Source organism: Alteromonas sp. 76-1 (assembly GCF_900654235.1).
In the GTDB taxonomy this organism is placed as follows: Bacteria; Pseudomonadota; Gammaproteobacteria; order Enterobacterales; family Alteromonadaceae; genus Alteromonas; species Alteromonas naphthalenivorans.
Window position 1 is genome coordinate 1,614,802 of record NZ_LR136958.1, and the last position, 115,343, is coordinate 1,730,144.

The 115,343-nt window shown below is 43.6% G+C and carries 97 protein-coding genes and 6 tRNA genes (2 of these 103 only partly in view); 48 read left to right on the forward strand and 55 right to left on the reverse strand.

Annotated elements, in window-relative coordinates; all coding sequences use genetic code 11:
• From nadK to ALT761_RS06860, 5 genes are all read right to left on the reverse strand, one after another.
• Positions 1-511 carry the 5' portion of an NAD(+) kinase gene (nadK, locus tag ALT761_RS06840; protein ID WP_013784764.1) on the reverse strand. It extends 365 nt beyond the left edge of the window, so the window shows 511 of its 876 coding nt (coding positions 1-511); it begins with the start codon at positions 509-511; the stop codon falls past the left edge of the window.
• Positions 512-590: 79 nt separating this feature from the next.
• The gene (locus ALT761_RS06845; RefSeq protein ID WP_129737528.1) at positions 591-1,358 is read right to left on the reverse strand and encodes a 3-hydroxybutyrate dehydrogenase; all 768 of its coding nucleotides are present in this window, start codon (positions 1,356-1,358) and stop codon (positions 591-593) included.
• Positions 1,351-2,409: an extracellular catalytic domain type 2 short-chain-length polyhydroxyalkanoate depolymerase gene (locus ALT761_RS06850; RefSeq protein WP_129737530.1), complete on the reverse strand. Its 1,059-nt coding sequence runs from the start codon at positions 2,407-2,409 to the stop codon at positions 1,351-1,353. Before ALT761_RS06850 ends, ALT761_RS06845 begins: the two co-directional genes overlap by 8 nt.
• A gap of 72 nt (positions 2,410-2,481) precedes the next feature.
• Entirely contained in the window at positions 2,482-3,780 is a 1,299-nt protein-coding gene (locus tag ALT761_RS06855) for an E22 family MetX-like putative esterase (RefSeq protein WP_129737532.1), read from the reverse strand.
• Between the two features lie 12 nt (positions 3,781-3,792).
• A complete protein-coding gene (locus ALT761_RS06860; RefSeq protein ID WP_129740580.1) occupies positions 3,793-5,088 on the reverse strand; it encodes a GntP family permease in 1,296 nt (431 codons plus the stop codon).
• A gap of 273 nt (positions 5,089-5,361) precedes the next feature.
• On the opposite strand from ALT761_RS06860, the gene ALT761_RS06865 reads away from it, so the two are divergent.
• Positions 5,362-7,656 carry a TonB-dependent receptor gene (locus ALT761_RS06865; RefSeq protein ID WP_129737534.1) on the forward strand — a complete coding sequence of 765 codons (2,295 nt, stop codon included), beginning with the start codon at positions 5,362-5,364 and terminating at the stop codon, positions 7,654-7,656.
• A gap of 245 nt (positions 7,657-7,901) precedes the next feature.
• Entirely contained in the window at positions 7,902-8,552 is a 651-nt protein-coding gene (locus ALT761_RS06870; RefSeq protein WP_129737536.1) for a response regulator, read from the forward strand.
• Between the two features lie 150 nt (positions 8,553-8,702).
• On the opposite strand, the gene ALT761_RS06875 is transcribed toward ALT761_RS06870, so the two are convergent.
• Entirely contained in the window at positions 8,703-12,191 is a 3,489-nt protein-coding gene (locus tag ALT761_RS06875; protein WP_129737538.1) for a hybrid sensor histidine kinase/response regulator, read from the reverse strand.
• 239 nt (positions 12,192-12,430) lie between these two features.
• On the opposite strand from ALT761_RS06875, the gene grpE reads away from it, so the two are divergent.
• From grpE to ALT761_RS06905, 6 genes are all read left to right on the forward strand, one after another.
• Complete coding sequence (grpE, locus tag ALT761_RS06880; RefSeq protein ID WP_061997514.1) at positions 12,431-13,051, forward strand: nucleotide exchange factor GrpE; 621 nt, start codon at positions 12,431-12,433, stop codon at positions 13,049-13,051.
• A 117-nt stretch (positions 13,052-13,168) separates the two neighbouring features.
• Positions 13,169-15,103, forward strand: a complete 1,935-nt coding sequence (gene dnaK / locus ALT761_RS06885) for a molecular chaperone DnaK (protein WP_013784755.1) — start codon at positions 13,169-13,171, stop codon at positions 15,101-15,103.
• A 177-nt stretch (positions 15,104-15,280) separates the two neighbouring features.
• On the forward strand, positions 15,281-16,417 hold the full coding sequence (dnaJ, locus tag ALT761_RS06890; protein WP_013784754.1) for a molecular chaperone DnaJ: 1,137 nt from the start codon (positions 15,281-15,283) through the stop codon (positions 16,415-16,417).
• A 154-nt stretch (positions 16,418-16,571) separates the two neighbouring features.
• Positions 16,572-17,072: a c-type cytochrome gene (locus tag ALT761_RS06895; protein WP_232043552.1), complete on the forward strand. Its 501-nt coding sequence runs from the start codon at positions 16,572-16,574 to the stop codon at positions 17,070-17,072.
• Positions 17,073-17,363: 291 nt separating this feature from the next.
• Positions 17,364-19,934, forward strand: coding sequence for a sensor domain-containing protein (locus ALT761_RS06900; RefSeq protein WP_172602859.1), 2,571 nt, complete (start codon positions 17,364-17,366; stop codon positions 19,932-19,934).
• Between the two features lie 183 nt (positions 19,935-20,117).
• A complete protein-coding gene (locus ALT761_RS06905) occupies positions 20,118-22,010 on the forward strand; it encodes a propionyl-CoA synthetase (protein WP_129737542.1) in 1,893 nt (630 codons plus the stop codon).
• Positions 22,011-22,037: 27 nt separating this feature from the next.
• Here the strand turns inward: ALT761_RS06905 and ALT761_RS06910 are convergent, their stop codons facing one another.
• Positions 22,038-22,718 (reverse strand): cytochrome b/b6 domain-containing protein, encoded by a 681-nt coding sequence (locus ALT761_RS06910; RefSeq protein ID WP_129737544.1) that lies wholly within the window; start codon positions 22,716-22,718, stop codon positions 22,038-22,040.
• Positions 22,719-22,961: 243 nt separating this feature from the next.
• Here ALT761_RS06910 and dapB point away from each other — a divergent pair, with 243 nt between their 5' ends.
• From dapB to ALT761_RS06950, 8 genes are all read left to right on the forward strand, one after another.
• Positions 22,962-23,762, forward strand: coding sequence for a 4-hydroxy-tetrahydrodipicolinate reductase (gene dapB / locus ALT761_RS06915; RefSeq protein WP_126873914.1), 801 nt, complete (start codon positions 22,962-22,964; stop codon positions 23,760-23,762).
• Between the two features lie 342 nt (positions 23,763-24,104).
• The gene (carA, locus tag ALT761_RS06920) at positions 24,105-25,235 is read left to right on the forward strand and encodes a glutamine-hydrolyzing carbamoyl-phosphate synthase small subunit (RefSeq protein WP_129737546.1); all 1,131 of its coding nucleotides are present in this window, start codon (positions 24,105-24,107) and stop codon (positions 25,233-25,235) included.
• A 13-nt stretch (positions 25,236-25,248) separates the two neighbouring features.
• Positions 25,249-28,464, forward strand: a complete 3,216-nt coding sequence (carB, locus tag ALT761_RS06925; protein ID WP_013784746.1) for a carbamoyl-phosphate synthase large subunit — start codon at positions 25,249-25,251, stop codon at positions 28,462-28,464.
• A gap of 126 nt (positions 28,465-28,590) precedes the next feature.
• Positions 28,591-29,067 carry a transcription elongation factor GreA gene (greA, locus tag ALT761_RS06930; protein ID WP_013784745.1) on the forward strand — a complete coding sequence of 159 codons (477 nt, stop codon included), beginning with the start codon at positions 28,591-28,593 and terminating at the stop codon, positions 29,065-29,067.
• Positions 29,068-29,367: 300 nt separating this feature from the next.
• A complete protein-coding gene (locus ALT761_RS06935; protein ID WP_129737548.1) occupies positions 29,368-31,356 on the forward strand; it encodes a methyl-accepting chemotaxis protein in 1,989 nt (662 codons plus the stop codon).
• Between the two features lie 248 nt (positions 31,357-31,604).
• Positions 31,605-33,470, forward strand: a complete 1,866-nt coding sequence (locus ALT761_RS06940) for a hypothetical protein (protein WP_129737550.1) — start codon at positions 31,605-31,607, stop codon at positions 33,468-33,470.
• Positions 33,471-33,856: 386 nt separating this feature from the next.
• A complete protein-coding gene (locus ALT761_RS06945) occupies positions 33,857-34,402 on the forward strand; it encodes an NUDIX domain-containing protein (RefSeq protein ID WP_013784741.1) in 546 nt (181 codons plus the stop codon).
• A 103-nt stretch (positions 34,403-34,505) separates the two neighbouring features.
• On the forward strand, positions 34,506-34,895 hold the full coding sequence (locus ALT761_RS06950) for a DUF3224 domain-containing protein (RefSeq protein WP_129737552.1): 390 nt from the start codon (positions 34,506-34,508) through the stop codon (positions 34,893-34,895).
• Positions 34,896-34,994: 99 nt separating this feature from the next.
• On the opposite strand, the gene ALT761_RS06955 is transcribed toward ALT761_RS06950, so the two are convergent.
• The gene (locus ALT761_RS06955) at positions 34,995-35,438 is read right to left on the reverse strand and encodes an Hsp20 family protein (protein WP_013784739.1); all 444 of its coding nucleotides are present in this window, start codon (positions 35,436-35,438) and stop codon (positions 34,995-34,997) included.
• Positions 35,439-35,958: 520 nt separating this feature from the next.
• On the opposite strand from ALT761_RS06955, the gene ALT761_RS06960 reads away from it, so the two are divergent.
• Positions 35,959-37,140, forward strand: coding sequence for an acetate kinase (locus tag ALT761_RS06960; protein WP_129737554.1), 1,182 nt, complete (start codon positions 35,959-35,961; stop codon positions 37,138-37,140).
• A 64-nt stretch (positions 37,141-37,204) separates the two neighbouring features.
• Complete coding sequence (gene pta, locus ALT761_RS06965) at positions 37,205-39,340, forward strand: phosphate acetyltransferase (RefSeq protein ID WP_129737556.1); 2,136 nt, start codon at positions 37,205-37,207, stop codon at positions 39,338-39,340.
• A 231-nt stretch (positions 39,341-39,571) separates the two neighbouring features.
• Here the strand turns inward: pta and lnt are convergent, their stop codons facing one another.
• From lnt to miaB, 5 genes are all read right to left on the reverse strand, one after another.
• Positions 39,572-41,080 carry an apolipoprotein N-acyltransferase gene (lnt, locus tag ALT761_RS06970; protein ID WP_232043553.1) on the reverse strand — a complete coding sequence of 503 codons (1,509 nt, stop codon included), beginning with the start codon at positions 41,078-41,080 and terminating at the stop codon, positions 39,572-39,574.
• A 5-nt stretch (positions 41,081-41,085) separates the two neighbouring features.
• Entirely contained in the window at positions 41,086-41,943 is an 858-nt protein-coding gene (locus ALT761_RS06975; RefSeq protein WP_013784735.1) for an HlyC/CorC family transporter, read from the reverse strand.
• Between the two features lie 127 nt (positions 41,944-42,070).
• Complete coding sequence (gene ybeY / locus ALT761_RS06980) at positions 42,071-42,538, reverse strand: rRNA maturation RNase YbeY (protein WP_129737558.1); 468 nt, start codon at positions 42,536-42,538, stop codon at positions 42,071-42,073.
• Complete coding sequence (locus tag ALT761_RS06985) at positions 42,535-43,647, reverse strand: PhoH family protein (protein ID WP_129737560.1); 1,113 nt, start codon at positions 43,645-43,647, stop codon at positions 42,535-42,537. Before ALT761_RS06985 ends, ybeY begins: the two co-directional genes overlap by 4 nt.
• 26 nt (positions 43,648-43,673) lie before the next feature.
• A complete protein-coding gene (gene miaB / locus ALT761_RS06990) occupies positions 43,674-45,107 on the reverse strand; it encodes a tRNA (N6-isopentenyl adenosine(37)-C2)-methylthiotransferase MiaB (protein ID WP_129740583.1) in 1,434 nt (477 codons plus the stop codon).
• 352 nt (positions 45,108-45,459) lie between these two features.
• Between miaB and ALT761_RS06995 the strand changes: the two genes are divergently transcribed.
• Positions 45,460-46,704, forward strand: coding sequence for an FAD-dependent monooxygenase (locus tag ALT761_RS06995; RefSeq protein ID WP_129737562.1), 1,245 nt, complete (start codon positions 45,460-45,462; stop codon positions 46,702-46,704).
• Positions 46,692-46,868, forward strand: coding sequence for a hypothetical protein (locus ALT761_RS20590; RefSeq protein ID WP_013784730.1), 177 nt, complete (start codon positions 46,692-46,694; stop codon positions 46,866-46,868). Before ALT761_RS06995 ends, ALT761_RS20590 begins: the two co-directional genes overlap by 13 nt.
• On the opposite strand, the gene ALT761_RS07000 is transcribed toward ALT761_RS20590, so the two are convergent.
• The gene (locus tag ALT761_RS07000) at positions 46,861-47,058 is read right to left on the reverse strand and encodes a hypothetical protein (RefSeq protein ID WP_013784729.1); all 198 of its coding nucleotides are present in this window, start codon (positions 47,056-47,058) and stop codon (positions 46,861-46,863) included. The two genes, ALT761_RS20590 and ALT761_RS07000, sit on opposite strands and share 8 nt — an antisense overlap.
• 159 nt (positions 47,059-47,217) lie before the next feature.
• Complete coding sequence (locus tag ALT761_RS07005; protein WP_129737564.1) at positions 47,218-47,799, reverse strand: TetR/AcrR family transcriptional regulator; 582 nt, start codon at positions 47,797-47,799, stop codon at positions 47,218-47,220.
• A 155-nt stretch (positions 47,800-47,954) separates the two neighbouring features.
• On the opposite strand from ALT761_RS07005, the gene ALT761_RS07010 reads away from it, so the two are divergent.
• The 3 genes from ALT761_RS07010 to ALT761_RS07015 all read left to right on the forward strand — a co-directional run bounded on the left by ALT761_RS07010 (position 47,955) and on the right by ALT761_RS07015 (position 50,085).
• Entirely contained in the window at positions 47,955-48,506 is a 552-nt protein-coding gene (locus ALT761_RS07010; protein ID WP_129737566.1) for a carboxymuconolactone decarboxylase family protein, read from the forward strand.
• A gap of 354 nt (positions 48,507-48,860) precedes the next feature.
• On the forward strand, positions 48,861-49,031 hold the full coding sequence (locus tag ALT761_RS20595) for a hypothetical protein (protein WP_013784701.1): 171 nt from the start codon (positions 48,861-48,863) through the stop codon (positions 49,029-49,031).
• A gap of 436 nt (positions 49,032-49,467) precedes the next feature.
• On the forward strand, positions 49,468-50,085 hold the full coding sequence (locus ALT761_RS07015) for a flavin reductase family protein (protein ID WP_129737568.1): 618 nt from the start codon (positions 49,468-49,470) through the stop codon (positions 50,083-50,085).
• Between the two features lie 93 nt (positions 50,086-50,178).
• Here ALT761_RS07015 and ALT761_RS07020 read toward each other — a convergent pair whose 3' ends face one another.
• The 16 genes from ALT761_RS07020 to lolB all read right to left on the reverse strand — a co-directional run bounded on the left by ALT761_RS07020 (position 50,179) and on the right by lolB (position 63,112).
• A complete protein-coding gene (locus tag ALT761_RS07020) occupies positions 50,179-51,582 on the reverse strand; it encodes an alanine/glycine:cation symporter family protein (protein WP_129737570.1) in 1,404 nt (467 codons plus the stop codon).
• 261 nt (positions 51,583-51,843) lie between these two features.
• Positions 51,844-51,919, reverse strand: a tRNA-Gln gene (locus ALT761_RS07025).
• 41 nt (positions 51,920-51,960) lie between these two features.
• Positions 51,961-52,036 (reverse strand) — tRNA-Gln (locus ALT761_RS07030).
• A gap of 4 nt (positions 52,037-52,040) precedes the next feature.
• Positions 52,041-52,125, reverse strand: a tRNA-Leu gene (locus ALT761_RS07035).
• Positions 52,126-52,165: 40 nt separating this feature from the next.
• A tRNA-Met gene (locus ALT761_RS07040) sits at positions 52,166-52,242 on the reverse strand.
• Positions 52,243-52,414: 172 nt separating this feature from the next.
• Complete coding sequence (locus tag ALT761_RS07045) at positions 52,415-53,413, reverse strand: peptidylprolyl isomerase (RefSeq protein ID WP_232043554.1); 999 nt, start codon at positions 53,411-53,413, stop codon at positions 52,415-52,417.
• A 182-nt stretch (positions 53,414-53,595) separates the two neighbouring features.
• On the reverse strand, positions 53,596-54,687 hold the full coding sequence (ychF, locus tag ALT761_RS07050) for a redox-regulated ATPase YchF (RefSeq protein WP_013784696.1): 1,092 nt from the start codon (positions 54,685-54,687) through the stop codon (positions 53,596-53,598).
• Between the two features lie 38 nt (positions 54,688-54,725).
• The gene (gene pth, locus ALT761_RS07055) at positions 54,726-55,307 is read right to left on the reverse strand and encodes an aminoacyl-tRNA hydrolase (protein ID WP_013784695.1); all 582 of its coding nucleotides are present in this window, start codon (positions 55,305-55,307) and stop codon (positions 54,726-54,728) included.
• Positions 55,308-55,312: 5 nt separating this feature from the next.
• The gene (locus ALT761_RS07060; RefSeq protein WP_013784694.1) at positions 55,313-55,945 is read right to left on the reverse strand and encodes a 50S ribosomal protein L25/general stress protein Ctc; all 633 of its coding nucleotides are present in this window, start codon (positions 55,943-55,945) and stop codon (positions 55,313-55,315) included.
• A 221-nt stretch (positions 55,946-56,166) separates the two neighbouring features.
• Entirely contained in the window at positions 56,167-57,168 is a 1,002-nt protein-coding gene (ahr, locus tag ALT761_RS07065) for an NADPH-dependent aldehyde reductase Ahr (RefSeq protein WP_129737572.1), read from the reverse strand.
• A 102-nt stretch (positions 57,169-57,270) separates the two neighbouring features.
• Positions 57,271-57,726, reverse strand: coding sequence for a ribose-phosphate pyrophosphokinase (locus ALT761_RS07070; protein ID WP_129737574.1), 456 nt, complete (start codon positions 57,724-57,726; stop codon positions 57,271-57,273).
• 89 nt (positions 57,727-57,815) lie between these two features.
• Complete coding sequence (locus ALT761_RS07075; RefSeq protein WP_129737576.1) at positions 57,816-60,215, reverse strand: putative bifunctional diguanylate cyclase/phosphodiesterase; 2,400 nt, start codon at positions 60,213-60,215, stop codon at positions 57,816-57,818.
• Positions 60,216-60,523: 308 nt separating this feature from the next.
• Positions 60,524-61,462, reverse strand: a complete 939-nt coding sequence (locus ALT761_RS07080; protein ID WP_208806010.1) for a ribose-phosphate pyrophosphokinase — start codon at positions 61,460-61,462, stop codon at positions 60,524-60,526.
• Between the two features lie 43 nt (positions 61,463-61,505).
• A tRNA-Gln gene (locus ALT761_RS07085) sits at positions 61,506-61,581 on the reverse strand.
• A gap of 5 nt (positions 61,582-61,586) precedes the next feature.
• Positions 61,587-62,492 (reverse strand): 4-(cytidine 5'-diphospho)-2-C-methyl-D-erythritol kinase, encoded by a 906-nt coding sequence (gene ispE / locus ALT761_RS07090; RefSeq protein WP_232043555.1) that lies wholly within the window; start codon positions 62,490-62,492, stop codon positions 61,587-61,589.
• Positions 62,492-63,112, reverse strand: a complete 621-nt coding sequence (gene lolB, locus ALT761_RS07095; RefSeq protein ID WP_129737580.1) for a lipoprotein insertase outer membrane protein LolB — start codon at positions 63,110-63,112, stop codon at positions 62,492-62,494. Before lolB ends, ispE begins: the two co-directional genes overlap by 1 nt.
• A gap of 114 nt (positions 63,113-63,226) precedes the next feature.
• On the opposite strand from lolB, the gene hemA reads away from it, so the two are divergent.
• The 6 genes from hemA (at position 63,227) to kdsA (ending at position 69,476) form a co-directional block, all read left to right on the forward strand.
• Positions 63,227-64,501: a glutamyl-tRNA reductase gene (hemA, locus tag ALT761_RS07100; RefSeq protein WP_129737582.1), complete on the forward strand. Its 1,275-nt coding sequence runs from the start codon at positions 63,227-63,229 to the stop codon at positions 64,499-64,501.
• Positions 64,502-64,516: 15 nt separating this feature from the next.
• Positions 64,517-65,602, forward strand: a complete 1,086-nt coding sequence (prfA, locus tag ALT761_RS07105) for a peptide chain release factor 1 (RefSeq protein ID WP_013784686.1) — start codon at positions 64,517-64,519, stop codon at positions 65,600-65,602.
• A gap of 4 nt (positions 65,603-65,606) precedes the next feature.
• On the forward strand, positions 65,607-66,473 hold the full coding sequence (gene prmC / locus ALT761_RS07110; protein ID WP_129737584.1) for a peptide chain release factor N(5)-glutamine methyltransferase: 867 nt from the start codon (positions 65,607-65,609) through the stop codon (positions 66,471-66,473).
• Between the two features lie 99 nt (positions 66,474-66,572).
• Complete coding sequence (locus ALT761_RS07115) at positions 66,573-68,147, forward strand: DUF3369 domain-containing protein (RefSeq protein WP_129737586.1); 1,575 nt, start codon at positions 66,573-66,575, stop codon at positions 68,145-68,147.
• 78 nt (positions 68,148-68,225) lie between these two features.
• A complete protein-coding gene (locus ALT761_RS07120; RefSeq protein ID WP_129737588.1) occupies positions 68,226-68,597 on the forward strand; it encodes a SirB2 family protein in 372 nt (123 codons plus the stop codon).
• Positions 68,598-68,621: 24 nt separating this feature from the next.
• Entirely contained in the window at positions 68,622-69,476 is an 855-nt protein-coding gene (gene kdsA, locus ALT761_RS07125) for a 3-deoxy-8-phosphooctulonate synthase (protein ID WP_013784682.1), read from the forward strand.
• A 61-nt stretch (positions 69,477-69,537) separates the two neighbouring features.
• On the opposite strand, the gene ALT761_RS07130 is transcribed toward kdsA, so the two are convergent.
• Positions 69,538-69,825 carry a hypothetical protein gene (locus tag ALT761_RS07130; RefSeq protein ID WP_013784681.1) on the reverse strand — a complete coding sequence of 96 codons (288 nt, stop codon included), beginning with the start codon at positions 69,823-69,825 and terminating at the stop codon, positions 69,538-69,540.
• Between the two features lie 228 nt (positions 69,826-70,053).
• Between ALT761_RS07130 and ALT761_RS07135 the strand changes: the two genes are divergently transcribed.
• From ALT761_RS07135 to fusA, 5 genes are all read left to right on the forward strand, one after another.
• Positions 70,054-70,947 (forward strand): transcriptional regulator GcvA, encoded by an 894-nt coding sequence (locus tag ALT761_RS07135; protein WP_013784680.1) that lies wholly within the window; start codon positions 70,054-70,056, stop codon positions 70,945-70,947.
• Between the two features lie 42 nt (positions 70,948-70,989).
• On the forward strand, positions 70,990-71,646 hold the full coding sequence (locus ALT761_RS07140; protein ID WP_129737590.1) for an alpha/beta family hydrolase: 657 nt from the start codon (positions 70,990-70,992) through the stop codon (positions 71,644-71,646).
• 166 nt (positions 71,647-71,812) lie between these two features.
• Positions 71,813-72,142 carry a DUF423 domain-containing protein gene (locus tag ALT761_RS07145; protein WP_232043584.1) on the forward strand — a complete coding sequence of 110 codons (330 nt, stop codon included), beginning with the start codon at positions 71,813-71,815 and terminating at the stop codon, positions 72,140-72,142.
• Entirely contained in the window at positions 72,135-73,229 is a 1,095-nt protein-coding gene (gene rlmM, locus ALT761_RS07150; RefSeq protein ID WP_129737594.1) for a 23S rRNA (cytidine(2498)-2'-O)-methyltransferase RlmM, read from the forward strand. Before ALT761_RS07145 ends, rlmM begins: the two co-directional genes overlap by 8 nt.
• A 194-nt stretch (positions 73,230-73,423) precedes the next feature.
• The gene (gene fusA, locus ALT761_RS07155) at positions 73,424-75,508 is read left to right on the forward strand and encodes an elongation factor G (RefSeq protein WP_013784676.1); all 2,085 of its coding nucleotides are present in this window, start codon (positions 73,424-73,426) and stop codon (positions 75,506-75,508) included.
• A 99-nt stretch (positions 75,509-75,607) separates the two neighbouring features.
• Here the strand turns inward: fusA and cynS are convergent, their stop codons facing one another.
• The 6 genes from cynS to ALT761_RS07185 all read right to left on the reverse strand — a co-directional run bounded on the left by cynS (position 75,608) and on the right by ALT761_RS07185 (position 83,249).
• A complete protein-coding gene (cynS, locus tag ALT761_RS07160; RefSeq protein ID WP_013784675.1) occupies positions 75,608-76,057 on the reverse strand; it encodes a cyanase in 450 nt (149 codons plus the stop codon).
• Between the two features lie 40 nt (positions 76,058-76,097).
• Positions 76,098-77,921, reverse strand: a complete 1,824-nt coding sequence (locus tag ALT761_RS07165; RefSeq protein ID WP_129737596.1) for a protein kinase domain-containing protein — start codon at positions 77,919-77,921, stop codon at positions 76,098-76,100.
• A gap of 44 nt (positions 77,922-77,965) precedes the next feature.
• The gene (locus tag ALT761_RS07170) at positions 77,966-78,814 is read right to left on the reverse strand and encodes a formate/nitrite transporter family protein (protein WP_013784673.1); all 849 of its coding nucleotides are present in this window, start codon (positions 78,812-78,814) and stop codon (positions 77,966-77,968) included.
• A 389-nt stretch (positions 78,815-79,203) separates the two neighbouring features.
• Positions 79,204-81,231, reverse strand: coding sequence for a transglutaminase family protein (locus ALT761_RS07175; RefSeq protein ID WP_129737598.1), 2,028 nt, complete (start codon positions 81,229-81,231; stop codon positions 79,204-79,206).
• The gene (locus ALT761_RS07180; protein WP_129737600.1) at positions 81,228-82,340 is read right to left on the reverse strand and encodes a DUF58 domain-containing protein; all 1,113 of its coding nucleotides are present in this window, start codon (positions 82,338-82,340) and stop codon (positions 81,228-81,230) included. The genes ALT761_RS07175 and ALT761_RS07180 overlap by 4 nt, the downstream gene beginning before the upstream one ends.
• 3 nt (positions 82,341-82,343) lie before the next feature.
• Positions 82,344-83,249, reverse strand: a complete 906-nt coding sequence (locus ALT761_RS07185) for an AAA family ATPase (protein WP_129737602.1) — start codon at positions 83,247-83,249, stop codon at positions 82,344-82,346.
• 218 nt (positions 83,250-83,467) lie between these two features.
• Here ALT761_RS07185 and seqA point away from each other — a divergent pair, with 218 nt between their 5' ends.
• From seqA to ALT761_RS07220, 7 genes are all read left to right on the forward strand, one after another.
• Positions 83,468-84,205 (forward strand): replication initiation negative regulator SeqA, encoded by a 738-nt coding sequence (gene seqA, locus ALT761_RS07190; RefSeq protein ID WP_129737604.1) that lies wholly within the window; start codon positions 83,468-83,470, stop codon positions 84,203-84,205.
• A 27-nt stretch (positions 84,206-84,232) separates the two neighbouring features.
• Positions 84,233-85,885 (forward strand): phosphoglucomutase (alpha-D-glucose-1,6-bisphosphate-dependent), encoded by a 1,653-nt coding sequence (gene pgm / locus ALT761_RS07195; protein WP_129737606.1) that lies wholly within the window; start codon positions 84,233-84,235, stop codon positions 85,883-85,885.
• A gap of 217 nt (positions 85,886-86,102) precedes the next feature.
• A complete protein-coding gene (locus tag ALT761_RS07200) occupies positions 86,103-88,580 on the forward strand; it encodes a glycogen/starch/alpha-glucan phosphorylase (protein WP_129737608.1) in 2,478 nt (825 codons plus the stop codon).
• A gap of 251 nt (positions 88,581-88,831) precedes the next feature.
• Positions 88,832-90,133, forward strand: coding sequence for a putative bifunctional diguanylate cyclase/phosphodiesterase (locus tag ALT761_RS07205; protein ID WP_129737610.1), 1,302 nt, complete (start codon positions 88,832-88,834; stop codon positions 90,131-90,133).
• Positions 90,134-90,223: 90 nt separating this feature from the next.
• The gene (gene astE, locus ALT761_RS07210) at positions 90,224-91,261 is read left to right on the forward strand and encodes a succinylglutamate desuccinylase (protein ID WP_129737612.1); all 1,038 of its coding nucleotides are present in this window, start codon (positions 90,224-90,226) and stop codon (positions 91,259-91,261) included.
• Positions 91,254-91,655, forward strand: a complete 402-nt coding sequence (locus tag ALT761_RS07215; protein WP_126873876.1) for an HIT domain-containing protein — start codon at positions 91,254-91,256, stop codon at positions 91,653-91,655. Before astE ends, ALT761_RS07215 begins: the two co-directional genes overlap by 8 nt.
• A 112-nt stretch (positions 91,656-91,767) precedes the next feature.
• Positions 91,768-92,094 carry a heavy metal-binding domain-containing protein gene (locus ALT761_RS07220; protein ID WP_013784663.1) on the forward strand — a complete coding sequence of 109 codons (327 nt, stop codon included), beginning with the start codon at positions 91,768-91,770 and terminating at the stop codon, positions 92,092-92,094.
• A 135-nt stretch (positions 92,095-92,229) separates the two neighbouring features.
• On the opposite strand, the gene ALT761_RS07225 is transcribed toward ALT761_RS07220, so the two are convergent.
• The 6 genes from ALT761_RS07225 to ALT761_RS07250 form a co-directional block, all read right to left on the reverse strand.
• Positions 92,230-92,397: a DUF2897 family protein gene (locus ALT761_RS07225; RefSeq protein ID WP_013784662.1), complete on the reverse strand. Its 168-nt coding sequence runs from the start codon at positions 92,395-92,397 to the stop codon at positions 92,230-92,232.
• A 35-nt stretch (positions 92,398-92,432) separates the two neighbouring features.
• Positions 92,433-93,131 carry a M15 family metallopeptidase gene (locus tag ALT761_RS07230; protein ID WP_129737614.1) on the reverse strand — a complete coding sequence of 233 codons (699 nt, stop codon included), beginning with the start codon at positions 93,129-93,131 and terminating at the stop codon, positions 92,433-92,435.
• Positions 93,128-94,261 (reverse strand): succinyl-diaminopimelate desuccinylase, encoded by a 1,134-nt coding sequence (dapE, locus tag ALT761_RS07235; protein WP_126873874.1) that lies wholly within the window; start codon positions 94,259-94,261, stop codon positions 93,128-93,130. Before dapE ends, ALT761_RS07230 begins: the two co-directional genes overlap by 4 nt.
• Positions 94,255-94,590 (reverse strand): ArsC family reductase, encoded by a 336-nt coding sequence (locus ALT761_RS07240; protein ID WP_013784659.1) that lies wholly within the window; start codon positions 94,588-94,590, stop codon positions 94,255-94,257. The genes dapE and ALT761_RS07240 overlap by 7 nt, the downstream gene beginning before the upstream one ends.
• 96 nt (positions 94,591-94,686) lie before the next feature.
• Positions 94,687-95,190, reverse strand: coding sequence for a PTS sugar transporter subunit IIA (locus tag ALT761_RS07245; protein ID WP_129737616.1), 504 nt, complete (start codon positions 95,188-95,190; stop codon positions 94,687-94,689).
• Complete coding sequence (locus tag ALT761_RS07250; protein WP_129737618.1) at positions 95,190-95,579, reverse strand: ACT domain-containing protein; 390 nt, start codon at positions 95,577-95,579, stop codon at positions 95,190-95,192. The genes ALT761_RS07245 and ALT761_RS07250 overlap by 1 nt, the downstream gene beginning before the upstream one ends.
• 416 nt (positions 95,580-95,995) lie before the next feature.
• Here ALT761_RS07250 and ALT761_RS07255 point away from each other — a divergent pair, with 416 nt between their 5' ends.
• On the forward strand, positions 95,996-96,361 hold the full coding sequence (locus tag ALT761_RS07255) for a VOC family protein (RefSeq protein ID WP_129737620.1): 366 nt from the start codon (positions 95,996-95,998) through the stop codon (positions 96,359-96,361).
• A gap of 181 nt (positions 96,362-96,542) precedes the next feature.
• On the opposite strand, the gene hppD is transcribed toward ALT761_RS07255, so the two are convergent.
• Both hppD and hmgA read right to left on the reverse strand, forming a co-directional pair.
• Positions 96,543-97,616, reverse strand: coding sequence for a 4-hydroxyphenylpyruvate dioxygenase (gene hppD / locus ALT761_RS07260; RefSeq protein ID WP_129737622.1), 1,074 nt, complete (start codon positions 97,614-97,616; stop codon positions 96,543-96,545).
• Positions 97,617-97,958: 342 nt separating this feature from the next.
• Complete coding sequence (gene hmgA, locus ALT761_RS07265) at positions 97,959-99,260, reverse strand: homogentisate 1,2-dioxygenase (protein ID WP_129737624.1); 1,302 nt, start codon at positions 99,258-99,260, stop codon at positions 97,959-97,961.
• Positions 99,261-99,518: 258 nt separating this feature from the next.
• Between hmgA and ALT761_RS07270 the strand changes: the two genes are divergently transcribed.
• Both ALT761_RS07270 and ALT761_RS07275 read left to right on the forward strand, forming a co-directional pair.
• A complete protein-coding gene (locus tag ALT761_RS07270) occupies positions 99,519-100,601 on the forward strand; it encodes a patatin-like phospholipase family protein (RefSeq protein WP_129737626.1) in 1,083 nt (360 codons plus the stop codon).
• 143 nt (positions 100,602-100,744) lie between these two features.
• Positions 100,745-100,821: transfer RNA gene (locus tag ALT761_RS07275), tRNA-Val, on the forward strand.
• A 10-nt stretch (positions 100,822-100,831) separates the two neighbouring features.
• On the opposite strand, the gene ALT761_RS07280 is transcribed toward ALT761_RS07275, so the two are convergent.
• On the reverse strand, positions 100,832-102,718 hold the full coding sequence (locus tag ALT761_RS07280) for a GGDEF domain-containing protein (RefSeq protein ID WP_129737628.1): 1,887 nt from the start codon (positions 102,716-102,718) through the stop codon (positions 100,832-100,834).
• A gap of 543 nt (positions 102,719-103,261) precedes the next feature.
• On the opposite strand from ALT761_RS07280, the gene ALT761_RS07285 reads away from it, so the two are divergent.
• Positions 103,262-104,617, forward strand: a complete 1,356-nt coding sequence (locus tag ALT761_RS07285; RefSeq protein WP_232043557.1) for a diguanylate cyclase — start codon at positions 103,262-103,264, stop codon at positions 104,615-104,617.
• 118 nt (positions 104,618-104,735) lie between these two features.
• Here ALT761_RS07285 and ALT761_RS07290 read toward each other — a convergent pair whose 3' ends face one another.
• The 7 genes from ALT761_RS07290 to xdhA are packed head-to-tail and all read right to left on the reverse strand — an operon-like array spanning position 104,736 to position 112,782.
• Positions 104,736-105,953 (reverse strand): urate hydroxylase PuuD, encoded by a 1,218-nt coding sequence (locus ALT761_RS07290; protein ID WP_129737632.1) that lies wholly within the window; start codon positions 105,951-105,953, stop codon positions 104,736-104,738.
• Positions 105,940-107,256 (reverse strand): guanine deaminase, encoded by a 1,317-nt coding sequence (gene guaD / locus ALT761_RS07295; protein WP_129737634.1) that lies wholly within the window; start codon positions 107,254-107,256, stop codon positions 105,940-105,942. Before guaD ends, ALT761_RS07290 begins: the two co-directional genes overlap by 14 nt.
• A gap of 5 nt (positions 107,257-107,261) precedes the next feature.
• Entirely contained in the window at positions 107,262-107,582 is a 321-nt protein-coding gene (gene uraH, locus ALT761_RS07300) for a hydroxyisourate hydrolase (protein WP_126873641.1), read from the reverse strand.
• Positions 107,582-108,100 carry a 2-oxo-4-hydroxy-4-carboxy-5-ureidoimidazoline decarboxylase gene (uraD, locus tag ALT761_RS07305; RefSeq protein ID WP_129737636.1) on the reverse strand — a complete coding sequence of 173 codons (519 nt, stop codon included), beginning with the start codon at positions 108,098-108,100 and terminating at the stop codon, positions 107,582-107,584. The genes uraH and uraD overlap by 1 nt, the downstream gene beginning before the upstream one ends.
• Positions 108,097-108,981, reverse strand: a complete 885-nt coding sequence (gene xdhC / locus ALT761_RS07310; protein WP_129737638.1) for a xanthine dehydrogenase accessory protein XdhC — start codon at positions 108,979-108,981, stop codon at positions 108,097-108,099. The genes uraD and xdhC overlap by 4 nt, the downstream gene beginning before the upstream one ends.
• Entirely contained in the window at positions 108,978-111,314 is a 2,337-nt protein-coding gene (xdhB, locus tag ALT761_RS07315) for a xanthine dehydrogenase molybdopterin binding subunit (protein WP_129737640.1), read from the reverse strand. Before xdhB ends, xdhC begins: the two co-directional genes overlap by 4 nt.
• The gene (gene xdhA / locus ALT761_RS07320; RefSeq protein ID WP_129737642.1) at positions 111,307-112,782 is read right to left on the reverse strand and encodes a xanthine dehydrogenase small subunit; all 1,476 of its coding nucleotides are present in this window, start codon (positions 112,780-112,782) and stop codon (positions 111,307-111,309) included. The genes xdhB and xdhA overlap by 8 nt, the downstream gene beginning before the upstream one ends.
• 309 nt (positions 112,783-113,091) lie before the next feature.
• Between xdhA and ALT761_RS07325 the strand changes: the two genes are divergently transcribed.
• The 3 genes from ALT761_RS07325 to ALT761_RS07335 are packed head-to-tail and all read left to right on the forward strand — an operon-like array spanning position 113,092 to position 114,985.
• Positions 113,092-113,760 (forward strand): TetR family transcriptional regulator C-terminal domain-containing protein, encoded by a 669-nt coding sequence (locus tag ALT761_RS07325; RefSeq protein ID WP_129737644.1) that lies wholly within the window; start codon positions 113,092-113,094, stop codon positions 113,758-113,760.
• A complete protein-coding gene (puuE, locus tag ALT761_RS07330) occupies positions 113,750-114,676 on the forward strand; it encodes an allantoinase PuuE (protein ID WP_129737646.1) in 927 nt (308 codons plus the stop codon). The genes ALT761_RS07325 and puuE overlap by 11 nt, the downstream gene beginning before the upstream one ends.
• 51 nt (positions 114,677-114,727) lie before the next feature.
• Complete coding sequence (locus ALT761_RS07335) at positions 114,728-114,985, forward strand: hypothetical protein (RefSeq protein WP_013784618.1); 258 nt, start codon at positions 114,728-114,730, stop codon at positions 114,983-114,985.
• A gap of 123 nt (positions 114,986-115,108) precedes the next feature.
• Here the strand turns inward: ALT761_RS07335 and ALT761_RS07340 are convergent, their stop codons facing one another.
• Positions 115,109-115,343, reverse strand: partial view of an NCS2 family permease gene (locus ALT761_RS07340; RefSeq protein WP_013784617.1) — the final stretch only. It continues 1,097 nt past the right edge of the window; only the last 235 of its 1,332 coding nucleotides appear in the window; the start codon falls outside the window, past its right edge — the gene reads right to left on this strand; it ends in the stop codon at positions 115,109-115,111.

The following is a 115,343-nucleotide window of genomic DNA, read 5'->3' on the forward strand; positions in this document are numbered from 1 at the left end:
TGAACACAAATTGGTCATCTATATAAATTTCAAATTCCATCATGTGCGCCACTTTTCCGTGGTGAAGCACCACTTCGTTCACTGCGGAATTGCTACTTTTTAGTTTCTCATGACGATACACACCCACATCTAATAAAAAACGTTTTTCAACTACGCATTCACCTTCAAAAATAAGATCAAGTTGCTGAACAATTTCATCAGGGTGGATATCGGTTAAAAAACCCAAGTTGCCTCGGTTTACGCCTACTACATGGATATCAAAGCGTGCCAATACCCTTGCTGCACCTAGCATACTGCCATCACCGCCTACTACTACGGCAAGGTCGGCTTCTTTACCAATAGTCACTAAGTTGCATGCGCGATGGTTATCACTTTCTAATTCTTTTGAAATACTCTCTTCAACCAATAATTCACAGCCTTTTGCGGTGAGGTATTGAGCCAATAGATTTAAGCTGTCGTGCGTAGCAGCGTGTTGAGGTTTACCAATTAAAGCAACGGTTTGATAGGGCATGTGGTGCTAATGTGTTTTCCTTACTGATGTCAGGACATTAGCACAGATATTTTACGAATGGAAAGGCTTAGCGTAACGTTTATCGGGCTGTCCAGCCGCCATCCAGTACCATGGTTTGGCCGGTAATATTGCGTGCACTATCCGACATTAAAAATGCCGCTGTGTCGGACAACTCATCTACGCTAATAAATTGCTTTTTAGGCATGGGCTCAAGCATTATTTTGTTGATCACTTCTTCTTCTGTAAGGTTGTTTTCTTTAGCCTGAGAGGCAATCTGCTTTTCGACCAACGGTGTTTTTACATAAGCAGGGCATAGAGTGTTGATGGTGACATCACAGTCGCCGGTTTCAAGAGCGATAGTTTTAGCAAACCCCAGCAGGCCATGTTTCGCTGCCACATAAGCTGATTTATAAGGGGATGCCACCAGTGAGTGAATTGAACCGACGTTGATAATTCGCCCAAAGTTTTGCTCGCGCATGTTAGGTAAAAACGCTTGGGTTAAAAGCGCGGGTCCAACCAGCATTATATTAATTAGTTGCTGCCATTTTTCAGGCGGGAAGTCTTCAATGCGCGAGACGTGCTGAATACCGGCATTGTTAATTAACACATCTACTTTTTGCCCTTTGAGCAAGTCAGGTAAAGCGGCTACTTGCTGTGCATTGCAAACATCAACTTCAATAGCGCTGGCACTGCCACCTTCTTTTAGAATATCGCTCGCAGCACGCTGTGCCGCTTGTTCGTTAATATCGGCAATAATCACATGATGTCCCGCTTTCGACATTGCTTGTCCTATACCAAAGCCAATACCGCTTGCGCCACCAGTTATAAATACGGTTCGCTTAGTCATTATTTACAGCTCCTGTATTGGTCGTTGTTTTATTGATAGTGCCTGTGTTAATGCCTTTAATCATATTGGCCACAGCAGAAATTTGCGCACCTTTTCGATTTGCATAATCATCTGAAGTGTATCCCCACCAATCCCAGCAACCTTGGGGGTTTAATGGCATAAATAACGATTTTTTAGTTTGCGGGTACAACACAACGATATTGTTATCATCGGCCCATCGGTTGATACCTGTTTTGGTTACATAGCTATTGCCAACTACTTCGGCATATTGATTACAGCCATGAAAACTAATATGTAAGCTGCACGATTCACCTGATGCACAGTTTTCGGGTACAAAAACAAACCCTTTTTCCGCCAAGGTTTCGCCATCGCTGCCCGCAAGTTTTTGCTGAGAAATAGTGTAAACCTTGCCTGAAACCGAATCATCGGGCGTGGTTAAGTTGGGCAACAGGTGGTTCAACATATTACCCGCAGCATCGTAATTACAGTTACCAATAAAAGGGCTTTCTGAAACGCCGCAATTACTGCCTTTATTCAAGGTAGGGAAGTGGTGTGCTGCAGGTTGATCATTCACGTATACAATATTTTGAGTGTCTGTCCAACTTTGGTATTGGCGGTACAGTAAATCGCTGGCTTGTGACGTTACACGCACGTCGTTTGTGCCATGAAATAACCATACTTTGGCATCTTTGAGGCCCGTTAAAGGCGCAATGCTGTCTTCGCTTGCATAGTCTACAGCAACGCTTGAAAGTGCCTCTAAATTGATTGGCGTATCTACCTTATTCACGCACTGGTTTAATGCAGTGGTGATGTCATTTTGCGCACAATAATACGGCCCGGCAGCAATGATGCCTGCACCCTTTACCCAATCACTGTGTGCAATATGAAATTGCGTCGCCATGTATCCGCCAGCGGAAAGGCCAGATACCGTAACTTTCTCTACATCAAGACTTAGCGGTGGTAGACCATCGTCTGCATTAGCTGCGTTGGATAACGCTACGCCGCTGTATAGCGCACAAACGCTGGCCAGTATTTTATAAGTTGTTTTCATAACAGATTCCTACAGTTAAATGCTTAGTCTGCTGCTAAGCATTGCACTTATTTAAACGGTTCTTTTTAGTATCTATAAAGCGCTGGCAAGAAACGCGGCAATACGCTCGCCTTCGGCTTTTACATTCACAATGCCTTCAAGGTGTCCGAAGGGGCCATTTAGTGTTTCCAGTTCACTTTTTTTCCCCAACTGCTTGAGTTGATTGTGCGTTGATTCTGCTAAATAGGGCATAAGCAACAAATCAGTGGATGCCGGTAAGAACAAGGTTTTAGCTTGAATTTGCTTAAGTCCTGCTTCCAGGTTATTACCATGGCCTGCTAAAAATAATTGGCAGGCGCGAACTAAATAAAGAAGATGATTAGCATCCATTTTTTCAGCGCGCTGACGAGCACGGCTTTCTAACCATTTCACAATAGAGTGCTGAGCATTAATATTCTCTAATGGCGCTTGCTCCACCGCTTGATAGCCTAGCGTTTTACCTTGCTGGTTAAAGTACGTAGGGTACAAGGCATCTTGGGTGATCAACATCAAAGAAGCCACTAACCCTTCAGTGGGTTGGTTATGTCGAGCGTAACTACCTTGTTTCCAGTTAGCATCTAATCGAATAGGCGTTGCCCAGTGCGAAAGGGCAGCGGTTGTCCACGCATCGCTTTCACCCGTGCCAATAACCGATATCATTCTTGGCACCCAGTCGGGGTAAGCACTAGCCCAGTCGATAGCCTGCATCGACCCCATAGAAGGGCCAACCACAGCATGCAGTCTCTGTATGCCTAAGCTTTCAAGTAACGCCTTTTGCACATTCACGAAGTCACGGATTGTCACCACGGGGAAATCTAGCCCCCACGGTTTATCGGTTTCTGGGTTGATAGTAGCAGGGCCGGTAGTAATAACGTGCTCATCGTAGGCGTTTAAATTCACTAAACTGTCTACACTTATAACATAATAGATATCGGTATCGATGGCTTTGCCAGGGCCAATTAACGCATCCCAGTAGCCTATATTAGGGCTTGCATTACCCTGAGAGCTTTCATATACACCAGCGGCATGCGATGTGCCCGAAAAGTGGTGGGTAACAAGAATAACGTTGCTTTTGTCTGCATTTAATTGCCCGTAGGCTTCCCAACCCACTCTCACGTTATTAATGGTTTTGCCACCAAATGTGGTGAAGCTTTCTATTGAGAACATTTCTTTCTTCGTAATAAGCGTTGGCTTATTGTTTTCTGGAGCATTTGCATCAGCAGTATTGGCGGTGTTGACAGACTTCGCGGTGAGATCTGAAGCTGAATTGGCCACATTAGCACTGCACGCTGTTGTAGTAACTAATGAAAAAGCCAGCAAAGCACAATATAAAAAAGCTATTTTTAGTTTCATGGAAATCCTTGTCTAAAACACGCTGAATAGGCCAATGGCAAGGGCGAGCCCTATAACCGGTACTACTACCGTCAATGCTGCAACGGCACCATAGGCTGCCTTATGGGTTTCATGACATATGGCGCGAATTGTGGTGACAACATACCCGTTATGAGGCAGTGAATCTAGCGCACCTGAAGAGATAGAAACAATACGATGTAATTGTTCTGGCTGTACGCCTTGGTCAAGATAATGCGGTGCAAGTAGTGGCAGTGCGATAGCTTGGCCTCCTGAAGCCGAGCCGGTTAAGCCTGCTATTACGCTAATCGCTATAGCAGCGCCAATTAACTCGTTACCAGGGATTTGCGTCATTAAAGCTACCGTTTGCTGAAATGCCTCGGTGTTTTTAGCTATAGCGCCAAACCCTACGACTGCCGCGGTATTGCCAATTGCGACCAGTGCCCCCGTGGTGCCGGTGTTTATCGCCGCTTGTAAATTGTGAAAGTGGGCGCGGTTTATAATAAGCAAAGTAAGTACGCCTCCCCCTAAGGCTACAATAAGCGCAAGTTGCGCTAGAGCTTCATGTAAAAAGAGGGAAATACACAGCACCACAAGCAATGGAATAATGCCTGTGAGCGGGTGAGGGTAGTCTCGTTCGCGTATTTCAGGATCGGTAATACGCGCTTCAAACTCCTCGCCATTAGCTATCGCTTTGCGGATCATTTTCGCTAGCCACCAGTAGCCAAGCACTGCCATGAAAATAGCAACCACTAAGCTTACTTCCCATGCAGCAAAAGGTGAGGTGCCCAAATACTTAATAGGGATCCAGTTTTGGATTTCTGGTGAGCCGGCAGAGGTCATCGTAAAGGTGACTGAACCAAAGGCCATGGCTGCGGGAATAAAACGGCGCGGCAAGTTTGCGTCTTTAAATAAGCTTACTGCCATAGGGTAAACCGAGAAGGCGACAACAAAAACGCTCACGCCCCCGTAAGTTAAAATAGCGCAAGCCAGCACCACTGCCAACACGGCCTGTTTGTAACCAATACGTTGTATTATCCAACGAGAGACCGAATCGGCAGCGCCACTGTCTTCCATGAATTTGCCAAATAAAGCACCAAGCAAAAACATAAAAAACCATGCGGCGATAAAACCTGAAAACCCACTCATGTAGGTTTCCACAAAGTTTATATCACCAATAAAAACAGACATACCGTTGGTTAACGCCACCACCAGTGCACACAAGGGGGCTGCAATGAAAAGGTTCATTCCCCGAATGGTTAACACAATTAATAACACTAGTCCGCCTACCAGACCCATCATACTTAACATCATTGTTTTTCCTTAAAAATCTGTGACCGCAGATTCTCCAGAACAGTTAAGTTTATGTTTATATTGTGTTTATATGGATTTTAGTCATGGCTTTTCACATCAATAAATAATTGGTGAAGTCATGTCCTAGGGCTAAAGTGTGGCGGTAGTGGCGCTAAATTCCCATAGTACGATGGTACTACATACGACGAGGGTAAAATTACCTAGAGTAAAGTTCGACCGCAGGCATTACATCCGACAGTAACGATAATTTAGAACTAAAAAGGACACATTATGTCACTCACTTCACACATGCAGCGTTACCCTCGCTCTATCTGTGCAGCTGCTGTTGCGAGCGCACTGTTAGTTTCACCCACTACGTTCGCTCAAGATGCAGATGCTGACGATAAAGGTAAACTAGAACGTATTGAAGTTACCGCACGAAAAACCGTTGAGTCATTGCAGGAAACCCCTGTGGCCATCACATCAATTGGTGCGGTTGAATTAGCCGAAAAGGGCATTAGCGTACTTACCGAAGTACAGCAGTTCTCTCCAAATACTACGTTGCAAACCAGCCGTGGCACGAATTCTACCTTAACCGCTTTTATTCGTGGTTTAGGTCAACAAGACCCGCTTTGGGGATATGAGCCTGGCGTAGGTATTTACGTTGATGATGTGTACATTGCTCGCCCACAAGGTGCGGTACTCGATTTGTTAGATGTACAGCGCATTGAAGTACTACGTGGGCCGCAGGGTACGCTTTATGGTAAGAACACTATTGGTGGGGCTGTTAAATATGTCACCAAAGAAATGTCAGGGGAAACCCAGTTAAATGTGCAAGCTACCCTTGGTAGTTACAGCCAGCGGGATCTTAAGGTCACAGGGCAAATCCCATTAATAGAAGATACGGTGTATTTGGGTGTAGGTTACGCTAATTTAAACCGCGACGGCTTTGGCGAATACTTAGTCAGCGCATTAGACGGCCAAGATAAAGAAAACTATAACAAAGATTTATGGGCTGCCCGTCTTACCTTAGAAGTACACGCTAGTGATGATTTGTTTTTCCGCTTCGGCTGGGATAAAACCGAAGATACCTCAAACGCAAAAGGTGGCTATCGTCTTATCCCCAGTATTCTAACCGACGCGCCAGTGCCTGATTCAAAGTTCGATTCGTACACCAGTCTACCTACTTGGAATAAAGTAGAGCTTGAAGGGTATAACTGGCTAGCCCGATACAATGTAAGCGATAATTTAGAACTTAAATATATAGGCTCTCATCGTGAAAGCTACTCGACTACGAATATTGATTTTGATAATACGGCATTACCTATCTTTGATGTACCGGCCGAATATGATGACAGCAATGACACCCATGAATTGCAGCTAAATTATACGGGAAATAGCTACTCGCTCGTTTCTGGCTTATATCTTTATGATGGTGAGTCATGCGGAAACTTCGATGCAGTATTAGGTGTATTAGGTGTGGCGCTAGGCGCACCGGGTTTAACACGTGAAGTGAGCGGCTGTAACAACTCGGAAAGCTGGGCTGCTTATGCGCAATTTAATTACGACATCAACGACAAACTTTCTCTCTCACTCGGAGCCCGCTTCACTGACGAAGAAAAATCGGCAACGGTAAATAACGGCTTAACCTTCGCCAATGTATACCCTTCTACCGATTGGATTGATGGCTATGTTCGCCCTGATGGTGACTTAGTGCCTCAAGTGCTCGGCACAGACAGCGACGGTGATGGTGTTTTTGAAGGACCTGCGGTAGAAAGCTGGTCACGCTTTACGCCACGAGTTGGCGTGGAATACCAAATGAACCGCGATACCCTGTTTTTTGCGAGTTATTCGCAAGGCTTTAAATCGGGCACCTTTAATCCACGCGCTACGGTAAACGAGCCAGGAGTTGAACCCGAAGTAGTTGATAGTTACGAAGTGGGCATGAAAAGCGATTTGAATGATGCATTGCGATTGAATGTGACGTTATTCTCGTACGACCATTCAGATCGACAATATATTGGTATTGAAGGTGATTTAAGCGACCCAACTGCACTTGATCAAAGGTTACGCAACGCGGCAGAAACCGCTGCAAAAGGTGCAGAAGTAGAAATGACATGGGTAGCCTCTGATAACTTACAATTTGATGTGGCTTACGGGTTTATCGATTTTGAAATTAAGAAAAATAATGCAGTCCCCCCCCTTATTGGTTTGGCTAGCACACCTGAAAATACACTGAACATTGGTGCTAATTATCTTCTAGAAACTGGTTTTGGTGATATTTCATTTAATGCTAACTATTACTACCGTGGTGACTATTTATTATTTGAAACTAGCGATCTAATTGAGCAAGACGCCTATGGCATGGTGAATTTAAGCGCGCGTTGGGAAAGTGTAGAAGGCGATTGGTATGCAGGCCTTCATGTGAAAAACCTAACCGACGAAGAGTACTTGGTGGGTGGATATGACTTTGTTACTCGAGACGAAGACGGCAACTTTGGACCGGGCTTAGGCGGTGACACCACACTGATTGGATATTATGGAGACCCACGTACAGTTCACGTTACGCTAGGTTATCGTTTTTAGTCGCGGTAAGCCGTAATAAATAGCGTATGTATTAGCGCAATATCGCACTAGTTAGATGTACAAATAATATAAAATAGCGATAAAAAGAAGGCCGGAATGAGAGTTCCGGCTTTCTTGTTTGTTTTTAACTTCACCCCGCTTCTGCATTTACCCACATCAAGGGCGGCTATTAATGCTGGGCATTTGTAACTATCATGTTATTATGTTTTTAACATTTTCATTACAACATTGCGGTAGATAATAAAATGAAAATACGCGTACTTATTGCAGATGATCACCCCTTGTTTCGAGCGGCAATGTGCCAAGCCCTTGGCGACATTGTAGGGCCTCTTATATTGCAAGCATCTACGCTGAATGAAACCCTTAGTCAGCTTGAAGCTAACCCAGATATCGATTTGGTATTTTTGGATGTGAAAATGCCAGGTAATGATGGCTTGATAGGGTTATCTGAAGTGCGGGCACGATTTCCTGACGTATTGGTGGTAATGGTGACGGCCATTGAAGATACAAACCTTATTCGTAAGGCGCTTGCTTTAGGTGCGTGCGGTTTTATCCCTAAATCGGCATCTATAGAATGTATAGCCGAGGCGGTTGAACGTGTGATAGATGGCGAGCAGTGGCTCCCTGAATCGGTAGCGAATCTTAATGATGATGCGACCGAGACAGAGACTAAAACTGATGATTTTAGCGTTAAGCTAGCCATGCTCACGCCTCACCAATTGAAAGTACTTCGGATGGTGGCAGACGGGCTGTTAAATAAGCAAATCGCCTACGAACTGGATATCTCTGAGTCTACTGTGAAACAGCACGTTTCAGCGGTATTAAGAAAATTGAATGTTATTAATCGAACAAAAGCAGGTATTGCCTTTAAACATGCTATGGCTGTGCATGAATAGGCCTAAGCGATTATCTAAACAAGCCGATTTTAACTAACGCATTAATCAAAATAACCTATCGCCTAAATTGACGCGTTAATAAGCTATCCCTGTTAACGACATATAACCACTCATATTGTTCATCTACCAATCACTAATTTGAACAATAAGCTAGATATCAAGTTTCAATTCATTTTTAAGCAGGCGCTTTAGGGCTAAAGGTTTAACAGGCTTGGGTAAATAATAAAGCCCTAAATCGCTAGCAGCCTCTCTAATGCCTTCTGTTCGGTTTGCCGTAATTAGCACCCCGGGTACCTTGCGTCCCCACTTTTCCTGTAATTGAGACACCGCTTGCGTTCCTGTTTCACTGGCATCTAAGTGGTAATCAACAAGAAGCAAATCTGGAGGGGCAGGGCACGCTTGCATCGATTCAGCAATATTTGTGGCAACTAGCACTACCGCGCCCCAATCTGAGAGCAATACTTCCATGGCTTGGGCTATTTGTGCATCATTTTCTATCAGTAGTATTCGCTTGCCAGATAAAAACGGTTTATTTGGCATTGAACGTGGTGTCTGTGCACTAGGCTCTATTTTGTTACGGGTTGTTTTTGTTTTAGTTTCGGCGGTTTGGGTATGTGCAACGTCCGCGCTTTTTACTTGTAAGTTCCCGTTATCAGCGGATACGCCAACACAAGGCACAGACACACTAAACTTGCTGCCCTTGTTTACTGTGGATACCAGCGAAATAGGGTGGTGTAGTAACCGGCCCATACGCTCTACAATGGTTAACCCTAACCCCAAACCTTGGGCGTTTTGTTTTTCATCTAATTGGTGAAATTCGTTAAAGATTTCACTTTGTTGGTGGTTGGGAATACCAGCCCCTGTATCGTACACACAAATATCAATTAGCGGTGTGGTTGATTTTAATGGGCGCTGGTGGCCTGATTTTGAGTACTTGCGCCTTATACCAACCAGTACCTTGCCTTCTGTGGTGTAGCGTATCGCATTCGATAATAAGTTTTGCACGATACGGCGCAACAAATTTTTATCGGAATGAATAACAAGTTGGGTGGGGACATAACGCAAGGTTAAGCCTTTAGATGCTGCTATAACAGTAAACTCTTGCACTAGGGGCGCTAACATATCATCTAATGCAAAATTGCTTGTTTGAGGAGTAAGCTTGCCCGACTCCAACTTGGTCATATCTAGTAGCATGGTTAGCAGGCTTTCTGCACTATTAAGTGAGCTAACCACCCCTTCTGAAAGCGTGGCCAGTTCACCACCTTTGGTTTTTTGGGCCAGCATGGCGGCAAATAAGGTAGCAGCATTAAATGGCTGCATGAGGTCGTGTCCAGCAGCTGCTAAAAACTTTGTTTTGCTTTCGTTTGCCTTATCGGCTTCAAGTTTTGCATGCTGTAGCTCTTCAGTGCGAGCAGCTACGCGGCCTTCTAATTCAGATTTGGCGCGCTCAAGGGCTTCTTGAATGGCAATGTATTCAGTTATATCACTGTAGGTCGTTACATATCCGCCCCCAGGTAATGGCGAGCCATTTAGCTCAATCACTTTTCCATCAGGCTGTTTGCGTACATATTTGTACCGGCTGCCTTCTTTCATATAAACAATTCGTTTATTAATTTCATCGTTGGTTAGCGTGGCGTTGCCGAATAGCCCTCTTTTGGCGTTGTAAGCAAGAATACTTTCAATCGACATACCGGTTTTAAGGAAAGCTCGAGGGTAGTTAAACATTTCAATATAGCGCTCATTCCACGCTAACAACTGTAGCTTTTCATCTAATACGCTAATACCTTGCTCAATATTTTGTACCGACGATTGCAGTACTTCATGATTAAACTGAAAAGATTGCGACGCTTCTTCTACCCAATCTACCAATTCAGGCAAGGTCTCATTTTTAGTTTCAGTAATAGCGCCTAGCAAAATGCGCGCGCTCGGAGTGCCTACTTGAGCACTGAGCAATTTTTCTGTGCGCTGCAGCAGAGTATGGTTAGCATAGCCAGAACTAGCATCATTAGCTTCCGAGATGTTCACTGACAATTGGTTCACTAGCGCTAGGTGAACACTGGGGTCTAGTACGCGCTTCGTTAACGCCGTTAAATCTTTAATACGAATAGCAAAAGCAGGTGATGCTATAGCTTCCTGTTCAATGCCATGAAGCGGATGCTTAAACGTAATATAAGAAACCACAATGAAGGTGACGCAGTTCGCAAACAATGAATAAGCGAACCCCATTCCTAACTCGGCATCTGAAGGTGGGTTATTAAAGTAATAGCTCGACATTATGCTGGGGTACAGCAAGTACACTACCCAAAAACAAAAACCGGCTAACAGCGCCCATACGGCGGCAGTTTTGGTGCTTCGCTGCCAGTAAATTCCGAACATAAGCACAGGAAGGCACTGGCCTAATAAGGCAATGGCAATAATACCGCTTTTCACCAAAGGCGCCGATTGGCTAACATTTAAGTGATACCAAAGTGCCACCGACAACACCACTAATACGGTAAGGCGGCGAATAGTCAAAATTTTGCTGGGCTGCATGGTGTGATTGGGTTCGGCGCGCAAGCGTAGTTTTAACCATAGTGGAGTAACTAAGTTGTTGGCTATCATGATGCCAAGGGCAAGTGTTGCCACAATCACCATGCTGGTGGTAGCCGATAGGCCACCAATAAAAGCGATAATAGAAACAGACATATTTTCCGCGTAAAGAGGAAGGGCTAATACATACGCATCGGAATTCACGCTTTGCGGCAGTAGTACTTTACCAGCCAATGCTAGGGGAATAAGAAAAACCGTCATACCCAATAGATACAGGGGAAATAGCCAGCGAGCAGTGCGAAGCTCTCCTTCGCCGTTTAATTCAACGAAGTTCATGTGAAATTGACGCGGCAATACAAACATAGAGCACACACCTAAAAGCACGTGGGATAAATACACCCATGGTGCCCTATCGGCATAAATGACACTGCGCGCAGCGTCGTTGCTGGCGGCTTGCGTGACTAAATCAAGCACGCCATCAAACAAGTAAAAACAAACAAATATGCCCACCACCCAAAGTGCAACAAGCTTCACCACAGATTCAAACGCAATACTAAGCAATAAGCCTGGGTGCTTGTCGGTGAGGTTGAGCGTTCGTGTTCCAAAGACAATGGCAAAAATAGCCATTAGCCCCGCCACATACAAACTTACGTTTTGCGTTGAATGCTGGGTATCGGGCGTAATGAGATTAATGCTTTTTGTAATGGCGTCTAACTGCAAGGCAATGTAAGGAATGACACCGATAAAGCACAATATAGTGATTAAGGCGGCAATTAGGTGTGAATGTTGATATTTAAGGCCAATTAAATCGGCCAGTGAGCTGATATTGTGTTGCTGACATAACCGGCTTATATGCAATATCACAGGAAAGGCGAATGCCATGGTAAGAATAATACCCATATAGGTAGGTATAATCGCCCAGCCATATTCAGCAGCTTGCGATGTAGTACCGAAGAACGCCCAAGATGTGCAGTGAACTCCTAATCCCAAGCTATATAAAATTGGATGTTGTTGATTATCACGTAGCCGTTTATCGCCCCAGAAGGCAATGGCAAATAAGGCGAGCAAATAAAGGGCAACTACCGTTCCTACGGTCCAAATACTGAGCATCAAGATTCCCTAATATAATACCTGTCAAAGTTAACATGTTTTTTACAAAGAATGGGTGTGCAGCTCGCATTTATTGATCTATTTAAAAAAACTTAAAAACAAACCATAAAAATAGTGTGGTTACCCTTGAAGGCGGTTAAAGCAGCCCCATAATTAATTCCAACACAGACATTGCCCATGATTGAGTACGAGTCATTCATGAGTTTATGCAGTATAGACATTAACGTTTGGAGGAAAGCATGAGCGATAACCGCGACGTGCAGGCAGAGCAAGAAGTTTCTGGCGTAGACGAAACCGTACAAGATGCTGAAGTGATTCAAGAAGAGCAATCTTCACCAGAAGCTGAATCAGATGCGACACAGCGCATCTATGAGCTAGAGACCGCACTTTCAGAAGCACAGGCAACCATTAAAGAACAGCAAGATAGCGTATTACGTGCCCGTGCTGATGTGGAAAACGCCCGTCGCCGCGCTGAAATGGAAGTAGAAAAAGCACGTAAATTCGCTTTAGAGCGTTTTGCAGGTGAGCTTCTTCCTGTTGTTGACAACCTTGAGCGCGCTATCGAATTAACTGATGGCGAAAACGAAGCGGTTAAGCCGTTGCTTGAAGGTGTGGAAATGACGCATAAAAGTTTCTTAAGCACCATTGAGAAATTTGGATTAAGCCTTATTGATCCGCAGGGTGAAACCTTTAACCCTGACTTGCACCAAGCTATGTCTATGCAAGAAAGTGCAGACCACGCACCGAATACGGTAATGGCGGTTATGCAAAAAGGGTATCAAATTAATGGCCGTTTGTTGCGCCCAGCCATGGTTATGGTTTCGAGAGCGCCTAGCGGTGGTGTAGATACGCAAGCGTAAATACGCATTGCGACTTAAATTACACAAAAATGTCAGTTTTTTTACTGACAACTATTGAAAATAGTGCGGAATAACCCCACTAAAACTGTAGATTAAATAAATTTTTGGAGACACGTAATGGGTAGAATCATTGGTATCGATTTAGGTACAACGAATTCATGTGTCGCAGTGCTAGACGGCGACAAACCTCGCGTACTTGAAAACGCGGAAGGCGATCGTACAACGCCATCAATCATTGCTTACACAAACGACGGCGAAACTTTAGTAGGTCAATCTGCTAAGCGTCAAGCGGTAACAAATCCTGAAAACACGCTTTTCGCGATTAAACGCTTAATTGGTCGTCGTTTTCAAGATAAAGAAGTACAACGCGACATCGACATTATGCCTTACAAAATTGTAGGCGCAGACAACGGTGATGCATGGGTAGAAGCGAAAGGCGAGAAAATGGCGCCTCCTCAAGTTTCTGCTGAAGTACTTAAGAAAATGAAGAAAACCGCTGAAGATTATCTTGGCGAAGAAGTAACGGGCGCGGTAATTACTGTTCCTGCTTACTTTAACGATTCACAGCGTCAAGCAACGAAAGATGCGGGTCGTATTGCTGGTCTAGAAGTTAAACGTATTATCAACGAGCCAACTGCGGCTGCGTTAGCGTACGGTATGGACAAAAAGCAAGGCGATAACGTTGTTGCGGTATACGACCTTGGTGGTGGTACGTTCGATATCTCTATCATCGAAATTGATGAAGTAGATGGCGAGCACACGTTTGAAGTACTAGCGACTAATGGTGATACTCACCTTGGTGGTGAAGATTTCGATAACCGTGTAATTAACTATCTTGTTGACGAATTCAAGAAAGACCAAGGTATCGACTTACGTAAAGATCCGCTTGCTATGCAGCGTCTTAAAGAAGCCGGTGAGAAAGCCAAAATTGAGCTTTCTTCTTCACAGCAAACTGAAGTTAACTTGCCGTACATCACAGCAGACGGTTCAGGTCCTAAGCACTTAGCGATTAAACTAACGCGTGCAAAACTTGAGTCATTGGTTGAAGAGCTTGTTAAAAACACGCTTAACCCGCTTAAGCAAGCATTGGCAGACTCTGACCTATCAGTAGGTGATATCCAAGATATTATCTTAGTAGGTGGTCAAACACGTATGCCATTGGTACAGAAGCTAGTTACTGAATTCTTCGGTAAAGAGCCACGTAAAGACGTTAACCCTGATGAAGCCGTAGCCGTTGGTGCAGCAATTCAAGGTGGTGTACTTTCTGGTGACGTTAAAGACGTACTACTTCTTGACGTAACTCCACTGTCTCTTGGTATTGAAACCATGGGCGGCGTGATGACAGCACTTATTGAGAAGAACACGACTATTCCAACGAAGAAGTCGCAAACTTTCTCTACTGCTGAAGACAACCAGTCTGCGGTAACAGTACACGTACTACAGGGTGAGCGTAAGCAATCTAGCGGTAACAAATCACTAGGTCAGTTCAACCTTGAAGGTATTCGTCCTGCTTCTCGTGGTACCCCTCAAATCGAAGTAACCTTCGACTTGGATGCGGATGGTATCTTACACGTGTCTGCTAAAGATAAAGACACAGGTAAAGAGCAGAAGATCACAATCAAAGCATCTTCGGGCTTAAGCGATGAAGAAGTCGAGAAAATGGTTGCTGATGCAGAAGCTAACAAAGAATCTGATGCGAAGTTTGAAGAGCTAATTCAAGCACGTAACCAAGCTGATGGTATGATTCACGCTACTCGCAAGCAACTTGAAGAAGTTGGTGATGCACTAAGTGCAGAAGATAAAGCGCCAATCGAAGAAGCCGTTAGCGCGTTAGAAACAGCGGTTAAAGGCGAAGACAAAGCAGACATCGAAGCGAAAACGCAAGAACTTATTCAAGCGTCTAGCAAGTTGATGGAAGCGGCTCAAGCACAGCAAGCAGGCGCAGCCGGTGAAGCGGGTGCTGAAGGCGCTGAGCAACAAGCATCTGGCCAAGCCGATGAAGACGTTGTTGACGCTGAGTTTGAAGAAGTCAAAGACGAAGACAAAAAGTAAGCAAACTGTTGCGATATGCCCGGTAAGCCGGGCAAACTTTAGCAGTTAAGGCGCATCAGGTTCACTTGTTGCGCCTTTGTCGTGTAATAAAACACGATAATAAATGTAGTTTCACAAGGGCGATAATGTGCTCGAACAACGTGCTTGTGATAATAATAGGTAGGATAAGTAAACACTATGTCGAAACGTGACTACTACGAAGTGCTTGGGGTAGATAAAGGCGCTGGCGAACGCGAAATTAAAAAGGCGTATAAAAAGCTAGCGATGAAATATCACCCAGACCGCACGCAGGGCGACAAAGCCCTTGAAGTTAAATTCAAGGAAATCCAGGAAGCCTACGAAGTATTAAACGACGCGCAAAAGCGTGCCGCTTACGATCAATATGGCCACGCTGGTGTAGATCCTAATCGCGGTGGCGCTGGTTTTGGTGGTGGTGGCGACTTCGGTGATATCTTTGGCGATGTATTCGGTGATATTTTTGGTGGCGGCGGTGCTCGCGGCGGTCGTCAATCTCGAGCCCGTCAAGGCTCTGACCTTCGCTACAACCTAGAGCTATCGCTTGAAGAAGCGGTACGTGGCAAAAGCGTTGATATTCGCGTGCCTACATTGGTGGAATGTGAAGTGTGTGACGGTTCTGGTGCGAAGAAAGGCTCTACGCCTAAAACGTGTCCAACCTGTCATGGAAACGGTCAGGTGCAAATGCGCCAAGGCTTCTTTGCGGTTCAACAAACTTGCCCAACCTGCTCGGGTAAAGGCAAGATTATTGAAGATCCATGTAATAGCTGTCATGGCCATGGTCGTAAAGAAAAAACCAAAACCCTTAATGTCAAGATTCCATCTGGTGTCGACACTGGCGATCGTATTCGTTTATCGGGCGAAGGCGAAGCAGGAGAGAACGGCGCACCGGCAGGTGACTTGTATGTTCAAGTACATGTTCGTGACCATAAAATCTTCCAGCGTGACGGCAACAACTTGTACTGTGAAGTACCATTAAGTTTTACTACAGCAGCCCTAGGTGGCGAGCTAGAAGTACCTACACTCGACGGTAAAGTGAAACTTAAGATTAGCCCTGAAACCCAAACAGGGCGCATGTTCCGTTTACGTGGTAAAGGCGTTAAGTCGGTTCGAAGCGGCGCGGTGGGTGATTTGATGTGTAAAGTTGTGGTGGAAACGCCCGTTAGCTTGTCATCACGTCAAAAAGAACTGCTGCAAGAGTTAGAAGAGTCGATGGGTAAAGCATCAAGTAAACACAGTCCAAAAGCACAAGGCTTCTTTGACGGTGTGAAAAAGTTTTTCGATGATTTAACTAACTAAATTATATCAAGTTAATAAAGCCCTCACATGAGGGCTTTTTTTTGCCTAAATATTGGAAAAATACAAAATTTACGTGCTAAAAACTTGCGCAAAAGCTGGGTATTCGTCAGGATAGAAAACAGACCAACACAAACGAACAGGCATGGCGATAACTATGAGCAAGAATCTAGGAAAGATAATCAAAACCACATTAGCTACCGCAGCTTTAGCAACGTGTTTAGCGGGTGGCGCAATTGCGGCGACCGAAACGTCAGAAGCTTCGTCAGAGAAGCATGCAAAAGCGGCTACCCAATACCGTCAAGCGATATTCCAATTGGTACGCAGCAATATGGGACCATTGGGCGGCATGGCGAAAGGTGCACTTCCTTTTGACGAATCTGTCATGATGACTAACGGTTTAAGGTTAGAGCAACTTGCGGATATGATGAGTGACTACTTGTCTGTTGATACCCGTAAATTTGATGTAGACACAGGCGCAAAAGACGCAATGTGGGAAAACTTTTCAGATGTAGAATCTAAAATTGCAGCTTTGAAAGAAGCGTCAATGGGTTTACAAGCAGCAGTTAAAGCTGGAGATGAAAGTGCTTATCGCAACGCGATTGGCAAAGTTGGAGCAAGCTGTAAATCTTGTCACGACGACTACAAAAAAGACTAACCGTTTAAGTCATTCACAGCGCATGTATTTCGTGCGCTGTTATTTCCTTTCCCTTCAAGTTTTAACCAACCTGTATACCCATCACTCATGCTAGTTCATGTATCTTTCTATAGAGAGCAAATGATTGCGCTTTACATATTGCAAATTTACTGGATAAAACAGTAAAAACTCTTTATTGTTGACTAAAAAATGATCACGCCTTTAACGTAAGCAGTAAAAGACGAAAAGCAAATAATTAACTAAAAATGATCGCACTATAACCATCTTAAGATGGATTGGAGTTCAACTATAATGCAGCTTCACGACGGATTGTTGGGCTCTTTACAAGATAATAGTTTACCAGAAATTACCTCGCGGTTGAGTGAAGCCAAGGTAAATATGGAAGCTACTGCTGTCTTGCTCGTTTCTATATCTCCTGCTTCCACTCGCGTGGGTATTCTATGTTGCGATGACATCAATGCAGATTCTGAAAAAGAATCACTAATCATGCCCAAACATGCTCAGCTCCTATTATCGATGACAGAAGTGAGCGCTACTTTGCCGGGCAGCGATTTTGAATGGCCAAAGGCGCTAATCAATTGTGCCAACCAAAACGTCATTGTAGGTGGGATTAAAGATTTTCAAGGTAATATTATTGGGGCCGTTTTGATTGTGCTGCGTTGTCACCAATTAACGAGCCAACAAAAGCACTACGCCAGTATAGCCCGCCAGCAGATAGAACTAGGTCTTCAATATAAACTTATTCAGCACCCCTTTACTGACAAGCTAGCCGAAAAAATTCAGTTGCTCAATGAAATCGGACGAATTTCTCATGTTGGAGGCTGGGAGCTAGATTTACATGCTGGTCTTGTCTCGTGGACGCGGGAAACTTACTTATTGTTTGGTGTTACGCCGGGCAGAGATATTACGGTAGAGCGAGCGTTAGCCAACTTCCCACAGGCGAGCCGTGAAAAAATTGCTAAAGCAATGAAAGCGTCAAGAAAGTCGATGTCCACGTTTGCATTAGAAGTAGAATACATTAATGCAGAAGGTTATCGGCGCTGGCTGAAAATGACAGGTACGCCACAAACAGACACTACACATTCGCATCAAGAAAAAGTGTATAGGATTTTTGGTTCTGTGCAGGACATAACCGAACATAAACGTTTGTCAGATACACAACACAACTACACGGAGTACCTTTCTACTATTTTGGATAGTATGGCTGATGCTTTAGTGACCATTGATGTCGATGGCACTGTGATTACAGCCAACAACAGTGTAGAGCACGTGCTGGGTTACGACGCTGATGAACTGATAGGGCAAGATATCGGTATTTTGGTCCCTAAAGTTGAATCACAAAATACCAAAGAACATTTGGAAACGTTCATGAAAGGGGACAGGAAAACCACTAAAGCATCCTTAGAGCATCATTTTGTTAGCCACAAAAATGGTGGCCTTATACCTGTTGATATTTCACTATCATCATTTCATTTCGATATGCAAAAACGGATAGTGGTGGTATTTCGTGACATGAGTGTTCGAAAACAATTGGCAGACCAAGTTTATCAAGCCGCTTATTATGACTCCATTACCCAATTACCAAACACTAAGTTGTTCGATAAGGCGTTGAAGGGGGTTATTCGAAAAGCGGGAGTGACGTATGCTGATATTTATTGCGCGCAAATTGCTATCGATAATATCAGTCAGTACAAGCAGGCGTTTGGCCAGCCTACCGCCGACTATGTTATGCGTATTCTTGCCTCTAGGCTCACTCGAACATTTTCTAAGCCCTTTGCTATTTTCAGAGGTGCAGATGACAACTTCTGTTTATTATACGAAGACATCATCACTGAAGAAGATAAAGACGCGCAAAAGACTATAGATGCAGTTCGCCGACAATTTACCGATGAAGTGTGTAGCGACATTACCTTGCACAACAGCCCCCATAAGATTTATGCCGTGGTAACCATTTGCCAGCTAAAAGGTATGAAGGCAAATGTGTCGAAAGTCAGGCATATGCTTGAGGAAGGGTATAAACAACTCAGTAGAGATAATGTGAATACACCAGTGGTTTTTCATAGTGCTTCAAGTGTGGGTTATGACAGGTACAATTTCATTCGACAATCTCTTGGTGCTGCGGTCAGTAATCATGAACTATTCATACAGTTACAACCCCAATATGAAAGTGATGGCAGTATGGTGTGTGCCGAGGCATTAGTTCGTTGGCAGCACCCCCAATTAGGCTTAATTACCCCCGATGAGTTTATTCCCATTGCCGAAGAGAGTGATGCAATAGTAGAAATTGGCCAATGGGTGATGAATGAATGTGGAAAGCTATTATACGAGTGTAACAAAAGTGGTTTGAGAACACGGCTTTCAATTAATATTAGTGCCAAACATATGGCTAGAGCCGACTTTACCGAGAAAATGCTAGCTGTGATTGCTCATTGGAATGTTCCTAAAGGGAGCCTTACCATTGAACTTAGAGAAGCCGTACTCATTGGAAGTTTTGCCTTGGTGCGTAATTCAATGAAAGAGCTAGCAGATAAAGGGGTCTCATTCTCTATAGACCATTTTGGCAGTGGTAATTTGAATTTAAGTTACCTTCGCGATCTGTGTATAAAAGAAGTGAAACTTGATAGGCACTTTATCGATGAAGAAGATAAAATTGGGGCCCAGAGCCCACTGCTGAATAGTATTTTCGATATCGCAAAAATCTTTGAATTAAGAACAGTAGCGGAAGGAATAGAAAATACTACGCAATTTAACGACGCTATAAAGCGTGGTTGCCATGTGTTTCAAGGTTATTTTTTAGACAAGCCTCTGAATGTCACAGATTGGCGCGCAAAATTACCCGTAAAACAGCATGCTGGTGGTTAAAGTGAAGCAGATTAAGTCTCACGTTTTTAGTGATGAAGCCCCGATTTTTGATGCGGGTAATGCTAACGATAAAGAAATAATCTCCATTTATACAATGGGTTAAGCAGCGTAAGCCTGAAGTCTTATACGATAAAATCATGTTTATGCAGTAGGGTAAAGTAATACTCTATTGCGGAAACGGTCATGAATTATCATCAAGAATATCAGGCGTCAATTGATAACCCAGAAGCATTTTGGCAAGATAAAGCACTGCATCTCGATTGGTTTACTCCCCCTAAAAAAGCACTAAGCGAAAACACAAACGGCTATCCTCAGTGGTTTAAAGGGGGAAAGCTCAATACCAGTTATTTGGCGTTAGATCACCATGTTAATGCAGGGCGCGGCGAAAACGCTGCGCTAATTTACGATTCCCCTGTTACGAATACGCAAGAAACCTGGACCTATAATACCCTGCTTAATGAAGTGGCTACGTTAGCAGGTGCGCTCACAAGCCTTGGCGTCACAAAGGGCGATACGGTTATTATCTACATGCCCATGATCCCTCAAGCTGCGGTAGCAATGTTAGCGGTGGCAAGAATAGGGGCAATTCACTCTGTGGTATTCGGTGGTTTCGCAGCCAGTGAATTAGCGGTCAGAATAGATGATGCTGAACCTGCACTTATCATTACGGCATCGTGCGGTATAGAAGGTAAAAAATTATTGCCTTACAAACCCATGGTTGATGATGCTATCGGCCTTGCTCACCATAAACCTGCGGGTTGTGTTGTTTATCAACGCAAGCAGCTTAATGCGAACTTGGTAGATGACTTTGACCATGATTGGCAAGCATTATGTCAAGCTAGTGAACCAGTAGAATGCACACCCGTAGATGCTACCGATCCCCTTTATATTTTGTATACCTCCGGCACGACGGGCAAACCCAAAGGGGTTGTTCGTGACAATGGTGGTCATGCGGTAGCACTTAATTATTCTATGCAAGCCATTTACGACATAGATCAAGGCGATGTTTTTTGGGCTGCATCAGATGTGGGCTGGGTAGTAGGGCACTCGTACATTGTTTATGGGCCACTAATAAAGGGCGCTACTACTGTTATGTTCGAAGGCAAGCCGGTAGGTACACCTGACGCTGGCGCATTCTGGCGTATGGTAGAACAGCATAGAATTAATGTATTGTTTGCCGCGCCAACAGCATTCAGAGCGATTAGGAAAGAAGATCCTGAAGCTAATTGCATCGCGCGATATGACCTAAGTAGTTTACGAACCATATTTATGGCCGGTGAACGATTAGATCCGCCCACATATCATTGGACGGTAGAAAAAACCGGTAAGCCGGTGGTTGATCACTGGTGGCAAACTGAAACCGGTTGGCCTATTTGTTCAAACCCTATTGGCATTGAACCGCTTAGCACTAAACCGGGTTCATCAAGCGTTCCTACTCCAGGTTTTAACGTGAGAGTATTGGGCGCTAACGGTGAGCCGGTTGCTACTGGTGAAAAGGGGGCTATTGCCATATCTTTGCCGTTACCTCCAGGGTGTTTAACCACTATCTGGCGAGACCATAAGCGTTTCACTCAAGGATATTTACAGGAATTCGAGGGTTATTACAGCACGGGTGACAACGGATACATAGATGAAGAAGGTTTTGTGTTCATTATGGGTAGAACCGACGATGTCATCAATGTGGCGGGGCATCGGTTATCAACGGGTGAAATGGAAGAAGTGTTGGCTTCACACAATGCCGTGGCCGAGTGCAGTGTTATTGGAGTGGCTGACGCGCTAAAAGGGCAGATTCCAGTAGGCTTAGTGTTACTTAAAGATGGCGTTAAAGTAGAAGAGGCAGCTTTTGAGCAAGAGCTCATTGCTAAAGTACGAAACACCATAGGGCCGGTGGCTAGTTTTAAGCGTGCCGTGATTGTGAACCGCTTGCCAAAAACACGATCAGGAAAAATATTGCGTAAGCTGCTAAGACAAATCGCAGCAGATGAGCCAATTAATATACCCTCTACCATTGACGATCCTGGCAGTGTGACAGAGATTGCCGATTTAATGAAAAACAAAGGCTTAGTTGAACGCTAGGCCTTATCTTTTCTGCTGCACAAGAAGTTAGAAGTATTCTTCTACTTCAGGTGCGGGCGGCGCAATTTCTATCGTGTAGTAAAGCGCAGCTGCTGTCACTAGCGCAACTGCAAGTGCAAGCCAAAGACGAGACGAGGGAATAGGCTTGTCTTCAGTGTCCTTTTTGCCATGAAACATAGGGGGCACAAGTTTTTGTTTTTTATACACGGCATAAAACCCAATAGCAGCAACATGTAAGCCTATTACCCATAGTAAAATATCGAAGGCAAGGTGGTGCATGGTATTCATAAGGTCTAACGTGCTTCCGCTTACAAGATGACGATAGGGGCCATCAAGAAAAATATCGTCGGTCATGAACAGTCCGCTTACCGCTTGAACTAACAAAAGTAGAAGCATTACCACGACAAACCAGCCACCAAGAGGATTGTGGCCTGCCACAGCGGTACTCTTTTTATCAAACAGCGTACGCAAATAACCTATAACTGCACTTGGTCCTTTCACAAATTGTCTAAAGCGGGCGTAGGTTGGGCCTATGATTCCCCAAATTAACCTAAAGACCAAAAGCCCTAAAGTAAAATAGCCAATATAGAAATGCCATTGGGTCGCATCGTCCATCCACTCAGCGGTAACATATTGTGCAGCAATACTGGCAACCAAAAGCCAGTGAAAAAGCCGGGTGGGAAGATCCCATATAAGCTGTTTACGCATATTATTCTGCCTATGTGTTTTGAAGTAATTCAATAACCATTAATTTAAACGTTATTTAGGTCTTGGGGTAAACCCACTTACTTTCATGCTAGCTATTTTTACCGTTAAAAACGATAGGTTGCCCACCTTTTTTGTATTAATGCTGCAATTTTTCAATTATCAGCAATATTTAAGCTTATCTCGTTGCAATAGTAACTGCATTTGGCAAAATGTGTTTACTGTTGAAGGAAAAGAATAACGTAAATGAAAGTAGGTTTATTTGGCGCCAATGGGCGCATGGGTCGGGTGCTTATTGAAGCACTAGATCAAAACGACAATGCAGAGCTGAGTGTTGCTACGGTGCGTGATGATTCTCCTTGGATTGGCATGAATGTGGGCGAGTTGGCTGGCATTGGTAAAAAGCCAATTGATTGTTTAGGCATGTCTGCGCTAACTCAACAACACGCTGATGTGATGATTGATTTTACCTTACCTGTGGTGTTTGAAAATAACATTGCATGGTGTGTGGCCAATAAAATGCCAGTCGTCATCGGTACTACTGGGTTAAGTGAAAGCCAATTGGCTGCGTTAGATGAAGCGGCTAAAACCATTCCCATCGTTTTTGCGGCTAACTACAGCGTGGGCGTTAACCTGATGTTGTCATTGGTTCGACAAGCTGCGAAGGCGTTAGGTAATACGGCTGATATAGAAATTACTGAAGCCCATCACAGATTTAAACAAGATGCGCCTTCTGGCACCGCCATGGCCATTGGTGAAGCCATTGCCGATGAGCTAGGACGTGACCTTAAGACCTGTGCTGTTTATGGTCGTGAAGGCAAAGAGCCTGAGCGTGACCAAGGCACTATTGGGTTTGCTACCGTTCGCGCAGGCGATATTGTCGGTGAACACACCGCATTGTTTGCCGATATTGGTGAGCGTTTGGAAATAACCCATAAAGCATCAAGCCGCTTAACGTTTGCAAAAGGCGCGGTGCATGCGGCCCAATGGCTTCACGGCAAGCCAGCAGGATTATATTCAATGGTCGATGTGCTAGACCTGAAATAATAACTAAAGACCGTGAAGATAGTTTTCATTTTAACAGCGGCTTTAGTCGCATTACTTTGCACTAATAAGTAGTGGTTTTGGCGGTTATACAAGACAAATGAGTTTAAGTGGTTATTTTAATGATTTTTAATATTTAAATTAGACATTTTTAGTCAGTCATGTATACTCGCCGGAATTTGCCCGAATTTCGTATTCTAAAGCTATAAAACTGGCTGTAGAACACGGTTTTATTAGCTGCAAAGATCGTAAAATGAGCGCTGTTATTTCAGTACTCTCATTTTTTGTGGGGTTTGGACAGAAATTCTGTTCAAACACATAGTTATCCTTAATCTGGAGGTTGACTTGGCTAATTCTGCCCTTTTGGTGTTAGAGGATGGTTCTGTCTTTAAAGGAACGGCGATAGGTGCGCAAGGCACTGCCGTTGGTGAAGTTGTTTTTAATACTTCAATGACAGGCTATCAAGAAATCATCACTGACCCATCCTACGCTGAACAAATCATTACCCTTACTTATCCACATATTGGCAATACCGGTATAAACGAAGAAGACGTTGAAGCAGATAAAATCTGGTCTAAAGGTCTTATTATTCGTGACTTACCCCTTGTTGCTAGTAATTTCCGTCAACAACAAACGTTATCAGAGTACCTCAAAGCCAAAGGTGTTATAGGTATAGCCGATATCGATACTCGTCGTTTAACACGTATTTTACGTGATAAAGGCGCGCAAAACGGCTGCATCGTTTGTACTGATGAGTTAGATGAAGCGAGCGCGTTAGCACAAGCAAAAGATTATCCTGGCTTGAAAGGCATGGATTTGGCAAAAGTAGTAAGCATTACTGAGCCAAAGACGTGGACTGAAGGCAGCTGGAAATTAGGCGAAGGGTATATCACTCCAGCCGATAGTAAATATCATGTAGTCGCTTACGATTACGGGGTTAAGAGCAACATTCTACGTTTGCTTGCAGACCGTGGTTGTCGCGTTACCTTAGTACCAGCGCAAACACCTGCTGAAGAAGTGTTAGCTATGCAACCTGATGGTGTGTTCTTATCTAACGGCCCTGGTGACCCTGAGCCGTGCGATTATGCCATTGCAGCGATTAAAACTATCGTTGAAACGGGTTTGCCAGTATTTGGTATCTGTTTAGGTCATCAACTACTTGCGCTTGCCAGTGGTGCTACTACGGTGAAAATGAAGTTTGGTCATCATGGTGCTAACCATCCAGTGAAAGACTTAAAACGCAATGTGGTTATGATCACCAGTCAGAACCATGGCTTCGCTGTAGATGAATCAAGCCTACCTTCTAATTTAGAAGTAACGCATGTTTCGTTGTTCGATAAGTCGTTACAAGGTATTCATCGTACCGATAAGCCAGCGTTTAGTTTCCAAGGGCACCCAGAAGCAAGCCCTGGACCGCACGAAGCTGCGCCGCTATTCGACCACTTCATTGAATTAATCGAACAACACAAGCAGTAGGAACGAGCCCGCTATGCCAAAACGTACCGACATAAAAAGTATTCTCATCATAGGTGCTGGCCCTATTGTTATTGGCCAGGCCTGCGAGTTTGACTATTCAGGCGCTCAAGCATGTAAAGCGCTACGCGAAGAAGGTTATCGCGTTATTCTGGTTAACTCGAACCCCGCTACTATCATGACCGATCCTGAAATGGCCGATGCAACATACATCGAGCCAATTCACTGGGAAGTGGTACGCAAAATTATCGAAAAAGAGCGTCCAGATGCCATCTTGCCCACAATGGGCGGACAAACTGCGCTTAACTGCGCGCTTGACTTAGATCATCACGGTGTCTTGAAAGAGTTCAATGTTGAACTTATCGGTGCAACGGCTGATGCTATCGATAAAGCTGAAAACCGTGAGCGCTTCGACAAGGCAATGAAAAACATTGGTCTTGAATGCCCACGCGCCGAAATTGCACAAAGCATGGATCAAGCCCATGACGTACTTACGCGTATTGGCTTTCCATGTATTATTCGTCCGTCATTCACCATGGGTGGAAGCGGCGGCGGTATTGCATACAACATTGACGAATTTAACGAAATTTGTGGCCGTGGTCTCGACCTTTCGCCTACCAAAGAACTCCTTATTGATGAGTCGTTAATTGGTTGGAAAGAATACGAAATGGAAGTAGTTCGCGACCGTGCAGATAACTGCATCATCGTGTGTACTATTGAAAACTTCGATGCCATGGGTGTACATACTGGTGATTCAATCACAGTCGCGCCAGCGCAAACCCTTACTGACAAAGAGTTCCAGCTAATGCGTAATGCTGCCATGGCAGTATTACGTGAAATCGGTGTTGAAACCGGTGGCTCTAACGTACAGTTCGGTGTAGATCCAAACACAGGCCGTATGGTGATCATCGAGATGAACCCGCGCGTATCGCGTTCATCTGCATTAGCATCAAAAGCGACAGGTTTCCCAATTGCTAAAGTGGCTGCCAAGTTAGCCATTGGTTACACCCTTGATGAGCTTGCTAACGATATTACCGGTGGTTTAACACCAGCATCGTTTGAGCCTTCAATCGATTACGTAGTCACAAAAATTCCTCGCTTTAACTTTGAAAAATTTGCTGGCGCGAACGATCGCTTAACCACGCAAATGAAATCAGTGGGCGAAGTGATGGCGATTGGTCGTAACCAACAAGAGTCACTACAAAAAGCACTTCGCGGCCTTGAAGTTGGCGCGAACGGCTTGAACTCAATGGTCGATTTAGAAGACCCAGAAGCACGCAACAAAGTGATTTACGAACTACGTGAGCCTGGTGCTGAGCGTATTTGGTACATTGGCGATGCGTTCCGCATGGGCATGACCGTTGATGAAGTATTTACGCTCACTAACGTTGACCGTTGGTACTTAGTTCAGCTTGAAGAACTTATTCAGCTTGAAGCTCAAGTAGCTGAATGTGGATTACACGGCATTGATGAAGACCTTATGCGTAAACTTAAGCGCAAAGGTTTCTCTGACTCTCGCTTAGCCGAGCTTACGAAAGTAGGTGAAGGTGACATTCGTGAAACTCGTCGTGGCTTTGGTGTAACGCCAGTTTATAAGCGTGTTGATACCTGTGCGGCAGAATTCTCTACCAGCACGGCTTACATGTATTCAACCTACGATGAAGAATGTGAAGCTGACCCCACTGACAACGATAAGATTATGGTGTTAGGTGGTGGTCCAAACCGTATTGGTCAAGGTATCGAGTTTGATTACTGTTGTGTTCACGCGGCGCTTTCAATGCGTGAAGACGGTTACGAAACCATTATGGTTAACTGTAACCCTGAAACGGTTTCTACCGACTATGACACATCTGATCGCTTGTACTTCGAACCGGTAACGCTAGAAGACGTACTTGAGATTGTGGCTAAAGAAAAGCCAAAAGGCGTAATAGTGCAATACGGTGGCCAAACGCCGCTTAAGTTAGCACGTGCCCTTGAAGCTGCTGGCGTACCTATTATTGGCACGTCGCCTGAAGCTATCGATAGAGCAGAAGATCGTGAACGCTTCCAGCAAATGGTGAATAAGCTAGGCCTTAAACAGCCAGCAAATGCTACGGTAACTAACATCGAGCAAGCCCTTGCAATGGCTGACGGTATTGGCTTTCCGCTTGTAGTACGTCCTTCGTACGTACTAGGTGGCCGCGCAATGGAAATTGTTTACGACCTTAAAGACTTAAAACGCTACCTAACGGAAGCCGTGAAGGTTTCTAATGATTCTCCTGTACTGCTAGACCGTTTCTTAGATGACGCCATTGAAGTCGATATCGATGCAATCTGCGACGGTAAAGAAGTCGTTATTGGCGGAATCATGGAGCATATTGAGCAAGCGGGTGTTCACTCTGGTGACTCAGCCTGTTCATTGCCACCTCACTCTTTAAGTAAAGAGATTCAAGATGTTATGCGCGAACAAGTGAAAGCCATGGCGCTTGAACTTGGTGTTGTTGGCCTAATGAATACACAATTCGCAGTAAAAGATGGCGAAGTGTATTTAATTGAGGTTAACCCGCGTGCAGCACGTACAGTACCATTTGTATCGAAAGCTACAGGTGTTCCACTTGCTAAAGTTGCCGCACGCGCAATGGCGGGTGTTAGCTTGGCAGAGCAGGGTGTTACGACAGAAATTATTCCTCCGTTTTACTCTGTGAAAGAAGTGGTATTACCGTTTGCTAAATTCCAAGGTGTTGATCCACTATTAGGCCCAGAAATGCGCTCTACCGGCGAAGTGATGGGTGTGGGTGATACTTTCGAAGAAGCATATGCTAAAGCTAACTTAGGTGCAGGGGCGCCATTACCTAAATCAGGTAAAGCGTTAATTTCTGTGCGTAATAACGATAAGAACAAAATTATCGAATTAGCCAAAGCATTGAACGGCGCGGGTTTCAGCATTGAAGCGACGCGAGGCACAGCAACCACACTTTATGATGCAGGTATTGCCTGTTCTGTAGTGAATAAGCTGTCTGAAGGTCGCCCTAACATTGTGGACTCCATCAAAAATGGAGAGTACGCCTATATCATCAATACTACGGAAGGTCGCCAAGCGATTACCGACTCGGTTTATATTCGCCGAGAAGCGTTGCTGAATAAGGTGACTTACACCACCACAATGAATGCTGCTTTTGCTACTATTCGTGCGAAGTCCGCAGACGATCGTGACAAGGTGGCTTCAGTCCAAGAGCTTCACGCAAGACTCTAACACTGATGACATTACATGGGATACGCGGTATCCTGTGTATATGACACTTATGTGAACCAATCAAAAGTGCGCCGGAAGGCGCACTTTTTTCTGTTTAAAATCAACTAGCTAGTCGAGACTGTATTCATGAGTCAGTATCCAATGACCGCGCACGGCGCACAGCTTCTGCGCGACGAACTAAACGAACTTAAAACAAAAACTCGCCCGCGTATTATTCAGTCTATTGCTGAAGCTCGCGAGCACGGCGACTTAAAAGAAAATGCTGAATATCACGCCGCCCGTGAACAGCAAAGTTTCTGCGAAGGCCGTATTCAAGATATTGAAGGTAAATTGTCAAACGCACAAATTATCGATGTCACCAAAATGGAAAACAAAGGTAAGGTTATTTTCGGCACTACCGTTACCATTTTGAATGTTGATACGGATGAAGAAACCACATATCGCATCGTGGGCGACGACGAAGCAGATATTAAGCAAAACCGTATTTCGGTAAATTCACCTATCGCTCGCGGCCTTATTGGTAAAGAGCTTGATGATATGGTGACTATTCAAACGCCAGCAGGTAGTGTTGAAGTAGAAATTATTGAAGTTCAATATATCTGATATACCGTAAACCAGTGGCTCTGGCCACTGGTTTCAATCAGCGCAAAGCCCCTCTATTTCACCCATTACCATCCCACCATTCTTTAATTCTCAACCTTTCTTTTTTAGGATTGAGCTAGCATACCCTGCAATTCCCAGCACTTTACACTAATTGATAGATACCAAAATCACAGATAATAGCCTACGTTTTAATAGCGCATACATTTTTTGGCAAAAGCTTACTTAAACTTTTTTGTTGCTGACACAATGCTTATTTAATCGTAAACCACCTTATCTATCTAATAGAGGCTGTCATTCGTTATGATGTTGAAAAAACTCTCGGTATTGCAGCTTACTATTTTAGGTACGGCATGCTTGTTTATATCAATCATGTTTCTGGCTTATAAAGATATAAGTACCTCTAGAGAGGTATTATCTTCCGCCGAAAGGGACATTAAGTTGGTGACATTGATAGCAGCCGTAGAGCGCGTGGCTCATCATCATGCGGTCGAAAGGGGGCTAACGGCAGGTTTTTTAGGTAATCCAAGTGATACCTCCAGAAGCAAAGTACTAAACCAAAGAAAGAAAGCCGATGCGGCCATGGATAAAATAACTAGCATAGTGGCTGAAGACTGGAAAGAGGCATCGTCAGTTGAAAAAATTCTGTCTCCTGTTTTTTCTTTAGTGAAAAACAAAAGTGAAATAAGAAAAGGGGTAGACGATTTAAATGGGAAAAATGCTTTTTCCTTCTACAGCAACCTTAATAAACGTGCGTTAAATGCCACTAATGCGTTGACCATGCTGGTTAACGCTCCCGAGGCTAAACAGGTATTGTCACAAGCCTTGCTATTTGCACAAGCTAAAGAAAAAATGGGGCAGCGTAGAGGTAAAGTGAATGCTGTTTTAGCGGCAAGCGCAATTTCAGATCCTGTTAGGCAGCAAGTTTTAGCGTATACGAACGAAACCAAGTACATAGAAGAAAAGCTTAAGCTGAATTTAGACGGCGATGCATTAATTGGGTTTCAGGCGTTAATGAAAAGCGTCACTAGCAATCAAGTTAACCAAATTGTGAGTGAAATCACTTCTGATAACCCGGTATTCTCTTCACTACCTCCCAATTCAGAATGGTTTTCATTAGCTTCAGAGCAAATAGGCGGAATTGCTGCGTTGTTAAGTGAGCGGTTTGATTACGTGGTTAGTATTGTTAATACAAAAGCGAGTAGCGCGAATACAAACTTAGTGGTTACATTCGTCGTTATTGCGTTGCTAACGTTATTTATTGTTGTCATATATCGCACATTGCTCGGTATCATTACGCAACAGTTAAATAAGCTGGTGGCGAACCTAGATAAAATTGCGAAAGAGGGTGACCTCACTATTGATTTATCAATGAGCACTAAGAACGAACTAGGTGATATATCTCGTTCAGTTAATACCACCATTTTAGCATTGCGGGATCTCGTGCGTGGGTTAGGACAATCTATTCTCACAAGTTCCAGGCTTTCCCGTCAGTTAGAAGATTCCAGTGGTGAAATGTTGGATGATGCGGGGAAAACTCAGCAACTTACCGCCAATATCGCGTCAGCAATTGAACAAGTTGCTGCGACGAGCAGAGAAATTGCCAAGGCTGGTGTAGATACGTTACGTGCGAGTAAGCAGTTAGATGGCCTTGCTGAGGCGTCACTACTGGCGAACGACAACATTCGTCATAGTATGGAAGTACTCGCTGATGATATTAAAGGGGTGCAACAAAATGCTGCCGACATGGAACAGCAAGTAACAGAAATTGGCTCTATTTTGGACACCATTAACTCGCTTTCGGATCAAACCAATTTATTGGCGTTAAATGCCGCTATTGAAGCAGCTCGCGCAGGTGAGCATGGCAGAGGTTTTGCTGTTGTTGCTGATGAAGTAAGAAAGCTGGCGCAAAGTAGTCGCGCTTCTTCTGACAAAATATCTAGCTTACTGTCTAACTTAAAAGATGCCAGTGTGGTCGTGGTGACAGATATCAACAAAAACGTAGCCTCAATTACAAGTTCTATGGATGTGACCAATGAAGGCCGCTCCACAGCACAAAAAGTAAAAGAAGCAGCCACTAATGTAGAAGGCATGGCTCACACCATGTCTTCTTCGGCAGAACAACAGTCTGCCACCACCTTAATCATAGCTCAAGATGTGGTGAATGTTGAAGAGGCTGCGCGGCATGAAGTAAATATAGCTAAACATTTATCCAAATTATCGGGCGACATGAAAGAAAACAACCTGCTTCTTCAGCGCACAATAGATGGATTTAAAGTGGATAAAGATTAACTTTTGAAGCTTATCTCGATGAAAAAGGATAAAAGACAGCTACCATCTGAAAATGGGCTTCAAATAGAGAAGCTCCGTTAGTAATTGGACACACACTTATTTTGCTTTTCTTATATTGAGTGTCTATTTTAAGTTGCTGGCTCACGCCTAACTGCCAACCCTTTACAATCTTACTGAGACTTTTCATTGCCTAACCCCTAGGCAAAGTTTATTCTGCATAAGCTTTTTATTTAACAGGGATTTTTTCAATGGCATATGATTTTGGTTCACAGACGTTAGGCATAGCCAACCCTTTCAAAAAAGAGGGGCTTTTCCGCGCAGTGGGCGGTGGTTTGGTACTCGCTTTAGCCATTTATGCAGTAGCGGGCGTGCCCGATTTGTTTGCCGAGAACAAAGTGCGAGGTTACACGCTACTAGGCGTAGCTTTTGTCCTGATTGTGTCTGGTATTAAACATTGCGCAGTGGGTATTTTGCAGCTCATGCGCTTTTTTGTAGGACGTACTGTGCCTACCTCTCTTGCGTATAACCACTCGGTTTCCGAACAGGATGCAGCGCAAGCAGAGAAAAAATCCCTGCTGTATTCGAAAGAAAGTTTACACGCTATGTTAATGGGGCGTCGTAACACCACGTTTGAAGAGCCTCGAGGTTGGCTAGCCCGACTAGTGCATAGCGTGTTGCCGAAACTTACTTTCCTACCTTTTCCTTTGCGCCATTTATCTCAAGAAATTATTGCCATGGCGGTAACCTTCCTTGTGGCGCTACTTGCATTCGCTATTGTCTACTTTTTAGTAAGTAACGGATTAGCGGGTGAAGTCGCTAAAGTATTAGTAATGCCTTTACTCTCAATATTGCTTCTTGTTTACTTAATCGCGAATTGGGGCTCTACGGCAAAAGGCATTCACAATGAAGGCAACTCTCAACTTGCGAAAGCGAGCAGTTTATCGCTAGGAGTGATTATTGGCTTGGCTATAGTCGTGCCGTTAGGCGCGGGTGTATTCCTAGATGAGTTAGTAGGTCGCGATATCGATAAAGTACAAGCATGGGCAAATACGTTCCCACTATTTAGCGCTTGGGCAAACTTAGCCTTGTTACTAGTTTGCGTAATTGCTGTGATGGCGTTAATCATGCCGTTACTTTACAAACGAATGGGGCAGGTTACCCCTAAAACTGAAGTCAGTGAGTTTCGCGCTAATATGCAAGAGTCGGTTCACCCGAATGAAATCTTCATTAATATTGAAAATATCGTGCTTGCCAACCGAAGATACCGTGAAGTACCGAATCGCATCTATGCCGATTTCGATCCTAGGTTAAAAGAACAAGCAGAAGGTAAAGGCAGTTTTGAGGGTGAGTTATTGATAGAAACTCAGCCTACATTAACTGACGGTGTTACCTTGCCAGAGAAAAAGAAAATGGCCCTAACTGCCGTAGCGCAAGTCGCTGTGGTGGCTGCCGCCATTTTATTTTATGTGGGTGGTTTACAGCTAGCTGAGGTTCTCGATTTAGTTATTCGCCAAGGTGTGAATACCGATGCGCAAATTAATACCGCAATTACCATGGGTAACAACCTTATATGGTTAATCTTTGCCTGGTTAACGGTTCGTGGTGCTGCCAATGTGATGAATAAAGCGTCCCACATGTTTTGGGGCGAAATGACATTCTCATCGTTACTTATGTTTATGAAAACGGAAGGTACCTATACAGAGTCTCGTGTATCTACGGGCATGGCCATTCATGATTCTACTCGTTCCGAAAACGTAGTGGTGCGAAGCAGTATTACTCCTTGGATCATAACCAGTAGAATCAACACCTCTATTTTTGCTACAAGCGGTATGAACAATTTAGAGTCGCCACGGTTCATTATGGGAATGAATAAGAACGATACCGAGCTTGGCGAGATTGTCACTGAAATAAAGGCATTCCTGCGCGGGCGTGAAACCATCGCATCTATTACCAATGAGGCCGACTTAGCGAACGCTGGAACCATTCATCAGGTAAATCAGCAAACCCGAAGCCACAATGACACGCCTCAAAGCAAAATTACCCTTGAGCAGGAAGAAGATGCAGCCGGTTTCTTGCGTAATAATGCCGATAAAGAAGATGAGAATAAAAGCTAGGCTTTGGTACCATTTACTTTATTTAGATATCGAATGTATTTATAGAAAACGTTTATTGGACACACACTTAAATTTTGATAAATATGAGTGTGTGTCCAATTTTTTGCTACAATTTTTTGCATCTCGTCTTCCAGCCTCACTCACTACTTTATTTGCTTCGTTAAAACGGCTTAGTCAGCTTAAAATCACGCATGTTTGTGTGACTGTCCTATCTGCTACTATCCGGTAACTATCTGTTTGTACTCGTTCTGCCATCTGAACACCTCATCTCTTAAGTCTATTTTGAGTGACTGTCCAACATATAGTTGATTCGTGGGTGGACGGAGTTGCTCCTTGCTATATGCACTTGTACACTAACTTTTTAAGGCTTACTGAAAGGCGCTGTTATGTCGGATAAGGATATTGAAACGCTTTCGTCGAAAGTGGTTTATGAAAATAAGTGGCTTAAAGTTCGTGAAGATAAAATTCGTCGTGCTAGTGGCAACGAAGGACTTTATGGTGTTGTTGAAAAACCAGACTTTGCGATTATTCTTCCCATCGATGGTGATATTGTCTATCTGGTCGAGCAATACCGATACACGGTACAGCAGCGATTGCTAGAATTTCCGCAAGGTGCCTGGGAAGATAACCCAGATGCCGATCCGAAAGTGTTAGCTGCCGGCGAATTGAAAGAAGAAACGGGGTTTACAGCCACAGAAATGCATTATGTTGGTTTTCAATATCTTGCTTATGGCTTTTGTAATCAGGGTTATCATATATTCGTTGCGAAAGGGCTAACGCAGGGCGAGCAAAAGTTAGATGTAGAGGAAGAGGATTTAAAAATTGTCCCTGTGCATATTAAAGAATTGGAATCTATGATAACTGAAGGCACGATTAAAGATGCTTCTACCTGCAATGCGTACGGACTTGCCCGTTTAAAAGGATTTATTTAGTTAACAGTCTGACTATTGACTGTAACAGAGTGTAACAATTTTATGTTGAACGGTATCGCACTCACTTGTATTGTGTGACCACACTTTTTCTTTGGAGCAAACAATGGACTGCAATGGGCAATTTTCCATTACGGGGTGGGATGAAAATATACTAAGTGAAAAACGAGAAGGTGTTAAGCAAACCCATGCTAGCATAACGCAAGCTTATGAAGGCAGCATGGCGGGGCAAAGCGACGTTGAATTTCTCATGTCATATCAGACATCAATGTTGGCGCTATTCGTTGGATTCGAGAGTTTTGTAGGAGTTATAGACGGACGTCGTGGCACAGTTTCATTTAAGCACGATGGAAAATTTGTAAATGGCATTGCCAGTAGCAACTTTTTATCGATTGAGGGCAGCGCTACGGGTGAACTCTCTAATTGCACTATTTCAGGAACATTCGAGTCTGCTGAAGGCGGTAAAGCAAACTACACAATTAATCTTACCGAATAAATCTTACCGATTACCTGTTTATACACATTATGTGTAAACGAAAAAACGGCGCTTCTCAGCGCCGTCCAAAACCAGGGAAACGATTTTTAAAAACTTTGTTTAACTCTCTATTAATCGAGAACCAATCTCAATTTGACGAGGTTTTTTAGCTTCGGGTATGACACGCTCCATATCGATGTGTAATAACCCATTTTCCATATCAGCAGCTAACACCTTCACATGGTCGCCAAGCTGAAATTTTCTTTCGAAATTCCGCTCAGATATCCCTTTGTGAAGAAACTTACGCTCAGCGGTTTCTTTTTCTTCCGGCTTGCGTGTACCCGTTATTACTAGGGTGTTTTCTTGAACTTCTATGGATACGTCATCTTTACTGAAACCCGCTATTGCCATAGTCACGCGATATTTATCATCGCCAAGCAATTCAATATTGTAAGGGGGGTAAGTACTTTGTTTTTCAGCACGAGATGCAGCATCAACAAGTGAAGCTAAGTGGTCAGAACCAATGAATGAACGGTAAAGTGGAGATAGATCGATAGTACGCATAGTCATATCCTATTAATTTAGCAATATGTTAAAAATAATTCGCCCCGACTATTCGGCGGCGGTGTTGTCAACCTGAGCTTTCAGCGTCGACATAATAGATATAGGGTGGCTCAAAATCTTTTCAAGGGCTTTTTTTCAAAAAATTTTAAATTTTATTTTGAAACGTAAAACACCTTAATTTTTTCCGGCTTCTAACATGTCACCGTTGTCGTTACCGGAAATATTAAGGTGCGACCGAATTTTTATTATTCAAGTCTATTATTTTAGGTTTCGATATTTACTTTTGTCACCTTAATTTGCCTCTTATATGCAGCGCTCTATCAAATCAAACTCAAGCATTTATATGCAAACAAAAAGGGGCGAGTAAAATAAGCACTGAACTAAATGATAATTAATTGTATTTGGGTTTTGTGGGATAGTACTATAACAATCTACTTGAAAGAGTATTAAGTAAGCATTTATGTACATAAATGCTACACTTAGCGTTCTTTTTGTTAATTAATCAAACTCAAGAAATCGAATGAAAAAAGAAGTTATTGTATTAAATTGCGGCAGTTCGTCAGTTAAATTCGCTATTATCGATGCTGACACTGGTGAGGCCGGTCTAAGTGGCATTGCAGAAAGCTTAGGCAATGATGACGCAAGCATATCGTTTAAATTAAACGGTCAAAAAGAACAGCAAACCCTACCTGCTAACGCCTCTCATGCAGAAGCTTTAGCAGCAATTCAAAACATAATTGCCAGTACAGGTGTTGAGCCAATAGCCTTGGGACATCGAGTTGTTCACGGTGGTGAACGCTTCAAAGAAGCAGCGTTAGTCGACGATAGCGTATTAGCCTCGGTAGAAGAATATGCGAGCATGGCACCGCTGCATAACTTAGCTAACCTGAAAGGAATTACCACTGCCCAAGCCGCCTATCCAGATTTACCGCATGTCATCGTGTTCGATACTTCTTTTTTCCAACAAATGCCAAAACGTGCCTATATGTATGCACTACCCAAGGCCTTGTACGAGCAGCACGGCGTGCGTAAATATGGTTTCCATGGCACTAGCCACAAGTTTATTTTAGATAGCACTGCACAATTGCTTAATAAGCCTGTTGAAAAAACCAGTATTATTAGTGCTCACTTAGGCAATGGTTGTAGTGTTACCGCTATTGAAAAAGGTGTAGCGGTAGATACCAGCATGGGGTTTACGCCCCTTGAAGGGTTAATGATGGGAACGCGTTGCGGCGATATCGACCCCAGCTTGCCAGGCACTTTGCAAGAAAAACTAGGCAAGTCAGCGGCTGAAATTAACTCACTGATTAACAAAGAATCTGGCCTTGCGGGTATTTCCGGGTTAAGCAACGATTGTCGTACGCTAGAAGAAGCGGCAGAAGCGGGGCACGAAGGCGCACTGTTAGCCCTTGAAATGTTCTGTTATCGCTTAGCTAAGTATATATCTAGCTACATGATAGCGGTGCCGTCATTAGATGCCGTGGTGTTTACCGGTGGTATTGGTGAAAATTCATCGTATATTCGTGCAACTACCATGGGGTATTTTTCCCATCTTGGGTTTACCATTGATGAGCAAAACAACCAAGCTATGCGCTTTGGTGCGAAAGGAAACATTGCGTCTTCCTCATCCACCAAACCTGTTTTAATCGTACCCACAAATGAAGAGTGGGTTATCGCCGCTGAAGCTGCGAAATTCGCTTAGCTTTTTTGGATAAATTTTCGCGAAAAATGTCTTCGCTCAGATTGTTTTTGCTTTAGGAGCATCTATGTCACGCCGTATTATGCTGATCCCTGTTGGCACTAGCGTAGGGTTAACTACTGTCAGCATTGGGCTAGTTCGAGCATTAGAAGAACAAGCCATTAAACTGAATTTTTTTAAACCTGTAGCACAGCCTCGTAGAGGCGATACCGGTGAAGAGCGCTCAACCGCTATTATTAGTCACCACTGTAGCGTTAAACCCATAGCGCCATTCGATTTGAACGTAGTAGAGCGAATGATCAGTAGCGATAATACTGATGAATTACTTGAAGAGATTATAGAGCGCTTTGAAGCGCATCAAGAACCTGATGCAGTGGCAGTTATCGAAGGTCTGGTGACAACCCGCCACCATCCCTATGCAGAGCGCTTAAATCTTGAAATTAGTCGGGCGTTAGATGCCGACATTGTGTTTGTTTGTGTGCCAGGAAATGATGATCCTGTTGATATTAATCATCGCCTTGAAATTGTGGTAGACGCTTACGGCGGCCACAAAAGTAAAAAGGTAATAGGGTGCATATTTAACAAAGTTAACGCGCCTTATGATGAACACGGTCAACTACGTACCGATTTAAGTGTGCTTGAAGCGCCAGAGCACGATGAAACACGCAGCAAAGCGTTGCGTGAACTGCCTATATTTGCAAAGGGCTTGAACCTGCTTGGGAATATTGATTGGAATGCGGAGCTAATGTCTCCTCGTGCTATCGATATTGCTAAGCACTTAAATGCCACATTAATAAATGAAGGCAATATTGCTTCACGTCGATTAAGCAGCGTTACGTTTGCAGCCCGTGAAATTCATAACATGACACACACCTTAAAGCCTGGCGCACTGCAAGTAATGTCTGGTGACAGAGGTGATGTGTTTGTTTCGTGTTGTTTAGCAGCGTTAAATGGCACCAAGTTAGGCGCATTATTATTAACTGGCGGCTACCAGCCAGATGAAAATATAAAGCAGCTTTGTAACCAAGCATTAGAAACCGGCTTGCCTGTTATGTTGGTCAATACGAATACGTGGCAAACCGCACAGAACCTTCATGCGTTTAATCAAGAAGTGCCGGTAGATGATAGTCAGCGTATAGAAAAAGTGATGGTACATGCGGCTGAAAGTTTAGATGCTAAATGGGTCTCTTCGCTTACTGAAAAAGTATCGCGTCAAAAGAAACTTTCTCCGTCTGCATTTCGCTATTATCTAACCAATCGTGCGCGCCAAGTTAACAAGCGTGTGGTATTACCTGAAGGTAATGAACCGCGCACTGTAGCCGCAGCTGCCATTTGTGCTAAACGAGGGCTAGCGCGGCCAGTGCTGATTGGTGATGAAAATGAAATTCAACGTGTGGCACAGCAACAAGGCGTGGTGCTGGGCGATGGGGTTGAAATTGTTTCACCTGCTGCCATACAAGAAGATTATGTGGCAGGGTTAGTGAAGCTTCGCGGTCACAAGGGGGTTACCGATGTGGTTGCTCGTGAGTTGCTACAAGACAACGTTACCCTAGGTACTATGATGTTGCAGCAAGGTGATGTTGATGGCTTGGTATCTGGCGCCGTTCACACTACAGCAAATACCATTCGCCCCGCATTGCAGTTAATTAAAACAGCAGAAAATGCATCGTTAGTTTCGTCGGTATTTTTCATGTTATTGCCAGACCAAGTCTTGGTTTATGGTGACTGTGCCATTAATCCAGACCCTAACGCCCAACAGCTGGCAGATATTGCGATTCAGTCTGCTACGTCGGCGCAGATGTTTGGTATCGAGCCAAGAGTCGCTATGATCAGTTACTCTACTGGTACATCGGGTGCTGGAAGCGATGTTGAAAAAGTGCGTGAAGCTACCGAAATTGCACAAAAACTTCGCCCGGACTTACTCATAGATGGGCCGCTTCAATACGATGCCGCTGCCATTGAAAGTGTAGGGCGCAGTAAAGCACCAAACAGCCCTGTTGCGGGTAAAGCCAACGTATTTGTGTTCCCAGATTTAAACACTGGAAATACCACTTACAAAGCAGTACAGCGTAGTTTTGATTTGGTGTGTATTGGGCCAATGCTGCAAGGCATGCGCAAGCCTGTCAATGACTTAAGCCGTGGAGCGTTAGTAGATGATATTGTGTTTACTATTGCGTTAACTGCTATTCAGGCCGCTAATTAGTTAAGGGCGTTTAAGCTAGCTTAAGGCTATTAAAATTAGCTCAAGGCTATTTACCTAGCTCAAGGCTGTTTACCTAGCTCAAGCTGTATTAGTTTTTGACTATGGAAATTCGATAGTGACACGAACAAAAACGGCGCATAATGCGCCGTTTTTTTATGTTTACATTTTAGTTAGTTCATTAAACCTAACTCGTCCACTAAATAAAAATTTTGCGACTAAGGCGCCACTTTTTTAATAAGCTTTAGCGCGCTTTCTCAACCAAATCGCAATGACGAAAAACACCAATACCAGCATCCATACGCCTATATCTTGAATCAGGTAATAGGGCGTAAAACCAGAGGTTGCCAACACAGGGGCAGTTAAACTTGCCGCTTCAAATTGAGGTAACCGTGCAGTTATATTGCCTTTGTGGTCAATAAAGGCAGTAACGCCATTATTGGTAGCTCGCACCACTGGGCGGCCAAATTCTACCGCACGCATTCGAGCAATGTCTAAATGCTGCGCTGGGCCGTGAGAATGGCCAAACCACGCATCGTTACTTACCGTAATAATCATGTCAGTAGTTTTGTAGATATTCGCGGCAACTTGCCTTGGAAAGGCAATTTCAAAGCAGATTGCTGGTGCTAAGTGAATACCGTTAGCAACAAGATTAGCTTGCTGAAAATCACCTCTGGCAAAAGAAGACATGGGTAAATCAAACAAAGGCGCTAAGGGGCGCAACCAATCTTCAAAAGGCACGAATTCACCAATGGGTAACAAATGGTGTTTAGCGAAACGATTGTTGTGGAAGTACTGATAATCTGGCGTTTTAGAATCGGGTGTTCTTTTGCCCAGCACTATCAAATTGTTCCAGGCCTCATCGGTTTCCCAATTATAATTCACAATGCCTGTGATAAGTGCGGTGTTCTCAGTAAAGGCGCGCGCATTGACCTGTGTTAAATAATCTAGCGCCAGTGGCTCTAGTTTTGGTACGGCTGCTTCGGGCCAAATTATCAAGTCGTTATCCCACAGCGGTTCCGTAAGGCTTAAATAACGGTTCATGGTAGGGGCGTCTTGTTCAGGTACCCATCGCAAAGACTGCGCAATATTACCCTGAGCCATCGCGACGTTATACTGCTGTTTAGGCGCAACCCATGTATGCTGATTGGCAATAAACCCGCTAATATACAAAGCTAAGCTAACCAAAACCGCGCCGGTGAAATGCCGTTTAGTACGGGACACGGCAAACAAGCTTGCACCGATAACTAGCAAGGCTGTTATGCCGGTTTCACCTATTATGGGGGCCCAACCCACTAGGGAACTATCGATTTGGCTATAGCCTAACGACAACCACGGAAAACCGCTTAACAACCAACTGCGTAACCATTCTGCGAATACCCAGAAAAAAGGTAAAGCCAGTGGCCAAAGACGATGTGGGAAATAGCGAGCGGTAAGCTTAAACGCAACTGCTGGAAACAACGCAAGGTAACTACATAATAAAACCATGAGGCCTATAGATGCAATTAGGGGTAAGCCACCGAAATCGGCAATGCTTACGTGTACCCAACTAATGCCCGAACCAAACCAGCCTAGCCCAAATACCCAGCCGGCTAAAAAAGGGCGATGTGGAAGTTTAATAACTTGCCTAATTGCTAACGCAAAAGCGGGGATAACAAGTGGCCAGATACCAAAGGGCGCAAACGCCAGCGTTAAGCTAGCGCCGCTTAGCAAAAGCAGTAAATAAGGAATGAACCGTTTCAACGGAGTTACTCCAGAGAGGCCACCGACACTTTAAGGTGTATAAGACGGCGTTTGTCAGAGTTGGTTACCTTAAAGTGAATATCACCAATGGTAACTTCATCGTTCGTTTCAGGCATGTGCCCGAACGCTTTAAGCACTATACCGCCAATGGTATCGGCTTCTTCTTCGCTGAATTTGGTTTCAAAGAAGGCGTTAAATTCGTCAACAGGCGTTAACGCTTTAACTGAATAGGTCGATTTGTTCAGTGGGCGAATATCATCGGTACCGTCTTCTTCGGTATCGTATTCGTCTTCAATTTCACCAACAATAATCTCTAGTATATCTTCAATGGTAACAAGCCCAGACACACCGCCGTATTCATCCACAACAATGGCCATGTGATAGCGTTGTTGGCGAAACTCTTTCAGCAGTACATCTACACGCTTACTTTCCGGCACAATAACAGCAGGACGTAAAATATCACGTAAGTTTAGACTTTTTTCTGGATTAAACGCATAGCTTAGCAAGTCTTTAGCAAGCAGAATGCCTTCAATATGATCTTTATCTTCACTAATAACGGGGAAGCGGGAGTGGGCTGATTCCAACACGACAGGTAGGAATTCATCTACGTTTTTTTCAACGTCTATGGTGGTCATCTGCGCGCGTGGGATCATAATATCCCTAACTCGCATTTCGTTGACACCTATAACGCCTTCAATCATCTCCCGGGTTTGGGGATCGATGATTTCGTTCTGCTCGGCTTCAGTAATAACTTCAACCAGTTCTTGTTTGCTTCTCGGCTCGCCAGAGATAGAAAGTTTAAGTTTGTCTAACCAACTTTTTCCTTGGGAGCCGTTGGTAGAGTGAGGATTATCGTCGCTCATAATGTCCGCTAATTTATTGATACAACGTCAACGTTAAATGTCTTGGGGAGGGGCGTCAATGCTTTATTGTTTATTTGCACGTAAAATACGCAACTGCCCAAGTGTAACTTGTTGGCGCTATTGGGTTTTATTGATAAGGATTACCAATATTTAAAGATGCCAATATACGAATTTCTTTTGCTTCCATTATGTCAGCATCTGCATCGTCTATGTGATCGTACCCCAGAAGATGTAATATTCCGTGAACGACCATATGGGCATAGTGATTGGTGGGGGTTTTGTCTTGCTCTTCAGCTTCACGCATGATCACAGGTACACAAATAACTAAATCACCAAGTAAGTTCATTTCTATGCCTGGCGGCACTTCAAAAGGAAAAGACAGCACATTGGTAGGCTTATCTTTACCTCTGTATTCATGGTTTAGCGTTTGCGACTCTTCGTCATCGGTGAAGCGTACGGTAATTTCTTGCTCACCGGTATTTTCGGCAACCAGTACAGCATTCGCCCATGCTTCAATTTGCTCTAAAGAGGGAATGGCCTTAGCCATCACCTCGTCAGCTTCATAGGCTTGCTGGTAATCTACAATGGCTATCACTGGTTATCGCTATTTTGTTGTGCAGATGAGCTATTTGATGAACTATTAGATGAAGCGTTAGCGTCAGCTTGTTCACGTTGAAGACGAAGGGCTTCCTCTTTCTTCTCTTTGCGAACACGCTCTTGCTGAGCATCATAATGTTCATATGCGCGAACGATTCTGGCTACTACAGGGTGCCTCACCACATCTTCAGCGTTGAAGAAGTTAAACGAAATATCGTCAACATTATCTAATACTTCAATAGCGTGACGTAAACCAGAGCGGGCGCCGCGAGGTAAATCAACTTGGGTAATATCACCGGTAATAACCGCTTTCGAATTAAAGCCAATCCGGGTTAAGAACATTTTCATTTGTTCAACCGTGGTATTTTGACTCTCATCCAAAATAATGAAAGCATCGTTTAACGTACGGCCACGCATATAGGCTAATGGCGCTACTTCTATTACGTTACGTTCCATTAATTTTTCTACTTTTTCGAAACCTAGCATTTCAAATAAAGCATCGTAAAGCGGGCGTAGGTAAGGGTCTACTTTCTGTGAAAGGTCACCCGGTAAAAAGCCTAGCTTCTCACCCGCTTCGACAGCAGGGCGAGTAAGTAGAATTCTACGTATTTCTTGGCGTTCTAACGCATCAACTGCTGCAGCAACGGCTAAATACGTTTTACCTGTACCAGCAGGACCTACACCAAAGGTAATATCATAGTTTAGAACATTTGCCACGTATTGAGCTTGATTCGGGTTACGGGGCTTAATAACGCCGCGTTTTGTACGAATGTGTACTTCTTTACCGAAATCGCCAGTACCTGACTCTGTATCTTGCTCTAAAGCCGCGGCCTGTTGAATGGCTAAGTGCACTTGCTCAGGTTCAAGTTCAGGTAAGCGGCCTTTTACTGGCTGAGTTTCTACATACAGTTGCTTAAGTAACTCAGTGGCGCTCTGAATTTGACGTGGCTCACCTAGCACCTTGAACGCATTGTTCCGGTAAGTAATTTCTACTCCCAACCTGCGCTCTATTTGCTTAATGTTGTCGTTAAACGGCCCACATAAGTTAGACAAACGTTTTGTGTCTGCCGGCTCTAAATCAAATTCATTACTTACCAATGTACTCAAACTACTGTATTCCTCACTTTCAATATTTATGCTGGGTTAAATTGACCTACGCCTATCGCGTCAGGCAAGTCAGCCTCGTGCTTGGCCATAATAGATTGGGGCGAAACAGCAACACGCAAGCCCATTTCATCTTCACGGCGAATAACATCACCACGTAATGAATTAGAGAATACGTCTGTCACTTTCACGTCTACGAATTCACCAATCATATCCGGCGTACCTTCGAAGTTAACCACGCGGTTATTTTCAGTACGGCCAGAAAGCTCCATAGGATTTTTCTTTGACGGGCCTTCTACCAAAATACGTTGTTCAGTACCTACCATGTTACGCGCAATACGCAATGCTTGTTGGTTGATACGTTGCTGTAAAAGGTATAAACGCTGCTTCTTGGCGTCTTCGGTTACATCATCTACTGCATCTGCCGCGGGTGTACCAGGGCGAGCACTATAAATAAAGCTAAAGCTTAGGTCGTAATCAATGGCCTGAATAAGGTCCATTGTGGCTTCAAAGTCAGCATCGGTTTCACCTGGGAAACCAATAATGAAGTCGCTCGACATACTAATATTTGGGCGAACTTTACGAAGCTTACGAATCTTAGACTTATACTCAATGGCGGTATGACCACGCTTCATTAAGTTAAGAATACGGTCTGAACCACTTTGCACAGGCAAATGCAGGTGATCAACAAGCTCAGGAATAGTGGCGTACACGTCGATAATATCATCGGTAAATTCAACCGGATGCGACGTGGTATAACGAATTCTGTCTATACCATCAATAGCTGCAACAAGTTCTAATAACTCGGCAAAGCGACATACGGTTCCATCGTGGTTCTCACCGCGAAACGCGTTTACGTTCTGGCCTAACAAGTTAACTTCGCGTACGCCTTGACCGGCTAGCTGGGCAATTTCTAGTAATACGTCGTCTACCGGACGGCTTACTTCTTCACCGCGGGTATAAGGTACTACGCAGAATGTGCAGTACTTAGAACAGCCTTCCATAATGGAAACGAACGCCGTCGGGCCTTCAGCACGAGGCTCAGGTAAACGGTCAAATTTTTCAATTTCAGGGAAGCTTACGTCGATAACCGACTTTTCGCCGCCTTTAAGTTGGTTAATCATTTCGGGCAAACGATGTAAGGTTTGCGGGCCGAAAACTAAATCAACATAAGGGGCGCGCTGACGAATAACGCTACCTTCTTGAGAAGCTACGCAACCGCCCACGCCAATAATAAGCTCGGGTTTATCTTGCTTAAGGTTCTTCCAACGACCAAGTTGGTGGAACACTTTTTCTTGTGCTTTTTCACGAATAGAGCACGTGTTAAGCAAGATAACATCGGCTTCTTCCGCAGTTTCTGCTGCAGTGTAGCCATGAGTAGAGTCGAGTAAGTCTGCCATTTTCTCCGAGTCGTACTCGTTCATTTGGCAGCCCCAGGTTTTGATATACAGCTTTTTAGTCATAACAACTAGTCGATAACCTGATAGAGTTCCCGTAAGCAATTGACTGGCGGTTGAAAATGCCACACGCTAACTAGGTTAGGTGTAAATTCTGGCAAAGCCTGCCACTGCAGTTTTGGGAAGATGTTCAAAATAGCCGCGTATTTTACCTGTTATAACGTCGAATGCCCAGTGTATTCACCCACATTCGCCGGAATTTAATGCACTGCCATCTTGCAAGGGCGGTGTGGCTGATATAAAGCATGAAGCAGAAAATATTAGTAAATTAAAATGGCGAACGTATTTGGGCTCACATTCGTATTATTAATTAGTGCAAAGCGAGTAAGCCATTGGGTAAGTAGAAGAGATTTATAGTATGTATGATTTTTGTATAAATGGTGGTGGCATGGTTGGGGCTGCGCTTGCATTGGGCTTAGCGAAGCAGCAATACCGGGTAGCTATAATTGAGCCCCACTTGCCCAAAGCTTTTGACGAGGCCAGTAAGCCAGACTTAAGAGTATCTGCCATTAGTGATGCGTCTGTATCCTTGTTAACGTCGCTAGGCGCGTGGGAATACATTGAAACAATGCGCGTTAAACCCTATACGGGGCTAAGTGTGTGGGACGATCCCGCGCATCGAACAGACTTTACTGCAAAAAGCATTGATGTGCCTCAGCTAGGCTTTTTTGTTGAAAACCGTTTATTGCAATTAGGGTGTCATCAAGCACTAAAGGCTTTTGACAACGTAACATGGTTTACCGGCTGTAAGGTGACCGATATCGCGCTTGGCAATAGCTCAGTTGATAGCTCAGTTAATAGCTCGGCTGATTCTTCAGCGTCGTTGGCCCACGTCGCTACCCTCAGTCTTGATAGCGGCGAAACTATTCACGCTAAGTGGTTGATAGGTGCCGATGGTGCGGCCTCGCAAGTTAGGCAATCTGCAAATATTGGCGTATCGGGTTGGCAATACAGCCAACAAGCTATGGGCATTACTATTGAAATGGCAAATCCTGTTGACGCCATTACATGGCAAGAATTTACCCCTGAAGGCCCTAAAGCCTTTTTGCCAATGTTCGACAATTATGCCTCGTTAGTATGGTACGACTCGCCCGATGAACTTAAGCGGTTATCAACCCTTAATGCCGCACAATTAAAACAAGCCATTATAGAAACCTTTCCCAGTGAACTAATAAAAGACGGCAACGACTTTACAGTACTAGATAAAGCTACATTCCCGTTAACCCGTGCACATGCTAGCCGCTATGTTACCGATAGGGTTATTTTGGTGGGCGATGCGGGCCATACCATTAATCCATTGGCAGGGCAGGGAGTTAACTTAGGGTTTAGAGATGTTGAAACTTTATTGGCGGTGACCGGCGAAGGTATCGACTTAACGTCGCTAGCGTTTAAAAGCAGCTTAATAACAAGCTACGAAAAGCCACGCCAGCGTGATAATGCGTTGATGATGTCTGCCATGGATGGTTTCTATGGCTTGTTTAGTAACGATATCGGCCCCATTAAATGGTTCAGAAACCAATTACTTTCTGTGGCACAACACTTTGAGCCAGCTAAACGGGAAGTACTTAAATATGCGATAGGGATGCGAGAATGGAAGTTTTAATCATACTTGCCGTACTGTTCGGCGCACTTTTTATAGTAATACCACTTATCGAGCGCTCGAAAATGCGCATCAGTGACGAAGACACTGCCAAATGGGCGAAGTGGATTTGGCCGCTAATGGGCATCTTACTTGTTGCACAACTTCTGCGAATGCTGTTTAGTTAGTCTTTACTTGGCCCTTGGGAAAGCTTGCATTAGAAACGCGCGGTAAACCCATCCATGGGCGCTCTGCCACAGCATCCATGCTGTGGAAGGTTTCTAATGCAAGCTCTCCCAATGCCCCAGATACACCGAGTGAAAAGCTAACATTGAGAAGTACGTGGTAAGCCCACCCAAAAGTACTCTGCTTTAGCATCCATGCTGTGGAAGGTTTCTAATGCACACTCTCCCAATGCCCTATATGCACCCGAGTGAACAGCTACCACTTAAAACTTGCGTTAGCTCATATATGAGCGCTCTGACACAGCATCCATGCTATGGAAGGTTTTTAATGCACACTGTCCATATACCTCTATCACTCAGGCCAAGAAGTTTTAAGGTCGATGAGTACTTTATCTATCATGGTTTCAATGGCGTGGTCGTCGCTTTGCATTAACGCAAAAGTGCGAAGGCCTACAAATTGGTTTTGCAACCAATCTGCGGCTTTATCAACAGGTGTACTCGAAGGTAGTGAATTAGTTTGAACGGCCTTTTCTACAATAGATTTGAAACATGCTTTCAAAGTGCTCATGCCATCAAGCACAGACTGTTTTCCATTTTCACCCAACATCTCTAATTCGGTAATAGACTTAATTAATAAGCATTGGCGCTGAAAGCGCATTTCTTCAGGGTTAATCAATTCGCTAACAAAAAATGCACGCAAAGCGTCAAGTGGGCAATCGGCATCAATAACAATGCTGAGTTTTTCTTGGCTGTTCGTAACATACTTTTCCACTACTAACTGGAATAAGCCCTCTTTACTTTTAAAGCGAGCGTAAATACTGCCGGGTCGCATATCTAGCGCTTGTTGAATGTCGCGCATACCCGCGGCCTGAAAGCCTTTTTGCCAAAAAAGCGTGGTGGCCTTCTCAATCACTTCAGACTCTGCATATTTCATTCTGGTATACCTTATATTCGAATGTTTTGAACACTTGTTCAATTATGACTTGAACAAGTGTTCAAGTAAACCTATATTGTATTACATCAAAACGTAATCAGTATTTATTATCTTTTTAGTTACTGGTTTTCAGTTCACATCAATAGGAGAGTGACATGAGCGATTTTACATTACACACAGCAGATAGCGCACCAGAAGCAGCTAAACCACTTCTTGGGAATTCTCAAAAAGCTTTCGGTATGATCCCTAACTTGCATGCAGTAATGGCGGAAGCGCCAACGTTGCTTGAAGGTTATCAAGTACTGCACGGTTTGGCACAAGATACGTCATTTAATGCAGAAGAGCTTACTGTAGTATGGCAAGCGGTTAACGTAGAGCATGCGTGCCATTACTGCGTACCAGCGCATACAGGTATTGCTAAAAGCATGAAAGTAAGTGACGAGCTAATTGAAGAGTTACGTAACGACGAAACCCTTTCTGATGCCAAACTAAACACATTGAAAGATACCGTACTAGCAGTAACGCGTGGTCGTGGCCACATCGATGATGCACAGCTTAAAGCGTTCTACGATGCAGGTTATGCACACAAGCAACTATTAGAAATCATTCTAATTTTGGCGCAAAAAGTGATGAGTAACTACACAAACCACCTAGCTGAAACCCCTGTAGACGATGCATTCAAATCGTTTGCCTGGGAACCTAAGTAAGGTAGAGAGAACCGAAGTAAGGTAGAGAGAACTAACTTTTCTACCCGTAGTGAAACAGCTATGGCTTTACGAAAGTTCTTATAAAGTATACGTATACAAAAACGGCCTTTGATAATCAAAGGCCGTTTTTTTTACCTTTAATTTTCTCATATATTGCTATCTCGTTTACGTGCCAGTAACGTGCGACAGTAACAAAGTATCACTATAAACGAACGAAAAAAACTTGAAAATGTATATACAAGTGCTATATTCTGTATAGCCATAAATCGCATGAACTGGTATGTGCTGGCTTTTACAGGCTGGCTTTTGTAGGCAGGCTTTTGTAGATAATACCGTTCTTGATGAGGACTTACGTTGGATAAGAAAAAGAAAAAAAAGAATAGTCAGCTGATCATTCGCATTAACGATCAGGAGCGTGCTGACTTCATTCATCTCTGCGAAGAGTTAGATACTACAGCGGCTAGAGAAATCAGGCGATTTATTAAAGAATTCACTGAAGAGCAAAAAGCCAAGTCTTCGGATTAGCGCTTCTGCTTTATCAAAAATGCATTGCTCTTAAACCAGTGATTACATCGAGTGGGCGCATATTGCCTTGCGTTCTTCACTCAATAAAAAATAGCACAAAAAGGATATTCATAATGGCTAAAGCTAAAAAAGTTAAACAAGAAATCAAAGTAACAAAAGCTAAAATTTCTAAGCAAGAAGGTAAACTTAAAAAGCTTAAGAAAGAGCTTAAAAAAGCGAAGAAGTAAGTAATTCGCAAGATTGATTTATTGTGACGAAACGGCGTATAAGCATGGCTTTACGCCGTTTTTTTGTTCCCTTCGTTATGTAAGTCAATGACGAATACTCATCACCTAATTAATAAAACCGGTACTGCTATTTAAACGCCTTAGCCGCTATACTCGTATTGGTAAAATAACGTTAGTAAATTGACGATAGTAGCTGCTAAGGAAAACTCTTGTCCGATATTCATTTTTACGAACCCAAGTTAGGTCACAACCTCGCACACGATCCATTCAACGCAATTATCGCTCCTAGGCCAATTGGTTGGATTTCATCAAAAAGTAAAGACGGTAAGCTAAACCTCGCGCCTTACAGTTTTTTTAATGCACTTAATTACACGCCACCTATTATCGGTTTTTCTAGCGTGGGTGATAAAGATTCGCTGAAAAATATTAAAGCAACCGGTGAGTTCTGTTGGAATCTTGTCGGCAAACCATTATTAGAGGCTATGAATCAAACCAGTGCGGCTTTAGCTTTCGATGAAGATGAATTCGCGTTTGCAGGTTTAGATACAGTAGCATCACACATTGTCGATGTGCCTCGGGTGAAATCAAGCCCCGTTAGTATGGAGTGTAAGCTTACCGATATCGTGCAACTTAAAAATGCAGAAGGCGGCTTGTGTGAAAGTTGGTTTGTGATGGGAGAGGTCGTGGGTGTGCATATTCAAAAGGACATGATTGAAGCGGGTGTGTATAAAACGTTGAAAGCAGAACCTGTCATGCGCGGTGGTGGAGCAGGGGATTATTTCAGTGTAGACAGTAGCAACATGTTTGAATTGTTAAGGCCCAAATAAACGTACTAGGCCAGATATAAAAAACCGTGGTACAAAATACATTGTTCCACGGCTTTTTAGTGCTGAACCTGGCGTTAAAAGTAGGTCTTTCGCTTACCAAATACCGTCTTCAGATTTACCCTGAATTTCACAGTCTCCAGTTTTATATTCTACCTTTTCACCCCTATCGCGTTTAGCAAAGTAATCTTTGCTGATAGATACGATAGTAGGTGTCATCCACACGATAGCGATGATATTGATTACGGTCATCAACCCTAATGCCATATCCGCCATGGCCCATACTTGTGGCATGGCCGCTTGAGCACCCCAGTAAATCATTCCCAAATAACCTATCGTGTAGGCAGCTCGGCCTGCACGGTTATCAAGTTTGAACATATGTAAGTTACTTTCGCCGTAGGCATAGTTGGCTACAACCGAAGTAAACGCAAACAAGCTAATGGCTGCGGCAACAAAGTCTGTTCCGCCTTCGCCTAAATGGCTGCTCATTGCGTCTTGGGTTAATCTAATGCCTTCCATTTGCTCGGAGCTAGAGCCGCCTGCAAGCAGAATAATGAAGGCAGTAGAGGTACACAGCACCATAGTATCTAAAAACACGCCCAGCATTTGAATGTAACCTTGTGACACTGGGTGGTTAGGATTAGGCACTGCACTGGCCGCAGCATGTGGCACAGAGCCACTTCCGGCTTCGTTTGAGTATAAGCCGCGCTGAATACCGTTTTTAATCGCTGCACCTAATGCGCCCGCGCCGGCTTCTTGTAATCCAAATGCAGACTTAATGATATCCGTCAACATAGCAGGAAGTTCTGAGATGTTGATAAAGGTAATCCCCAATGCCACTAAGACATAACCAATACCCATAAAAGGCACAACAAATTCAGCAAATCTAGCAATGCCCCGTAAGCCACCTATTACGATTAAAGAGGCTAGGGCAATAATCGCTATGCCCGTGTATTCGCTGGGGAATTGATACGCGTTGTTTAACGCATCAGTGATGGTGTTGGCTTGCACCGCACTAAATACAAAGCCGTAACCGAAGAAAAGACATAAAGAAAAGGCTACCGCTAACCAGGTTTTATTCAAACCTTGTTTAATGTAATACGCAGGGCCGCCACGAAACTCACCGTTATCATCACGTACTTTATACAATTGCCCTAAAACGCTCTCAGCGAAGCCTGTGGCCATGCCTAGTATGGCAATCATCCACATCCAAAAGATAGCACCAGAGCCACCAAGCGAGATGGCCACCGCTACCCCTGCTAGATTACCGGTACCTACTCGGGCAGATAAACTAGTACACAATGCCTGAAATGAGCTAATGCCGTCTTTGGTCGATTTATTGCTTCCTTTTAACAAAGTAAACATGTGACCAAAATGACGTAATTGAACACCACCTAATTTAACGGTAAACCAAATACCACATGCTAATAGCATGATGATTAATACTTGGCCGTTACCCCATAAAACGTTATTTACCGCCGAGACAAAGTTTTCTATCACGCGTTTTCCTTTGCTTTTGTTGTTGTGAGACCCGTAGAAAACCTCAAGAGGCTGTTTATCGCTTAAAAGGTCACTATCTAAAATTGATGAACCTTAAAAGAGCGTACTTAAAAAGAGTACCTTGCTGGAGAGCTCAAAAGACACAGTAAGCAAATATAGTAGCATGTGGAAAAAAAGAGTGAAGAGGGAATAAGTAGTTAGATTACAACTTTATGTATGCCAGAAAACAAAAAACCGGTCGAAGGACCGGTTTCTTATGTATGGCTGGGGTAGCAGGACTCGAACCTACGAATGGCGGGATCAAAACCCGCTGCCTTACCAACTTGGCTATACCCCAAGTGATAACCACGCAGCAAAAGCGCAATTACTAGGAAAAAATGGCTGGGGTAGCAGGACTCGAACCTACGAATGGCGGGATCAAAACCCGCTGCCTTACCAACTTGGCTATACCCCAACTGTGGTGCGGAAGGAGAGACTTGAACTCTCACGCCGTGAAGCACTGGAACCTAAATCCAGCGTGTCTACCAATTCCACCACTCCCGCACAGTCAGAACCTCAAGAGAAGTTAGATAAAAAGAAAAATTGGTGGCTATGGCGAGATTCGAACTTGCGACCCCATCATTATGAGTGATGTGCTCTAACCAACTGAGCTACATAGCCTCCGGCTTTTTCTTTTCCCTCTCAGGAAGTGGCGCGTATTATGCGGATATGACTGGCGACCGTCAACCCCTTTTTTACTAACTTTTTCTAAGTGGCTAATATCTGTGCATTCAGGTTTAAAATCTAGCCAAAGTGCAGTGAATTTAATCAAATATCGCCAATAAACCCAAACTTAATTACATGGCGTTGATGAAGTTTTAGTCTGGTAATAGCAAACATCTATAGGTCTAGGACTATAAATTTTGTCATGAAAGAAAGAATTATCGAGTGTTTGCCCAGTTTTCATACGTTTTTGGTATTCGGGATGCGAAGGAAGCTGAATATAATACTGTTTACCCGACGTATCTTTGTTACCTGCGTAACTATTTCTAATTTGGCTCTTATCCGAAGGCACTTCAATAACGCCACTATTTTCTATTGGGCCCCTTGGTAATTGCTGCAATACTTCCATTCCTTCGAGTACACGCCCAATAACTGACATATTTCTATCTAAGTGCCGCGGCGCTTGTCCAATCACAATATAAAACTCGGTGCTGGCAGTGTCCTTTTCACTATTACGGGCAAAAGCGACCGTGCCAGGGCAGTGAAGTGCCCACATTTCATTTCTCGTGCTGTCTATTCCTACAGGAAACCCATTTAGAAAACCTGTTGCGGGGGCAAACATGTCGTTTTCTTCTATAACAACCGCAGAAGATGAAAGGGGGGTAATAAACTCAGCTTTCAAATTACCGGTTTCTGGCGAGGGTTCATGGCTTTCATTACTCCCTCCTTGTGCAACAAAACCATCGACCACACGGTAGAAGTACTGCTGCTGATAAAAATCACTTTTTATTAGCTTACGAAAGCGTTTTACATGATGAGGCGCTAAAGCGGGGTTCAGCGCGATGACCACATCACCATAGTGTGTTTCAAGAGTAACGATATGTTTATTAGGCACTTTGTACCATTTGTTGGTGATGTCGGTATCCATCAATAGTTTTTCTTTTACCTGAGTGGCCTCAGGGCTTTTTTCATGATTATTTGCGTACGCGGTAGACATAACGCTGCTTACGCCCAAAAAGGTCACACAGAGCGATATTGCCAATACTGATATCTGTGGACGTGCTGATATCCGTGAAAGTGCTGATATCTGAGTAAGCGGAGAAAGTGAGTGGACGAGTCTTTTAATCATTTTATTGTAAGCCCTGATGTAAATCATATTATTAACACTGGTATAAGTGTCTCTTTATGTGGTTAAAGTACCGAGTCATTACCCGTTAAATCAACAACTAATTCTACGGGCAATAAAAAACCACCCCTAAGGGTGGTTTTTTGTTACGTAAAAAGAAACGCTAGCCTAGGCTATATTCCTTATTACACGTTAAATCTAAAGTGAATTACATCGCCATCTTTAACAATGTATTCTTTACCTTCTAAGCGCCACTTACCAGCGTCTTTCGCGCCTTGTTCACCGTTGAATTCAACAAAGTGATCGTAGCTAACGATTTCGGCACGAATAAAGCCTTTCTCGAAGTCGGTGTGAATCTTACCTGCTGCTTGAGGTGCGGTAGAGCCTTCAGGAAAGGTCCATGCACGTACTTCTTTAACACCTGCCGTAAAGTAGGTTTGAAGGGTAAGCAAGTTATAGCCTGCACGAATAACACGATTAAGACCTGGCTCTTCAAGCCCCATGTCTTGCATGAATTCTTCACGCTCGTCGTCTTCAAGCTCAGCAATGTCAGACTCGATAGCCGCACATACTGCAACTACTACGGCATTTTCGCCTTCAGCGATAGCGCGTACTTTGTCTAGGTATGGGTTATTTTCGAAACCGTCTTCGTCAACGTTTGCAATGTACATGGTTGGCTTAAGGGTAAGCATGTTCATGTAGCTGATTGCAGCGTGCTCTTCTTTAGTCAGTTCTAAAGAGCGAAGTAATAAACCTTCATCTAAGTGAGGCTTAATTTTTTCCAATACTTTAAGTTCGTACTTAGCATCAGAATCGCCACCTTTAGCGCGTTTCGCAACACGGTGTAGGGCTTTTTCTGTGGTTTCTAAGTCTGAAAGTGCAAGCTCGGTATTGATAATATCAATATCGTCTTGTGGGTTAACCTTACCTGCAACGTGAACAATGTTTTCGTCGTCGAAACAGCGAACCACGTGGCCAATTGCATCGGTTTCACGGATGTTAGCTAGGAATTTATTTCCTAAACCTTCACCTTTTGAAGCGCCTTCAACCAAACCTGCAATATCAACGAATTCCATTGTGGTTGGAATAACACGCTGAGGGTTTACAATTTCAGCCAGTTTGTCCAAGCGAAGATCCGGTACAGGTACAACACCTGTGTTGGGCTCTATGGTACAAAAAGGGAAGTTTGCCGCTTCAATACCTGCTTTTGTCAGTGCATTAAAGAGTGTTGATTTACCTACGTTTGGTAGTCCAACAATACCGCATTTAAAACCCATGGTAGGGATCCTTGTCTGGAATTAGTGCTAGCTTAGGCTCACGCCTTAAAGGAGTGTAGCCGATTTTGCGCTTGTTTCAGGTCGTTTTTAAGGAGTATTTCGGTACAACGCACAGCTTCGTCAATGACACTTTCTATAGCCATTTTTTCGTCAGCGGGGGGCTTACCTAATACATGTCCGGTAACACGGCTTTTGTGACCCGGATGTCCAATACCAATACGCAAGCGTAAGAAGTCTTTATTGTTACCCAATTTTGCCACAATGTCTCTAATACCGTTTTGACTAGAGCTACCGCCTATTTTGTATTTTGCTACACCGGGAGGTAAGTCGAGTTCGTCAAAGGCCACTAAAATTTGTTCGGGTTCAATACGGTAGAAATTGGCTAATGCCGCTACAGCCTGACCACTCTTATTCATAAAAGTTGTAGGATAAAGTAAACGTACATCATGCCCAGCAATAGTTACGCGAGCAGTTTTACCGAAGAATTTGGATTCTGGTTTTAGCGGGGTATTGAAGGTGTCGGCAAGTTGGTTTAGAAACCATTCACCGGCATTGTGTCGGGTATTATCATATTCGGGGCCTGGATTTCCCAGGCCCACGATAAGTCGGATATCAGCCAAGCTGATTATTCCTCAGAAGCTGCTTCTTCGTCGCCTTCTTCTGCATCAGCTGCTTTAGGAGCAGGCTTAACAGTAACTACTGCAAGGTCGTGAGTCTCGTCGTCTTTTCCAAGCTCAACAGACGTGATACCAGCAGGTAGTGTAAGGTCAGACAAGTGAAGAGTAGAGTCCATTTCAACGTTAGCAATATCTACTTCGATGAATTCTGGAAGATCTTTAGGCAGACACGTAATTTCGATTTCGTTTACGTGGTGCTCAGCGATACCGCCAGCTTTGATAGCTGCAGACTTGTCTTCGTTGATGAAGTGAAGAGGTACGTTAGTGTGTAACTCTTGACCTGCGATTACGCGCTGGAAGTCAACGTGAAGAATACGAGGCTTGAAAGCGTGACGTTGCATGTCTTTAACAAGTACTTCAACAGCTTTTCCGTCTACGTTCAAAGTAAGAACGTGAGAGTAGAACGCTTCAAAATCAGCAGCGTTGTTTACTTTGTTGTGATCAAGAGTGATCGACACTGGTGCTTCTTCACCACCGTAGATGATACCAGGAAGCTTGTCTTCACGACGTAGGCGGCGGCTCGCACCTTTCCCTAGGTCTGTACGTACAGTAGCGTCCAGAGTAAAAATTGCTTTAGACATTATATGTCTCCAATAAAAAATTAAGAATGTAAGTTCTTGCGACCAGAACCTACTGTTATAGGGCGTTGTAGCTACAAATTGTAAGCAACAATCGCCGCCTCAAATTTTGAGGGCGGCGAATTCTAACACCGAGGCCTATAACATACAAATTTTACTTGGCGGGTGTGCCCATGTTAGAGACTTCATAATATTAGAAGCCTTACTTAGCACTAACCTAAAGCCTATTTAGTTAACACCACGCGGTAGTGGGCTTTACCATCACGAAGCCGTTGTACTGCTTCATTAACGTCATCGAACTTGAAGGTTTCGGTTACTGGCGCAATATCATGCAGCGCAGCAAAATCCAGCATGGTTTTGATAGTTGCAGGGCTACCTACAGGAGAACCTGATACTGAACGCTGACCGCCAATAAGGTTGAATGCACCTATGTCTAACGGCTCTAATGTTGCACCCACAAAGTGTAAACGGCCTTTAGGCGCTAACGTCGAGAGGTACAAGTTCCAATCAAGCTTCACATTCACGGTAGAAATAATAAGGTCAAACTTACCCGCGGCGGCTTTAAGTTCGTCTTCATCACGGCTATTTAAGGTGTCGTGGGCACCTAGCTCTAACGCTTCTTTCTTCTTCGATTCACTTGAAGTAAAAGCAACAACCTTACATCCCCATGCATTTAAGAACTGCAATGCCAAGTGGCCTAGGCCGCCAATACCTACCACGCCGACTACTGAGGTTGGTTTAATATCAAATTGTACTAGTGGGTTAAATACCGTAATACCGCCACAAAATAGTGGTCCAGCACTTTGTGGGTCTACGCCATCAGGAATAGGGACTACTGCTGTGGCTTGAGCTCGCACTTTATCGGCAAATCCACCGTGGCGACCGCCAATTGTCATTGTGGCATTAGAACATAAATTTTGATCGCCAGACTCACAGGTGCCACAGCTATTGCAATAACCGGCGTGCCAGCCTAAACCTACCCGCTGACCTACTTTCAATGACGTAACATGTTCGCCTACCGCATTTATTGTTCCTACCACTTCATGGCCTGGTACGAATGGGTATTCGCTTATACCCCATTCATTATCCAGCATGCTTAAATCACTATGACAAATGCCGCAGCTCTCCACGTCTATCTCAACATCGTGAGAGGCTAATTCGCCAGGATCATATTCAAACTTCTCCAGTTTTCCACCTGGCTTTTTTGCTGCGTATGCATTAATCATTAATAACTCCTAAATTTAACAGTGATGTTTGTACGGCATAGTTAGCCGTAATCGATCACCGTTTCCCTTTTCTTGCCAAAGCAATACGTAGTCGGGGCACGCTTAGTGAGAAGATGTGTTTCCTATCACTCTGCTAGCGTCGAGTATTTCCACACTTTCGACTTTTAACACGGTGCCGTATTGGGTGATAGTCATAAGGTCTGGCATAGGCATGCCGGTTATCTTAACGATTAAGCCATTTCTATGAAATTTCTTATCCAGTTTTCGAAGCGTGTAGCGCTCACCGTCTTCTGCGATAAAGGCGTAGAAACCACCTTCCATTTCTTTGTACACAATAGTACCGGTCAGGGTGACTTCACTGGCTTCACCAGATGCGCTAAGACGTTTTTGTTCGGCAGTTTTAGGGACAAAGGCTTGCTGAGGCTTTTCATCTGCTTTTTCAGTCATAAGGGGCTCTTCTTTAACATTAACTGTGGTGTCGTCTTCATTAGAGCAGCCAGCAAGGACAAATAATAATGTGACGGCTGACAGTGTAGATAATGTACGAGTGAATTTCATAAATGCCTCTTTTATAGTTTTTTATTAGATACCAACCGTAAACCGAAAGTGGCCACATGGCTATAAAGAAAGACTACTTTAAAGCAGATTTAGTTCTCTTTATTTTGAATATCAGGCCATTGGCTGATGAAATTTTCAGCGTGTTCGGCGGTCATCGGGCGACCATAGAAAAAGCCCTGGGCATTTGTAAAACCTAGCTTCTGTAGCAAAGTGGAAACTTCTTGTGTCTCTACACCTTCTGCAGTGGTTTGCAAGTGTAATGCATTAGCCAATTGTAGTATTGCTGACAAGATAGATTCCGCATTTGCACTGTTTACGTTTTGAGCGTTTTCTGACGCGGCAATAACGAAGCTTCGGTCTACCTTTAGCTTGTCAAAAGGGAAACGTTGAAGGTAAGACAGAGAAGAGTACCCTGTACCAAAATCGTCCAATGCGATCCGAACGCCTTGTTCTCTTAAGCTATTTAAAAGCATGATTGTGCTGTCGCCATCACACATTAATGATGATTCAGTTAACTCAAGTTCTAATCGAGAAGCGGGCAGACCGGTTGCTTTAAGCGCCTTGATCACCGTAGTGAGTAAATTGGTTCGCTCAATTTGAACGGGAGACACATTCACCGCAACTTGCAGTGGCGCAGGCCAGTTCATAGCATCACTACAGGCCTGTCTCAAAACCCATTCTCCTAACTGGACTATCATGCCATTTTCTTCAATCAGGTGGATAAAATCGGTAGGTGACACGACGCCTCGTTCGGGATGGTGCCAACGAACCAATGCCTCAAAACCGATTAGCGTATTATCGCTAAACCGAATTTGAGGCTGGTAGAGCACAACGAAGTCGCCGTCTGCAAAGCTTTGACGAAAATCACTTAACAGCGCTAATCTCAACATGGCATATTCATCGAGTTTAGGGTCGTAGAAGCATAGTTTGTTTTTACCGCTCGACTTGGCTGCGTATAGTGCCATGTCGCTGGCACGTTGAAGAGACACTGGGGACACACCATCCATTGGCGCGTTTGCTACCCCTATACTGGCGCCTAAATCAAAAGAGTGCTCTTGATGTAACCATGGCTCAGCCAATAACTCGTGTATTTTCTGACCGAAACGGGTTGCTTCTAGCGGCGTAAGGCTATTTTTGAAAACCCAAGCAAATTCATCGCCACCCAGTCTTGAAAGTAAAACACCCTTTGGCGTGATTTCTTTAAATCGACATGAAATCTCTTTTAATAACGCATCACCAGCTAAGTGACCTAACGTATCGTTAATCACTTTAAAATTATCAAGATCTAACGTAATTAAGGTTATATCCTTAATTATTTCAGGGGTCTTCGTTTCATCTTCAGCGTCATCGGCAAAGCATTCATGTAATGTTTTAGCGAATAAATGACGGTTAGCCAACCCAGTCAAAGAGTCGATGTTGGCTAAAAACGTCATCTCTTTTTCGCGAAGTAGCGCATCGGTCACATCAGTGCTTACACCGCGCCAGCCTGATAAGTTACCAGTACTATTAATAAGAGGTTGGGCAGTCAGCGACCACCATTTAGTATCGCCATTGACTTCAATAGGAATATTATTTTGTGTAAAGGGCTCATTCTGTTGAAAGTTGGTCGCTAATTCTTGCATCACATGCTGGTTTGCCGCAGATGCACTGTCTGAAAGTAAATTTAAAAAATGGCTACCAGAGAGTTGTTGTACAGGCTTCCCTAAAACATGTTGCATACGCAACGAGACATGCTTCAAGCATCCGTGACTATCAATTTCCCATAGCCAATCACTGGCGTTTTCTTCAAAATCTTTCAACAACAAGCCTACCACTTGGCGTTGATGTTCAATGGCGGTTTCTGCCATTAACCCGCGAATAAAACGTTTCGATGTAACCAGCACCACACAGCTTAGATATATCCAATAAATCAATAACAAGGCAGATATAAATAAATACTCGCCAAAGTAACTTATGTGGATACCTACTGATACCCCCAAGGTTAAGAACAAAACCCAAAATAACGCGGCTGCGGGTAACGACGCAAACTGCCAAGCACCAGTTGCAATAAATGCTGCAATAATAGCGACCAAGATAATCTTACCTTGGGTATCCAAAACACCAAGTAAAACGGTGGTCATTTGCGCATATAAAACAGCCGCCGATCCCAACATGAGTGCCAAGATAAATTGAACCCGCTTAGAGCCGGTATTTTCAATTTTTCGTTTAACCAATAAGTACCACGCAATCACATCACCAGCTGCGATAATAAGTAATGACAACGACCATGCAATCAGGAAATCATTATTAATAAGGCCATTGGCAAAAACGGAGCACAAGATAACAATGAGAACAGTTGCACTGCTAGCAAGAGGAAGTTGTCTAGATAAAGAGTCAATTTGCCGGGCGCGATAGTAGTTAGCCAGCTCAGGCGTAGCATCGGGGTCAGTCCAAAATCGACTTAACCAAAACCAAAGTGCCGCTAATGAGCGTGTCTTTCTTGCATCCACTAACCGCTCCTTTTTTATTCTTTGTATATTGATGTCGCTGATAAGAAAACTTACGCGCAATAACTTGCACTAAACCGTTAAATGGTTGTTCAGTTATCGACCGATAGTTTAAGAGCTTTAAGGATAGTAAAAGCGTGGCTATATTTTGAAAATTTTTAACCGTTTTAGATGTAGGAAGTAAAGAGTAAACATGTGGGTAATAAAAAAGGGCCTGTAGGCCCTTTTTCGAGAAGTGAAGTTCGAATGGTTATCGCGTTATATGCTCGCAGCGACTATTCGAGTTGAGTACTCACGTCTAGTGCTAGAAACTAGTACTCAAACATCGCTGAAATAGACTCTTCGTTGCTAATACGACGAATCGTTTCAGCGAGCATTTCAGACAATGTTAATTGTTTCACTTTTCCAATCTTCTGCATATCTGCACTAAGCGGAATAGAATCGGTAATGATAATTTCATCGATAACAGATTCTTTTAGGTTCTGTGCTGCGTTACCAGAAAAAATCGCATGGGTGGCGTAAGCATAAACATTACGTGCACCATGGCTTTTCAATGCTTCAGCCGCTTTAGCCAACGTACCACCAGTATCAATCATGTCATCCACAATAATACAGTCACGGTCGTTAACATCACCAATGATGTTCATTACCTGAGCAACGTTCGCTTTAGGGCGGCGTTTGTCGATAATGGCAAGATCAGCATCGTTAAGTAGCTTAGCGGTAGCACGAGCTCGAACAACACCACCAATATCTGGCGATACTACAACCGGATCGGCGAAGTCACGTTGAACCATATCGGCCAACAGAATAGGCGTTCCGAATGCATTATCTACAGGTACATCGAAGAAACCTTGAATCTGCTCGGCGTGCAAGTCGATAGTAAGTACTCTATCTACACCAACGTTAGAAAGAAAGTCTGCGACAACCTTTGCAGTAATTGGCACCCGGGCTGAACGAACGCGACGGTCTTGACGCGCATAACCAAAGTATGGAATTACCGCAGTAATACGACCTGCTGATGCGCGGCGCAAAGCGTCGATCATCACGATCAATTCCATTAGGTTGTCATTTGTGGGTGCACAGGTTGATTGGATAATAAAAACGTCCGAACCACGGACGTTTTCATGAATTTCTACGCTAATTTCACCATCACTGAAACGGCCTACTTTGGCGTTTCCGAGTTTGGTATAAAGGCGATCGGCGACTTTCTGGGCAAGTTCTGGTACGGCATTACCTGCAAAGAGCTTCATATCTGGCACAAGTGGGTTCCTCAGTGCGTTGATAAAAGAGGTTTGGCTGGGGTAGCAGGACTCGAACCTACGAATGGCGGGATCAAAACCCGCTGCCTTACCAACTTGGCTATACCCCAATTTTTTATTTCTTGTCCGATGTGGCGTACACGTGCTCTGATTTTTTTAATTTTTGTAATAGCGGTGAGCGATTCACACCTTTTGCAACAAAACTTTGCCAAGCAGCAGGCAATTTAGCCTGAACTTGTTTAGCAGAAACGTCGTCAGAAAAGATGGCAAATACGCAGGCACCTGTGCCCGTCATTCGCGACGGTGCGTAGTGTACCAACCACTGTAATAAATTTGCAACTTCGGGATAGCGATTAACGACTAATTGCTGACAATCATTGCGAGTTTTTTCAAATTGGTAGTCTTCCCACTGCATAATTGGTGTATTTCTGGTCAATTGTTCAGCTGTAAATACCTCGGCAGTACTAATATGCACATTGGGGTTCGCCACCAAAAACCATTTTTCTTCTTGCGGGGCAGGGGTGATTTCTTCACCTACCCCTGATGCGAAAGCAGTAAGCCCGCGTACAAAAATGGGTACATCTGCACCTAACTTAAGCCCTAGCTCAGCAAGTTCATCTTCTGATAGTTTAACGCCCCATAACTTATTCAGTGCGACTAGGGTGGTGGCTGCATTTGATGAACCGCCGCCAATACCGCCGCCCATGGGCAAACATTTTTCTAAACTAATGCGAACACCTTTATTAATGTGAGCATGTTCAGCAAGCAGTTTGGCGGCACGAACAATAAGGTTATCTTCATCTTTTACCCCTTTTAGCGGGGTCGCCATAGAAATTACACCCGAATTATTAATATCAAAAGCAAGCTTGTCGCCGTAATCAAGCATTTGAAATAAGCTTTGCAATTGGTGATAGCCATTTGGATATCGACCATTAATATGCAGAAAAAGATTAAGTTTGGCAGGAGAAGGCCACCAATCTAGGCCTATCTCTTGTAAGTTCGTTACTTCAGAATTTGTCATTAAAGCAGCGTCCATTCGTATATTTTTATTTTTAATTGGGTTGATGGCGGGTTGGGTTGAACCAAATTAATAGCGTGGGGCAGCCACACATTATTGCCTTCGGGGGTAGTCACATTGCCATAGTTAGCATAACTGACTTGCCACCCCTTACATGCACTACAGTTGCTTTCAAGGGTATTGAGTAGTCCCTTTTCGGTAAGGGTAAACGTGTCATTAGCAAGAGGAAGCCCTTTAATCCACGAAAGCAAGGGTTCGACGGGAATATCCATGCCCGTTGTATGATAAATTAACGGTTCGGGATCGGCGTCTTCATATACCTCGTTACCCGCTTCTAAAATGGCTTTATCGCCGTTCACATTCAAATCAACCATGGTTACACCAAGTAAATTGGTTAATCGGAAATGAAAATCGACATCATCGGTTTTCCACAAAAGGTTAGCGCTAGCCCCTTCTTTTCCCTGTCTAAAGGCTATTTTTCCGCGCAATTGCCACGCATCTACTTGTGCCACCTTTTTAAGCTGGGCACTAAGGTTTACGGCGTCTTCAGGACCATCAGGTAGTGTGGTACAAGCGCTAATAAATAGGGTAACCAGTACAAGTATAAAAACGAAGCGAATCATTGGGTGTCGTCTTAGGTAAAGTGCATACTTTATGTGAACACAGTTCTACCAACACTTTCAATCATTTTGGGTTTTTCGTACAATGCGCGTCCGACGTTGCCAGCACAGATTTGAATGACTCTACTCGCCCTTGGTATTAATCACAAAACCGCCCCTGTCGCATTGCGTGAAAAAGTGGCTTTTACACCAGATTCTCTGGTGGAAGCACTTGCGTCATTAAGAAAGGTGGATGGCGTAGATGAGTCGGTGATTGTATCAACGTGCAATCGCACAGAGCTTTACGTGAACACCCAGCATGAAAGTGCTACTGCCTTATTAGAGTGGTTATCAAACTTCCACCATGTTGAAGTTGATGAAATTGCCAACAACAGTTATGTGCTTGCCGCAGATGATGCGGTTAAACATATTATGCGAGTGGCAAGTGGGTTAGATTCGCTCATTCTTGGCGAGCCTCAAATACTGGGGCAGGTAAAGCAAGCCTTTGGCGATGCCAAACACTCAGGTATGATTAATACCGAGTTTGATAAACTATTTCAGCATACCTTTTCTGTGGCTAAGCGGGTACGCAGCGAAACTGAAATTGGCGCGAATGCCGTCAGCGTAGCTTATGCTGCAGTGCAATTAGCAAAGCATATATTTGCTGAGCTACCCAAGCGCTCGGTGCTACTGGTGGGTGCGGGTGAAACTATTGAGTTAGTGGCACAGCACTTAAAAGAGCAAGGTGTGACTTGCTTAGCTGTTGCAAACCGAACTATTTCTCGTGCAGAAGCCTTGGCTGAATCATTGGATGCCAGTGTGTATACCCTTTCACAGGTACCGGAACATCTAAAAGATTTCGATATAGTGATCAGCTCTACCGCCAGTCAGCTACCCTTAATAGGCAAGGGCATGGTAGAAAAGGCGTTGAAACAACGCAGAAATATGCCCATGTTTTTAGTGGATTTAGCGGTACCACGTGACATTGAAGCTCAAGTGAACGAATTGGGTGATGCTTATTTATACACCGTAGATGATTTGCAGCACATCGTTCAAAAGAATTTACAAAATCGTGAGCAAGCAGCACTTGAGGCTGAAAAGCTAATTGAAAAGCAAGCTGGCGATTACATGAGCTGGAAGCAGTCTCAACAATCTATCGATTTAGTTAGGCAGTATCGTCAAAAGGGCATGGAACAGCGCGACGACGTGGTAGAAAAAGCATTGGCGCAGTTAACCGAAGGCAAAGACGCCGAAACGGTACTTAGTGAAATGGCCTACAAGCTAACCAATACATTGCTGCACCCCACAACCCTGGCACTTAGAGAAGCTGCCATGCATGATGACCCGGCGTTGAGTCGGTGGTTGGGGCAAGCATTATCGTTATCTGACACTACGTCAGATATCAAAAAATAAGGTAAACATAAAAATATGAAAGACTCGGTTGTCAGAAAACTCGAAAACTTGGTGGAACGCTTTGAAGAAGTGCAGGCTTTATTAGGCGACCCACAAGTAATCGGCAATCAAGATAAGTTTCGTAATTTGTCAAAAGAGTTTAGCCAGCTAGAAAGCGTAGTTGGGGGCTTTAATGCTTATCAACAAGCGCAAGAAAATCTTGATTCAGCGAATGAAATGTTGAAAGAAGATGACGCAGAAATGCGTGAAATGGCGCAAGAAGAATTAAAAATTGCTAAAGCTGATATTGAACGCCTAGAAACTGAGCTTCAGGTTTTATTGTTACCTAAAGATCCTAACGATGACAGCAACTGCTTCTTAGAAGTACGTGCTGGTGCTGGTGGTGACGAAGCCGCAATATTTGCAGGCGATTTATTCCGTATGTACAGCCGTTATGCTGAAACCAAAGGTTGGCGCGTAGAATTAATTAACGCCAATGAGGGTGAGCACGGCGGTTATAAAGAAGTTGTCGCGAATATTAGTGGTGACGGCGTTTACGGTATTTTGAAATTTGAATCTGGCGGTCACCGTGTTCAGCGTGTACCCGATACAGAATCACAAGGTCGTATTCATACGTCTGCCTGTACCGTGGCTGTATTACCTGAAATTCCTGAATCAGAAGCTATAGATATTAACCCAGCGGATCTTCGCATCGATACTTTTAGAGCATCGGGTGCAGGTGGTCAGCACGTTAACAAAACCGACTCCGCTATTCGTATTACTCACTTGCCGTCAGGGTTAGTGGTTGAATGTCAGGACGAGCGTTCGCAACATAAAAACCGTGCGAAAGCCATGTCGGTTTTGCAAGCGCGTTTGAATAACATTGAAGAAGAAAAGCGTGCGGCAGAAGAAGCCTCTACGCGTAAGAGTCTAGTCGGAAGTGGTGATCGTTCAGAGCGCATCCGTACCTATAACTTCCCGCAAGGCCGCGTAACTGATCACCGCATCAACTTAACGATATACCGTTTAGATGAAGTAATAGAAGGTGACTTGAAGCAGCTTCTCGACCCTATTATGCAAGAACATCAAGCTGACCTGTTAGCCTCGTTGTCAGACGACTAATACCATGCGTATAGACGCCGCATTAGCGTGGGCGGTAGCCGAGTTACATGAAGGCGAATCGCCAGCTGTTGATGCAAAAGTATTGTTAAGCCATGTATTAGATAAACCTCAGGTTTATCTTTTTACATGGCCGGACAAAACCTTAAGCGTCGACGCTATTTCTCAATACAAAAATCTGGTGGCCAAACGCGCCCAAGGTATTCCTGTGGCGTACCTAACGGGTAGCCGAGACTTTTGGACCTTACGTTTAGCAACCTCGCCCCATACCCTTATTCCTCGCCCCGATACCGAAGTACTAGTAGAGCAAACTCTTTCTTGTATAGCGTCAGCAGAATTTGCCCTTGAGGTAGAAGATAATAAGCTAGCCATTTGTGATTTAGGTACAGGTACAGGGGCAATTGCCCTCGCGCTGGCCTCTGAATTGCCCACTGCAAATATTACAGGTGTAGATTTACTGCATGAAGCTGTTCAACTCGCCACTAGCAATGCGGCGCTTAATAGCATTACTAATGCGCAATTTAAGCAAAGTAGTTGGTTTGACAATTTAGCGAATGAAAAATTTCACGTTATCGTTTCCAACCCGCCCTATATAGAAATATCCAGCCCTTTTCTTCAGCAAGGTGATGTGCGCTTTGAGCCTGCATCAGCGCTTACATCAGGCGCCGATGGGCTTGATGATATAAAACACATTATCGCACTTGCACCCGCCCATTTATTAGAAGGTGGCTTACTGGCTTTTGAGCATGGTTTTGATCAAGCAAAAGCGGTTGGCGATCTGTTAAACGCCCACGGCTTTGTGAACGTGTGCACCGAAAAAGACTATGGTGGGAATGACCGAGTCACATACGGTTATCTACCTACCACAAGATAAGCATTTGATACTGCTATTTTGTTACTGTTATATAGGGACTTGCTAAAAATACGTATTGCATTAGTATTTTAAAAGTATTTTGGGAGCAGGAAGTTACAGATGAACGACGATTTACTTTTCATCGACGATGATGAAGAAGATGTTGTAGAAGACCTGGGCACATGGAAAATTCTTATTGTTGATGATGAGCCCGAGGTTCATGCCATCACAAAATTGGCGCTCAACGACTTTTTCTTAAATGGTAAAACCCTTGAATTTATCAGTGCTTATAGCGGTGATGAAGCAAAACGTTGTTTCAGAGAGCATGATGACATTGCAGTGGTTTTACTTGATGTTGTTATGGAAAGTGACGATGCGGGCTTACTGGTTGCTGAATATGTTCGCAACGAACTCGATAACCATTTTACGCGTATTATCCTTCGAACTGGACAGCCAGGACAAGCGCCTGAAAAAGATGTCATTATCAATTACGACATCAATGACTATAAATCGAAAACAGAACTAACCGCACAAAAGCTATTCACAGTTATTATTGCCGCGCTGCGTTCTTATCGCGATATTATTGTGATTGAAGAGAGCCGTGCAGGCTTAGAAAAAATTATTGATGCGTCTGTGGATTTGTTTTCATCCAGTTCGCTCGAAAAATTTATGCAAGGCATTATTCAGCAACTGGCTTCTATTTTAGGGTGTTCGAAAGATGCTGCCTACATCACCACGGCGGTAGCGGCCACACCCGATGCATCACCTAATCCTACAAATGCACTCGATCTTAATGAGTTGTACGTTTTTGCTGGCAACGGTGAATATTCAGATAAAGAAGGTGTGCTATTAAAAGATGCAGTGTCACCTGAAGAATATGAACTGTGCAAGCGCGCCATGCGCGACCGCGAAATTGTGTATGCGGAAGACCACGTAGTGGCGTATTGCAACAGTAAAACGCAAAACGGCGCTTTATTGTATTTATCAGGTTTACCTCGCCGGATTGGCGAAAATGACAAGCATTTGGTTAGGCGTTTTTCAAACAGTGTTCAACTAGCGTTTGATAATGTGCTCAAAACCATTGACGTAGAAAGTACGCAACGGGAAATTATTGAGCGCTTAGGTAAAGCGATGGAACATGACGGGCAGGGCAGCAACCATATTGCGCGAATGAGTGCGATGGCAGAGGTTATGGGTTGTGGCATAGGCATGAATGAAAATGATGTGCGATTACTCAAGCATGCTATATCTCTTCATGACGTAGGCAATTCTCGTGTACCTGTCACTATTTTACGTAAAACTGAGCCTTTGACAGAAGATGATGTTTTTGCCATTCGTCAGCATGCCGAATTTGGTTACCAGATTTTAAAAGACTCTTCTAGACCCACAATTCAGCTAGCCGCCACATTAGCACGACAACACCATGAGCGATGGGATGGCAAAGGCTATCCTGAAGGGCTTCAAGGGCAAGACATCTTACAGCAAAGTCGCATAGCAACGTTGCTAGATGTGTTTGATGCGTTAATCAATCCCCGTCCTTATAAAACCGCATGGCCATTAGACAAGGTTGAAAAGGTTATCAATGAAGAAAGAGGGCGGCATTTCGACCCTCAATTGGTTGATTACTTGTTGAACCATATTGAAAAATTCATGGCCATTCAGCATCAGCACCCTGATATTCCTGAGTATGTTTAACTTAGTCGAATGCCCATAAATAACGTACAATAACGAATAATTACATAATCAAAACTTAAGAACGATAGGAATTATTGTATGTATATGATGGCGAAACATCTGCACTTAACCGCAGTAGGATTAAGTATTTTACTGTTTATTTTTCGCTTTATCTGGTCACAATTCGACGCCACAATTTTAACCAAAAAGTGGGTTAAAATTGTGCCTCATGTTATTGATACGCTGTTACTAGCCAGTGCTATTTGGCTTTGCGTTATTTTGTCTCAATATCCCATTGTAAATGCATGGCTCACATTTAAGTTAGCTGGCGTTATCGCTTATATCGTGCTTGGGTTATTTGCCCTTAAAAAAGCAAAAACCACCGTGGGCCGCTGGGCCTTTTTCATTGCCGCGCTCCTGGTACTGATGACAACTGCAATGGTGGCAGTTACCAAACAACCCTTATTCTAGAAATTAACGGATAACGAATTAATTATGTCTGAATCTCAACAGATCATTCGTGTTGGCGATGTAGAAGTTGCTAATCACTTACCTTTCGTGCTTTTTGGCGGAATGAATGTATTAGAGTCTCGCGATCTTGCCATGCGCATTGCTGAGCATTATGTTGAAGTTACCCAAAAATTGGGTATTCCTTATGTTTTTAAAGCTTCATTTGATAAAGCAAACCGCTCATCGGTAACGTCTTATCGTGGTCCAGGTATGGAAGAGGGCTTGCGTATATTCGAAGAAATTAAATCTACTTTCAATGTGCCATTAATTACCGATGTTCATGAGCCTCACCAAGCCGCACCCGTTGCTGAAGTGGTAGATGTTATTCAACTCCCCGCGTTTTTAGCCCGTCAAACTGATTTGGTGGTTGCTATGGCTAAAACCGGTAGCGTAATTAATGTGAAGAAACCGCAATTTCTAGCGCCTCATGAAATGCGTCATATCATTACTAAATTAGGTGAAGCGGGTAACGATAAAGTCATTTTATGTGAACGTGGTAGTAGCTTTGGCTATAACAACCTTGTGGTTGATATGCTGGGCATGGATGCAATGAAATCCTACGCACCGGTAATCTTTGATGCTACCCATGCGCTGCAAATGCCAGGAGGCAGAGCAACATCAGCCGATGGTCGTCGTGCTCAAGCGGCACAATTAGCACGAAGCGGAATGGCGTTGGGCCTTGCTGGGTTGTTTATTGAAGCACATCCTAATCCGGATGAAGCAAAATGTGATGGTCCATGTGCGTTACCATTGGCAAAACTTGAGCCGTATTTAGCGCAAATGAAAGCGTTAGATGAATTGGTGAAAGGATTTGAGCCGTTAGATACCAGTAATACCTAGGCAAGTCTGATGGCGAATGCCGGTGCGTTGCACCGGCATGCGTATCAGGTGTGGGCGTGTATTATTCGCTTTCAGCAACTAATACAGTAGATTCTTTATTTTTTTCTTTCGCCATGGCAAGTAAGTTTTTATGTAACGCAATTTGCGTCTCTTCTGCCAGCAATGCAGCTGACTGCTTTTTAACAACAATGTGAGCGTCGTTTTCAGGCAATACGTCTGCCATGTTTACGCTGGTCATCGCAGTAGCGATTAATGATTGAAGATTGATCTTTTCTGGTTGTACGTTAGCATTCGCAGCAGCGCTTGCAAAAGCCATTACAGATACACTAGCTAGTAGTAGTTTTTTCATTTTCACACCTAATAAAAATAATTTAAAAATATGTTTCCACTTGTTAAATTGTTTAACAAGTAGGCTTTGTAAAGAGTTGATATTCGTAGCTCTTTCCAAAGTTCGCGCAAATAATAGCCAAAACTCGTGCAAAAATAAAACGAGTAAAAGTATGGGTTATCATTAGTAAAACTAATGCGATTACTGCTACTATAGTATGAGTAGATCACACAGGATTTATTTCTTAACATGCATCGACGTCTTCCCCCTCTAAATGCGCTAAAAGCCTTTGAAGCGGCTGCCCGGCATTTGAGTTTCACTAAAGCGGCGGATGAGCTTTTTGTTACGCAAGCCGCGGTCAGTCATCAAATTAAAGCGCTTGAAGAATTCTTATCGATGAAGTTATTCATTCGTCGTAACAGAACCTTGTTATTAACCGAGGAAGGCCAGGCTTACTTCCTTGAATTAAAAGATATCTTTAAAAACCTGCAAGAAGCGACGGAAAGACTACTCGCAAGAGGCAGTAAGGGCGCAATAACTGTTGCCATGCCGCCGAGCTTTGCCAGCCAGTGGTTAGTGCCACGAATTAGTCAATTTAGTGTGGCGCAACCGGACATAGACGTAAGAATAAAAGCGGTAGACTTCGATGAAGGCTTTTTAGACGATGACGTAGATGTTGCTATTTACTATGGCAAAGGCCGCTGGAGTGGGTTGCAAGCAGACAAACTGCACCGTGAATTCCTAACACCATTATGTTCCCCTATGCTTTTCAATGGCCCTAAGCCGTTATCGAGTTTGGCAGATTTACGTCATCACGTGCTGCTTCACGACTTAAGCCGCGCGGCGTGGAAAAATTGGCTTAAACATGTGGGTGTGTCGGGCGTGAATGTAAACCAAGGACCGGTTTTTAGTCATTCTATGTTGGTACTGCAAGCTGCCGCGTTGGGGCAGGGGATTGCGTTAGGTAATACCGTACTTGCCCGTCCAGAATTAGATGCAGGGCGATTAATTATGCCTTTTGAAGAGAAAGTAGAAAGTCGTGATGCCTTTTATTTGGTGTGCGAAGAATCCCAAGCTGAGCTTGGTAAAATTGCCGCTTTCAGAGAGTGGATCTTAGGCTTGGTTGAAGAAGAGCAAGAGTGATGAATTTTACATATAGAAATAATTCAGATAATGAGTCAGTCGATGTTTGATATTGAAATTCATTCGGTAAATACGGATGGAAAGACTAACGCACCTTTAGCACGCCTTATTCTTGCGCACGGCGCGGGTGCAGGTAAGCACCACGATTTTATGCAGGCAATGGCTTCTCAGTTAACTGGCCATAATATTGAAGTGGTATTATTTAACTTTCCCTATATGCAAACCATGATGGAAACGGGAAAGCGTAGGCCGCCAGATAAAGCCGAAAAATTACTCTCACACTTTGCGTCGCTTATCGACGAGGTGGCTAAAACCCAAACTAGCGTACCGACGTTTATTGGCGGTAAATCTATGGGAGGGCGCATGGCGACCATGGTACTTGATGAAGCTGAATCGATAATAGGCGCCATAGCATTTGGTTATCCTTTTCACCCTCCAGGTAAGCCAGATAAACTCAGAACCGCCCATTTAAAAACGCTCAAAAAGCCACTGCTTATACTGCAAGGCGAGCGTGATACCTTCGGGACGAAGGATGAGGTAAGTGCCTATGCGTTATCGAGTACTATTGCGGTTTCTTACCTAACAGACGGCGATCACAGTTTTAAACCCAGAAAGCAAAGTGGCTTTACGTTAGAGACCCATATAGAATGCGCGGCTAAATCGACAGCTGATTTTATAAAAGCACGCGTAAATAAATAATGAACCACCATTTAACCTTTGGTTTAACTTACACTCAATGTCATGGGCAGGTGCTTTGAATAAGGCAACAAATAACACAGGGTCTGTTAATCAGAGCCTAAGTAATAAGCAAGGCCTAAACAAACTCTGGCTGTGTGCTGGCATTCTTTTGGCGGCTACTGCAGTTATGCTGGGCGCTTTTGGCGCGCATGGTCTAAAAGCAATATTAGCACCATCGGCACTGACTACATTTGAAATTGGTGTTCGCTACCAGATGTATCATGGTTTAGCCATTGTGGCGCTGCCCGCATTGTCGGCATACGGTTCGCCTAAATGGCTTAACGCGGTAGCTGCACTTTTTGTGGTTGGCTGTGCACTGTTCAGTGGCAGTTTATATTTATTAGCAGTCACCGGTAACGGGTTATTTGGCCCCATTACGCCTTTGGGCGGCCTTTGCTTTATTATCGGTTGGATAGCATTGGCTGTAGCTGTATTCAAAGGAAAAACTAATGACTAGCATTTTGGCCTATTGTCGCCCTGGCTATGAAAACGACACCGCCAATGAACTGGCTACTCGGTACGGCGAAAAAGAATACTTTGGCTATCCGGTATCAAAATCGAATACGGGCTTTGTACATTATAATTTGTACGATAATACGAGCCTAGGTAATGCATTGGCATTGTTCGCGGTAAGCGAGTCTATATTTCCCCGCCAATTAATAGGTGTGTTCGCTACGCTTAATAATATTGAAAAAGACGATAGAGTAGGACAAGTACTCGACGCGCTAGAAGACGTGTCGCTCGAAGCGCTTACTGGTGCTCATGGTGTATTCGGTGCCATCGATGTTGAATACCCAGATACGGAAGACGGTAAAACCCTTGCGAAATTTTGTAGGAAGTTTACCGTTCCTCTTCGTCAGGCATTAAGAAAGAAGGGCTGGTTATCACCAAAGGAAAACGAGGTTAAGCCTAAACTGCATGTTTTCTTCGAGTCTTTTGAAACCTGTTATATAGGCTATAGTCTTTCTGGATATCGCTCTAATGACCATTTAGGCATTTGCCGATTAAAATTTCCGTCCGATTCACCAAGCCGCTCAACCCTTAAGTTGGAAGATGCCTTGGTGAACATGTTAAGTGCTAACGAGCAACGTGAAGTACTTCGCGCTGGCGGCAGAGCAGTAGACTTGGGTGCATGCCCTGGTGGATGGACTTATCAACTAGTTAAACGCGAAATGTACGTTGAAGCGATTGATAATGGGGCTATTGCTGACAGCTTAATGAGCACAGGGCTTGTTGAACACCATGCTGCAGACGGGTTTACTTACAGACCACAATTTGGTCGTGTAGATTTACTAGTGTGTGATATGATAGAGCAACCCGATCGGGTAGCAAAGCTGATGGGTGACTGGTTGGTAAAACATTGGGCCACTCATGCAGTGTTTAATTTAAAGCTACCCATGAAACGACGATATGAAACCGTAATAGAGGCCATGTCGACGTTAATGACCAGATTGAATGCGTTAGACGATGCATTCACTGTCAAGGTAAGACATCTCTATCATGACAGAGATGAAGTTACAGTAACGATTGTACGCACTTCGTGAAACGAGGTGTGTTTTTGTTATTTTTAAAAAAATATCTAATATTCTTATATTATTGATATTTAAATAAAAAATTAATGGTGGCTCGGTTTTTCACAAACGTTTTCAGAGTTTGTGCTAAATAAAGGTGTATCTCTTGTACAGAAATCCTTTATAATCCGGCCGTTTTTTTACTCTGAATCAATGAAAGTGAACTAATGTCAGACTTATCCCTTTACAGAAACATTGGTATTTTCGCCCACGTAGACGCGGGTAAAACTACCACTACAGAACGTATTTTGAAGCTTACTGGTAAAATCCATAAAACCGGTGAAGTACACGACGGTGAGTCAACTACTGACTTCATGGAACAGGAAGCTGAGCGTGGTATTACTATCCAGTCGGCAGCAGTAAGCTGTTTCTGGAAAGATCACCGCTTCAACGTTATCGATACTCCAGGACACGTTGACTTCACAGTTGAAGTTTACCGTTCACTAAAAGTATTAGACGGCGGTATCGGTGTATTCTGTGGTTCTGGTGGTGTTGAACCGCAATCAGAAACTAACTGGCGTTATGCTAACGAATCAGAAGTTGCACGTATTATATTCGTAAACAAATTAGACCGTATGGGTGCTGATTTTTACCGTGTAACTGAGCAAGTACGTAAAGTACTTGGTGCTGTACCACTAGTTATGACGTTACCAATTGGTATCGAAGATGACTTCGTAGGTGTAGTAGACGTATTGACTAAACAAGCATACGTTTGGGATGACACTGGTCTTCCTGAAAACTACGAAATTAAAGACGTTCCTGCAGACATGGTAGACAAAGTTGATGAATACCATGAAATGCTTATCGAAACTGCTGTAGAGCAAGACGATGACCTAATGGAAGCGTACATGGAAGGTGAAACTCCTTCGGTTGAAGACATCAAGCGTTGTATCCGTAAAGGTACGCGTGACCTTGCTTTCTTCCCTACGTTCTGTGGTTCTGCATTCAAAAACAAAGGTGTTCAATTAGTACTTGACGCTGTTGTTGACTACTTACCATCTCCTACAGAAGTTGATCCTCAGCCTCTTATGGATGAAGAAGGTAACGAAAATGGCGAACATGCAATCGTATCTGCTGATGAAACGTTTAAAGCGTTAGCATTTAAGATCATGGATGACCGTTTTGGTGCACTAACATTCGTACGTATCTACTCTGGTAAATTGAACAAGGGTGACACCATCCTTAATTCATTCACTGGTAAAACTGAGCGTGTTGGCCGTATGGTTGAGATGCAAGCTGACGAACGTATTGAGTTATCTAGCGCACAAGCGGGTGACATCATTGCTATCGTAGGCATGAAGAACGTACAAACTGGTCACACACTTTGTGATCCGAAAGATCCAGTAACACTTGAGCCAATGGTTTTCCCAACTCCAGTAATCTCGATTGCTGTTCAGCCTAAAGATAAAGGCGGAAACGAGAAAATGGGTATCGCTATCGGTAAAATGATTGCAGAAGATCCTTCGTTCCAAGTTGAAACTGATGAAGATTCAGGCGAAACCATCCTTAAAGGTATGGGTGAGCTTCACTTAGACATCAAAGTAGACATTCTTAAGCGTACTTACGGTGTAGACCTTATTGTTGGTCAACCTCAAGTTGCTTACCGTGAAACTATCACTCAAGAAATTGAAGATAGCTACACGCATAAGAAGCAATCTGGTGGTTCTGGTCAGTTCGGTAAAATCGACTACCGCATCAAGCCTGGCGAAGCGGGTTCTGGCTTTACGTTCACATCATCTGTTGTTGGTGGTAACGTACCGAAAGAATTCTGGCCTGCTGTTGAGAAAGGCTTTAAGTCAATGATGGGCGAAGGTGTTCTAGCTGGCTTCCCAGTACTAGACGTTGAAGTTGAACTTTATGACGGTGGTTTCCACGCAGTAGATTCATCTGCAATCGCGTTCGAAATCGCTGCTAAAGGCGCTTTCCGCCAATCTATTCCTAAAGCGGGTGCACAACTTCTTGAGCCAATCATGAAAGTTGACGTATTTACGCCAGAAGATCACGTTGGTGACGTAATCGGTGACCTTAACCGTCGTCGTGGTATGCTAAGCGACCAAGAAGCTGGTTTAACTGGCGTTCGCATTAAGGCAGACGTTCCGTTATCAGAAATGTTCGGTTACATCGGTTCACTACGTACAATGACATCTGGTCGTGGTCAGTTCTCTATGGAGTTCTCACACTACGCAGCTTGTCCACAAAACGTAGCTGACAAAGTAATGGAAGAAGCTAAAGCACGTAAAGCAGCTAAGTAATTAGCTACTAACTAGGTAAGCATTCATGCTTACCTTAGTGTTAAGCATATAAAAGCCCGTCTGGTATACCAGACGGGCTTTTTTGTTGCTAAATGCTAATTAATACATCTTGTACGGTAAGAACTTTCCAGACATCACCACACTTACGCGGTCACCTTTAGGATCGTTCTCGCGCTGTAAATCCATTGAGAAATCGATAGCGCTCATAATGCCGTCACCAAATTCCTCGTGAATAAGTTCTTTTAAGGTTGTGCCGTAAACACTGACTAATTCGTACCAGCGATAGATAAGCGGGTCGGTAGGCACTTCGGTCGGCAACGAACCTTTATAAGGCGCAATTTGTAACCAAGCAATCGCTTCATCACTCAGTTCTAGCATTTCGCCCACAGCCGTCGCTTGTTCCTTAGTCATCGCCATTTGCCCTAAACACGCGGCGGTACTCCATTCTTTTGATTGTCCTACCGCTTGGGCAATCTCACTCCATTTAATGCCTTTAGAAATTTTTGAAGACTGGATCATGTCGGTAACTTGAGTTCGATTGGTAATCATTGCATTTCCTTTTTTGAGTGATACGGGTTATTGATAAAAGTTAGTTGTTGCCATAAAGCAGTATGAAGGTAATTACATTACTAATAACTAACAGCAGGGTCAGTCCCTGCCAGAATTTAAGTGGGTGGCGTTGTATTAATGGCGCGGTCACGCGGTTAAGAAAAGCGGGGCTAGGGTGTCGAAGGTGATAGGTAAACTCAGATAAGCTGGCAAAACGCTTTTCAGGGTTAGCCTGCAACGCCCGTTTCAACGTTGCGTCTATCCATGCTGGAATAGGTCGTCTATCATCAAGGACCGATTGGTATTTAAGTTTGTGCTGCGCCGCCACGGTGCGGGTTTTGGCTACCTGTGTTCCATAAGGAAAACGATTGCTGAGTAAGTAGTAGGTGAGTACGGCAAGAGAGTAAAGGTCGGATTGATCACAGCCACTATCGCCTAAGAAGTATTCTGGGGCAACATAAGCTGCGGTGCCCATAATATCACTCTCGTGTTCAAATAATGCGTCACTAATGCCAGCAACACGGGCCGAACCTAAGTCTATTATTTTGCAGTTGCCAGAGGATTCAATCATGATATTTTCAGGGCGAATGTCTTGATGGAGAAGCCCTTCTCGGTGCATGGCCATTAAGCCTTGTGCTACCTGCTCAATAATACTTCGCACTTTTTCAACATCTGGCTTAGGGTTATCGGTTAGCCACTGGGTTAAGTTCTGCCCCTCAATATATTCGCTAATGGTATACATACATGAAGGCGGCTGAATACGAGTAGGTACGTTAATTACATGGTTAGATTTAATTCGTCGTGCTAGCCATTCTTCTAACGCAAAGTGCTCAAGGTAATGGCTGTCGTTTGCCAGTTCAGTAGAGGGTATTTTAATAACGATATGTGCTTTGGTACTTTCATCCCAAGCTAAGAAAACATGGCTTCTAGCCGATTGGTATAGCTGTCGCTCAATGCGGTAACCGTCTATTGTCTCCCCTACATTCAATTGCTTAATAATGGGAAGTGATGTTTCATCAACAGTATATTCCGGCGTTAAAAACTTGCCATCGCCCACGCTCTCTACCGTTATAAATTGGCAAGAAACGTTGTCATCACTGTCGTTTTCTAACGCAAGATCTACAAGGCGTTGCGCGAGGGGCTTGGCGCTCTTTTTTGCAATAGAAGCTTTTGGAATAGAAGTGTTTTGACTAGAAGTGCTATGAGTAGAAGCGTCATCCTCAGAGGCATAAATCGGCGATATAAGTGAGGCAAGCGTGGGGGATGAAACATATTCATAAACGCCATCTGTCATTAGAACAAGGGTATCGCCTGCTTTTAGCGGGACCGCGAGGTAATCAATGTCGACATTCGCATGCACACCCAGTGCATTAGCGAGATAAGACTCATGCTGTGAGTGGTTTACTCGATGAGATTGGGTAAGGACCTGTACCCTATCGTCCGAATACAAGCAGACTCTAGCATCACCCACATGGAATATATGTGCCGTATCGCCTTTAACGATAACCGCAGAAAAAGTGCATACATAGCCCTTATCAGGGGTATAGCAGAAAGGGCTTTGCTGGGTTTTGGTATATAAAGTGGCATTAATACTTTGTATAACGGTTTTAGCGCTTTGCACCACTCCCCAGGTTTCAGGGGTACAAAAGTATTGTTTTATGAAATCTTTAATTGCTAAATCACTGGCTATTTGGCTAACCGTGCTGCTACTTATGCCATCGGCAAGTGCAAAGGCGGCGCCTTTTAATGATAAAGCTGGGTTGTTACTAGCTGGAATAAACGCATCGCAAGCGTCTTGATTTATAGGCTTAACGCCGGCGCTACTGCATTCGCTATAGTGAAGTGATAAGGATTGAATCTGCATATTAAAAAAGCCCGATACAGAGGAAACGTACCGGGCTTGCTAACTTATACTGTAGCGGCTTTTGCTGGCGCTTTTTCAGCAACAGCAATTTTACGCTTAGGTGCAGTTTTAACGTGTGTGCTGTAAATCGTTAAACCTGTAAACGCTAAACCACCAACAAGGTTACCTAGCGCTGTTGGAATTTCATTCCACACGAAGTAATCCATGATAGAGAACTCACCACCCATGATAAGACCAAATGGGAATAAGAACATGTTCACAACAGAGTGTTCAAAACCCATGAAAAAGAACAGCATGATAGGCATCCACATGGCCAATACTTTACCGCTCACATGAGTAGAGATCATCGCGCCAACTACGCCAAGTGATACCATCCAGTTACACAACATGCCGCGAATAAAAATAGTAAACCAACCTGCAGTACCATGTTCTGCGTAACCTAATGTTCTCGCTTCTCCGATACTAGCTACTTTAGCAGCAATAGCGCCACCATCTACGTTGTAACCCATGGTGAAAATAAAAGACATCATAAAGGCAACAGTAAGTGCGCCACCAAAGTTACCTAAAAATACTAAGCCCCAGTTACGTAAAATTTGTTTAGGGGTAACACCCGGTCGCTTAGCAAGCCAAGCAAGTGGGGTTAATACAAATACACCCGTTAATAGGTCGAAGCCCATTAAATACAGCATACAAAAACCCACCGGGAACAAAACGGCTCCCAGTAAGAAGATGCCGGTTTGCACCGCAATCGTAATAGCAAATACAGCCGCTAACGCTAATATTGCGCCAGCCATAAATGCGCGGATCAGCGTATCTCGTGTAGACATGTAAATTTTAGATTCACCGGCATCTACCATTTTCGTAGCAAACTCGGCGGGAAGTAAATAAGCCATAATTAATCACCCTGATTTGTAATTTATTTAAAATAACGAGCCACATCACTGCTTTCATCGATAGAACAAACGAACAAAAAAAAACGTCCACACCATTCCCTGTTTCCAAAGAAGGTTGTGGACGTCTTTATCCAATTCGATAGATTGTGTTAGCCAGTTTACAAACCGACTCGTACTGTTAAAAGATTAGCGAAAATAGTGCCAAAAAAGCATTTTAATGATAACTCCAATTAAATCATTGGGTTATTATTATTTAGTTACGCTAATAAATGATTAAAGTAATCAGCTTCAAACCACAATGGTGCAAATGAAGTGCTAGGGTGCACCGAATTGGTGGTTAATAAACCAATATTCCACCTCAGACTTTTTATTGTTGACTGACTCTAGCGTTATTTGGCTTTGGTTTGCTTTAAGTCTTTTTTTAACGCGGCAAGTGTATCTTTCATTGCTCGTTCTTTTTGCCTTCGGCTATCGCGACTTTCATCTGTGGCACTTTGATATAGTGCATGTTCAAAATCTTGGGTGAGCGAGTTAAATAGCGAGGCCGCCTTTGTTGGTAAAAAAGGTTTCACTTGTTTGAAGTATGCGGTGCTGCCTTTGTTCTCTCGCGCTACCTTAGTAAAATTCGACACCAACTCAACAGCGTTTAAATAAATGTGTTGATGTGTAGGCACGGTCGACTTCTTTCTAAGAGGAAAGAACAGCACAAGCAGAAAAATACTGACTATCACCAGAAGACTCAAAAAGAAGAACGTCATTTTCTGAGAGGTTAAATCGCCAAGAAGCTTTTTTAGCAAATCCGTTTGAGTTTGGTTATCAAAACCCAGAACTAATCTACTCCACTGATAATCAAGTTGGCGAAACCATCCTCTTATAGATAAAAACAGTTCAGCTGAATTTAAATTTTTAAACATGCCTTCACTGCGAGTTTCATTAAAATCGGCTAACGCTTGTTCTAATCCAAAGGTAATGCGTGATGGTGCCACCATACTAGTAGGATCGTACGACACCCATACGCCGTCTATTAATGCTTCTACCCAAGCGTGGGCATCGTACTGGCGAACTTGTATTACGTTGTCACTTAATAATTCGCCACCTTGATAGCCTGTCACCATACGAGCAGGAATGCCTGCAACCCGAAGGGCAAACACCATGGCGCTGGCATAGTGAGCACAAAATCCCGCCTTTGCTTCAAACATAAAAGTGTCGATGGGCGAGTTCGGCATAGCGTCAGGTTGTAAGGTGTAACTAAATCCGCTGGTTTTAAAGTGGCGTAGAATATCATTGGCAATACTTCCCTCACTTCGCGCATTTGCTTTTAGCTGCTTTACCCACGCTTGAGTTCGTACGTTGCTGTCCGTTGGGTATTGAATATTAAGTTGATAATCAAAATCATATATCTCACTAACAAGTGGCGTTTCTGGATAATAAGTTAAATAGAACGCTCGTTTGCCAACAATTGGACGCGCCGCTCGCAATGCATAATTGAACTGACGCCGCATCTCAGGATTGTCTAAATTTGTGTTTTCAGCCGATACATCAAGAGAATACAGCCAGCGTTGATTGCTGGGCTCTACAATCAATTGATAGTTTTCTGAGGGGGGAAGTGATGCATCAGTTGAAGGCGTCGCAACACGTCGGCCCATGGTTTTAAGCTGTGCTTCAGCTTGCTTTCGTCGTGGGCTAATTGTCCACGTTTTACCGTCAAAGGCTTCCATCGTCATGGCGCGCCAATACCGCTGTTCGGCCAATGGTGGGCGTTGCTCAAAGGTAGCGGTGAACGCTAAATCAGATGACCTCGCCAGCGAGGCAATATCCCCTGGCGTGACCGAATCTGATAACCCTGTTTCATTAGACTTAGACGTAGGCATTTGCCAAAGAGGAGGAAACTGCGGCACCACTACAAATAACAGTGCAGCCAAGGGAAATGCTTGCAGCAGTATTATCGACGATTTACGCATCGACACCCTAAAGCTTCTCGTGGGGGCGTATACCAATGACAATGCGGTGAACAAAAGAACGATAACCGCGACATAGCCTATCCATGCTTCAATACCTAAAGCAAAAATAAAACCACAGCCGACAAGAAATATGCACGAGCAGAATAGCTGTAAAAAATCTTTCGTTTTTGAAAGCAGCATAAGCTTCAGTGAGCAGGCAATCACTAAAAGGTTAATCATGCTGTTAAGCAAACCAATAGAAAGACCGAACCAGCCTAGGGCTATTAAGGATAGTACGGCTAACAAATTTACGGTACGGCTACTTGGGTTATATTCTTGCCACCTAAAATACAACGCGCTTTGCATAATAACCGCGCATATGGCAAGTAATATCACCCAAGTTAGCAATGGGGTAAGCAGGCTAAGGGTTAGTACCATAAAGCAGGTGGATAGCAGCATATTAGCTTTATGGTTCATTTACTCCGCCCTTGGAAATCACTGTTGTCTGCAGCTTGGGCGGCAAGAGAGGCGGCAAGAGTACCTGCCGGAGAGATAGATGCATGACTCGAAGACTTAGCCGAACTAGGATCAAAAGGTGCGTTGGGGTAGGTCGCCAGTGCGCTCAGACATTGATGCATGTGTGAAATAGAATTATTGGGGGTAAAGGTTGCACTACCTAGTTTTAAACCGTAGTTCAGACCTTGCGATTGCATCGACACTATTTTTTGAGTCAATGCACTTAATCCTTCTTCTAGCGGGGTGTTAGTCGGCAAACTTAAAAATACGTCATCACTTTTTTGTTCGCTAAACTGCTTTACCACCCAATTTCCTGTTTTAGCGACTTGCTTCCACGCTACGCGGTTTAACGGTTCGCCTTCAATGAAATCGGTGAGGGCAAAAAAGTCTTCATTACCTTGTCGGTCATCTTCTTTACCACCGACGGCATCTTCCGTGTTGTGAACAACTTCGTATACCGGTCCAGCTTTAGGTTCTGGATACACGATGATTTTCACGTCGAAATCTAAGTGAGCCCAACAATGATACAAACCGAAAGGGTAGGCGCTTTTAAAGGTAATTCGAGGGAGTCTGTGCTCACCTCTAGTGTGAAGTAATAAAGGAACAGTCAGTCGCTGTTCTCGATTGCCAATATCAAAAGTGATAGTGCTCGTATCTTTTCTCTTCGGCAGCTGACGCTTATTTATCTCAAGCCAATGCGCCTGCAATAAGCCTTCCGGTGTAGTTTTATAGCCTGAGTGCTGCATCCGATTGAGGGTAAGGTGTGCTGACGTATTAGCAAATACGGTTTTTGGAGAGGATGCGCTAAGGGCAATAGCCGCAAAATTTTGATAGCTGTAAAACAAAGTAAGTAACATTACGCTAAGTAACAAATAGCTTAATAACAGCATAAGGTTGTTTTGATAGTTAGTGCCTAACAGAAACAAGCACATACACATCACGATAAATCCCCAGCCAAAACGGCTCGGCAAAATAAACACCGACCGCATATTCAGAGCATGTGAAGAATGTGGCGGAATACGTTTGTCTAGCCAAGCAAGCCAATGCTTATGTAATACCTTTTTAAACATGGATTACGCCGCCAGCGGATCGATACTATCCAGTAAATGCTGACTTAGCGACGTGCCCGTATGTTCAGGGGTACTTGCACTAAGCCTATGCTCAGTAACGGCAATGAATATAGCTTGCACGTCATCTGGCGTCACAAAAGTTCTATCGTGCATATAAGCCCAAGCGGCCTGCAACAAGGCTCGGCTAGCCCGTGGCGACAACGGGGTAGGGTAGCGCCCTTCTGCGCGACTCTCTGTCACTAATCGCAATATATAATTAATCACATCATCGCTAGCATGCACATGGGTAACCGCATCTTGCATAGTGATCAAATCGCTCTGCGATAAACACGAGACTATCTGTTGTTGAACGTCAGTTGATTGTTTCAGCATGGCTTTTTCGGCTTCCCAGTTCGGAAAGCCCAGTGAAATACGCATAAAAAAGCGGTCTAGTTGTGACTCAGGTAGCGGATAGGTGCCAGATTGATAACCCGGGTTTTGCGTGCCGATAACAAAAAAGGGAGAAGGTAAAGCATGGGTGGTGCCATCAATACTCACTTGTCGCTCTTCCATCGCTTCTAACAAGGCACTTTGGGTTTTAGGGCTTGCTCGGTTTAGCTCATCGGCAAGAACAACTTGGCTAAAAATGGGGCCGTGCCTAAATTGAAATTCACCATTGTGACTTTGATAAACGTTAACCCCTAGCATGTCTGATGGGAGCAAATCTGACGTAAATTGTATACGTGAATATTGAAGGCCGAATACGTGGGAAAGTGCGTGGGAAAGCGTGGTTTTACCCATACCAGGTAAATCTTCAATAAGAAGGTGACCATGAGCTAGCAAACACGTTACCGCAAGTTTTAACTGTTCAGATTTGCCGATAATCTTCTGACTTAGCGCGTCATGCACTAATTGAATCTCTTTTCGCATGATAAAACGTTACCTTTTTAACCCCTTATGTATTGATAGTAGCAACTAAAGTGCTCAAATAGCAGTTGGCACCCATACAAAGGTATGAGCATGGTTATCTAACATGTTAAAAGCATCATTTTAATGTTGGTTTTAACGAATTTAGGGCTAGGTTAGAAATAGTGCTGCGCTGTGCGAATCGGTTGTCTATAATGGGGCATCTTGTTAAGGAAGTAGTTATGAAAAGCATTGAAATAGATGATGATTTGTATGCCTTTATCGCCAGCCAAACAAAACATATAGGCGAGAGCGCATCAGAAATTTTACGTAGGCTTTTATTGCCTGAAGATGGTGAAATAAAGGGTGCAAGCAACGCCTCCCTACCTGATGAGTCAGTACAATCGACGAAAGCACCGGTTGCTGCTGCCACTACCGCTAACGCCTCGGCGCAAAAGGCAGAAGTGAAACCAGCCACTAAAACAGTGTCAAAAGCGGCGCCTAAAGCAACCGTTGCCAAAGCACCAGTGACGAAATCACCCGCTGCAAAATCGACAACTGCAGCCAAAGCGCCCGTTAAAAAAGACGTAGTGGCGCCAGCGGTGACTGAAATAGAAAATCACAATAAAGATGATATTGTGGGTATGGTATCTAAAGATGCGTTATCGACCTTTACCAAACGTGTCGATCAGTTCTTATTTATTCTAAGTGCTGCGCATAAGTTAAATAGTGATACCTTTGAAAATGTTAAATCGATTATTGGTAAAAATCGTACCTATTTTGCTACAAGCAAAGAGGCGTTGTTAGAGAATGGCAGTAGTACTAATCCTAAAGCCATTCCCGATAGCCCATTTTGGGTGGTCACCAACAACAATACCGCGAAGAAAGTAAACATGCTGGAACAAGTTTTGCGTACATTAGGGTATCAGCCCGATGTCGTCGAAACGGTAGTAAGTCGATTCGCCCCAGAGGGCAAATAAACGCTTAACTTAAAATAAGGACTTTTCATGGCTTTACATCCGCAGGCTGGTAAGCCAGCTGCACCTGAACAACTGATTAATGTGGCACAACTTGTTAGCCAGTATTACAGCTACAAACCAGACGCCGCTGCCCCAACTGAAGCAGTAAGTTTTGGTACTTCAGGGCACAGAGGATCGGCGTCGAACTATACTTTTACCGATACCCATATTAGTGCAATCTGCCAAGCACTGGTTGAATATCGTGAAGCAGAAGGTATTACCGGGCCGCTATTTATAGGTAAAGACACCCATGCATTGTCTGAACCTGCCATGATCACCGCTATCGAAGTACTCAGTGCCAACGGTGTTGATGTGGTTATCCAGCGAAGCGACAACGAAAGCTTAGGTTATACCCCCACGCCGGTAATTTCCCGCACTATCATACGTTATAACCGTGAAAATACGGCGGCGAAGTCTGACGGGGTAGTCATAACCCCATCACACAATCCACCTGAAGATGGAGGTTTCAAATATAATCCTCCTCATGGTGGCCCAGCTGATAGCGACGTTACGACCAAAATTCAAAATCGTGCGAACGCGCTTATTGCCGAAGGCAATAAAGATGTTAAACGCATCGATATTCGCTCCGTAAGAGCCCAGAAGTTAGTTCGCGAAGAAGATTTCATGGAACCTTATATTGATGACCTAGCACAGGTTATTGATATGCAGGCCATCGCAAAAGCGGGATTAAAACTCGGTACAGACCCCCTTGGTGGTGCAGGTATCGGTTATTGGTCTCGTATTGCAGATAAATATGGATTGGACATCACGGTTGTAAACCCTGCTGTCGACCCTCAGTTTGGATTCATGCGCCGCGATAAAGACGGCAAGTTACGCATGGACTGTTCAAGTGCTTTCGCCATGGCGGGCTTAATCGAATTAAAAGATGATTTCGACCTTGCATGGGGCAACGATCCAGATTTCGATCGCCACGGTATCGTATGCAAAAGTGCTGGCTTGATGAACCCCAATCATTATCTTGCGGTGGCTATTCAGTATTTATATACCCACAGACCCGAGTGGCCAGCATCACTTAAAATCGGTAAAACACTGGTTTCAAGCAGCATGATTGATCGCGTAGCGAATAGCTTAGACAAACCCCTTGCTGAAATGCCAGTAGGCTTCAAATGGTTTGTAGAGGGTTTGTCTAACGGTGAAATTGGTTTTGCAGGTGAAGAAAGTGCCGGTGGTATTTTCCTACAGCGAAATGGCGAAACGTGGGCTACCGATAAAGACGGCTTTATCCTGTGTTTATTAGCTGCTGAAATTCTTGCGGTGACTAAGAAAGATCCAGGCGAACACTATCAGGCATTAACTGAGCAATTTTCATCGCCGGTTTATAACCGTGTAGATGTGGCTGCTACCTTAGAGCAAAAGCAGAAGTTATCTGCTATGGATGCTTCGGTAGTCACCAGTGATACTCTAGCTGGTGAGCCCATTACCGCCGTGCAAACTCACGCCCCAGGTAACAATGCCGCTATTGGTGGTGTAAAGGTTTCTACAGAAAATGGTTGGTTTGCAGCACGCCCTTCAGGGACTGAACAAATCTACAAAATTTATGCAGAAAGCTTTAAAGGTGAAACTCACTTACAGGAATTGATTAAAGAAGCGGAAGCTTTAGTGGGTAAAATTATCAAATAAGGTCAAAAAACAACCTGGCATAGTCAGTAGTTGTCAAATAAATGTTAAAAGCCGGGTGATTGCATACGTTTTCATCCGGTTTTTTGTTATTTTAACAAAACTATTACAACATAATCGTTTAAGCACTGCTATATTGCTCTCATATTGTTGATTTTTTCTGTAATTAAATTACACATTGAGTGTGCCTTAGCACACATCAACCAGAGTGAGACGCAAAATGAACGCAAAAGCCGCCAAAACGCAACCCTCTTCACCGCTAGACAAGGCAGAGTTTAAAGCTGCTATTGTTAAGCACCTTCACTGTACGCTAGGTACAGATGAAAATAAGGCTAATAACCACGCATGGTGGAAAGCCACCTGTGCTGCCATTCAGGCTCAGGTACTAGAAGGCCTTCGCAAAACGCAAAAAAGCCACTACTTCAATGATACTCGCGCAGTACATTATTTTTCTGCAGAATTCTTAATGGGTAGATTATTGTCTAACAACCTTCAAAACTTAGGTTTGTTTGATGTGGCTAGTGGCGCATTAAAAGAACTTGGTGTTGAAATTACCGATATCATGGAAGAAGAGCCAGATATGGCACTAGGTAATGGCGGGTTAGGGCGATTAGCCGCGTGCTTTATCGACTCACTTGCCACAATGGAATTGCCTGCAATTGGTTATGGTATTCATTATGAACATGGCCTTTTCCGTCAAGAAATTAAGAGTGGTGCTCAGATAGAACGCCCTGATAGTTGGCGCGATTACGGTAACCCGTGGGAAATCTGCCGCCCAGAGTCAATTCAAGAAGTGCCTTTATTTGGTTACGTAGAAACCAAATACGGCGAAAGCGGCCGCATTCAGAAAGAATGGCACCCTGGCTCAATTGTTAAAGGGATCCCATGGGATATTCCTGTCGTTGGTTATGAAGGTAAAACTGTAAACGTGCTGCGTTTGTGGCAGTCAGATTCATCTGATTACTTCAACTGGGATGTATTCAATGCTGGTGGTTATGTAGATGCGCAGCGTGAAAACGTACAAGCAGAAACCATTTCAAAAGTACTTTATCCAAACGATGAAACTGAAGCAGGTAAAGAGCTGCGTTTAATTCAGCAGTACTTCTTCTGCTCATGTTCATTAAAAGACATCATTCGCCGTTATAAGCGTGCTCATGGTGATGACTGGAGCCGCTTTGCTGATCAAGTTGTCATTCAATTAAATGATACACACCCAGCTATCGCCATTCCTGAACTTATGCGTATCTTAGTTGACCGCGCTGAATTAGATTGGGATCAAGCATGGGGTATCAGCACGAAAGTATTCGCTTATACCAACCATACGTTATTACCTGAAGCCTTAGAAAAATGGCCTGCACGTATGATTGAAAAAATCTTACCGCGCCATTTGGAAATCATCTATGAAATTAACCATAGATTCATGGCAGAAGTCGATAAGAAATGGCCAAGCGACAACCGCATTAAAGCCAAGCTTTCTATTATAGAAGAAGGCAACGAGAAAATGGTACGAATGGGCCACTTATCGGTTATTGGTTCATTCGCGGTAAATGGCGTAGCTGAAATGCACTCTCGACTCGTGAAGTCTGACTTGTTCCCAGAGTTCGATGCATTATGGCCAGGCAAATTAACTAACGTAACGAATGGTATTACGCCACGTCGTTGGTTAAAAGCGTGTAACCCTGAACTTTCTAAATTGATTGATAAGAAAATTGGCTCAGATTGGCCAAAAGACTTATACAAACTTGAAGCACTAGAAAAGTACGCCGATAACAAAACGTTCCAAAAGCAATTCATGCAAGTGAAGCTTAACAACAAGCAGTTGCTGGCTGATGAAATTCGAGAGTCGTTAGACATTGAAGTAGACGTTAACGCTATTTTCGATGTACAAATTAAACGCCTTCACGAATACAAGCGTCAACATTTGAACTTGCTTCATATTATGGCCTTGTATCGTCGACTGTTAGAAAACCCTGATTACGATATGGTGCCTCGCGTATTCATCTTCGGCGCGAAAGCAGCACCGGGTTACAAGTTGGCAAAAGATATTATTTACGCCATCAATAAAGTGGCTGATAAAATCAATAACGACCCACGTGTAAACAATAAAATTAAAGTGGTGTTCTTGCCGAACTACCGGGTATCTCTTGCAGAGAAAATGATCCCAGCATCAGACGTGTCTGAGCAAATCAGTACTGCAGGAAAAGAGGCATCAGGCACGGGTAACATGAAGTTGGCACTTAACGGCGCTATTACCGTAGGTACACTTGATGGTGCTAACGTTGAAATTGCCGAGGAAGTAGGCGATGACAACATCTTTATCTTTGGCCTAACCGTTGAAGAAGTTCATGAACTGAAGGATAAAGGCTACAAGCCTTACGACTACTACTACCGCGACCCTGAAATTAAAGCGGTTCTTGATTGGCTTGAAACCGATTACTTCACGCCGGGTAAACCAGGTGCGCTAGTGTCGATTAAGCAAAGCTTGTTAGATCATGGCGACCAATACATGGTACTAGCAGACTTCCGTAGTTATTGCGATGCGCAAATTGCTATCGATGAGGCGTACCGCGATAAAGCGCGCTGGGCTAAAATGGCCATTATCAATACCGCGAAGATGGGTAAGTTTACCTCAGACCGTTCAATTAAAGATTATGTAGAACGTATTTGGAAACTTTCACCGTGTAAGATCGAAAACTAGTCTCAAGAGACTCTAAAAAAAGCCCGGAAATGCTATGCTTTCCGGGCTTTTTGTTGTGATATATTTATCCACTTAAACTAAAAATAAATTAAAAAATCAATAAGTAGCCGATTTAATATAAAAAAGTCTACAACCTATAATTAGGTATCGATTCATATACTTATAACACGTTGCGCTTAGTGTTAAGTCGTGTTGAACTACCGTTTGCTTATTTTAAGCACCTAGCCGCCGTTTAGTGCAAGGAAACCGTCATGAGCCAACATCATAATTCGCTGGCTACACTTCCCAATCGATTTGCGTTTATCGATACCGTATCGAAGTGTGGTGTATTGCATCCATCATTATCACTAATGCTAGTGGATGTAGTCCGTTTCTCAGACGTAACCACCAGTTTAGGTATTAATATTGGTGACAGGTTTCTGCTAGAAATTGCTAACCGCATTCAATCTCTGTTTGGCGGTGACATTTGCCTTGGCAGAATTAGTGGCGACGTTTTTGGACTCGCGTTTCCCGGCATGCGCAGTGCTAGCCAGATGCGCGATATGTTCGAACGGCTTGTTGAGCACTTTAAAGCACCCATGCATCACGATGGCCATGCATTCATCGCCGATTTTAATGTAGGTGTAGTGACATCAGAGGGTCAGGCCTTTGAAATTACGGCATTTGTGTCTCGTGGAGAAGCGGCACTAAAGCAAGCGAAAGAAAATAAATACGAAAACTTTTGCCTGTATAATATGCAAGATAAAACCGATACGGGTCGTAGTCTTGCATTAAAAGCTGATTTAAAACGTGCCTTATCGCAAAATGAATTAGAGCTTTATTATCAACCTAAAGTTAACCTTCAAACCCTTGAAGTTATTGGGGCTGAGTGCTTACTTCGCTGGAATCATCCGTTAGATGGCGTACTGTTTCCAGGCCCGCTTATTGAAGCGGCAGAATCCTATAACATGATGAATGAACTGGGCTATTGGACGTTAGAGCAAGCGTTTAGAAGTTTAGTTGATTTTGATTTTCACCGTTTGTCGCTGACCTTGTCTGTCAACATATCGCCTACTCAGTTGTATGATAATCATCTTATACCCTCGCTGAAGATGCTTAGTAAGACCTACGCCATGCCGCTTACTCGTATAGAGTTAGAGCTGACTGAAGATGTAGCCTTGTCTAATTCACTGATGGTGAAAAAGCAGCTTGATGAGCTTCGCGCCCTAGGGGTCGCCATTTCGGTAGATGACTTTGGGAAAGGTTACTCAAACCTTGCATACATTCGAGATCTTGATTTAAGCGCGCTTAAAATAGATAAAACCTTTGTTATAGAATTAGCGAAACATCCTGTTAATCGTGCCATTATCGAAGCTGCGAAAATTATCGGTAAAGCGAAAAACTGTGATGTCATTGCCGAGGGCGTAGAAACCATCGCTCAACTGCACATACTTCGAGAAGTGGGTGTAACGATAGGGCAGGGGTATTTGTTTTCAAAAGCCATTCCGCTGCATGACTTTATTAGTCTAGCGCAGCAAGAAATCATTGTCGGTAACTCTCCTTTACGTGCCTAAATAAAATCCCTCCGTTTCGAAGGGGCAATACGTGCATTCGCTTGGCTGAGTCGCTAAACTAGTGTTATTCAAGCTACTTTTGGTTTATGTATGCAACAACTTATCGAGCAAGGAAATTTTCTTTCTTTGTCTAGAACTCAACCTGAGTTATTTACCTCTTCTATTCAATTTACGTTAGGCAATGGTACTGACGTTGCTATCGCCGCTCCCGGTATTATTGCTTTCACGCCAACGGCGAAAACGTCTATCAATAAGCATGTTGTGTTATCTAGCGGCGTTCATGGAAATGAAACGGCCCCCATCGAAATATGTGACGAGCTGGTACAGCATATTCTTACTAACAAGCTTGAGCTTAGCCATCGTGTACTTTTTCTATTTGGTAACTTACCGGCCATGGATATTGCTGAAAGGTTTGTAGAAGAAAACATGAATCGGTTGTTTAATGGCGCCCATTCGAAAGGGGAAGGATGCAACAACAGTGAGCGCAAACGTGCTAAAGCGCTAGAAGATGCGATAACCGATTTCTTCTCTGTGGCAGCTTCTGGTGATGAGAAGTATCACTACGACTTACATACGGCTATTCGTGAGTCTAAAAATGAAAAGTTTGCGGTCTACCCGTATTTGCATGGTAAAGCGCATAGCAAAAGCCAGCTTGGATTTTTAGCTGCGTGTGGTATTCAAACCATTTTGTTATCTGAATCAGAAACCACAACCTTTAGTTACTCGTCTTCTGTGCAGCATCAAGCGCATGCCTTTACCGTCGAATTAGGCAAAGTGCAGCCATTTGGTCAAAACGACATGAGCCGTTTCGAAGCAGCAAAACAATCAATTACTGCATTAATTTGTGAAGATGATTTCAGACCTGACGTTGATATAGACTCGCTAGATATTTATCGGGTGAATCAAGTTATCAATCGCCATCAAAACGATTTTACGTTGCATTTCGATGACGACACGCCTAATTTTACCGATTATGCTAAAGGCACGGTATTGGCGACCGAAACCGGCGCTACCTACACTGCACAGCAAGACGGAGAAGCGATAGTGTTTCCTAATGCTAATGTGGCAATAGGGCAACGTGCTTTATTAACGGTTGTCCCAACAAAGCTGGAGAAACTTAGTGTTTAAGTTAGATGCAAGGCTAGAGGCTGATACGTTCTTCATTCACGATTTACCCCTTTGCAGGGTATTACTAATGAATGATAGTCAGTTTCCATGGTTAATATTAGTGCCTCGTGTAGATGGGGTAACTGAAATCATTGAGTTGTCAGACGCCCAACAGCAACAGTTTTTAAGTGAGTCGGCACAGGTGAGCCGTTTACTGCAATCGCAATTTTCACCCGATAAATTAAACGTCGCGGCACTGGGTAATGTGGTCAGTCAGTTGCACATTCATCATGTTGCACGGTATAAAAGTGATATCGCATGGCCAAAACCAATTTGGGGCGCGCAAGCCGTTGTGGCTTACCCTGAAGATAAAGCTGCTGCATTGGTAGATGTGCTGAAAAAGGCATTTTCTTAATAGGCTTGGTTAATCGTGTGCTAGGTGGCTAACACTTCTGTGAATAACTTATGGTCTACTATAAGACCAAAATAAAACCCAATTTTTAAAACAACTCAGCAAGGAGCAACCCATGATAATTTCAACTACGCCCACTCTGGAAGGCCAAAAAATTGAAGCCTACTATGGCATTGTGGTTGGCGAAGCCGTAATGGGCGCTAACATAGTAAAAGATTTATTTGCCTCTATACGTGACATTGTAGGTGGCCGTTCTGGTTCATATGAAGAAGAATTAACGCGAGCAAGAAAGCTAGCGTTTACAGAACTTGAGCATGAGGCTCGCAGCATGGGTGCTAACGCAGTTGTGGGAATAGATCTTGATTACCAAGTTATCGGTGACAAAGGCAGTATGTTGATGGTGAGTATTAGCGGAACTGCAGTAAAAACATCGCCACTTTAAAATGTAGTAGGTAGGCTAATTCGGATAAAGAACCTGATTCAATGCCAGCTTAAACCCAGATGTTAGCAGTTTGAATCTGGTTGGTCTTAATGTGATTAGCTTTGATGTGGTTAGCCTTCCAGCAGGGCGACTGTTTTACCAGTCGTCCTCTTCATCTTCAAATCCATTCTTCTTTTGCTTATCGTCTTTCTTTTTAAGCGGTGTTGGAAATTTAAATTTAGCGCTGTATTTTAACAGCGTAATATTGCCAACCACCACGCCCAATACAATAACGATAATAATGACAACCCAAAGCGTATCCATCACTGTCTCCGTTAAAGCTAATTAGTTGTGAAAGCTTATCTAGCCCAACTTTCACTATCCCAACTCTCGCCACGATTTAACACGTAGCGATAGTAAATTTCATCAATATGCTGAAGAACAACGGCCTTACCTTCAATGCTACTGTGTTTGATGGCAGTAGTGAGTTCCGTCAGCGAAAGCGCTTGTTCAAACTCAGTGGCAACAGCCCGGTGGCTCAGGTGCCAAAGCTCACACGCTACGCCGCCTTTATCTTCATTGAATGGGCGAAAGAACCCAAAGGTGCTCATATTCGCTTCAAGCCAATTAGCTAACAAAAAACAAGGCCCACCTTTTCGATATTCGCTATCAACTAACGAAAACTTACCGCTCCATTGTTCAACGGCGTGCTTGTCATAAACATCAAAGTCACTTCCCCAATGATGTCGACTGCCACCAGGTAACGCTGACCACATCAGTATTGCATGTAGTTTTTCTACGTCGGATAAACTATTCGGGTTTAATACAGTGCCCTCGCTATCCAACAGCGCCGCTTCGCCACGCCATTTTCTATTCCAAATAGCACACTGTTTATCAAAGTGACGAAAGCTGCTTACTAAGCACAAATCTATACCGTCATCTCGGGCGGCTTGTTGCATATTAACAAAAGCGGGTAGCACGTTGGCATGCAGGAAGTGTCCATTTCCTGCATCAACAAGGTGAGGATTGTCTTGCCCTAACCAGGTAGCTGGTTTCATGCGAGTAGATTGACCAAAATACCGTAGTACATGTCACTTAATAACTCTAAATCACTCATTTTTACACATTCATCTATTTTATGAATGGTGGCATTTACTGGCCCTAGCTCAATAACTTGTGCGCCAGTAGGCGCAATAAAACGCCCATCAGATGTGCCGCCAGCGGTAGATAAAATGGTAGGCGTGCCACGTACATCGGCAATTGCTTTTTCAGTGGCAGTAAGCAGTGGGCCTGAGTCTGTCAAAAAAGGCTGGCCGTTAAACGTCCACTTTATATCGTAGTCAAGTTCATGCTTATCCAGAATGGTCGTAACGCGCTTAATGAGTTCTTGATCTGTCACTTCGGTTGAAAACCGGAAGTTAAAGCACACATGAAGCTCGCCAGGAATTACATTACCTGCACCAGTGCCGCCATTAATGTTTGAAATTTGAAAGCTGGTGGGCGGGAAAAACTCGTTGCCATTGTCCCAATGAGACTGAGCCAATTCTGTTAAAGCAGGTGTGGCGCAATGCACTGGATTTTTTGCTAAGTGCGGATAAGCAACATGGCCTTGAATACCTTTAACAGTAAGATCGCCAGTTAATGAACCACGTCGGCCATTTTTAACAATATCGCCCACTTCATCGGTCGAAGATGGTTCGCCAACCACACACCACGTGATTTTTTCATTTCGTGCTTCAAGGGTATCGATAACACGAGTAGTGCCATTGATAAACGGGCCTTCTTCGTCACTGGTAATAAGATACGCAATACTACCTTTGTGATCAGGGTAATCGGCTACAAATTTACGGGTTGCGACTAACATTGCGGCCAAACTGCCTTTCATGTCGGCAGCACCACGGCCATGTAAATAGCCGTCTACTTCAGTAGCCGTAAAAGGCGGGGTTTTCCATGCGCTTTCTGGCCCACTAGGCACCACATCGGTGTGACCAGCAAAGCAAAAGACTGGGCCTTCGTTACCACGACGTGACCACAGGTTAGTGGTATCGTCAAATACCATGGTTTCATTGTTAAACCCCAAGGTACCTAAAAAATCTTTCATGGCTTCTTGGCAACCCTCATCTTCAGGGGTAACCGAACGCCTATTCATTAAGTTTTTAGCAATGTCTATTACGTTATCGTTTAACAAAATATTTCCTCATACTGCGCAGGTTTAAAGCCAATGTGAAACGTGCCGTTATGATTTAAAATAGGGCGCTTCACCATCGCAGGGTGTTCAAGTAACAAAGCGAGTGCCTTTTCGCGGGTGATATCTGTTTTATCACTGTCATCGAGTTGGCGAAAAGTCGTGCCACGTTTGTTCAACATCACTTCATAACCAAGACTGGCTTCAGCGTTGGCAAGAAAGTCGGCGTCGATACCGTCTTTTCTGTAATCGTGAAAAGTAAATTCGATGTTGTTCTCAGTAAGCCATTTTTTGGCTTTTTTGATCGTGTCGCAATTTGCGATGCCATACATTGTTGTACTCAAAAGGATACTCCGTTACAGCGTGAAGTTAGTGTAAGTGCATAATAAGCTCGTTATTATACATTTTCAAAAAGGGTTCGAATTTGCCTAAATATAAAGGGTTAACAGCGTGTCGCTACCCGCATCAACAAATTTTTGATGCGTTGGTAGAACGCCTATTAATGCTTTGGTATTTAATAAGGTCATTATACAAATATTTTCCACGCCTTGTTGTTTTAGCCACGCGGAATTTACACTAAATAACATAGCACCGGCTTTAATCTGTTCGCCTTGTCTTAACTGAGTTAAAAATTGCGCACCGTGCAGCATTTGGGTGTGTAAGCCATATTTGATTCGACACTTAAGCCCAAAAGAAGATTTAATTTCAATTGAATAGTCGAGGGGATCTATTTTCATTACTGTTGCATTAAATGGGGATACCACTTTACTGGAAGCGGTGGTAAGCGCTAAACCTGGCCCCCATGCTCCAACGTTGATTAGATCATCATTAACGTGTTGCAGTAACACACATTGGCCTGACACCGGTGATGCGATTGGAATGGTTTTTTTAAACTGTTCAGGAGGCGAGGTCAGTTGCTTTTCTATTAACACTACTTGCCCTCAAGAACCGTATAGCCTGCATTTCTTAATGCCTTTGTTGCATCAGCAAGTTTATTATCTTTCACAAGGAAAAAATCGGTTTCGAATGTCGATACAACAAAAATAGCGACTTTCACGGCGGCAAGCACAGCGCCTATCTGCGCCATAATACCTACCATAGATAAATGCAGCGGGCCGAGCAGTTCAAGTGCTCGCCAGCCTTCATCAGAATCTAGTGAATCTACATTTACATTCGACGGGATAACAATAGACAATTCATCTTCTGTTTTGCCCAAGAAAAAAAGCGGGCTTTGAAGTACATTTGCAGGAATTGCACTGTCGCCATCTAGGCTGTGGATCGTAAATGGTTGGGGAAGTACTGAGAGTGTTTGTTTTGGCATGAATAACCGAAAAAAAAGGTTTCAATCAAAGTATCCACATTAAAACACTATCTGTGGTTAAGTGCTACGTGTTATCCACTTAATCTGTGGATAAGTTTGTTGAGTAGTTTGGGGCTTTTGTTTAAAGCATTGAAATTAAACAATAAAATAAACTGTACAAACAATAGTCAGTGGATAACATTTACCTATTCACAAGCATTTTCCACAGCCTCTGTCTATACATATTTAAAAATTGTTCTGCTTATTTTGCAATTTCTTGTCTTGACACTGCTGTCTTTTATCCAACGTAATAAACCGGATCGCCACGTGGTTTTTTATCAATGGCTGTGCAATTATCAAAGTGTACAATTTGTACATACTGGTTTTAGATACTGGGTTGATGATCTAAAAATGCCAAACCTCAAAAGGGGAATGATATGAGCGATAGTTTATGGATGGATATCACCACCGAAGACGCTGATGCCTTAGCTGATTTTTATGTGAATGTGATGAGCTGGAAAAAAGAAGCCTTCGATATGGGCGGCTACAATGATTATGTGATGATGAAAGAAGATGGTAGCCCTGCGGGCGGCATATGTCACAAGCGAGGCTGCAATAGTGATATTCCTGGCGGTTGGGTGCCGTATTTCACGGTAGCCGAATTAGACTCAGCATTAGCCGCTTCTAAAAGCGCAGGTGGGCAGCAAATAGGAGACATTCGCCACCATGGTAAATCTCGCTTTTGTATTATAACAGACCCTTCAGGGGCGTGTTGTGTACTTTATCAACAAGGCGAAGACTAAAAAGGCACTACCAGAACACGGCAAGTACACGCTGAGGAAGGGAGGGGAAAGATTAGGAAAGGTGTGGGAGAAATTAGGAAAGGTAAGGAATACACAGGGTGATGTCAGCTTCAAGCTAAGGGGGCTGACACCACTAACACCACTATGTGTAAAATTTTAGAGCAAGCATTGATTAGGGCGACTATTTATTTAATACGCCGCGATTTACCTGATCCCTTTCAATCGATTCAAATAACGCTTTAAAGTTGCCTTCTCCAAACCCATCGTCTTCTTTGCGCTGAATAAACTCGAAAAACACTGGGCCAAAAACGGTTTCTGAGAAAATTTGCAGTAGCAAACGAGGAGACTCGCCTTCCGTGGTTCCGTCTAACAAAATACCTCGTTGTTTAAATTCTCCAACGGGCTCACCGTGGCCGGGTAAGCGCTCTTCTAACATGTCGTAATAAGTATCAGGAGGTGGGGTCATAAACTTCATGCCCTTCGCTTTAAGTTTATCTAAGCAGCTTATAAGGTCGTCGCAAGCAAAGGCAATATGCTGTATACCTTCACCATTGTATTGCATTAAAAATTCTTCGATTTGACCGCCACCGCCTACGGCTTCTTCATTGAGTGGAATTCGAATTTTGCCATCAGGCGCGGTCATGGCTTTAGATAGTAAACCCGTGTACTCACCCTTAATATCAAAATAGCGAATTTCGCGAAAGTTAAACAACGATTCGTAGAATTTCGCCCAATGATTCATTCGGCCGCGATACACATTGTGAGTAAGGTGGTCCAGCGTGTGGAAGCCGCAACCTTCAGGGTGTCTGTCTACCCCTTCAATCCATGTAAAATCGATATCATAAATAGTGTTTTCGCCTTGATAGCGATCGATTAAATAAAGCATGGCACCGCCGATACCTCTGATAGCAGGCAGTTTTAATTCCATAGGGCCTGTGTGGGTGTCCATAGGTTGTGCGCCGCGCTTTAGCACTTCAGAATAGGCGTGCTGAGAGTCTTTAACGCGAAAGGCCATGCCACACGCTGAAGGGCCGTGTTCTTCAGCATAGTAAGAAGCGTGGCAGTTTTTTTCATAGTTACTTAAAAGATTGATATCGCCTTGGCGCCACAGCTCCACATCTTTTGATTTATGCTTGGCCACAAGGGTGAACCCCATCGCTTCAAACATAGGCTCCAATAAACCCTTTTTAGGCGCGGTAAATTCTAAAAATTCAAAACCATCTAACCCAATTGGGTTTTCAAATACATCTGCCATTGTCTTTCTCGCTTACTGAAGTCACTGCCTTTGCGTTAGTTAATTAGTTTTTGATATTGAACCCATGCAAAGGCGATTGTAATTAGTAGAGTCGATTGTAATGGTGAGGTAAATATAAGAGCAATAGAGTGTTAAAACATGACATGAGCCGTTGCAGCATATTAAGTGTAACGTTTAGTTTTCAGCTGTGTGGAAACGCAATTCCAGTTCGTTTTTAATAGCGTAATTAATTGAATTAAGATGGTTTATTTTTATTTCTGGGCAGCTAGGAAATGTTCACATATGCATACATTCAAAGAATTTCCCTACTATTCTGGTTCTTATATGGTTCTTATATAGTACTTATATCTTACCGTCGAAATGCTTCGTTAATCCTTTCCAACAATCAATATAGTCTGTTTGGCGAAGCGGAGTACTAAGTGCAAACTCAGTTGGGGCGATAGGAAAGCGAGATTCAAACATAAACGCCAGTGTGTTTTCGTATTTCTGTGGGGCTAATTCTGTATTCGAGGCGGCTTCAAATACAGAAGCTTCGGGGCCATGAGGGGTAAAGCAATTATGTAAACTCATACCACCAGGCGCAAAGCCTTTTTCTTTAGCATCGTAACTCCCTTCAATTAAACCCATAAATTCACTCATCACATTCCTATGAAAATAAGGGGGGCGAAAGGTGTTCTCAGCCACCATCCAGCGCGGGGGGAAAATGACAAAATCAACATTGGCAGTGCCTTCAAGTTCAGAAGGCGAGGTTAGCACCGTTAATATGGAAGGGTCGGGGTGGTCAAAACTGACGGTATTAATCACGTTAAAATTCTTAAGATCATATTTGTATGGCGCTGAATTACCTACCCACGCAACGACATCAAAAGGCGAATGTGGAAGCGGGGCTTGGTATAAATGGCCACAGAATTTGTTAATAATGACATGGGGCGTGTCTATATCCTCAAACCATGCAGTGGGGTACAAAAAGTCTCTTTGATTGGCAAACCCGTTTGCGCCTACGGGGCCTCGCTCAGGTAAAACGTATGACTGCCCATAGTTTTCACAAATATACCCACGAATTGCGCCATCAATAGGAGTAACGCTAAAGCGCACCCCACGGGGGATCACCATAATTTCACCTGCAGATAGGTGTAATTTGCCAAACTCAGTTTTTACTTCCATGTTTCCATGTTGTGGAACGAACAGCATTTCACCGTCAGATGAGTAAAATACCTTATTCCCCATAGCCGCATTCGCACTGTAGCAGTGAATGCCCATGCCGGTTTGCTGATTCGCGTCGCCGTTCGTGGCTATGGTCACTAAACCTTCAATAAAGTCTATGCTGCTTCGCTCATCAGGAAGGGGGATAGGATCCCACCGCATCACATTTGGCGGGCACGGCGACTGTGTTTCAGGGCCAGTTTGAATTTGTGTGTTCTTATAAGGTGAAAAATCACCCATAGCGACAGAAGGCCGAATTCGATAAGTCCAACTGCGTCTATTTTTAGCCCGAGGCGCTGTAAACGCACTGGTGCTGAACTGCTCAGCGTAAAGTTTATAATTAACTTTTTGCGGGCTAAATTGCCCTTTGGGTAGTGCATCAGGCAAGGCTTCAGTTTCATGCTCATTATTAAAACCCGACAAATAAGTTAATTGACTCATCATACCCACCTTTCAAATACTGCTGATGCTAAACGCTTTTATTTATGTAGCGTAAATATTAATAAAAAGTAAATCAATTGCGTGGCTAGAATTGGGCCCTTATAAAAAATTGATGTGTGATGATTTGTTTACGCTGGTGGAAACTTCCTACATAAGCGCCCACTTATAGTAGTGGTTTCATAAAGGTGATGGACGGCCCATTGATTTTACGGCTTTTACTGATAAATTAGGCGCATACATGATAAATAGAGACAACACGTGGCACCGCTAGAAATTTATGCCGGCAATGGGGCAATGAATACCATTAAGCAACAAGGCTTTCACCCTGAAGTATTTAGTTATTTTCTCGGCGCTTCAGGCGGTCCAAAATGGTTTTCACTTGCAGGTTTAGACAGAGTACTGTTTCCTGAATGGTTTAGTAATGTAGAACATCAAATACATGTTATAGGGTCTTCTGCGGGTGCATTCAGGGCTATCTGTGCAGTACAAAATGACCCGCTTGCAGCCATAAATCGGCTAGCTACTTCTTATTCAACTACTACTTACAGCGATAAGCCTACTCCTGCTGAAATAACCCGCAAGGCCGAAGCGCTAGTAAAAGAAATGGTGAATAGCGAAGGAAAAAAAGAGGTGTTGGCCAACGAGCGATTCAAAGCACACATCTTTGTGGCTAAGTGCTTGGGGGCTACCCGGCGCGAGCATAAGTTTTCTCAGTTATCGGGCCTTGCGATGAGTGCTGCTGCTAACGCGGTCACGCGAAAGAACTTGGGTAGATACTACACACGCTGTATTTTTTCGTCGCCTAATACCGAGTTTTCAGTTAAAGACCCTTATCAACTTCCCACTGAACAATACGAGTTAAATAACGAAAATATCCATAACGCACTGCTTGCCTCCGGTGCTATTCCCGTTGTGCTAGAAGGAATACGAGATATAGCGGGGGCCCCGCAAGCTATGTATCGCGATGGCGGTATTGTTGATTATCATTTTGACCTAGAATTTGGCCCTGACAAAGGTTTAGTGTTATATCCACACTTTTACCCTAAGCCCATTCCAGGTTGGTTCGACAAGGGCTTAAAACGCCGCGTGGCACATAAAAATAGTTACGACAATGTGGTTATGCTAGTGCCATCTGCCGAGTTCGTTGCAAGCCTGCCATACGGTAAAATTCCAGATCGAAAAGACTTCGAGCAACTCGATGCTGCCACTCGCATAAAGTATTGGCAAACGGTATTGCAAGAAACCGATAGGTTGGGGGAGTACTTTATGAAAATAGCGAGTGATGGAAGTATTGTTGATAAAATCAAGCCGTTGCCATTTTTGCAGCGCGAGAACGTTTAATTCGGTGTGAAATTGCTCACTTTTTCAATAAATGGTGGCAAATCAATCAAACACACACCTTAAACACAAAATAAGCTTGCAGGACGCACTGTGCATCGCTATGATACGCGCCGTCCTTCAGGCAGTTCTGCCGAAGCATATTTGCGACTATAGCTCAGTTGGTTAGAGCGCTACCTTGACATGGTAGAGGTCCCCTGTTCGAATCAGGGTAGTCGCACCACTTCTTATATTCAATTTATTATCACCTGATTTCTACCGTTTTCTTTTGCCTGATATAGCGCATTATCGGCATGCTTAATTAATGTATCTAATGATTTGTTAGATTTATTCCCAAGCGATACCCCAACGCTAAACGTCATGCTTAAATCTTCCTCAAGAGCATCAATGTTGTTGCAGTATTTTTGATACGTTGCAGCTAGCTGCTCAAACATCTGGTGAACTACAATTTCGTCCGATGAATTTAAAATGAATAACCATTCCTCGCCGCCGTAACGGCCAAAATCATCATGTTTAGACAGTGTCTCTTTTGCAGCATTTGCAAAAGCAATCAACACTAAATCACCCACATCATGTCCATACTCGTCGTTAATTTTTTTAAAGTAATCTAAATCAACAATAGCGACTGTTATGTTTTGTTGCGCTAGTTTGGTGTTGGCAGTAGCGAGTATTCCCCGACGATTAAGACAGTTTGCTAGGTGATCTGTTGATGCCATACGATGATATTTTTTACGTTGGCGTGATTGTCTGTAAACTAAAAGCAAAGCGACCAGAACTAAAATAAAAGCAATAGTAGCACTTAAGCGCCATATGATTTTTTGCTGATATTCCTCTTTAGCTTGAAGATTACTAATATCTTTTTGGTATTCTAACTTACGAATTGTGTCTTCTTTTTCTTTTACTTCAAACTTTACTTGTAAGGCTTTAATGTTGCTTTCGCTGGTGGCATCGAAGTGTTTTTTAGTATAGAAAAGCTTTTTTTCTATGGCATCAAATGCTTCATCCGTAAGATTTAGCTTTCGCTTTAATTCGTATCTTTCACCAAAAAACTCCGCTTTATAAATACTACGGCTAAATTTATCTATGATGAGAAAAACGTCATCATTTATTTGATTAGCTTGCTCTAATGCATCTTGTTTAATATATATGTTGCTTAACAAAATCATCGAAGCAAGTTGCATATCATTAATGCCCGCTGACTGAGCCAGTTTTATATTTTCCTGTGCTATGACTAAGGCTGCGTCGTAATTTCCTTGAAGATATTGAATGTTTGCAATTGAATACTGCGCAAAAGTCAGCCCCTTTTTCATATTTACTTTTTTGAAATAGGCTAAAGCCTTATTTAAATAAACTAGGGCATTTGAGGTATCGTCGCTTTCAAGAAGTATATTCCCTAAACTCCAATATGCTTTAGAAGTAAAAAGGCCATCATTCGTGCTTTCGAATGTGCTTACCGCTTTCTTCGCATAATGTATCGCTTTTTCTTTATCGTTAAGGTAGTTGTAAGCATCAGCTATCTTTCGGTAAAAATAGCCCTGTGATGCTATGTCACTGCTTTTCATCGCTAATTCAAGCCCTTCAAGGGCCGCGTTTAGCGTTTTTCTTAACGCATCCGTGTCAGTATAGTAGTAAGCTAAAGCGCGAAAAATAATGATTTTTTCATTCACTGAGTGTTGCGAGATTTGCGCTTCTAATTTTTTAGAAAGTTCTTTTGCAGGTTTGAGATCGTCTAATCTGGTTAAAGACTTCAGTTTTGTCTCTAAAAAAAGTAGATAAATATCATTTCGTTTTAACAGTTCTTTATGATTTAAATAGTGTGATAAATGAACCGTTAATTCGTCGTACTTTTCTTGTCTAAAGAGGAGTTCAGAATACAGGGCTGCAGCTTCTAGATGAAGATCCTCCCAACCTTGCTCTTTGCTTATTTTAAAGGCACTTTTTAGTTTCTCTTTATAGAGCAGGTAATCAAGCTTGTATTGCCTAATATCCTTAATAATGCTGCGTGTACTTTCACGATCGGGAGCGTCTAAAAATGGATTTGAAGCGCTCTCGGATGCAAAGCCACTTTGAGTCACACACATAAAGAATAAGATCGTCAAAGCGTTAAGCCAACCGGCCATAAAAATTCCTTTTTCCTGCACATTCTTATCGATAATTACTATTTTTAAATCAGTATAGGTTTGTTGCTTCCAACACTATAGCATCCACGAAAAATTTAATGGCTCATGCATACGAATTTATACTGACTTAATTGATAAAATTTAAAAAGATATGGTTTGCATCATGGTTGTAAAATTACATACCTAGTTTGCTATGCGAACACTGTGTGCAGCATATTTTTCCATTCTTCAGGTATCACGTTTATTGTTTATATCCAGTTTGCCAACTCGGCTTTCTTTTCAAGAAAGCTTTAATGTTATGTCTAAACCTGCCGATTTTAAAAAATGGTTAATAAAAGTTCACGCTTACGTGATTTAAAAATCTTCGGCGTTAGCCTTTGACATTTTTGCTTTTTGACATGAAGGTCCAGAGGGCGATACAGCGGGTATGCTTTGTTTCGTTAACAATGCATCATAATTAAACGCAATTTGAAAATGTTGCTACACTTAAATTTTACATTTAATTTCTAGCGTAGTGGGTAGTGAATGGATAATGCGGGGCTAATGAGAGAAAAGGATATTTTCGAAAAAACATTTGAACAATGTGGCGTAGGATTAGCGCATGTTAGCCCGCATGGTGACCTTATCCGTGTGAACAGTAAGCTAAGTGGTTTTTTAGGATATGATAGCGCGACACTTGTTAAAATGTCGTTTCAAAGCATTACAGAAGCTTCACACGTTCAAGAGGATTTATACCTTCTTCACCAAGTGCTTCGCGGCGAAATAGACACTTACAGCATAGAAAAAAAATACATTCATGCTAAAGGTCATCACGTTTGGGCAAAATTAACGGTTTCTTTGGTTCGTGATGAAAGCGGAGAGCCTGATTATTTTATCTCGGTCGTCGAAGATATCGATGATAAGAAACGCATTGAATCAGAGCTATATAAAGCAGAGGCGCTTTTCAGCAAGATAGTCGCTGCTTTTTCTGCGCATTCTTTTGTTTGGGTTGCGAACCCAGAACTCACCCGCCTTCATTACATTAACGAAGGTTATCGCAACATTTACGGGCGTGATGAATATGAATTGCATGCTAAGCCCGATGCGTTTTTATCCTATGTGCATAAAGACGATCGTTTGCTTGTAGATAAGGTATACAAAGCGAAGCCGCTAGAAAGTTGGGACTTACAATATCGCATAAAAAATAGTAGCGGAGAAATAAGGTACATTCACGATAGGGGCATGCCACTATTTGACGAGAACGAACAACAGGTACTGGTGGTAGGCACCGCTGACGATGTTTCTCATGAAAAAGAGCAACAGCAAGCATTGTTAGAAGCAATATCTAAACTTGAGTACCTCTCTAAAACAGATCCACTCACTGGCATTTCAAATAGACGAGAAATGTTCATCCAACTAGATAGAGAAATACAACGAATGAACCGCGGTCAGAAACCGTCAACGCTTGTATTTATCGACCTAAACGACTTCAAAAGTATCAATGACACCTTTGGCCATAAAGCCGGAGATAGAGCATTGGTGGGTTTTTCAGACATTATGAAAAATACCCTGCGAGAAACCGACCGTTTTGCTCGCTTAGGCGGCGATGAATTTGTTGTGCTTTTATTTGGTTCAGATGACGCCGATGCCGAGGTGTTTTTTGAACGCTTAGCAGAAACCTCATTCGATATTGAATTTGGCCGTGAGTTTGACAGTGAATTAGCAGATTCCGACGCTAACCAAGACAGTCGCGTGAATAGTGGAAGTGATGGTATCACTACCACCGGAACCTCTCTGTCTTTTAGCTTGGGGTGGCATACGTGGGATGCGAATATTGTGACGGCACAAAACTGGGTAGATGCCGCTGATGAAGCCATGTATAAACAAAAACGCCAGCACAAAAGGCATGCTGACGTTTAGAGATAGGTTGAAACATTTTTTTATTCTAAACTAATCCAATTACGCTAAACCTCTTAACTTAGAAGCAGTGAAGGTATGCGATAACATGAAGGGCAATGCTACATTGCCCCATCAGGTGTTAGTTTTCTCTTTTGGCATGCGTAGTAGCAAACCACGTCGCTATTTCGGCTCGCTCTTCCTCTGTCATGCCGGTTTTATTTAAAAACGGCATGTCTTTGGTCACGGTAGTGCGTCTTACTAACTGAGGCGCATACCGCGTGATATCTTCCCAGCTATCTAACACCACACCTAATGGCGCAACTTTAAAAATTTCATCGGTAGGGGTGCGTGAATGACAGCCTACACAATGGGTATTCACAAGCTCGGCCACGCGTTCATCAGTTACCACGGCTACACTTTCATTTTCAGTACCCGCTACCTCAACATTCGCTGGCGTTTTCGGCCACGAAACCCATAACGCAATGGCAAGCATAGCAACAGCACCTGTGACTAATATCGATGGTTTAGTTTTGCCAACATGACGTAGGTTGAAGAAGTGACGAATCCATGCGGCAGCCGCCATTAGCGCAATAAGCACTAACCAATTTTGCTCGTGTTGATAAGTCATAGGGTAATGGTTTGAAATCATGATGAACAATAACGGCAAGGTGAAGTAGTTATTGTGCATGGAACGCAATTTAGCGCCCGCGCCCCATTGAGGGTCGATACTTTCTTTCGCTTGTACTGCAGCAACCATTTTACGTTGGTTGGGCATAATGTTGAAAAACACATTACCCACCATAATGGTGCCGATTAATGCCCCAACATGAATGTAAGCGCCGCGACCACTAAACCATTGTGTTGAAAGGTAAGTGACTACACAAATAAGCGTAACCAAACATAACGCAAAAACAATAGGATATTTAGCTAGCGGGCTTCTACAGGCAAATTCGTAAATGGCTATGCCGCCAAAAATAAGCCCTAAACCTAACGAAATAGCAGTAGTAGGCGACATATTATTAACTTGAGGGTCAATCAAGTATGCCGAAGCGCCAAAGTAATACACAATAATGAGTAGCGCAAAGCCTGATAGCCAAGTGGTATAAGCTTCCCATTTAAACCAGTGTAGGGTTTCAGGCATTTTTTCTGGGCCATAAGCATATTTGGCTACTTCATAAAAGCCGCCGCCATGTATCGCCCATAAGTCGCCTTTTATGCCTTTATCTTCTTTCCACTTAGGTGGGGTGCGCAAATTATTGTCTAACCAGACAAAATAGAACGACGCACCAATCCACGCCACACCGGCAATTACGTGAAACCAGCGTACAAATAAGCTTATCCAATCAAGCCATGGCATAGTGTGTTTCCTTCTTATTATAACAACATTGACCGCTTATCCAGGTTTCTGCAATAGCGCGATCATCACCCAAAATACTGAGTGCAAAAAAGACATCGTCAAATTCTGCATTGGGCTTAATTCGTAATTCCATAAGTTCATCGTAACGGGGCGTTACAATAATGAAGTCGGCAACCGTATCAGGGTTTAGGTTTCCAATTTCGTCATCGAGTTTGTGTGCTACCGCAGCCCCTTGGGTCATCAAGTAAAACCCTTCAATAGGATCGATAGGCGCGTGGCGCAATTGGCTAACCTTATAGGCATCGCCGTAGGTTTTTAGCATACTAAAGCTCGTACCTGCGCCTACATCGGTAGCTAATGCAACATGCACATTATTGGCTCGTGCGGTTTGCAAATCAAACAATCCGCTCCCCAAGAATAGGTTTGATGTGGGGCAAAACGCCAATGTAGCGTCTGCTTCACCTAAGCGCTGCCATTCTTCGCTAGAAAGGTGAATACCATGACCGAACACCGCGCGTGGGCGCACTAAATTGTACTTATCGTAAACATCTAAATAGCCAGATGCTTTCGGGAATAAAGATTTCACCCATGCAATTTCATCTACATTTTCAGACAAATGGGTTTGCACAAAGACATCTTTGTATTGGGTTGCCAGTTCACCTAAAGCGGCCAATTGCGCCTCTGAGCTAGTCGGCGCAAACCTTGGGGTTATTGCATAGCGATTTCGGCCTGTGTTGTGCCATTTTTCTATTAATACAGCACTGTCTTTTTGGGCGGTTTCTGGACAATCTTGTAAGTCTGCAGGGCAGTTTCTGTCCATACACACTTTACCTGCCACAATAGCCATGTCTATTTCGCTGGCGGCACTGAATAAGGCGTTACAACATCCTTGGTGTACCGATGAAAAAACGAAGCCAGTGGTCGTGCCGTTTTTCAACAACTGTTGCAAAAACACCTTGGCAATCTTTTGGGCATGTTCCACGTTAGCAAACTGTTTTTCGGTAGGAAATGTATAGTTTTCAAGCCAACTTAATAATTGCTCGCCATAGCTAGCAATACTTTCAGTTTGCGGGTAGTGCAAGTGGCTGTCGATTAACCCAGGTAAAATCCAGCTGTCTTTATGATCATGTAACAATGCATTGGGGTACTGCTCACGCATGCTAGAAAACGAGCCAGTGGCGATAATTTTTTTACCCTCTATTACCAAGCCGCCATCGTGAATAACGACAATATCATCGGCAAACGTGGATGACGCAGTATTAGGCGTTGGAAAGTGTGCAATATTCGCACGAAAAAGCTGCATTATAATTAGCTGCCTCTGTAACTGCTAAAACCAAAAGGAGAGATAAGCAAAGGCACATGGTAATGGCCGCCGTCGCTTTCAAGTTCAAACGCAATATCAATATGAGGGTAAAAACTCTTGCCATGTGTAGCAATTAAGTAGTCATGGCTATGAAAACGCAGTGTATACACACCTGCTTCAAACTTCTGACCCCATTGATTGAAACGTCCATCGTTATCGGTTTTACCAGTAAGTACGTCGCCATTAGGCAAGGTAAGGGTAAGCGCAATGCCTTCAACGGGTTTGCCCGATGTAGTATCTAATACATGACTTGATAAGGTATTCATTAATTTTCGTCCTTGGCAGTTAACGCTTTGTCTATGCGCAACAGGGTAATTTTAATTTGTTCTTGGGCGGCGGTGCGAATTTCTTCATCGGTGCTGTTCGGTAATCGCGTTTGCAAGGCGTTAAGCATCGCGTCGGCCGAAAGCCCAGTGGCACAAATGATGAAAATAAAACCATGCTTATAAAGATACGCTTGATTCGCTTCTTTTAATGTAAGCAGCGTCGCTTCTGATGCACTGGCTGTGCCTGATTGCTCTCCGCTGGCAATAGTTTTCGTGTTGGCAAACTTTTTACGCAACGAATCAACATCGCCAATCATTGGATGGGCGGTGAATGCCTCTAAAAAGTCGTCTTTGCCGCATTTTGACCAAGCGGTTTTCGCATATTCTTTTACATGGTTAACGGTGTCAAAAGGGCGGCCGTTAACCATGCTATATATCCACGACTGTGCTGCACAGGTTTGTTGAAACCAATCGCTAGCATCGCTGGCCGATAGGGTATTAAGTTCGTTTAAGGTCATACATTATGTTCCTTAGTGTTAAATCTATCGGCGTTAGTAACAGCAGTGTCTTGATTATTGTCTTCACTGGCGTGTAAACGCTGAATAATTTGGGAAGCAATAGATACCGCCACTTCAATAGGACGCTTGCCGGGTATTGAAGTATCGCCAATGGGGGTTGCTAAGCGAGCTAAGTCACTTTCATTAAAACCGCGATGTTCCAATTTAGTGATAAAACGCTTGGCTTTGGTTTGTGAACCAATAAGGCCAACAAAGGGCAACGCAGGGTATTTTAATGCTTGCTCGGTAATGCGGTAATCGAGCTGATGATCGTGAGTTAATATTACTAACCAGGTGTTTTCTTCCAGCCCACGCACTTCAGTCTCTGGCGCTTCTTCTACCACCATTTTTACGTTAGCTGGTAGCGGGTGGCTGAACAAATCTTCACGGCTATCAATCCATGATATACGTAGGGGAAGCTGAGCTAGAATAGGTACTAAAGCTTTTGCCACATGGCCTGCACCGAAAATAGCGATGTGCTGCGCATGGCGATTGCACACTTCAAACAATACTTTAACAGCGCCGCCACAGCATTGGCCTAGCTTACTGCTAAGAGGGTATGAGCGTATTTCGGTGCTAGCATTATTTTTACCACGAGTACCTTCACCACAAGTACCTTCACCACGAGTACCGCCACTTAGCATCTTACGAGCTGTTTTGATTGCATCGAACTCTAAATGCCCGCCGCCAATGGTATCTATGCTTTGTGCATCGGTAACCACCATTTTGCTACCGGCTTCACGGGGGGTAGAGCCAGCAATACTAATGACAGTCACAATAACGTAGGGCGCACCGTCTTGTTGACACTGCGCTACCGCTTCATACCAGGTACTCGCTTTCATTGCTGTTCCTGTTGCAACTTCATTACAGCATTCAGTACACGCTCTGGCGTGGCGGGTGTATCTAGTTGCGGGTCTTGGGTGTAGCCAGAAATACTTGAAATGGCATCTTTCAAAGCACACCATACTGAAATTGCTAGCATAAATGGCGGTTCACCTACCGCTTTTGAATGGTAAATACTGTCCTCAGCGTTCTCTCTGCCAAAAAGTTTTACATCAAAATGTTTAGGGGTATCGCCTATAGCAGGAATTTTATAGGTGGCCATGTTTTCACTGGTTAAACGACCATCGTTATTCCACACCAGTTCTTCTGTGGTTAGCCACCCCATGCCTTGGATAAAGGCACCTTCTATTTGGCCAATATCAATAGCAGGGTTCAAGCTATTCCCCACATCATGAAGTACGTCTACTTTATCAACGCAATATTCACCACTTAGGGTATCAACAGATACTTCACTTACCGACACGCCATAAGAGAAATAGAAAAACGGACGGCCGTCGCCTGTTTCGCGATTGTAATGCAGTTTAGGGGTTTTATAGAAGCCATTGGCCGATAAAGGTACGCGGTCAAAATACGCTACCTGAACTAAATCGCTAAACGCTTTTTGGTGTTCATCTAGTACCAAGTTACCTGCAGTAAACTGCACCTTTTCAGCTTGCTCTGGCATACCTAGCTCGGTAGCAAAACACAGTGCTAAGCGTTCCTTCAACGTAATACAAGCATTTTGCACCGCTTTACCGTTTAGGTCTGTACCGCTCGACGCCGCCGTTGGTGATGTGTTTGGTACTTTATCGGTGCGGGTGGCTGTTACTTCTATCATGTCCATAGACACACCAAATTCATTCGCCGCAATTTGAGCTATTTTGGTGTGCAAGCCTTGGCCCATTTCTGTGCCGCCATGATTCACTTGAATGCTACCGTCGGTATAAATATGTACCAGCGCGCCCGCTTGGTTCAAATGCTTTGCGGTAAAGGAAATACCAAACTTAACCGGAGTCAGAGCTAGGCCTTTCTTAATGACAGGGCTATTGCGGTTAAAGTCGGTAATCGCGTCTCTGCGTGCCCAATAATCGGCGTCTTTTTCTAGCTTTGCGATCATTTCTGGCAGTAGGTTGTGCTCTACTTCCATGCCATAAGGGGTAGTGGTGCCAGTTTCTGGCCCGTACAAATTTTGTTTACGTACGGTAAGTGGGTCTACTTCTAGCTTGCGTGCCATGGCATCCATCATGGCTTCAGCCATGATCATACCTTGCGGCCCGCCAAAACCACGGTACGCCGTGTGCGATACCATGTTAGTTTGCAAGCGGTGACCTACAATGTTGCTTGCACCTAAAAAGTAACCGTTATCGGCATGAAACATGGCTCTATCTACAATAGCGTCAGACAAGTCAGGTGAATGCCCACAATTACCGTTTATATCTACTTTTGTGGCAACAATTTTACCGTTTTCGTTAAAGCCAACCTCAAAGCTATTATCGAAAGGATGGCGCTTGCCTGTCACGTGCATATCAGTGCTGCGAGGTAAACGACACTTCACTGCACACTGATTGCGAGAAGCTAACAAAGACGCTAAACACGCCCACTGAGCGGCTTGGGTTTCTTTACCGCCAAAACCGCCACCCATGCGGCGCATATCTACCATCACATGATGCAGCTTGATATCGAGTACTTCAGCCACTAGCTTTTGCACTTCACTAGGATGTTGGCTTGAGGTATATACCTTCATGCGACCATCTTCATCGGGAATGGCAAGCGACACTTGCCCTTCAAGGTACATATGCTCTTGGCCGCCAATAGAAAGATGGCCTTTACAGGTTAAAGGTGCAGTCGCAAGTTGAGTATCAGCATCACCTTGGCCAAACCTGTGAGTAGGGCGCACAAAGCGTTCATGTTTATGCGCTTCTTCGGTGGTAAATACCGCGGCGGTAGGAATAACCTTAATAGTGCCTTTTAGTGCCGCTTTACGGGCTAAATGTACCGAGGTAGCAAGCACTGCAAAATAGGGCTGACCGTAGAATTTAATTTCGCCATTAGCGAGAAGGGGGTCGCCTTCAAAAACCGGCCCAATATCTTTATGGCCAGGAACATCGTCGATGGTAATAACATCGACCACACCTTCACTTGCACGTACGGCAGATAAATCCATAGATTCAATAATGCCCGCCGCGCACACGCTGGTCCCTACCGCGGCGTAAAGCGTGCCTTGCGGCTCTACCAAATCGTCAATATATTTCGCGCTTCCTTGAACCTGTCTGGCAGCACTTTCATGCTTTACCGACGTATGAACAACCTGTGTTGAGGCTGAATCTTTCGCGCTATCGATAAGCTTACGCATGTTGCACCACCCGAGTTTCAATCTTGTTTTTTGCGTGGCTGCTTGTACCACTGGCTGATTGGCTAGTGTTTTGATGCTCTAGCCAGAATCGATGCCATAAATTAGCCAGTACGGTTTTACGGTATTCTGCACTCGCTCTCACATCATCTATTGGGGAAAATGCTTCGCTTAAAATTTGTTTACCAATACTCAAGCATTCGCTACTTGCCCATTGTTTGCCTTTTAATGCGCTATTCAATGCTTCGCAACTAGCAGGGGTTGCGGCAACACCACCAAACCCAGTGCTAACGTGTTCAACTTTACCGTCATTCAAGGTTACGTTGAACACGGCACACACGGCAGAAATATCATCTTCCATGCGCTTTGAAATTTTATACGCGGCGACTAATTCATTGGCCGTCAGGTAAGGTATTTCAATGGCAGACAGCCATTCGCCTTTTTCTAGCGCCGTTTGGCGATAGCCAGTAAAAAACTCACTCACAGGTATAGCGCGAGTTTGTGTACCATTATCAATATGCAGCACGGCCTTTAAGGCTAGCAATACAGGCGGCATATCGCCAATAGGCGAAGCGTTTGCCACGTTACCGCCCAAGGTGGCTTGGTTACGTATTGGCAACGAAGCAAAGCGGGTGATTAATTCTGCTAATTGAGGAAAGTGCCCTAACAAAGGTTGCGTCAAATCACTCAACGGCGTAGTTGCACCAAACGTGATCGAATGTTCGTTTGTAGTGCAGCCATTTAGTGATTTCACGCCACTTAAACTAATTAGTGTGTTCACATCTTTCAGTTGTTGAGTAAACATCAAGCTCAAATCGGTGCTGCCTGCCACTAAAAGTGCATCTGGGTGTTGAGCGATAGCATTGGCCAATGCAGTGCGAGAATCTGGAACAAGTAAATTGTTAGTGCCCAGTACGGGTGTACCGGCTAGTTCCTTCAACGCACTTAGCGTGGAAGGCTCATTACGAACGAATGTGTCATCAGGTGTATTACCACATACCGATAATGCAGCATCAATAATTGGGCGATAGCCGGTACAACGACAAAGGTTGCCCGATAACGCATGCAGAACTTCGTCGCGATTTGGCGTGCCATCTTGATGATACAAAGCAAACATAGACATGATAAACCCTGGCGTACAAAAGCCGCACTGCGAACCATGAAAGTCGATAAGTGCTTGTTGTACTGGATGTAATGTGTTGTCTTGAGTTAAATGCTCTACCGCAATAAGTTGTTTGCCATGTACAGCCGACATCAAGGTAATACAACTGTTTACCGTGCGGTAATGTAACCCATCGAACTGTGGGTTAGGCTCGGCAATCACTACGGTACATGCACCGCAATCGCCTGCTGCACAACCCTCTTTAGTACCGGTAAGTTTTCTGTGCTCGCGCAAGAATTGAAGTAACGTCAGGTCAGCCCGGGTATCGTCCAATTCAACGAGTTGTTGATTAATAAGAAAGCGAATCATACCCGCACCTCATCACTATTTTCATTGATATATCCATTAATATAACGGTATTCTTGATAGAAAAGTAGACCATTTGGTCAAATAATTGCTTTAAAAAAAAGGCTTCCCTGAGAATAGCCCCTAATTTGGTAAGCAAAACTGCATACTTGTTGGTGTAATACAGGCAAGAATCGTGCAAGGTTGAACATAGAGAACACAAAGTTAAGTAGGGGTAACGGTATAGTGATTACGTTTTCTATTTTACGCTAAAACCGTGATAACGTAATACAAACGGATGCCAGACGTGTAGTGAAGGATAAAAAAATAACGATGACCAAATTAAGAGACACGGACGCAGGCGTAGGTGCCACAAACAAAAGAAACATTCTGCAAGCCGCGGAAAAATGTTTTGCCCAGTTTGGATTCAAGGGCACTGCGGTTCAAAAAATTGCAGATGAAGCGAACCTGCCTAAAACCAATGTGCTTTATTATTTTAAAACGAAGCAAGAATTGTATGTGGCAGTGCTAGAAGAAACATTGTCGTTGTGGAATTCCCATTTCGACAGAGCCACTGTAGATGACGATCCTGCTGAAGTGTTAGCGGCGTACATTACAGAAAAAATGGAAGTATCTCGTACCCATCCACAAGCTTCTAAAATCTTCGCGATGGAAATTATTAACGGTGCGCAGAACTTAACCGGTTATTTTGACGAAGAACATGCCAAATGGATGGAAGGGCGATTAGCACTTATCGACCAATGGATTGAAGTAGGTAAACTCCCTCAGCTTGATGGTGAATATTTACTTTACACCATTTGGGCTAGCACCCAGCATTATGCCGACTTCTCCGCTCAAATTACTCGTCTTCGTGGCCGTAAAATGATTAAAGCTGATTTTGAAACGGCCACACGCCAATTAATTCAATTGGTGCTAGGTGGGTGCAACCTGCCAGTGCCAAGTCGTTATATTGAGAATATTGAGAATATTGATGTCGAATAATTCCCATAGTTACCCTCGCGACCTTATTGGTTACGGGGCTGATGTACCTAAGGCCAATTGGCCGAACGGCGCTAAAATTGCGCTCCAGTTTGTTTTAAATTATGAAGAAGGTGGTGAGAACTGCGTACTTCATGGTGATGAGCACTCCGAAACTTTTTTATCTGAAATTATTGGTGCACAAGCATTTAATGATAGGCACCTTAGTATGGAGTCTATTTATGAATACGGGAGTCGTGCGGGATTCTGGCGACTTCATCGTTTGCTCACCAGCTACAATATTCCGGTAACGGTTTTTGGTGTCACTATGGCCATGCAACGTCACCCAGATGCCGTGCAAGCCATGTTAGATGCTAAATGGGAAATTGCCAGCCACGCTATGCGTTGGGTTCATTATCAAGATATGGACGAAGAGAGCGAACGAAAAGAAATAGACGACGCTATCATGTTGCATGAGCAACTTACTGGTAAGAAACCGGTTGGCTGGTACACGGGGCGAACCAGCCCTAATACGCTCAAATTGATTGCTGAGCGTGATGACATTCTCTACTGCGCCGACTCTTATGCCGACGATTTGCCTTATTTTGATAACCATTACAGCAAACCTCTTTTAATGGTGCCTTATACGCTAGATACCAATGATATGCGTTTTGCTGCCCCACAAGGTTTTAACAGTGGCGAGCAGTTCTTTCAATATCTTAAAGATGCGTTCGATGTGTTGTACGACGAGGGCAGCGAAGCACCTAAGATGCTGTCGATAGGCATGCATTGCCGTATTTTAGGGCGCCCAGCGAGAATGGCGGCGTTAAAACGTTTTATTGAATATGTGCAATCTCATGACAAAGTGTGGCTTGCTACCCGTGAAGACATTGCCCGACATTGGCTAGCCGAACATCCTTTAGTTGAAAAATCCCAGTAAAGTGTAAAGCTATAAGAAGCAAGCTACGCTATATAAAGTGGAGATATAAAAATGAAAGTAAAAATTGCCTTATGTTTATTAACTGCGCTCGTATTAACGGGCTGTTCGAAGCTAAATAAAGAGAACTACGACAAATTAAAAATGGGTATGTCTCAAGATGAAGTCTCATCGGTAATCGGGGCGGCAGATAATTGCTCAAAAACCATGGGCGCAGTATCTTGCGTTTGGGGTAACGAAGAAGCGAAGCATGTAAAGATAGTCTTTATGGGCGATAAAGCCGTTACCTTTAGCTACGATGGTTTAGAGTAGGGTTAGCAAGCTCAATCTATATGAACTATATAATCTAACGAGCCTGAATAGATTACCCAAAGCATAAAAAAACGGTGAAGATTATCTTCACCGTTTTTTTTGTTAAGCATAGGCTGGCGCTTGCTATTTTAAGTCAAATATATAGCGCAGTATAAACACACCCGCTAACACGTAGGTTAACCCACTAACTTCTTTGAATTTACCGGTTCCCATCTTAATGCCAACGTAGGTAATGAAACCTAGTGCAATACCTTCACTAATACTGAACGTGAGCGGCATAGCTAATAGCGCAACGGTTGCGGTAGCAAGAGCACCTAAATCGTCGAAATCTATCTGGCGAATGGCTTCCATCATTAGA

Excerpts from the sequence above, each read along its gene's own strand:
- ALT761_RS07230 (WP_129737614.1), bottom strand. The coding sequence starts at position 93,131 with ATGAAACCAGCTACCTGGTTAGGGCAAGACAATCCTCACCTTGTTGAT.
- ALT761_RS06850 (WP_129737530.1), bottom strand. The coding sequence starts at position 2,409 with ATGAAAACAACTTATAAAATACTGGCCAGCGTTTGTGCGCTATACAGC.
- kdsA (WP_013784682.1), top strand. The coding sequence starts at position 68,622 with ATGTCTGAATCTCAACAGATCATTCGTGTTGGCGATGTAGAAGTTGCT.
- pta (WP_129737556.1), top strand. The coding sequence starts at position 37,205 with ATGTCACGCCGTATTATGCTGATCCCTGTTGGCACTAGCGTAGGGTTA.
- xdhC (WP_129737638.1), bottom strand. The coding sequence starts at position 108,981 with ATGAAAGCGAGTACCTGGTATGAAGCGGTAGCGCAGTGTCAACAAGAC.
- ALT761_RS07220 (WP_013784663.1), top strand. The coding sequence starts at position 91,768 with ATGATAATTTCAACTACGCCCACTCTGGAAGGCCAAAAAATTGAAGCC.
- cynS (WP_013784675.1), bottom strand. The coding sequence starts at position 76,057 with ATGATTACCAATCGAACTCAAGTTACCGACATGATCCAGTCTTCAAAA.
- ALT761_RS07205 (WP_129737610.1), top strand. The coding sequence starts at position 88,832 with ATGAGCCAACATCATAATTCGCTGGCTACACTTCCCAATCGATTTGCG.
- ALT761_RS07290 (WP_129737632.1), bottom strand. The coding sequence starts at position 105,953 with ATGCCATGGCTTGATTGGATAAGCTTATTTGTACGCTGGTTTCACGTA.
- xdhB (WP_129737640.1), bottom strand. The coding sequence starts at position 111,314 with ATGCGTAAGCTTATCGATAGCGCGAAAGATTCAGCCTCAACACAGGTT.
- ALT761_RS06855 (WP_129737532.1), bottom strand. The coding sequence starts at position 3,780 with ATGAAACTAAAAATAGCTTTTTTATATTGTGCTTTGCTGGCTTTTTCA.
- ALT761_RS06955 (WP_013784739.1), bottom strand. The coding sequence starts at position 35,438 with ATGCGTACTATCGATCTATCTCCACTTTACCGTTCATTCATTGGTTCT.
- ALT761_RS07240 (WP_013784659.1), bottom strand. The coding sequence starts at position 94,590 with ATGTATGGCATCGCAAATTGCGACACGATCAAAAAAGCCAAAAAATGG.
- ALT761_RS06935 (WP_129737548.1), top strand. The coding sequence starts at position 29,368 with ATGATGTTGAAAAAACTCTCGGTATTGCAGCTTACTATTTTAGGTACG.
- ALT761_RS07280 (WP_129737628.1), bottom strand. The coding sequence starts at position 102,718 with ATGGCCGGTTGGCTTAACGCTTTGACGATCTTATTCTTTATGTGTGTG.
- ALT761_RS06875 (WP_129737538.1), bottom strand. The coding sequence starts at position 12,191 with ATGCTCAGTATTTGGACCGTAGGAACGGTAGTTGCCCTTTATTTGCTC.
- ALT761_RS06960 (WP_129737554.1), top strand. The coding sequence starts at position 35,959 with ATGAAAAAAGAAGTTATTGTATTAAATTGCGGCAGTTCGTCAGTTAAA.
- ALT761_RS20590 (WP_013784730.1), top strand. The coding sequence starts at position 46,692 with ATGGAAGTTTTAATCATACTTGCCGTACTGTTCGGCGCACTTTTTATA.
- ALT761_RS07175 (WP_129737598.1), bottom strand. The coding sequence starts at position 81,231 with ATGAACCATAAAGCTAATATGCTGCTATCCACCTGCTTTATGGTACTA.
- ALT761_RS07000 (WP_013784729.1), bottom strand. The coding sequence starts at position 47,058 with ATGCTAAAGCAGAGTACTTTTGGGTGGGCTTACCACGTACTTCTCAAT.
- prmC (WP_129737584.1), top strand. The coding sequence starts at position 65,607 with ATGCGTATAGACGCCGCATTAGCGTGGGCGGTAGCCGAGTTACATGAA.
- ALT761_RS06845 (WP_129737528.1), bottom strand. The coding sequence starts at position 1,358 with ATGACTAAGCGAACCGTATTTATAACTGGTGGCGCAAGCGGTATTGGC.
- uraD (WP_129737636.1), bottom strand. The coding sequence starts at position 108,100 with ATGACCTTAAACGAACTTAATACCCTATCGGCCAGCGATGCTAGCGAT.
- ALT761_RS07285 (WP_232043557.1), top strand. The coding sequence starts at position 103,262 with ATGAGAGAAAAGGATATTTTCGAAAAAACATTTGAACAATGTGGCGTA.
- lolB (WP_129737580.1), bottom strand. The coding sequence starts at position 63,112 with ATGATTCGCTTCGTTTTTATACTTGTACTGGTTACCCTATTTATTAGC.
- dapB (WP_126873914.1), top strand. The coding sequence starts at position 22,962 with ATGAAAGTAGGTTTATTTGGCGCCAATGGGCGCATGGGTCGGGTGCTT.
- greA (WP_013784745.1), top strand. The coding sequence starts at position 28,591 with ATGAGTCAGTATCCAATGACCGCGCACGGCGCACAGCTTCTGCGCGAC.
- ALT761_RS07185 (WP_129737602.1), bottom strand. The coding sequence starts at position 83,249 with ATGCGAAAAGAGATTCAATTAGTGCATGACGCGCTAAGTCAGAAGATT.
- ALT761_RS06940 (WP_129737550.1), top strand. The coding sequence starts at position 31,605 with ATGGCATATGATTTTGGTTCACAGACGTTAGGCATAGCCAACCCTTTC.
- grpE (WP_061997514.1), top strand. The coding sequence starts at position 12,431 with ATGAGCGATAACCGCGACGTGCAGGCAGAGCAAGAAGTTTCTGGCGTA.
- ALT761_RS07170 (WP_013784673.1), bottom strand. The coding sequence starts at position 78,814 with ATGGCTTATTTACTTCCCGCCGAGTTTGCTACGAAAATGGTAGATGCC.
- ALT761_RS07225 (WP_013784662.1), bottom strand. The coding sequence starts at position 92,397 with ATGGATACGCTTTGGGTTGTCATTATTATCGTTATTGTATTGGGCGTG.
- rlmM (WP_129737594.1), top strand. The coding sequence starts at position 72,135 with ATGACTAGCATTTTGGCCTATTGTCGCCCTGGCTATGAAAACGACACC.
- ALT761_RS07335 (WP_013784618.1), top strand. The coding sequence starts at position 114,728 with ATGAAAGTAAAAATTGCCTTATGTTTATTAACTGCGCTCGTATTAACG.
- ALT761_RS07200 (WP_129737608.1), top strand. The coding sequence starts at position 86,103 with ATGAACGCAAAAGCCGCCAAAACGCAACCCTCTTCACCGCTAGACAAG.
- hppD (WP_129737622.1), bottom strand. The coding sequence starts at position 97,616 with ATGGCAGATGTATTTGAAAACCCAATTGGGTTAGATGGTTTTGAATTT.
- ALT761_RS07070 (WP_129737574.1), bottom strand. The coding sequence starts at position 57,726 with ATGAAATTCACTCGTACATTATCTACACTGTCAGCCGTCACATTATTA.
- ALT761_RS06945 (WP_013784741.1), top strand. The coding sequence starts at position 33,857 with ATGTCGGATAAGGATATTGAAACGCTTTCGTCGAAAGTGGTTTATGAA.
- astE (WP_129737612.1), top strand. The coding sequence starts at position 90,224 with ATGCAACAACTTATCGAGCAAGGAAATTTTCTTTCTTTGTCTAGAACT.
- dnaK (WP_013784755.1), top strand. The coding sequence starts at position 13,169 with ATGGGTAGAATCATTGGTATCGATTTAGGTACAACGAATTCATGTGTC.
- miaB (WP_129740583.1), bottom strand. The coding sequence starts at position 45,107 with ATGACTAAAAAGCTGTATATCAAAACCTGGGGCTGCCAAATGAACGAG.
- uraH (WP_126873641.1), bottom strand. The coding sequence starts at position 107,582 with ATGAATACCTTATCAAGTCATGTATTAGATACTACATCGGGCAAACCC.
- ispE (WP_232043555.1), bottom strand. The coding sequence starts at position 62,492 with ATGACAAATTCTGAAGTAACGAACTTACAAGAGATAGGCCTAGATTGG.
- dnaJ (WP_013784754.1), top strand. The coding sequence starts at position 15,281 with ATGTCGAAACGTGACTACTACGAAGTGCTTGGGGTAGATAAAGGCGCT.
- ALT761_RS06870 (WP_129737536.1), top strand. The coding sequence starts at position 7,902 with ATGAAAATACGCGTACTTATTGCAGATGATCACCCCTTGTTTCGAGCG.
- ALT761_RS07080 (WP_208806010.1), bottom strand. The coding sequence starts at position 61,462 with ATGAAGCTCTTTGCAGGTAATGCCGTACCAGAACTTGCCCAGAAAGTC.
- puuE (WP_129737646.1), top strand. The coding sequence starts at position 113,750 with ATGTCGAATAATTCCCATAGTTACCCTCGCGACCTTATTGGTTACGGG.
- ALT761_RS07010 (WP_129737566.1), top strand. The coding sequence starts at position 47,955 with ATGAGCGATTTTACATTACACACAGCAGATAGCGCACCAGAAGCAGCT.
- guaD (WP_129737634.1), bottom strand. The coding sequence starts at position 107,256 with ATGCAGCTTTTTCGTGCGAATATTGCACACTTTCCAACGCCTAATACT.
- ALT761_RS07135 (WP_013784680.1), top strand. The coding sequence starts at position 70,054 with ATGCATCGACGTCTTCCCCCTCTAAATGCGCTAAAAGCCTTTGAAGCG.
- ALT761_RS07115 (WP_129737586.1), top strand. The coding sequence starts at position 66,573 with ATGAACGACGATTTACTTTTCATCGACGATGATGAAGAAGATGTTGTA.
- ALT761_RS07250 (WP_129737618.1), bottom strand. The coding sequence starts at position 95,579 with ATGCCAAAACAAACACTCTCAGTACTTCCCCAACCATTTACGATCCAC.
- hemA (WP_129737582.1), top strand. The coding sequence starts at position 63,227 with ATGACTCTACTCGCCCTTGGTATTAATCACAAAACCGCCCCTGTCGCA.
- pgm (WP_129737606.1), top strand. The coding sequence starts at position 84,233 with ATGGCTTTACATCCGCAGGCTGGTAAGCCAGCTGCACCTGAACAACTG.
- ALT761_RS07140 (WP_129737590.1), top strand. The coding sequence starts at position 70,990 with ATGTTTGATATTGAAATTCATTCGGTAAATACGGATGGAAAGACTAAC.
- ALT761_RS07145 (WP_232043584.1), top strand. The coding sequence starts at position 71,813 with ATGCTGGGCGCTTTTGGCGCGCATGGTCTAAAAGCAATATTAGCACCA.
- hmgA (WP_129737624.1), bottom strand. The coding sequence starts at position 99,260 with ATGAGTCAATTAACTTATTTGTCGGGTTTTAATAATGAGCATGAAACT.
- ALT761_RS07120 (WP_129737588.1), top strand. The coding sequence starts at position 68,226 with ATGTATATGATGGCGAAACATCTGCACTTAACCGCAGTAGGATTAAGT.
- ALT761_RS06900 (WP_172602859.1), top strand. The coding sequence starts at position 17,364 with ATGCAGCTTCACGACGGATTGTTGGGCTCTTTACAAGATAATAGTTTA.
- ALT761_RS06975 (WP_013784735.1), bottom strand. The coding sequence starts at position 41,943 with ATGAGCGACGATAATCCTCACTCTACCAACGGCTCCCAAGGAAAAAGT.
- ALT761_RS07255 (WP_129737620.1), top strand. The coding sequence starts at position 95,996 with ATGAGCGATAGTTTATGGATGGATATCACCACCGAAGACGCTGATGCC.
- carB (WP_013784746.1), top strand. The coding sequence starts at position 25,249 with ATGCCAAAACGTACCGACATAAAAAGTATTCTCATCATAGGTGCTGGC.
- seqA (WP_129737604.1), top strand. The coding sequence starts at position 83,468 with ATGAAAAGCATTGAAATAGATGATGATTTGTATGCCTTTATCGCCAGC.
- ALT761_RS06950 (WP_129737552.1), top strand. The coding sequence starts at position 34,506 with ATGGACTGCAATGGGCAATTTTCCATTACGGGGTGGGATGAAAATATA.
- fusA (WP_013784676.1), top strand. The coding sequence starts at position 73,424 with ATGTCAGACTTATCCCTTTACAGAAACATTGGTATTTTCGCCCACGTA.
- ychF (WP_013784696.1), bottom strand. The coding sequence starts at position 54,687 with ATGGGTTTTAAATGCGGTATTGTTGGACTACCAAACGTAGGTAAATCA.
- ALT761_RS07060 (WP_013784694.1), bottom strand. The coding sequence starts at position 55,945 with ATGTCTAAAGCAATTTTTACTCTGGACGCTACTGTACGTACAGACCTA.
- ALT761_RS06865 (WP_129737534.1), top strand. The coding sequence starts at position 5,362 with ATGTCACTCACTTCACACATGCAGCGTTACCCTCGCTCTATCTGTGCA.
- ALT761_RS07325 (WP_129737644.1), top strand. The coding sequence starts at position 113,092 with ATGACCAAATTAAGAGACACGGACGCAGGCGTAGGTGCCACAAACAAA.
- ALT761_RS07180 (WP_129737600.1), bottom strand. The coding sequence starts at position 82,340 with ATGTTTAAAAAGGTATTACATAAGCATTGGCTTGCTTGGCTAGACAAA.
- ALT761_RS07005 (WP_129737564.1), bottom strand. The coding sequence starts at position 47,799 with ATGAAATATGCAGAGTCTGAAGTGATTGAGAAGGCCACCACGCTTTTT.
- ALT761_RS07165 (WP_129737596.1), bottom strand. The coding sequence starts at position 77,921 with ATGCAGATTCAATCCTTATCACTTCACTATAGCGAATGCAGTAGCGCC.
- ALT761_RS06995 (WP_129737562.1), top strand. The coding sequence starts at position 45,460 with ATGTATGATTTTTGTATAAATGGTGGTGGCATGGTTGGGGCTGCGCTT.
- ALT761_RS07130 (WP_013784681.1), bottom strand. The coding sequence starts at position 69,825 with ATGAAAAAACTACTACTAGCTAGTGTATCTGTAATGGCTTTTGCAAGC.
- ALT761_RS06895 (WP_232043552.1), top strand. The coding sequence starts at position 16,572 with ATGAGCAAGAATCTAGGAAAGATAATCAAAACCACATTAGCTACCGCA.
- ahr (WP_129737572.1), bottom strand. The coding sequence starts at position 57,168 with ATGATTAATGCATACGCAGCAAAAAAGCCAGGTGGAAAACTGGAGAAG.
- ALT761_RS06860 (WP_129740580.1), bottom strand. The coding sequence starts at position 5,088 with ATGTTAAGTATGATGGGTCTGGTAGGCGGACTAGTGTTATTAATTGTG.
- ALT761_RS06910 (WP_129737544.1), bottom strand. The coding sequence starts at position 22,718 with ATGCGTAAACAGCTTATATGGGATCTTCCCACCCGGCTTTTTCACTGG.
- ALT761_RS07045 (WP_232043554.1), bottom strand. The coding sequence starts at position 53,413 with ATGATTAAAAGACTCGTCCACTCACTTTCTCCGCTTACTCAGATATCA.
- xdhA (WP_129737642.1), bottom strand. The coding sequence starts at position 112,782 with ATGATTCGCTTTCTTATTAATCAACAACTCGTTGAATTGGACGATACC.
- ALT761_RS06905 (WP_129737542.1), top strand. The coding sequence starts at position 20,118 with ATGAATTATCATCAAGAATATCAGGCGTCAATTGATAACCCAGAAGCA.
- prfA (WP_013784686.1), top strand. The coding sequence starts at position 64,517 with ATGAAAGACTCGGTTGTCAGAAAACTCGAAAACTTGGTGGAACGCTTT.